Origin of the sequence: Pseudomonas sp. WS 5010 (assembly GCF_012985565.1) — a bacterium.
Lineage (GTDB): Bacteria > Pseudomonadota > Gammaproteobacteria > Pseudomonadales > Pseudomonadaceae > Aquipseudomonas.
In genome coordinates this window covers 114,572-229,914 of sequence record NZ_JAAQWQ010000001.1, presented here as the reverse complement: position 1 = coordinate 229,914, position 115,343 = coordinate 114,572, and the positions used below count along the sequence as shown (strand labels likewise).

Annotated in this window: 92 protein-coding genes, 1 tRNA gene and 1 other RNA gene (1 of these 94 cut by a window edge); 43 read left to right on the top strand and 51 right to left on the bottom strand. The window is 60.2% G+C overall.

Annotated features, from left to right (window positions below; all coding sequences use genetic code 11):
* The first annotated feature begins 3 nt into the window (after nucleotides 1-3).
* The gene (gene hemN, locus HBO11_RS00985) at nucleotides 4-1,386 is read left to right on the top strand and encodes an oxygen-independent coproporphyrinogen III oxidase (protein WP_169954211.1); all 1,383 of its coding nucleotides are present in this window, start codon (nucleotides 4-6) and stop codon (nucleotides 1,384-1,386) included.
* Nucleotides 1,387-1,392: 6 nt separating this feature from the next.
* Here the strand turns inward: hemN and HBO11_RS00980 are convergent, their stop codons facing one another.
* Nucleotides 1,393-1,863, bottom strand: a complete 471-nt coding sequence (locus HBO11_RS00980; RefSeq protein ID WP_057960322.1) for a hypothetical protein — start codon at nucleotides 1,861-1,863, stop codon at nucleotides 1,393-1,395.
* A gap of 154 nt (nucleotides 1,864-2,017) precedes the next feature.
* On the opposite strand from HBO11_RS00980, the gene fnr reads away from it, so the two are divergent.
* Together fnr and HBO11_RS00970 are read left to right on the top strand one after the other, a co-directional pair.
* Entirely contained in the window at nucleotides 2,018-2,752 is a 735-nt protein-coding gene (gene fnr / locus HBO11_RS00975) for a fumarate/nitrate reduction transcriptional regulator Fnr (protein WP_032863348.1), read from the top strand.
* Between the two features lie 90 nt (nucleotides 2,753-2,842).
* Nucleotides 2,843-3,391: an adenine phosphoribosyltransferase gene (locus HBO11_RS00970; RefSeq protein WP_169954212.1), complete on the top strand. Its 549-nt coding sequence runs from the start codon at nucleotides 2,843-2,845 to the stop codon at nucleotides 3,389-3,391.
* A gap of 118 nt (nucleotides 3,392-3,509) precedes the next feature.
* On the opposite strand, the gene HBO11_RS00965 is transcribed toward HBO11_RS00970, so the two are convergent.
* The 5 genes from HBO11_RS00965 to dnaX all read right to left on the bottom strand — a co-directional run bounded on the left by HBO11_RS00965 (nucleotide 3,510) and on the right by dnaX (nucleotide 9,143).
* Nucleotides 3,510-4,658: an acyl-CoA dehydrogenase family protein gene (locus tag HBO11_RS00965; protein ID WP_169954297.1), complete on the bottom strand. Its 1,149-nt coding sequence runs from the start codon at nucleotides 4,656-4,658 to the stop codon at nucleotides 3,510-3,512.
* A 200-nt stretch (nucleotides 4,659-4,858) separates the two neighbouring features.
* Nucleotides 4,859-5,461 (bottom strand): recombination mediator RecR, encoded by a 603-nt coding sequence (gene recR, locus HBO11_RS00960; protein WP_070994718.1) that lies wholly within the window; start codon nucleotides 5,459-5,461, stop codon nucleotides 4,859-4,861.
* 58 nt (nucleotides 5,462-5,519) lie between these two features.
* Nucleotides 5,520-6,545, bottom strand: a complete 1,026-nt coding sequence (locus HBO11_RS00955) for an NADP-dependent oxidoreductase (RefSeq protein WP_169954214.1) — start codon at nucleotides 6,543-6,545, stop codon at nucleotides 5,520-5,522.
* A 141-nt stretch (nucleotides 6,546-6,686) separates the two neighbouring features.
* Nucleotides 6,687-7,025 carry a YbaB/EbfC family nucleoid-associated protein gene (locus HBO11_RS00950; protein ID WP_003193199.1) on the bottom strand — a complete coding sequence of 113 codons (339 nt, stop codon included), beginning with the start codon at nucleotides 7,023-7,025 and terminating at the stop codon, nucleotides 6,687-6,689.
* Nucleotides 7,026-7,091: 66 nt separating this feature from the next.
* On the bottom strand, nucleotides 7,092-9,143 hold the full coding sequence (dnaX, locus tag HBO11_RS00945; RefSeq protein WP_169954298.1) for a DNA polymerase III subunit gamma/tau: 2,052 nt from the start codon (nucleotides 9,141-9,143) through the stop codon (nucleotides 7,092-7,094).
* Nucleotides 9,144-9,277: 134 nt separating this feature from the next.
* Here dnaX and HBO11_RS00940 point away from each other — a divergent pair, with 134 nt between their 5' ends.
* A complete protein-coding gene (locus HBO11_RS00940; RefSeq protein ID WP_169954216.1) occupies nucleotides 9,278-10,045 on the top strand; it encodes a transporter substrate-binding domain-containing protein in 768 nt (255 codons plus the stop codon).
* On the opposite strand, the gene HBO11_RS00935 is transcribed toward HBO11_RS00940, so the two are convergent.
* Nucleotides 10,024-11,715 carry an EAL domain-containing protein gene (locus HBO11_RS00935; RefSeq protein ID WP_170043323.1) on the bottom strand — a complete coding sequence of 564 codons (1,692 nt, stop codon included), beginning with the start codon at nucleotides 11,713-11,715 and terminating at the stop codon, nucleotides 10,024-10,026. The two genes, HBO11_RS00940 and HBO11_RS00935, sit on opposite strands and share 22 nt — an antisense overlap.
* Nucleotides 11,716-11,733: 18 nt before the next feature.
* A complete protein-coding gene (locus HBO11_RS00930; RefSeq protein WP_169954218.1) occupies nucleotides 11,734-13,299 on the bottom strand; it encodes a PAS domain-containing methyl-accepting chemotaxis protein in 1,566 nt (521 codons plus the stop codon).
* Between the two features lie 457 nt (nucleotides 13,300-13,756).
* Here HBO11_RS00930 and HBO11_RS00925 point away from each other — a divergent pair, with 457 nt between their 5' ends.
* Complete coding sequence (locus tag HBO11_RS00925; protein ID WP_170058701.1) at nucleotides 13,757-14,071, top strand: helix-turn-helix transcriptional regulator; 315 nt, start codon at nucleotides 13,757-13,759, stop codon at nucleotides 14,069-14,071.
* Between the two features lie 429 nt (nucleotides 14,072-14,500).
* On the opposite strand, the gene ffs is transcribed toward HBO11_RS00925, so the two are convergent.
* From ffs to HBO11_RS00895, 6 genes are all read right to left on the bottom strand, one after another.
* An RNA gene (ffs, locus tag HBO11_RS00920) (signal recognition particle sRNA small type) lies at nucleotides 14,501-14,597 on the bottom strand.
* 208 nt (nucleotides 14,598-14,805) lie between these two features.
* Nucleotides 14,806-15,972 (bottom strand): putative zinc-binding metallopeptidase, encoded by a 1,167-nt coding sequence (locus tag HBO11_RS00915; protein WP_169954219.1) that lies wholly within the window; start codon nucleotides 15,970-15,972, stop codon nucleotides 14,806-14,808.
* Nucleotides 15,973-16,058: 86 nt separating this feature from the next.
* The gene (gene ligA, locus HBO11_RS00910) at nucleotides 16,059-18,416 is read right to left on the bottom strand and encodes an NAD-dependent DNA ligase LigA (RefSeq protein ID WP_169954220.1); all 2,358 of its coding nucleotides are present in this window, start codon (nucleotides 18,414-18,416) and stop codon (nucleotides 16,059-16,061) included.
* An 88-nt stretch (nucleotides 18,417-18,504) separates the two neighbouring features.
* A complete protein-coding gene (gene zipA / locus HBO11_RS00905; RefSeq protein WP_169954221.1) occupies nucleotides 18,505-19,368 on the bottom strand; it encodes a cell division protein ZipA in 864 nt (287 codons plus the stop codon).
* Nucleotides 19,369-19,621: 253 nt separating this feature from the next.
* Nucleotides 19,622-23,110: a chromosome segregation protein SMC gene (smc, locus tag HBO11_RS00900; protein ID WP_169954222.1), complete on the bottom strand. Its 3,489-nt coding sequence runs from the start codon at nucleotides 23,108-23,110 to the stop codon at nucleotides 19,622-19,624.
* Between the two features lie 2 nt (nucleotides 23,111-23,112).
* A complete protein-coding gene (locus tag HBO11_RS00895; RefSeq protein ID WP_169954223.1) occupies nucleotides 23,113-23,772 on the bottom strand; it encodes a GntR family transcriptional regulator in 660 nt (219 codons plus the stop codon).
* A 267-nt stretch (nucleotides 23,773-24,039) separates the two neighbouring features.
* Between HBO11_RS00895 and xdhA the strand changes: the two genes are divergently transcribed.
* The 4 genes from xdhA to guaD all read left to right on the top strand — a co-directional run bounded on the left by xdhA (nucleotide 24,040) and on the right by guaD (nucleotide 30,150).
* Complete coding sequence (gene xdhA, locus HBO11_RS00890) at nucleotides 24,040-25,488, top strand: xanthine dehydrogenase small subunit (RefSeq protein WP_169954224.1); 1,449 nt, start codon at nucleotides 24,040-24,042, stop codon at nucleotides 25,486-25,488.
* Entirely contained in the window at nucleotides 25,481-27,880 is a 2,400-nt protein-coding gene (gene xdhB / locus HBO11_RS00885; protein WP_169954225.1) for a xanthine dehydrogenase molybdopterin binding subunit, read from the top strand. Before xdhA ends, xdhB begins: the two co-directional genes overlap by 8 nt.
* 115 nt (nucleotides 27,881-27,995) lie before the next feature.
* Nucleotides 27,996-28,838, top strand: a complete 843-nt coding sequence (xdhC, locus tag HBO11_RS00880; protein WP_169954226.1) for a xanthine dehydrogenase accessory protein XdhC — start codon at nucleotides 27,996-27,998, stop codon at nucleotides 28,836-28,838.
* 7 nt (nucleotides 28,839-28,845) lie between these two features.
* On the top strand, nucleotides 28,846-30,150 hold the full coding sequence (gene guaD, locus HBO11_RS00875; protein ID WP_169954227.1) for a guanine deaminase: 1,305 nt from the start codon (nucleotides 28,846-28,848) through the stop codon (nucleotides 30,148-30,150).
* Between the two features lie 122 nt (nucleotides 30,151-30,272).
* Here guaD and HBO11_RS00870 read toward each other — a convergent pair whose 3' ends face one another.
* Nucleotides 30,273-31,037, bottom strand: coding sequence for a GntR family transcriptional regulator (locus HBO11_RS00870; RefSeq protein WP_057439513.1), 765 nt, complete (start codon nucleotides 31,035-31,037; stop codon nucleotides 30,273-30,275).
* A 220-nt stretch (nucleotides 31,038-31,257) separates the two neighbouring features.
* Between HBO11_RS00870 and HBO11_RS00865 the strand changes: the two genes are divergently transcribed.
* Complete coding sequence (locus tag HBO11_RS00865) at nucleotides 31,258-32,448, top strand: benzoate/H(+) symporter BenE family transporter (RefSeq protein WP_169954228.1); 1,191 nt, start codon at nucleotides 31,258-31,260, stop codon at nucleotides 32,446-32,448.
* Nucleotides 32,449-32,501: 53 nt separating this feature from the next.
* Here HBO11_RS00865 and HBO11_RS00860 read toward each other — a convergent pair whose 3' ends face one another.
* Complete coding sequence (locus HBO11_RS00860) at nucleotides 32,502-32,846, bottom strand: YggL family protein (RefSeq protein WP_169954229.1); 345 nt, start codon at nucleotides 32,844-32,846, stop codon at nucleotides 32,502-32,504.
* 237 nt (nucleotides 32,847-33,083) lie between these two features.
* Between HBO11_RS00860 and dacB the strand changes: the two genes are divergently transcribed.
* Complete coding sequence (gene dacB / locus HBO11_RS00855; protein ID WP_029298225.1) at nucleotides 33,084-34,544, top strand: D-alanyl-D-alanine carboxypeptidase/D-alanyl-D-alanine-endopeptidase; 1,461 nt, start codon at nucleotides 33,084-33,086, stop codon at nucleotides 34,542-34,544.
* Between the two features lie 149 nt (nucleotides 34,545-34,693).
* On the opposite strand, the gene HBO11_RS00850 is transcribed toward dacB, so the two are convergent.
* Together HBO11_RS00850 and rlmKL are read right to left on the bottom strand one after the other, a co-directional pair.
* Nucleotides 34,694-37,093: a GGDEF domain-containing protein gene (locus HBO11_RS00850; RefSeq protein ID WP_169954230.1), complete on the bottom strand. Its 2,400-nt coding sequence runs from the start codon at nucleotides 37,091-37,093 to the stop codon at nucleotides 34,694-34,696.
* A gap of 135 nt (nucleotides 37,094-37,228) precedes the next feature.
* A complete protein-coding gene (rlmKL, locus tag HBO11_RS00845) occupies nucleotides 37,229-39,499 on the bottom strand; it encodes a bifunctional 23S rRNA (guanine(2069)-N(7))-methyltransferase RlmK/23S rRNA (guanine(2445)-N(2))-methyltransferase RlmL (RefSeq protein ID WP_057439518.1) in 2,271 nt (756 codons plus the stop codon).
* Nucleotides 39,500-40,032: 533 nt separating this feature from the next.
* On the opposite strand from rlmKL, the gene HBO11_RS00840 reads away from it, so the two are divergent.
* Complete coding sequence (locus HBO11_RS00840; protein ID WP_002553055.1) at nucleotides 40,033-40,248, top strand: ribosome modulation factor; 216 nt, start codon at nucleotides 40,033-40,035, stop codon at nucleotides 40,246-40,248.
* A 133-nt stretch (nucleotides 40,249-40,381) separates the two neighbouring features.
* Here HBO11_RS00840 and HBO11_RS00835 read toward each other — a convergent pair whose 3' ends face one another.
* The 4 genes from HBO11_RS00835 to HBO11_RS28775 all read right to left on the bottom strand — a co-directional run bounded on the left by HBO11_RS00835 (nucleotide 40,382) and on the right by HBO11_RS28775 (nucleotide 43,404).
* Nucleotides 40,382-41,407 carry a quinone-dependent dihydroorotate dehydrogenase gene (locus HBO11_RS00835; RefSeq protein WP_169954231.1) on the bottom strand — a complete coding sequence of 342 codons (1,026 nt, stop codon included), beginning with the start codon at nucleotides 41,405-41,407 and terminating at the stop codon, nucleotides 40,382-40,384.
* Between the two features lie 90 nt (nucleotides 41,408-41,497).
* Entirely contained in the window at nucleotides 41,498-41,962 is a 465-nt protein-coding gene (locus HBO11_RS00830; protein ID WP_169954232.1) for a transglycosylase SLT domain-containing protein, read from the bottom strand.
* Nucleotides 41,959-42,366: a winged helix-turn-helix domain-containing protein gene (locus HBO11_RS00825; RefSeq protein WP_169954233.1), complete on the bottom strand. Its 408-nt coding sequence runs from the start codon at nucleotides 42,364-42,366 to the stop codon at nucleotides 41,959-41,961. Before HBO11_RS00825 ends, HBO11_RS00830 begins: the two co-directional genes overlap by 4 nt.
* A 177-nt stretch (nucleotides 42,367-42,543) precedes the next feature.
* Nucleotides 42,544-43,404 (bottom strand): secretin N-terminal domain-containing protein, encoded by an 861-nt coding sequence (locus HBO11_RS28775; RefSeq protein WP_346266493.1) that lies wholly within the window; start codon nucleotides 43,402-43,404, stop codon nucleotides 42,544-42,546.
* 246 nt (nucleotides 43,405-43,650) lie between these two features.
* Between HBO11_RS28775 and HBO11_RS00815 the strand changes: the two genes are divergently transcribed.
* The 8 genes from HBO11_RS00815 (at nucleotide 43,651) to cobA (ending at nucleotide 55,185) form a co-directional block, all read left to right on the top strand.
* Complete coding sequence (locus HBO11_RS00815) at nucleotides 43,651-44,877, top strand: CmpA/NrtA family ABC transporter substrate-binding protein (RefSeq protein ID WP_169954235.1); 1,227 nt, start codon at nucleotides 43,651-43,653, stop codon at nucleotides 44,875-44,877.
* 13 nt (nucleotides 44,878-44,890) lie between these two features.
* Nucleotides 44,891-45,466 (top strand): ANTAR domain-containing protein, encoded by a 576-nt coding sequence (locus tag HBO11_RS00810; RefSeq protein WP_038442299.1) that lies wholly within the window; start codon nucleotides 44,891-44,893, stop codon nucleotides 45,464-45,466.
* A 247-nt stretch (nucleotides 45,467-45,713) separates the two neighbouring features.
* A complete protein-coding gene (locus tag HBO11_RS00805; protein WP_169954236.1) occupies nucleotides 45,714-46,925 on the top strand; it encodes a nitrate/nitrite transporter in 1,212 nt (403 codons plus the stop codon).
* Nucleotides 46,925-48,592 carry a bifunctional protein-serine/threonine kinase/phosphatase gene (locus HBO11_RS00800; protein ID WP_169954284.1) on the top strand — a complete coding sequence of 556 codons (1,668 nt, stop codon included), beginning with the start codon at nucleotides 46,925-46,927 and terminating at the stop codon, nucleotides 48,590-48,592. Before HBO11_RS00805 ends, HBO11_RS00800 begins: the two co-directional genes overlap by 1 nt.
* A gap of 368 nt (nucleotides 48,593-48,960) precedes the next feature.
* Nucleotides 48,961-51,414 carry a nitrite reductase large subunit NirB gene (gene nirB / locus HBO11_RS00795; RefSeq protein WP_169954237.1) on the top strand — a complete coding sequence of 818 codons (2,454 nt, stop codon included), beginning with the start codon at nucleotides 48,961-48,963 and terminating at the stop codon, nucleotides 51,412-51,414.
* The gene (gene nirD / locus HBO11_RS00790) at nucleotides 51,411-51,728 is read left to right on the top strand and encodes a nitrite reductase small subunit NirD (RefSeq protein WP_169954238.1); all 318 of its coding nucleotides are present in this window, start codon (nucleotides 51,411-51,413) and stop codon (nucleotides 51,726-51,728) included. Before nirB ends, nirD begins: the two co-directional genes overlap by 4 nt.
* On the top strand, nucleotides 51,728-54,436 hold the full coding sequence (locus tag HBO11_RS00785; protein ID WP_169954239.1) for a nitrate reductase: 2,709 nt from the start codon (nucleotides 51,728-51,730) through the stop codon (nucleotides 54,434-54,436). The genes nirD and HBO11_RS00785 overlap by 1 nt, the downstream gene beginning before the upstream one ends.
* 11 nt (nucleotides 54,437-54,447) lie before the next feature.
* Nucleotides 54,448-55,185, top strand: a complete 738-nt coding sequence (gene cobA, locus HBO11_RS00780) for a uroporphyrinogen-III C-methyltransferase (RefSeq protein WP_169954240.1) — start codon at nucleotides 54,448-54,450, stop codon at nucleotides 55,183-55,185.
* A 60-nt stretch (nucleotides 55,186-55,245) separates the two neighbouring features.
* Here cobA and HBO11_RS00775 read toward each other — a convergent pair whose 3' ends face one another.
* From HBO11_RS00775 to ppsA, 8 genes are all read right to left on the bottom strand, one after another.
* A complete protein-coding gene (locus tag HBO11_RS00775) occupies nucleotides 55,246-56,226 on the bottom strand; it encodes an OmpA family protein (RefSeq protein WP_169954241.1) in 981 nt (326 codons plus the stop codon).
* A 107-nt stretch (nucleotides 56,227-56,333) separates the two neighbouring features.
* Entirely contained in the window at nucleotides 56,334-56,924 is a 591-nt protein-coding gene (gene sigX, locus HBO11_RS00770) for an RNA polymerase sigma factor SigX (protein ID WP_038442311.1), read from the bottom strand.
* Nucleotides 56,925-57,011: 87 nt separating this feature from the next.
* Nucleotides 57,012-57,836, bottom strand: a complete 825-nt coding sequence (locus HBO11_RS00765; protein ID WP_169954242.1) for a mechanosensitive ion channel domain-containing protein — start codon at nucleotides 57,834-57,836, stop codon at nucleotides 57,012-57,014.
* A gap of 2 nt (nucleotides 57,837-57,838) precedes the next feature.
* Nucleotides 57,839-58,084, bottom strand: coding sequence for a hypothetical protein (locus HBO11_RS00760; RefSeq protein ID WP_038442312.1), 246 nt, complete (start codon nucleotides 58,082-58,084; stop codon nucleotides 57,839-57,841).
* Between the two features lie 85 nt (nucleotides 58,085-58,169).
* Nucleotides 58,170-59,165, bottom strand: coding sequence for a zinc transporter ZntB (locus HBO11_RS00755; protein WP_169954243.1), 996 nt, complete (start codon nucleotides 59,163-59,165; stop codon nucleotides 58,170-58,172).
* 24 nt (nucleotides 59,166-59,189) lie between these two features.
* The gene (gene rraA, locus HBO11_RS00750) at nucleotides 59,190-59,681 is read right to left on the bottom strand and encodes a ribonuclease E activity regulator RraA (RefSeq protein ID WP_169954244.1); all 492 of its coding nucleotides are present in this window, start codon (nucleotides 59,679-59,681) and stop codon (nucleotides 59,190-59,192) included.
* A gap of 229 nt (nucleotides 59,682-59,910) precedes the next feature.
* Nucleotides 59,911-60,900: an alpha/beta fold hydrolase gene (locus tag HBO11_RS00745; protein WP_169954245.1), complete on the bottom strand. Its 990-nt coding sequence runs from the start codon at nucleotides 60,898-60,900 to the stop codon at nucleotides 59,911-59,913.
* A gap of 99 nt (nucleotides 60,901-60,999) precedes the next feature.
* Entirely contained in the window at nucleotides 61,000-63,375 is a 2,376-nt protein-coding gene (ppsA, locus tag HBO11_RS00740; RefSeq protein ID WP_029298284.1) for a phosphoenolpyruvate synthase, read from the bottom strand.
* Nucleotides 63,376-63,553: 178 nt separating this feature from the next.
* On the opposite strand from ppsA, the gene HBO11_RS00735 reads away from it, so the two are divergent.
* On the top strand, nucleotides 63,554-64,372 hold the full coding sequence (locus HBO11_RS00735) for a pyruvate, water dikinase regulatory protein (RefSeq protein ID WP_076961191.1): 819 nt from the start codon (nucleotides 63,554-63,556) through the stop codon (nucleotides 64,370-64,372).
* A gap of 105 nt (nucleotides 64,373-64,477) precedes the next feature.
* Here HBO11_RS00735 and HBO11_RS00730 read toward each other — a convergent pair whose 3' ends face one another.
* Nucleotides 64,478-65,866 carry a PLP-dependent aminotransferase family protein gene (locus HBO11_RS00730; protein ID WP_275941745.1) on the bottom strand — a complete coding sequence of 463 codons (1,389 nt, stop codon included), beginning with the start codon at nucleotides 65,864-65,866 and terminating at the stop codon, nucleotides 64,478-64,480.
* A gap of 196 nt (nucleotides 65,867-66,062) precedes the next feature.
* On the opposite strand from HBO11_RS00730, the gene HBO11_RS00725 reads away from it, so the two are divergent.
* From HBO11_RS00725 to HBO11_RS00705, 5 genes are read left to right on the top strand one after another with little or no spacing between them, the layout of a single operon-like run.
* The gene (locus tag HBO11_RS00725; protein ID WP_169954285.1) at nucleotides 66,063-66,956 is read left to right on the top strand and encodes an EamA family transporter; all 894 of its coding nucleotides are present in this window, start codon (nucleotides 66,063-66,065) and stop codon (nucleotides 66,954-66,956) included.
* A gap of 26 nt (nucleotides 66,957-66,982) precedes the next feature.
* Nucleotides 66,983-68,845 (top strand): molybdopterin-synthase adenylyltransferase MoeB, encoded by a 1,863-nt coding sequence (gene moeB / locus HBO11_RS00720; RefSeq protein ID WP_169954247.1) that lies wholly within the window; start codon nucleotides 66,983-66,985, stop codon nucleotides 68,843-68,845.
* Nucleotides 68,846-68,870: 25 nt separating this feature from the next.
* Nucleotides 68,871-69,785 (top strand): PLP-dependent cysteine synthase family protein, encoded by a 915-nt coding sequence (locus HBO11_RS00715; protein WP_169954248.1) that lies wholly within the window; start codon nucleotides 68,871-68,873, stop codon nucleotides 69,783-69,785.
* Between the two features lie 23 nt (nucleotides 69,786-69,808).
* Nucleotides 69,809-70,801 carry a serine O-acetyltransferase gene (locus HBO11_RS00710; RefSeq protein WP_169954249.1) on the top strand — a complete coding sequence of 331 codons (993 nt, stop codon included), beginning with the start codon at nucleotides 69,809-69,811 and terminating at the stop codon, nucleotides 70,799-70,801.
* A 2-nt stretch (nucleotides 70,802-70,803) separates the two neighbouring features.
* Nucleotides 70,804-71,532 carry an alanyl-tRNA editing protein gene (locus HBO11_RS00705; protein ID WP_169954250.1) on the top strand — a complete coding sequence of 243 codons (729 nt, stop codon included), beginning with the start codon at nucleotides 70,804-70,806 and terminating at the stop codon, nucleotides 71,530-71,532.
* A gap of 54 nt (nucleotides 71,533-71,586) precedes the next feature.
* Here the strand turns inward: HBO11_RS00705 and HBO11_RS00700 are convergent, their stop codons facing one another.
* The 7 genes from HBO11_RS00700 to HBO11_RS00670 form a co-directional block, all read right to left on the bottom strand.
* Nucleotides 71,587-72,522, bottom strand: coding sequence for a hypothetical protein (locus tag HBO11_RS00700; RefSeq protein ID WP_170058700.1), 936 nt, complete (start codon nucleotides 72,520-72,522; stop codon nucleotides 71,587-71,589).
* A 166-nt stretch (nucleotides 72,523-72,688) separates the two neighbouring features.
* Nucleotides 72,689-74,173 (bottom strand): 2-methylcitrate dehydratase, encoded by a 1,485-nt coding sequence (prpD, locus tag HBO11_RS00695; protein ID WP_169954252.1) that lies wholly within the window; start codon nucleotides 74,171-74,173, stop codon nucleotides 72,689-72,691.
* Between the two features lie 231 nt (nucleotides 74,174-74,404).
* Nucleotides 74,405-75,595 (bottom strand): 2-methylaconitate cis-trans isomerase PrpF, encoded by a 1,191-nt coding sequence (gene prpF, locus HBO11_RS00690; protein WP_169954253.1) that lies wholly within the window; start codon nucleotides 75,593-75,595, stop codon nucleotides 74,405-74,407.
* An 11-nt stretch (nucleotides 75,596-75,606) separates the two neighbouring features.
* Entirely contained in the window at nucleotides 75,607-78,201 is a 2,595-nt protein-coding gene (gene acnD, locus HBO11_RS00685; protein ID WP_169954300.1) for a Fe/S-dependent 2-methylisocitrate dehydratase AcnD, read from the bottom strand.
* A 202-nt stretch (nucleotides 78,202-78,403) separates the two neighbouring features.
* On the bottom strand, nucleotides 78,404-79,531 hold the full coding sequence (gene prpC / locus HBO11_RS00680) for a 2-methylcitrate synthase (RefSeq protein WP_169954255.1): 1,128 nt from the start codon (nucleotides 79,529-79,531) through the stop codon (nucleotides 78,404-78,406).
* A gap of 41 nt (nucleotides 79,532-79,572) precedes the next feature.
* Nucleotides 79,573-80,466 carry a methylisocitrate lyase gene (prpB, locus tag HBO11_RS00675; RefSeq protein WP_169954256.1) on the bottom strand — a complete coding sequence of 298 codons (894 nt, stop codon included), beginning with the start codon at nucleotides 80,464-80,466 and terminating at the stop codon, nucleotides 79,573-79,575.
* Nucleotides 80,463-81,173 (bottom strand): GntR family transcriptional regulator, encoded by a 711-nt coding sequence (locus HBO11_RS00670; protein ID WP_169954257.1) that lies wholly within the window; start codon nucleotides 81,171-81,173, stop codon nucleotides 80,463-80,465. The genes prpB and HBO11_RS00670 overlap by 4 nt, the downstream gene beginning before the upstream one ends.
* Nucleotides 81,174-81,445: 272 nt before the next feature.
* Between HBO11_RS00670 and HBO11_RS00665 the strand changes: the two genes are divergently transcribed.
* The 4 genes from HBO11_RS00665 to pabB all read left to right on the top strand — a co-directional run bounded on the left by HBO11_RS00665 (nucleotide 81,446) and on the right by pabB (nucleotide 85,963).
* Nucleotides 81,446-81,982 carry an ATP-dependent zinc protease gene (locus tag HBO11_RS00665; RefSeq protein WP_038442340.1) on the top strand — a complete coding sequence of 179 codons (537 nt, stop codon included), beginning with the start codon at nucleotides 81,446-81,448 and terminating at the stop codon, nucleotides 81,980-81,982.
* A gap of 5 nt (nucleotides 81,983-81,987) precedes the next feature.
* A complete protein-coding gene (locus HBO11_RS00660; protein ID WP_169954258.1) occupies nucleotides 81,988-83,520 on the top strand; it encodes an inactive transglutaminase family protein in 1,533 nt (510 codons plus the stop codon).
* Nucleotides 83,520-84,506, top strand: coding sequence for an alpha-L-glutamate ligase-like protein (locus tag HBO11_RS00655; RefSeq protein ID WP_169954259.1), 987 nt, complete (start codon nucleotides 83,520-83,522; stop codon nucleotides 84,504-84,506). Before HBO11_RS00660 ends, HBO11_RS00655 begins: the two co-directional genes overlap by 1 nt.
* Nucleotides 84,507-84,619: 113 nt before the next feature.
* Complete coding sequence (gene pabB / locus HBO11_RS00650; protein ID WP_169954260.1) at nucleotides 84,620-85,963, top strand: aminodeoxychorismate synthase component I; 1,344 nt, start codon at nucleotides 84,620-84,622, stop codon at nucleotides 85,961-85,963.
* A gap of 260 nt (nucleotides 85,964-86,223) precedes the next feature.
* On the opposite strand, the gene thrH is transcribed toward pabB, so the two are convergent.
* Complete coding sequence (gene thrH, locus HBO11_RS00645; RefSeq protein WP_029298307.1) at nucleotides 86,224-86,841, bottom strand: bifunctional phosphoserine phosphatase/homoserine phosphotransferase ThrH; 618 nt, start codon at nucleotides 86,839-86,841, stop codon at nucleotides 86,224-86,226.
* Between the two features lie 154 nt (nucleotides 86,842-86,995).
* On the opposite strand from thrH, the gene HBO11_RS00640 reads away from it, so the two are divergent.
* The 3 genes from HBO11_RS00640 to HBO11_RS00630 all read left to right on the top strand — a co-directional run bounded on the left by HBO11_RS00640 (nucleotide 86,996) and on the right by HBO11_RS00630 (nucleotide 90,503).
* Complete coding sequence (locus tag HBO11_RS00640; RefSeq protein ID WP_169954261.1) at nucleotides 86,996-87,730, top strand: phosphoadenylyl-sulfate reductase; 735 nt, start codon at nucleotides 86,996-86,998, stop codon at nucleotides 87,728-87,730.
* Nucleotides 87,731-88,230: 500 nt separating this feature from the next.
* Nucleotides 88,231-89,760 (top strand): NCS1 family nucleobase:cation symporter-1, encoded by a 1,530-nt coding sequence (locus HBO11_RS00635; protein ID WP_169954262.1) that lies wholly within the window; start codon nucleotides 88,231-88,233, stop codon nucleotides 89,758-89,760.
* 14 nt (nucleotides 89,761-89,774) lie between these two features.
* Nucleotides 89,775-90,503, top strand: coding sequence for an aspartate/glutamate racemase family protein (locus tag HBO11_RS00630; RefSeq protein WP_169954263.1), 729 nt, complete (start codon nucleotides 89,775-89,777; stop codon nucleotides 90,501-90,503).
* A 14-nt stretch (nucleotides 90,504-90,517) separates the two neighbouring features.
* Here HBO11_RS00630 and HBO11_RS00625 read toward each other — a convergent pair whose 3' ends face one another.
* On the bottom strand, nucleotides 90,518-90,976 hold the full coding sequence (locus HBO11_RS00625; protein ID WP_169954264.1) for an anti-virulence regulator CigR family protein: 459 nt from the start codon (nucleotides 90,974-90,976) through the stop codon (nucleotides 90,518-90,520).
* A gap of 79 nt (nucleotides 90,977-91,055) precedes the next feature.
* Nucleotides 91,056-91,979, bottom strand: coding sequence for a LysR family transcriptional regulator (locus tag HBO11_RS00620; RefSeq protein ID WP_169954265.1), 924 nt, complete (start codon nucleotides 91,977-91,979; stop codon nucleotides 91,056-91,058).
* Nucleotides 91,980-92,104: 125 nt separating this feature from the next.
* On the opposite strand from HBO11_RS00620, the gene HBO11_RS00615 reads away from it, so the two are divergent.
* A complete protein-coding gene (locus HBO11_RS00615; RefSeq protein WP_169954266.1) occupies nucleotides 92,105-92,851 on the top strand; it encodes a 3-oxoacyl-ACP reductase family protein in 747 nt (248 codons plus the stop codon).
* A 61-nt stretch (nucleotides 92,852-92,912) separates the two neighbouring features.
* Here the strand turns inward: HBO11_RS00615 and HBO11_RS00610 are convergent, their stop codons facing one another.
* Nucleotides 92,913-93,602, bottom strand: coding sequence for an HAD-IA family hydrolase (locus HBO11_RS00610; RefSeq protein WP_169954267.1), 690 nt, complete (start codon nucleotides 93,600-93,602; stop codon nucleotides 92,913-92,915).
* Between the two features lie 115 nt (nucleotides 93,603-93,717).
* On the opposite strand from HBO11_RS00610, the gene HBO11_RS00605 reads away from it, so the two are divergent.
* Nucleotides 93,718-94,074, top strand: coding sequence for a DUF2784 domain-containing protein (locus HBO11_RS00605; RefSeq protein WP_169954268.1), 357 nt, complete (start codon nucleotides 93,718-93,720; stop codon nucleotides 94,072-94,074).
* Nucleotides 94,075-94,169: 95 nt separating this feature from the next.
* Entirely contained in the window at nucleotides 94,170-94,829 is a 660-nt protein-coding gene (locus HBO11_RS00600; protein WP_262380929.1) for an aminopeptidase P family protein, read from the top strand.
* Between the two features lie 5 nt (nucleotides 94,830-94,834).
* On the opposite strand, the gene HBO11_RS00595 is transcribed toward HBO11_RS00600, so the two are convergent.
* From HBO11_RS00595 to HBO11_RS00585, 3 genes are all read right to left on the bottom strand, one after another.
* Nucleotides 94,835-95,845, bottom strand: coding sequence for an alpha/beta fold hydrolase (locus HBO11_RS00595; protein ID WP_169954269.1), 1,011 nt, complete (start codon nucleotides 95,843-95,845; stop codon nucleotides 94,835-94,837).
* A 322-nt stretch (nucleotides 95,846-96,167) separates the two neighbouring features.
* Complete coding sequence (locus HBO11_RS00590; RefSeq protein WP_169954270.1) at nucleotides 96,168-96,593, bottom strand: response regulator; 426 nt, start codon at nucleotides 96,591-96,593, stop codon at nucleotides 96,168-96,170.
* Between the two features lie 80 nt (nucleotides 96,594-96,673).
* Nucleotides 96,674-97,903, bottom strand: coding sequence for an EAL domain-containing response regulator (locus HBO11_RS00585; RefSeq protein ID WP_170057713.1), 1,230 nt, complete (start codon nucleotides 97,901-97,903; stop codon nucleotides 96,674-96,676).
* A gap of 450 nt (nucleotides 97,904-98,353) precedes the next feature.
* Here HBO11_RS00585 and HBO11_RS00580 point away from each other — a divergent pair, with 450 nt between their 5' ends.
* Genes HBO11_RS00580 through HBO11_RS00565 form a run of 4 tightly spaced genes read left to right on the top strand, consistent with a single transcriptional unit; the run spans nucleotide 98,354 to nucleotide 103,269 of the window.
* The gene (locus tag HBO11_RS00580; RefSeq protein WP_169954272.1) at nucleotides 98,354-98,932 is read left to right on the top strand and encodes a fimbrial protein; all 579 of its coding nucleotides are present in this window, start codon (nucleotides 98,354-98,356) and stop codon (nucleotides 98,930-98,932) included.
* 26 nt (nucleotides 98,933-98,958) lie between these two features.
* A complete protein-coding gene (locus HBO11_RS00575) occupies nucleotides 98,959-99,678 on the top strand; it encodes a molecular chaperone (RefSeq protein ID WP_262380928.1) in 720 nt (239 codons plus the stop codon).
* Between the two features lie 14 nt (nucleotides 99,679-99,692).
* A complete protein-coding gene (locus HBO11_RS00570; protein WP_169954273.1) occupies nucleotides 99,693-102,188 on the top strand; it encodes a fimbria/pilus outer membrane usher protein in 2,496 nt (831 codons plus the stop codon).
* Nucleotides 102,189-102,207: 19 nt separating this feature from the next.
* Nucleotides 102,208-103,269, top strand: coding sequence for a fimbrial protein (locus HBO11_RS00565; protein WP_169954274.1), 1,062 nt, complete (start codon nucleotides 102,208-102,210; stop codon nucleotides 103,267-103,269).
* Between the two features lie 127 nt (nucleotides 103,270-103,396).
* Here the strand turns inward: HBO11_RS00565 and HBO11_RS00560 are convergent, their stop codons facing one another.
* From HBO11_RS00560 to HBO11_RS00545, 4 genes are all read right to left on the bottom strand, one after another.
* A complete protein-coding gene (locus HBO11_RS00560; protein ID WP_169954275.1) occupies nucleotides 103,397-107,023 on the bottom strand; it encodes a transporter substrate-binding domain-containing protein in 3,627 nt (1,208 codons plus the stop codon).
* Nucleotides 107,024-107,025: 2 nt separating this feature from the next.
* On the bottom strand, nucleotides 107,026-107,652 hold the full coding sequence (locus HBO11_RS00555) for a response regulator transcription factor (RefSeq protein ID WP_169954276.1): 627 nt from the start codon (nucleotides 107,650-107,652) through the stop codon (nucleotides 107,026-107,028).
* A 112-nt stretch (nucleotides 107,653-107,764) separates the two neighbouring features.
* Nucleotides 107,765-108,997, bottom strand: a complete 1,233-nt coding sequence (locus tag HBO11_RS00550) for an EAL domain-containing response regulator (protein ID WP_169954277.1) — start codon at nucleotides 108,995-108,997, stop codon at nucleotides 107,765-107,767.
* A gap of 313 nt (nucleotides 108,998-109,310) precedes the next feature.
* Nucleotides 109,311-109,400 (bottom strand) — tRNA-Ser (locus HBO11_RS00545).
* Between the two features lie 333 nt (nucleotides 109,401-109,733).
* Here HBO11_RS00545 and HBO11_RS00540 point away from each other — a divergent pair.
* The 3 genes from HBO11_RS00540 (at nucleotide 109,734) to HBO11_RS00530 (ending at nucleotide 112,413) form a co-directional block, all read left to right on the top strand.
* A complete protein-coding gene (locus HBO11_RS00540) occupies nucleotides 109,734-110,423 on the top strand; it encodes a crotonase/enoyl-CoA hydratase family protein (RefSeq protein WP_169956995.1) in 690 nt (229 codons plus the stop codon).
* Nucleotides 110,424-110,639: 216 nt separating this feature from the next.
* Nucleotides 110,640-111,362: a 1-acylglycerol-3-phosphate O-acyltransferase gene (locus tag HBO11_RS00535; RefSeq protein ID WP_169956994.1), complete on the top strand. Its 723-nt coding sequence runs from the start codon at nucleotides 110,640-110,642 to the stop codon at nucleotides 111,360-111,362.
* A 79-nt stretch (nucleotides 111,363-111,441) separates the two neighbouring features.
* The gene (locus HBO11_RS00530) at nucleotides 111,442-112,413 is read left to right on the top strand and encodes a magnesium and cobalt transport protein CorA (protein WP_169956993.1); all 972 of its coding nucleotides are present in this window, start codon (nucleotides 111,442-111,444) and stop codon (nucleotides 112,411-112,413) included.
* Nucleotides 112,414-112,437: 24 nt separating this feature from the next.
* Here the strand turns inward: HBO11_RS00530 and HBO11_RS00525 are convergent, their stop codons facing one another.
* Both HBO11_RS00525 and HBO11_RS00520 read right to left on the bottom strand, forming a co-directional pair.
* Entirely contained in the window at nucleotides 112,438-113,160 is a 723-nt protein-coding gene (locus HBO11_RS00525; protein ID WP_169956992.1) for an amidotransferase, read from the bottom strand.
* A gap of 98 nt (nucleotides 113,161-113,258) precedes the next feature.
* Nucleotides 113,259-115,343 carry the 3' portion of a 3-hydroxyacyl-CoA dehydrogenase NAD-binding domain-containing protein gene (locus HBO11_RS00520; protein WP_169956991.1) on the bottom strand. It continues 60 nt past the right edge of the window, so the window shows 2,085 of its 2,145 coding nt (coding positions 61-2,145); its start codon lies beyond the right edge, outside the window; it ends in the stop codon at nucleotides 113,259-113,261.

Sequence of the window (115,343 nt, the reverse complement as noted above, 5' to 3'; positions counted from 1 at the left end):
CGCATGCTCGACGCCATTCGTTGGGATACTGATCTGATTCATCGCTACGACCTCGCGGGGCCGCGCTACACCTCCTACCCCACCGCCGTACAATTCACCAGCCAGGTTGGCACTTTCGACCTGCTGCACGCCCTGCGCGACAGCCGCAAGGCGGTGCGCCCGCTGTCGCTGTATGTGCACGTGCCGTTCTGCGCGAACATTTGCTACTACTGCGCCTGCAACAAAGTCATCACCAAGGATCGCGGTCGCGCCCAGGCCTACCTGCAACGCCTGGAACAAGAGATTCAACTGGTCGCCTGCCACCTGGACCCCAACCAACGGGTGCAGCAGCTGCATTTTGGCGGCGGCACACCGACCTTTCTCAGCCACGACGAATTACGCCAACTGATGGCGCAACTGCGCCAGCACTTCAACCTGCTGGATGACGACTCCGGCGACTACGGCATCGAGATCGACCCCCGGGAAGCCGACTGGGCCACCATGGGCCTGCTGCGTGAACTGGGCTTCAACCGCGTGAGCATCGGCGTGCAGGACCTGGACCCCGAGGTACAGCGGGCGGTCAATCGCCTGCAAAGCCTGGAAGAAACCCGCGCGGTGATCGACGCGGCGCGCACCCTGCAGTTTCGCTCGATCAATATCGACCTGATCTACGGCCTGCCCAAGCAGACCCCGGAGCATTTCGCCCGCACGGTGGCCGAGGTCATCAGCCTGCAACCCGACCGCCTGTCGGTGTTCAACTATGCCCACCTGCCGGAACGCTTCCTGCCCCAGCGGCGAATCAACGGCGAAGACCTGCCGGCCCCCGCCGTCAAATTGCAGATGCTGCAGGAAACCATCGAACAGTTGACGGCGGCTGGCTACAACTACATCGGCATGGACCACTTCGCCCTGCCCGATGACGAATTGGCCATTGCCCAGGAAGAGTCCACCCTGCAGCGCAACTTCCAGGGCTACACCACCCACGGTCACTGCGATTTGATCGGGCTCGGCGTTTCGGCCATCAGTCAGATTGGTGACCTGTACTGCCAGAACAGCAGCGACCTGAATCACTACCAGAACGCCCTTGCGGGGGCGCAACTGGCCACCAGTCGCGGCCTGCTCTGCACGGCGGACGATCGTTTGCGCCGGGCGGTGATTCAACAGTTGATCTGTCACTTCAGCCTGGACTTCGAAAGCATCGAGCAGGCCTTCACCGTGGATTTTCGCGGCTATTTCGCCGAGCTTTGGCCACAACTCCAAGCCATGGCCAGTGACGGCCTGATCGAACTCGACGCCGAAGGCATTCGGGTACTGCCGGCCGGACGCCTGCTGGTGCGCTCGGTGTGCATGGTGTTCGATGCCTATCTGGAGCAACAGAATAGGCAGCGATTTTCGCGGGTGATCTAAGCCGGGTTACTTGGCCATCAACGAGGCGGCCTTCACCGCGTCTTCGGCGCTCAGGTTCTTCATCGCTTCGCTCAACGACGCATAGGCGCCGGTCAGCGAGGCTTGCAAGCCGCCCAACGCCGATTGCACGCCGCTCAGTTTCGCCAGGACCTGCTCCGGGCTGAGGCGCTTGTCGGACATGATCGCCGACATCTCTGCCATCTTTTCCGCGATCTGCTGCTTCAACTGGCGAATCATTTTCAGCAGTTTCTGCACGTTCTCGTCCAGCCCGCTTTCTTCGATATCGTCGTTGGCGGTCTTCTCGGCGCTGGCAGCCTTCAGCGACGCACCGGAAAAGGTCACACTCACGCCTTCGGCAGGCTGGGTTTCACCCAGCGCCGTTGATTCGGTACCGGCGCCCACGGTGCTGGTTTTTTTCGGTTCAAGCAGCGTCGGCACAGTGGTGCGGGACGGGAGATTGCCGTCGATGGAAAGCATATCGTGAGCCTCCAAGCTCTTGGTCGTTAGCAGTTCATCGGCCGCGGGGTAAAATTCTTTATACCCCTGCCGGTTTTTTGTACAGGCTGGCCTGATAGTCCCTCAGTGCGGTACCCTTACGTCTTATGTGTGTTTTCCCACAAGGATTTAAGAAATGTCCGAGCCAGTTAAACTGCGCGCTCATAGCCAGGCTCACTGCAAGGATTGCAGCCTGGCGCCCCTCTGCTTGCCACTTTCGCTGAATCTGGAAGACATGGATGCGCTGGACGAAATCGTTAAACGTGGTCGCCCCCTGAAGAAAGGCGAGTTTCTGTTTCGCCAGGGTGACAAGTTCGATTCCGTCTATGCAGTACGCTCGGGCGCCTTGAAGACGTTCAGCCTGAGCGACAGCGGCGAAGAACAGATCACCGGCTTCCACCTGCCCAGCGAGCTGGTGGGCCTGTCGGGCATGGACACCGAGATTCACCCAGTGTCGGCCCAGGCCCTGGAAACCACGTCGGTGTGCGAGATCCCGTTCGAACGCCTGGACGAACTGGCCCTGCAATTGCCGCAGTTGCGCCGCCAGTTGATGCGCGTGATGAGCCGGGAAATCCGTGACGACCAGCAAATGATGCTGCTGTTGTCGAAAAAAACCGCCGACGAACGGATTGCCACCTTCCTGGTCAACCTGTCGGCGCGTTTCCGCGCCCGGGGTTTCTCGGCCAATCAGTTCCGCCTGAGCATGTCGCGCAACGAAATCGGCAATTACCTGGGCCTGGCGGTGGAAACCGTATCCCGGGTATTCACGCGCTTCCAGCAGAACGAACTGATTGCCGCCGAGGGCAAGGAAGTACACATCCTCGACCCGATCCAGCTCTGCGCACTGGCCGGCGGCTCCCTCGACGGCTGACCGCCGGACCAGGGGCGCGACACTTGCGGCCAAGCCAACCGGCGAGGCCGCAGGTATACTGCGAAGTCTTTGCGCCCAGGACTCCCGACGATGGCTTTCGACTCCTTCGACATCAAATCCCTGATTCGCCCCGTCATCGACTTCCCCAAGCCTGGGGTGATCTTTCGTGATATCACGCCGCTGTTCCAGTCGCCCAAGGCCATGCGCCTGGTGGCCGACACCTTTATCCATCGCTACGTCGAAGCCGAGTTCAGCCATATCGGCGCGATGGATGCCCGCGGCTTTCTGATCGGATCGGTGATTGCCTATCAACTGAACAAGCCTCTGATCCTGTTCCGCAAACAGGGCAAGCTGCCAGCAGACGTACTGTCCGAGGGCTATCAGACCGAATATGGCGAAGCGTTCCTCGAAGTACACGCCGACAGCCTGTGCGAAGGGGATTCGGTATTGATGTTCGATGACCTGATCGCCACGGGTGGCACCTTGATTGCTGCGGCTAATCTGGCGCGGCGCATGGGAGCACGGATTTTCGAGGCCGCGGCGATTATTGATCTGCCGGAGCTGGGGGGCTCGCAGCGTTTGGAGGATATGGGGATTGCGACCTTCTGTTTGACGCAGTTTGGCTTGACTGAGCGGTAATTTGCGCTGGTCTTGCGGGCCTCATCGCGGGCAAGCCCGCTCCCACTTTTGAATGGGTTCACAAATCAAAATGTAGGAGCGGGCTTGCCCGCGATGAGGCCAGTAATAACACCCTCAATCACAACCCCATCTGCTTACTGATGATTTCATTCATCACCTCCCGCGTCCCGCCACCAATCGACAAAATCCGGTTATCCCGGTACAGCCGCTCCACCAGGCTGCCGCGCATATAACCCAGGCCTCCCAGGATCTGCACCGCGTCATACGTCACCCGGTCGGCGGTGTCGGTGGCCAGGTTCTTGGCCATGGAAATCTCCTTGATCACACTCTTGCCCGCCGCCATCTTCGCGGCCTGGCGGTAGGTGAACTCGCGGGAAACCTCGACCGCCGTGGCCATCTCCGCCAGGCGGTGCTTGAGCACCTGGAACTTGCCAATCGGCTTGCCAAAGGCCTCGCGCTGCGCAGCCCACTTCAGGCTCTCTTCCAGGGCCATCTGCGCCGTCATGTTGGCCATCAATGCCAGGGCCAGGCGTTCGCTCTGGAAATTGCCCATGATGCAGGCAAACCCCATGTTTTCGCTGCCGATCAGGTTGCCTGCGGGCACCTGGCAATTGTCGAAGAACAACTCGGCAGTGTCCGACGCCCACCAGCCCATTTTCTTCAGCGGTTGGCCGACGGTGAAGCCAGGTGTGCCCTTCTCGATCAGCAACAGGCTGATGCCGGCAAAGCCCGGCCCGCCGGTACGTACGGCGACGGTGTAGTAGTCGGCGCGCACGCCACTGGTAATAAAGGTTTTGCTGCCACTGACCCGATAGCAATCGCCATCGCGCACGGCACGGGTTTGCAGGCTGGCCACGTCGGAGCCACCACCGGGCTCGGTGACGGCCAGGGCCATGATCTTCTCGCCAGACAAGACCTGCGGGGCCACGCGCTCGCGGATTTCGGGGCGGGCCCATTTGACGATGGGCGGCAGGCCGATATCCAACGAGCCCAGCCCCGCCACCACGCCGCCGGAGCCACAGCGCATCAGCTCTTCGCTGGCGGCCACCTTGGCGAACAGGTCGCCTTCATGGCTGCCGCCGAGGGCTTCGGGGTAACCGATCCCGAGAATCCCCGCCGCACCGGCCTTGAGGTACAGCTCGCGAGGGAAGTGTTCGGCCTCCTCCCACTGCTCGATGCCCGGCACAATCTCGCGCTCGACAAAACGGCGCACGCTGTCGCGGACCAATTGGTGACTGGGGTCGAAATATTCCTGGTAGGCAGACATCGGCAAGCTCCATGCAGAGATGGAGCGAACTTACCAAGCGCTTGCTTGGTTATCAAGCCGAACGCAAATGCAATGTGCATGCTTGTGCAGGAACTGGCTTGCCTGCGATGGTATCGCCTCGGTCCCCCTGATACACCGCAGTGCCTGCATCGCAGGCAAGCCAGCTCCTACACAAGCCAGCGTGCCCCAGGGAGTTTGGCTTACAGCGCGATAGGTTTACGCCCGGCAAACGAGTGCGCCAGGGTGCCGCCGTCCACCAACTCCAGCTCACCACCCAACGGCACGCCGTGGGCGATGCGCGAGGTGATCAGGCCTTTGTTGGTCAGCAGTTGCGCGATGTAATGCGCCGTGGCTTCCCCTTCCACCGTAGGGTTGGTGGCCAGGATCACTTCGGTAAAGGTGCCCTGCTCTTCGATGCGCGCCACCAATTGCGGGATACCAATGGCTTCAGGCCCCAGGCCGTCAAGGGGCGACAGGTGGCCCTTGAGCACGAAGTAGCGCCCGCGGTAGCCGGTCTGCTCCACCGCATACACGTCCATCGGCCCTTCGACCACGCACAGCAGGGTGTCGTCGCGACGGGGGTCGGCGCATTGCGGGCACAGTTCTTCTTCGGTAAGGGTGCGGCACTGACGGCAATGGCCCACACCTTCCATGGCCTGGCTCAAGGCCTGGGCCAGCCGCGAGCCACCGCTGCGGTCACGCTCCAGCAGTTGCAGCGCCATACGCTGGGCGGTTTTCTGGCCCACGCCCGGCAAGGTGCGCAGGGCGTCGATCAGTTGACGAATCAGAGGGCTGAAGCTCATGGGGCAAAGGTCCGACAAAACAACGAGACGCGGTTTATACCCGCGCCTCGGATAAGCGTCAAATACGCACGACCAACTTGCCGAAATTGCGCCCTTCCAACAGGCCGATAAAAGCTTCGGGCGCCTGCTCAAGGCCCTCGACCACGTCTTCGCGAAACTTGACCTTGCCGTCCCGCACCCACGGCGCCATGGCGCTGATGAATTCCGGGTGGCGGTCGCCATAGTCGTCGAACACGATAAAGCCCTGGATGCGCACGCGTTTGGTCAACAGGGTGCGTTGCAGCGCCGGCAGCCGATCGGGACCGGTGGGCGCTTCATGGGCGTTGTAGCCGGCAATCAGGCCACACAGGGGGATCCGCGCCTTGGGATTGAGCAGGGGCAGTACGGCGTCGAAAACCTTGCCGCCGACGTTCTCGTAATAAATGTCCACCCCTTTGAAACAGGCCTGGGCCAGTTCATCGGCAAAATCTGCGCCTTTGTGATCGATGCAGGCGTCAAAACCCAACTCTTCCACCACATAGCGGCATTTGTCTGCGCCGCCCGCGATGCCAACCACCCGCAGGCCCTTGAGCTTGGCCACCTGGCCAACCACCGAGCCCACTGCACCGGAGGCCGCCGCCACCACCAGGGTTTCCCCGGCCTGGGGTTGGCCGATATCCATCAGGCCCATGTAGGCCGTCATGCCGGGCATGCCCAGCACACCCAGGGCCATGGATGGGCTTGGCAAGCCGTTGGGCACCGGTATCAAATTGCGGCCGTCACTGATGCTATGGCTTTGCCAGCCGGTGGTGCCGACCACCAGGTCACCCACCTCGAACTTGGGGTTGCGCGACTGTTCGATGCGGCTGACAGCGCCGCCAGTCATCACCTCGCCGATTTCTACCGGGGCTGCGTAGGACGGCGCGTCACTCATACGTCCACGCATGTAGGGGTCCAGGGACAGGAACAGGGTCTTGAGCAGGACCTGGCCGTCTGCCAGGTCGGGCAGCGTCACGCGCTCCAGGCGGAAGTTTTCCGGCACGGGCGCACCCTGCGGGCGTGATACCAGGACGATGCGCTGGTTGAGGGTCATGGCTTGGGTCATCAGCGAGGCTCCTTTATATCGGTGATTGAATTCAGCGGTATAGGGTGCAGACAGCTGTTGCAGGGCTGACGTTCGATTGTGCCCGACACAAACAAAAATGCCAGGCGCGATGCCTGGCATTTTCAGTCTTGCGCTGGCCGGTCAGAACGGCAGCTTCATGCCCGGCGGCAGTTGCATGCCCGCGGTCACGCCGGACATTTTGTCCTGGCTGTTGGCTTCGATCTTGCGCACGGCGTCGTTGACGGCCGCGGCGAACAGGGCTTCGAGCATTTCCAGGTCGTCTTCGCCAACGCCCGGCAATACGCTTGGGTCAATGCTCACGCGCTTGATGTCGTGACGACCGGTCATCACCACGCTGACCATATCGCCACCGGCTTTACCGGTGACTTCGGCGTTGGCCAGTTCTTCCTGCATCTTGGCCATCTTTTCCTGCATCTGCTGCGCCTGCTTCATCAGGCCGGCCATGCCACCTTTCATCATGGGAATCACCTCAAAAGTACGTGGATCAATACGGCGCCGAGCCTCGGGGCACGGCGCCTGCAATTATCAGCCCGCTGCAGCCTGGGCTTCGACAGGTTCAATAGTATCGTGTCGCACCACTGCGCCAAACTGCTCCATCATCTGCTGGATCAGCGGGTCGGCCTGGATCGACTCCTCGGCCTCGCGCTGGCGGTTGAGCCGGCGACGGGTGGCGGCCTGGGCCGGAGTTTCCTGCTCGGGCTTGATCAGCTCGATGGTCACCGTCAGGGTGCGTTCGTGGAACTGGTTCAGGGCATCGTTGAGCCGGCGCTGCTGGGTCGCGTTGAACAGGGCGCTGTGGGCCGGGTCCAGGTGCAACAGCCAGTGATCGCCATCGACAGCGATCAGCGTGCAGTTGGCGGCGATGCTGCCGGTCATGCCGGAAATCGGCAATTTCGGGAACAGCTCCAGCCATTGCAGGGCCAGGCCAGTGGCCGGCATGGCGGCAGGCTCCGCCTCGGGCTCGGGCGCAGGCTCGGCGGTGTGCTCGCTGGCCAGGTCGTCCAGGTAGCTGTAGGCCGAATCCATGTCCGGCTCGATGTAATCTTCGTCCAGCGGCGGTTCGTCATCCAGGTCGATGCCTGGGGTAGCGGCGTCCACTTCGGCAATAGTCGGCTCGGGCACGGGTGCCGAGACCCATTCCGGCGCGTCGGGTACCACGCTGTCGGGGGTTGGCGTCGGCATCGGCGTCAGTTCAGGCTGCTCGCCGGTGGTTTCGAGGACAGGCTCGACGGCAGGAGCCAGCTCGACCACGGCCTCTGCCGGCTCATTCCAGGGCAGATCGACTACCGGCGCGGGCTCGGGCTCGACCATCGGCTGCGGCGCCACTACAGGCGCCACAGGCTCCACCGCGACCATGGCTGGAGCAGCGGCCACAGGTTGCGGCGCGCTTACTGGCGCAACGACCGCCGCGCCAGCCACTGGTTTGGCGGAATCAACTGTGGCCTGGCTGATCCCCACTGGCTTTAGTGGCTGTCTCGGCGCGTCGGCGGTATCCGCGGGGCGAAACGCCAGCATGCGCAGCATGACCATTTCGAAACCGCCGCGCGGGTCTGGTGCCAACGGCAGGTCGCGGCGCCCGATCAGGCCCATCTGGTAGTAGAACTGCACATCTTCGGCCGGCAGCGCCTGGGCCAGTGCCAATACGCGGTCGCGGTCGCCGTGGCCGTTGTCGACCCCCTCAGGCAGGGCCTGGGCGATAGCGACGCGGTGCAGCACATTGAGAATTTCCGAGAGCACGCCATTCCAGTCCGGCCCCTGCTCCGACAGATGGCGCACGGCTTCGAGCAACGCCTTGGCGTCGCCTTCGATCAGCGCATGCAGCACGTCGAACACTTGGCCGTGATCGAGGGTGCCGAGCATGGCGCGCACGTCGGCGGCCATTACCTTGCCTTCACCGAAGGCAATCGCCTGGTCGGTCAGGCTCATGGCATCGCGCATCGAGCCATCGGCGGCGCGGCCCAGCAGCCACAGCGCATCGTCTTCGAACGGCACGTTCTCCACACCCAATACGTGGGTCAAATGCTCGACCACCCGCTCAGGGGTCATGTTCTTCAGGGAGAACTGCAGGCACCGCGACAAAATCGTTGCAGGAAGTTTCTGCGGATCGGTGGTGGCCAGGATGAACTTAACGTAGGGCGGCGGCTCCTCCAGGGTCTTCAACAGGGCGTTGAAGGAGTGGCTGGAGAGCATGTGCACTTCGTCGATCAGGTAGACCTTGAAGCGCCCGCGGCTGGGGGCGTACTGCACGTTGTCCAGCAGTTCGCGGGTGTCCTCGACCTTGGTGCGGCTCGCGGCGTCGATTTCGATCAGGTCGACAAAGCGCCCTTCGTCGATCTCCCGGCACACCGAGCAGGTGCCGCAGGGCGTCGAGGTGATGCCGGTCTCACAGTTCAGGCACTTGGCAATGATCCGCGCAATGGTGGTCTTGCCCACCCCGCGCGTGCCGGTGAACAGGTAGGCGTGGTGCAGCCGTTGGCTGTCCAAGGCATTGATCAGAGCCTTGAGCACATGGGTCTGGCCGACCATTTCGCGGAACGAGCGCGGACGCCATTTACGTGCAAGAACCTGATAACTCATCGAAAACCGTCGCAACTGGGAAGCGGAAGCCGGTAATGCTAGCGGAGCAGGGGGGAAATTGCATCCGGCACGCTCGCCTAATCTGACTAAGCTGGTAGTGGCACGCCCTGCAAAGGGCTGATCCCGGAGAGTTTATGCGCGTAGTCCTGGGCGCTTTATGGATGATCACCACACTGAGCCTGGCGGCGCCCGCCCCGTTGCGCTTCGCCATTTCCGACAGCTGGGCCATGCCCATGGTGCAGATCGAGGGGGCCCAGCCGACCCAGGGCATTTTGTATGACTTGATGCTCAGCCTGGCAACCCAGGTCGGCCACCCGGCGCAGTTCCAGGTACTGGCCCGGGCCCGTATTGCTCCAGCCATGGAGCACGGCGAGATTGATGTGCGCTGCTACGTCGCACAAGCGTGGCTGAATAATCTGTCCGGGGACTACGTATGGAGCATTCCGTTATGGGTGCAGCGCAATGTCCTGGCCAGCGCCCATGTGCCGCCGCTGTCGGTGAATGTGGCGCAGCTGGCGGCACAGAATATCGGCACGGTGCTCAACTACAGCTACCCGACCCTCGAACCGCTGTTTGCCAAGGGCCAGCTCAAGCGCGACGACGCCCGCAGCGAAGAGCAAGTGCTGCAAAAGCTGGTGGCGGGACGCTTCAAGTACGCGGTCACCAACGAATGGACCCTGGAACGCTTCAATCAGCAGTTACCGGCAGGTCGCAAGCTGCACGTGGTGGCCGTGATTGAAGAGCAGAGCCTGGGCTGCTACGTGCGCAACGACCCAGCCCTACCCGTGCAGCGGATTTTGCGCACACTGCTGCGTATGAAAATGTCCGGGGAGATAGACGCAATCATCCTGCTCTATACCGGCGACGCTGGGCGCCTGCCTCAATCCCCGCCAGCGCCATAGTTGAGCAGATCAAACCCCGCCGCCCAGGCCGGCACCTCGGCTGCCGGCATCGGTTGGGCGAAGTAATAGCCCTGGGCCACTTCACAGCCCATGCGCAGCAGCAACTGGCCATGCTCGAGGGTTTCCAGGCCCTCGGCGATCACTTCGCGACCAAATGCCCGGGCCAGGCCGATCACCGCCTGGGTCAGCGCGAGGTCATCCTTGTCGTGCAGGATGTCGCGCACAAACGACTTGTCGATCTTGATGGTCTGGGTGGGCAGGCGCTTGAGGTAGCTGAGGGACGAATAGCCCGTGCCGAAATCGTCCAGGGAAAACCGCACTCCCAGCGCCTGGCATGCCGCCAGGTGCTCGGTGACGCGCTGGATATGATCGATGGCTACCGATTCGGCGATCTCCAGGTCGAGCATGTGCGGCGCAACGTCAGGATGCTGGGCCAGCAGCTGTTGCAAGCGCTCGACAAAATCCGCGCGCTGGAAGTGTCGCGCCGCGATATTCACGCTAACCGGCCAACAATGCCCGGCGTCTTGCCACTGGCGTATCTGCGCCAGCACCTGGTCCATCACCCACTCGCCGACATCGACGATCAGGTCGGTCTGCTCGATCAACGACAGGAAATCCTTGGGCGACACCAGCCCGCGAATCGGGTGCTGCCAGCGCAGCAATGCCTCAAAACCCACGACCTGGCCGTGGCGCAGGTTGATCTTGGGATGGAAGTGCAGGCACAACTCCCCCGCTGCCAGGGCCTGGCGAATCTGCTGCACGGTCTGGTGGGTGGCCTTGACCTCCTGCTCCAGGGACACATCAAACAGCTGGTAGCGGTTACGGCCACTTTGCTTGGCCACGTACATCGCCTGGTCGGCATGGCGCAGCAGGGTGTCGGCATCCTCGTCATCCAACGGGAACAGCGTGACGCCAATGCTGGCAAACACGTTGATCTGCGCGCCGAGGATCGAGTACGGCTCGGAAATGGCCGTGAGGATGCGCCGCAAAGCGCGGTTCAACTCCTCGGCATCGCGCACGTAGCGCAGGATCAGCACAAACTCGTCACCGGCAAGCCTTGCGACCACGTCTTCGCCACGGATGATGTCGCGCAGGCGGCTGGCGACCTCCACCAGCAACAGGTCGCCAGAGGCATGGCCGTAGCCGTCGTTGACCGCCTTGAAGCCGTCCAGGTCGAGCATGCACACCGCCAGGGGGATGTGCTCGCTGCGGGAAAACTCCAAGGATTGCACGAGCAGTTCAGACAGATAGGCACGGTTGGGCAGCCCGGTCAGCACATCATGGCCGACCCGCCATTGCAGGGTCTGCAACAACTGGCGCTTTTCGCTGACATCAAAACGAATCGACACGTACTTCTGCACCTTGCCGGTCCGCTCATCGACCAGCGGCACCATGGTGCTGTCGACCCAGTACAGCGAGCCGTCCTTGGCGCGGTTACAGATTTCCCCGCGCCAGACCTTACCCTCGGTGATGGTGCGCCACATCCCCTGGAAAAACCCGGCAGGATGCAACCCGGAACTGAGGATCCGGTGGTTGCGCCCCAGCAACTCGTCGCGGCTGTAGCCGGACATGCCGCAGAATTGGTCGTTTACATAGGTGATGCGGCCGGTGAGGTCTGTCTCGGAGAAAATGGCGGCGGCATCCACGGCCCTGCGGTATTTCTCATCCATGAATGAGGCTCTAGGTGGCTAGCGGTTGAACCGCTCGACCAGGGCACGCAACCCGGAAGAGATGCTTTCAAGTTCCCGGCCCCGGGTGACTGCAGCGTTGGCATTGCCCGCTGTCTTTTGTACCGTGGCCGCGACGTTATTGATCTGTTGTGAAACATCCTCTGCGACGTGGGATTGTTCCTGCGAGGCAGCAGCCATTTGCTGACTCATGCCGGTAATGCGCTCTACTGCCTGGCGAATGCCCAGCAGTGCCTGTTGCGCCTGCAATACCTGCTGCACGCCCTGCTCGGCCTCATGAATACCGGTGCTGGCAATTTCCACTGCTTCATCGGCGCCCGCGCGTAGATTCTGGATGATGCCCTGGATCTGCTCGGTCGACTCCCGGGTCTTGCCCGCCAGCGCCCGCACTTCATCGGCCACCACCGCAAAACCACGGCCCTGTTCACCAGCCCGCGCCGCCTCGATGGCAGCATTCAGGGCCAGCAGGTTGGTCTGGTCGGCAATCGCCTGGATCATGCTCGCCGCCACGCGGATTTCCTGGGTCTGGCCGGCCAGGTGGCCCACCGCCTGGTTGATCTGGGTAACGGTGGCCGCCAGCAGTTGGATCGCGTCGCGTGTGGTTCCGACCACCTGGCTGCCATGCCCGGCCAGGTCGTTGGCGGTACGGGCTTCGCTGGCGGTCTGCTGTACATGTGTCGCCACTTCGGCGATGGAGGCGGCCATTTCGGTCATGGCCGCGGCGGTCATATCGGTTTCGGCGCGCTGTTCCAGCAGCGCCGACTCGGTATTGCCCGACAACACGCTGGAATCGGTAGCCGCCTCGGCCATCTGTGTGGCCAGGTCGCTGAGCCGCGTGAGGGCGGTTTTCAAGCGCGCCTCTTCGCTGATCAGGATCATCTCCAATTGCGCGGCCGGACCTAGCGCATCGCTGTAGGTCATGGCGCTGATCGGGTCGGAAAAGGTGTTGGGAGTGTGCTCGACAATCTGCTTGAGCTGCTGCCCCAGACGCAGGTGCGCCCAGGCGCCCAGACCGAGAAACAGCAGCGCAGTCGTTGCCTGCGCCCAGCCGCTGGGCAGCCATTGCACCGCGCCGCCAGCCGCCACCGCCGCCAGGGCGGGCACGGCCAGGGCATTGCCGACCTGGCCCAGGCGTTGCAGCGGCGAAACCGCCGAACGCCCGGCACGCAAGCGCGCGTAGAGCGCTTCGGCACGCCGCACCTGTTCGCGCGTCGGCTTGACCCGCACCGACTCATAGCCCACCAACCGGCCGTCTTCGAGGATGGGGGTCACATAGGCGCTGACCCAATAAAAGTTGCCATTTTTGCAGCGATTCTTGACCACGCCCATCCAGCTCTGGCCGGCCTTGAGGTAGCGCCACATCAGTTCGAAGACCGCCGGCGGCATATCCGGGTGGCGTACCAGGTTGTGGGTACTGCCGATCAGCTCGGCTTGGGTGAAGCCGCTCATGGCAGCAAACTCGGCGTTGCAGTAGGTAATGTGGCTATTGATGTCCGTCGCGGAAATGAGCCGTTGCTGCTCCCCGAAAGTCTGTTCAACTGTGGTGACCGGCAAATTGACGCGCACTTTAAAGCTCCATGGACAGCATTCGATCTACCGGCCCGGGATCGGGTAGATCCGGCAGGTAGAGGGGTATTTCCAGACGGGTAAACCGTCAATCGGCTGGCTGGCGCCATTGGGCGGCCAAACCAGGTTTTGCCCAGCACCTGAGCTTCGGTTTGACGAAGATCAACTAGGCTTTAATTCGAGCGTCTGGTGTGAAAGGCGGGGCTGCATGGGCACGTGAGAGCGAGCCTGGCGCTACGGCCGAGCAACTGTTTTGCAGCCACCTTTATGAAAGTGAGGAGAAAGCAATGATTTCCTGTTTCATAAAGGTGCCCTGTGAAACGACACCGCCAAATACTTGTCCTAAACGCCGATTCTACGAATTACATCACATTTTGCAAGAAAAGGTGATGGTGCGTGCCGTTGTCTAATGCCAATATTTATCGTTAAGTTCTTGATTCTAAATGGGAATTGAGCGATGCAAATTTCAAGTTTGGGTCCAGCCATCAGACGTTATCGAAAGGTAGCGGGGCTTACTCAGGCTGAACTAGGTGAGAAAACCGGTTTTGACCCTAAAACCATCAGCCGCTTCGAAACCGGCACCTATACACCCAGCGTTGACGCTCTCTTCTTGTTTGCAGAGGCTCTGGGAGTGAAGCTGAAAGTCTTTTTTGCCGATCTGGGCGATGAGGACGAACAGCGCGCTTATCTGTTCGGTGTCATTCATAAAGCCACCCCGAAGGATCCGGGAAAGCTGATAGCGGCGGTAGACCAGGCCTTGTCCAAGCCTTAGAGCTCGTACGACATAAAAAAGAGCAGGTCGCTGATGCTGCCTGCTCTTTGCTCTTTGCCTACTGACATGATCCGACCGGACAGCGCCTCTCCTGGCAGGCGCTGGGCCACGCCTTTTGCCAATATGCTCGCGCAGCCCAAGCGGACTCGGCATCCTTTCGCGCAATTACTTCAAAATGCAAGGGACTACCATGAGCTACCTCCGCCTGCTGGCGGTGGCTGGCACCTAGAACCTGCCTGCACGATCGGCATCTTCCTGCTGGCGGCGAAGAAGCTTCTTCAACCGCAATAAAGGCTGATAGCCAGACACGAAAACGCCGCGAAAAAACGCGGTGTACAGACGGCTTCGACCGCTGCGCAATAACGCACGGCAAAGTGATAATTTTTGATCAGAGGGAGAGTTGTTACGAAGGGAGCGTTATGGAGGCAACCCCACCAGCCACACCCCGGCACACAATGTTCCCGCTGTGGCTGCTGCCTTCCGGCTCTGACCAGGTTCACGGGTAATCGTTGCGGGGGGACCGATGGGGTCACCATAACGACGCTGGCCTCTCGGCAAGCCGCGCCATTGTACCGATCTCATCGGAAGTTACAACCGTTGGTGCCGGATTAAAAAGCCAAGGGGCTCAAGTACTTGCCATAGCCCTGAAGAACACCCTCTATGTGGTGTGGGAGCGGGCTTGCCCGCGATGGCGGTGGTCACGTCATCGCGGGCAAGCCCGCTTCCACATTGGATCATTGGGCTTTCAACACCTCATCCGCCCGGCCGCCCTCCTCCTGGATCACCAGGTGGATGAAATGCAGCTTGGCAATCACCGCCGGTGGCAGCACGAAGGGATAGAAATCCGGTTGCCCCATGCTGCGGGACAGTTCGTTGAGCATGCCGGCCAGTTCGATCCAGGCGTTGACGAACGACAGGAACGCCGCCCCGCCAGGGTGTTGCGGATCGTAGAGCGTGGCGAGGGGAAACGACTGGTAGTCCAGGTCCATCTCCCGCGCGCTCATGCCAAAGCCCAGGGCGGTATCGACCGCGTCCATCATGTGCAGGTAGTGGGCCCAGGTTTCCGCCCAGTCTTCCCAAGGGTGCATGGTGGCGTAGGCGCTGACGCAGGTTTGCTGCCAGCCCGGGCGCGGGCCGTTCTGGTAGTGCTGCTCGAGAGCATCGGCATAGCTGGCACGCTCATCACCAAACACCTGGCGGAACGGCTCCAGCCAGTGGCTGCCGGCGACCAGGCGATCCCAGTAATAGTGACCGACTTCATGCCGGAAATGACCGAGCAAGGTGCGGTACGGTTCACGCATCTGCACGCGAATTTTCTCACGGTGTTCGTCGTCGGCTTCCTTGATATCCAAGGTGATCAAGCCGTTGGCATGCCCGGTAGTGGGGGCCTTGCCTTGCAGGTCGATACCGACGAAGTCAAAGGCCAGGCCATTGGCTTCATCGACGGACTTGGGGACCACCTGCAACCCCAGGCTGATCAGTTGCGCCACCAGCCGGCGCTTGGCGGTTTCGACTTTGCGCCAGCGCTCGGGGTTTTCTGCAATCGACAGGTCGGGGATGGTGCGATTAAGGCTACACGCCACGCACAGCGGTGCGGTGCTGTAGGCCGGGATCAGCCAGTTGCAGGCAGCAGGCGTGTCGAGGTTGGCGCAGCGGCGCCAGGCGCCCGCGTCAAGATTATCGTCCTGCAGCCAGGTATTGACGACCGGCCCAGGTTGCAGGGACGACAGCCGGCTTTGCTCGGGCAGATAGCCCAGCAGCGCCGAACAGGACAGGCATTGGCTGTTGCGAAAGAACAGGGATTGCCCGCAACGGCACTGCCACACCTTGCTATTGCGCGAAGTCCCGGCCATGAACGGTGCGGCGATGCGCGAACTGAGCTGTTCGAAGAAGCGGTACATGGCGATCTCTCCAGGGGCGTGCCCAAGACTAGATCATTTACCACGCAAGATCGTTCCCACACTCTGCGTGGGAACGATCGTCATCATCAGATGGAGATGTTGTGGCGGGTCAGAAAGGCAACAAAAGCCTCTTCATCCATGACTTTCAACCCCAGCTCACTGGCCTTGGCCAACTTCGACCCGGCGCCTGGCCCCGCGACCACGCAATAGGTTTTCGCCGACACCGAACCGGCGACCTTGGCGCCCAGGCTTTCGAGTTTTTCCTTGGCCACGTCGCGGCTCATCAACTCCAGCGAGCCGGTCAGCACCCAGGTATGGCCCGCTTCGGGCAAGCCCTCGAGGACTTTCTTCTCGCTCTGCCAGTGCATGCCAAAGTCCTTGAGCTGCTGCTCGATGGCTTGCGCACGCCGGGCATTGTCCGGATTATCAAAAAACTCGCGCACGGCCTTGGCCTGTTTCTCTGGGAGTGCCTGGCGCATATCCAGCCAATCGGCCTGGATAACGCCCTCCAGGGAGCCGAACTTGTCCGCCAGCTTCTGCGCAGCCCCCGGCCCCACGGAAGGCACGTGCAGCTTGTCGAGAAAGCCGCCCAGGGTGGTGCTGGCCGCGAACTCGGCGCTCAGTTCGCCCTGGTCCTGCAATTGCAGGCCGCACTCATCCGGCGACAGTAACGCGCCAATCACCTGCTGGTTATGGCTGTCTTCAAAGAAGCTGTGGATCTCGTGCGCCACCTCCAGGCCAACATCCGGCAAGTACGTCAACACTTCCGGCAAGGCTTGCTGCACGCGCTCCAGGGACGCCAGGGAGCGCGCCAGCACCTTGGCGGTTTCCTCGCCGACATCGGGAATGCCCAGGGCGTAGATAAACCGTGCCAGGGTTGGGGTCTTGCTGTTTTCGATGGCAGCGATCAGTTTCTTGCTGGAAACATCAGCGAAGCCTTCCAGGTCGATGATCTGTTCGTACTTGAGCTTGTACAGGTCAGCCGGCGAACCGATGAGCTTTTCATCGACCAGTTGCTCGATGGTCTTGTCGCCCAGGCCGTCGATATCCATGGCCCGTCGCGAGACAAAATGGATAATCGCCTGCTTGAGCTGCGCACCACAGGCCAGCCGCCCGACACAGCGATACACCGCGCCTTCGCTGACGGTTTCCTTGCCCTTGCTGCGCTTGACCAACTGCGTGCGTTCCACATGGGAGCCACACACCGGGCAGGTTTGCGGGATCTGTACGGCGCGGGCATTTTCCGGGCGGCGCTCGGCAACCACCGACACGACCTGTGGGATTACGTCACCGGCACGGCGGATAATCACGGTGTCACCGATCATCAAGCCCAGGCGCGCCACTTCGTCCATATTGTGCAACGTCGCATTGGACACAGTGACGCCCGCCACCTTGACTGGCTTCAAGCGTGCTACCGGGGTCACGGCGCCGGTGCGGCCGACCTGGAACTCAACGTCCAGCAGCTCGGTGAGTTCTTCCAGCGCCGGAAACTTATGAGCGATGGCCCAGCGCGGCTCGCGGGCGCGAAAGCCCAGTTCACGCTGGTAGGCAATGCTGTTGACCTTGAACACCACCCCGTCGATTTCATAGGGCAGGCTGCTACGCCGCTCACCGATGTCGCGGTAGTACGCCAGGCAATCCTCAATACCCTTGGCCAGCTTCAACTCATGGCTGATGGGCATGCCCCATTTCTGCAACTGCTGCAGGTTGCCGATATGAGTGTCGCTGATATCCGTGGTCACGCCGTAGCAGCAAAACTCCAGGGGGCGACTGGCTGTGATCTTCGAATCGAGTTGGCGCAGGCTGCCGGCGGCGGCGTTGCGCGGGTTGGCGAAGGTCTTGCCGCCGACTTCCAGTTGCGAGGCATTCAAACGCTCGAAACCGGCCTTGGACATGAACACTTCACCACGCACTTCCAGGGTCGCCGGCCAGCCTGTGCCGTGCAGTTTCAACGGGATATTGCGCACGGTGCGCACATTGACGCTGATGTCTTCGCCCGTGGTGCCGTCGCCACGTGTCGCGCCGCGTACCAACTCGCCATCCTGGTACAGCAGGCTGACCGCCAGGCCATCGAGCTTGGGTTCGCAGCTGTATTCCACCGCCGCACCACTGCCAAACAGATCGCCCACCGGCAGGTCGAGGCCCTCGGTGACCCGACGATCAAATTCCAGCATGGTGGTTTCATCAAACGCGTTGCCCAGGCTGAGCATGGGGATCTCATGGCGCACCTGGGTAAACGCCGACAACGCCGCACTACCCACCCGTTGCGTTGGTGAATCACGGGTCACCAGGTCGGGGTGCTCGGACTCCAGGGCCTTGAGCTCATGGAACAACCGGTCGTACTCGGCGTCCGGGATGCTCGGCTCGTCGAGTACGTGATAACGGTAGTTGTGCTGATCCAGTTCAGCGCGCAGTTCGAGGATGCGGGTGTGGGCGGCGGTCATGGGTGTTCTCTCATAAAGCAAAAGAGCAGCCGAAGCTGCTCAATATGTTAGTGCGCTTAATTCTACTGACAACGCTGAAGACCAATCCTCAGCGTTTCTGTGTCAGGGCGCGACGCTCGAACTCGACGATGCGCTGACGGTAGTGTTCGATGGTCTGGGCGGTCAGTACGCTGCGCTGGTCGTCCTTGAGCTCACCGTTAAGTTCCTGGGACAGCTTGCGGGCGGCGGCCACCATGACGTCGAACGCCTGTTTCGGGTGGCGCGGGCCTGGCAGGCCGAGGAAGAAGCTCACCGCCGGGGTGCTGAACAGGTCGATATCGTCCAAATCGAAGGTGCCCGGCTTGACCGCGTTGGCCATGGAGAACAGCACTTCACCGTTGCCCGCCATGCTTTCGTGACGGTGGAAAATATCCATCTCGCCAAAACGCAGGCCGCTTTCCAGGATGTTCTGCAACAGCGCCGGGCCCTTGAAGCCGGCCGCGTCGCGGCAGATCACGCTGATCACCAGCACTTCTTCAGCCGCCGGCTGATCCTTGGAGGACTCACGCGGTGCGCTCTTGGCCGGGGTTTCATCCGGAAAATCACCGTCACGGCTACTGAAGCTCGGGCCTTCGTCGACGTCGAGGTTCAGGTCGCCCTGATGCGGCTCGGCCACGACAGCACTGCCACGCTTGCCGCGCTTGGACGACGGCTCGCGGGGCTCGCGCACCGGCGCGCTCATCGACGGCAGGTCGTGTTCGTCCAGTTGCGGTTCTTTATGGGTATCCAGGACACGGGGAGGCCCCAGCAGCTCGGCGGCGCCATCGTCGTCGGGCAGATTGGACAGGTTTCGGTCCAGGCGGAATTTCAGCTTGCCCTTGCCGCCGCGCATACGGCGCCAGCCATCAAAAAGAATACCGGCTATTACAATAATGCCGATGACGATCAGCCACTCGCGCAGACCGATTTCCATGTAATCCCTTGCCTCTATAAAAAATGCTGAAAAATAAGGGGTTTAGCACCGTGCAAACCGCTTTAAAACGTGGCGCCAACTCTATGTTCTGACTGACGTTTTGCCCACGCATACGAAAAATTGACATTAAACTAGCACGACCAAAGATAACTTTACACAGTTGGCGCAAAATGTGTCGGCTAACGCAGGAATCAGGCTACAAATCATAAGCTTCAAGCCGACACTCTTGCCCCTTGAAGCTAGCAACTTGCCGCTAACTTTCCACCATCGCCATCGCCTCTTCCACATCCACCGCCACCAGTCGCGAACAGCCCGGTTCATGCATGGTCACCCCCATCAATTGATCAGCCATTTCCATGGCGATCTTGTTGTGGGTGATATAGATGAACTGCACCGTCTGGGACATCTCTTTAACCAGGCGGGCATACCGTCCAACGTTAGCGTCATCCAGCGGCGCGTCAACTTCGTCGAGCATGCAGAACGGCGCCGGGTTCAACTTGAAGATGGCAAACACCAGGGCCAATGCGGTCAGGGCCTTCTCGCCGCCGGACAACAAATGGATGGTGCTGTTCTTCTTGCCCGGAGGCCGCGCCATGATCGTTACCCCTGTATCGAGTAGATCTTCGCCCGTCAGTTCCAAGTAAGCGCTGCCACCACCGAAAACTTTTGGGAATAAGGCCTGTAAACCGCTATTAATCTGATCAAAGGTATCTTTGAAGCGGTTTCGGGTCTCTTTGTCGATCTTGCGAATGACGTTTTCCAAAGTGTCGAGGGCTTCCACCAGATCGGCGTCCTGGGCATCCAGATAACGTTTGCGTTCGGACTGCTGCTGGTATTCGTCGATGGCCGCGAGGTTGATCGCCCCGAGTCGTTGAATACGTGCGCCAATGCGCTCAAGTTCTTCCTCGGCGTCCTTCTCGTTGGCCTGGGCGGTCAGGGTATTGAGTACGCCGTGCAGGTCGTAGCCATCTTCCAGCAACTGGTCTTGCAGAGTCTTGCGGCGCACCGTGAGGGCTTGCCACTCCATGCGCTGCTGTTCGAGCTGGCCGCGGATCAATTGCGATTGCTGCTCGGCCTGGGTCCGGCGCTTTTCTGCGTCGCGCAGTTCGCGGTCGGCGTCTTCCAGGGCGATTTGTGCGGTCTTGAGTTCTTCGTCGACGCTCATGCGTTTATCGAGCAACTCTTCGAGCTTCAAGCGCAGCTCTTCCAGCGGCGCCTCGCCCTCCTCCAGGTTGAGGCTCAGTTGCTCGCGCTTTTCCGTCAGGCGTTCGGACTGCATCTCCAGGCGCTCCAGGGCCTGGCGCGTGGAATCGTGCTGGGCGCGCAAGGAGCCCAGGCGCACGGCCAACTGGTGGGCGTGATCCTTGTGCTGGCGCGCTTCCTGGCGTACCCGGTCGAGGCGCTCGCGCAGGCTGTCACGCTGGGCCAGCAACAGTTCGCGCTGCTCGGTATCGAGGGCCATGCTGTCGAGGGCCTCCTGCAATTGCAGGCGTGCCTCACCGACTTGTTCGTGTTCGAGGGCGCGCTGTTCGCCCATTTCGGCCACTTCTTCGTCGAGCCGGGTGCGGCGCAGGGTCAGCTGTTCGGCCTTGGCCTTGCTGGCCGAGAGTTGGGCTTTCAATTCGCCCTGCTGGCGCGCTTCGTCCTGCAACAGGCGGCGCAAGTGTTCGCGGCCGGTCTCTTGCTGGCGCTGAGTGGCGCGCAGGGTTTGCAGTTGGGTTTCCAGGGACTCAAGGGTGGCTTCGCGCTCTTCACGCTCGGCACTCAGGTTGACGATTTCCTGGCCACGGGCCAATACGCCACTTTCGGCTTCACTGGCGCGGCGCACCCGCAAAAAGTGCCGGCCTACCCAGTAGCCGTCGCGGCTGATCAGGCTTTCGCCAGAGATCAATTGGCCACGCAGCGCCAGGGCCTGTTCCAGCGAGTCCACCGGTTTGACCTGGCCCAGCCACGGCGCCAGATCAATCTGCGCCTCGACTTTATCCAACAGGCTGCCGGGCACGCGGGTGCCATCGGCTGCCGGGCTGAGCAGGCGCAAGTCACCTTGTGTGAAGCCCGCCAGGTCAAAGCCGCCAAAATCGTCCACCAGCACCGCTTGCAGGTCCGCACCGAGCACGGTTTCCACAGCCAATTCCCAACCAGCTTCAACCTTCAAGCCTTCGGCCAGGCGCGGGCGCTCGGCCAGGTGCTGGTCGCGCAGCCATTCGGCGGTGCCGGTGCCTGGGTCCAATGCGGCCTGCTGCAAGGCTTCAAGGGAGGCCAGGCGCCCGTTAAGGCGCTGTAAATCGCCCTGGGCCTGCTGTTGCGCCTGGGTCGCCTGCTGCAGCTCCTGACGCAATTGCTCCAGGCGTTCCACTTGTTGTTCTTCGCTGGCCTCCAGCTCTTCCAGGGTCATTTCGCTTTCGGCCAACTGCTCGCTCAGCGCCATGATCGCCGCGTCTTCCGGAGCGGAGGCGAGCAACGCGCGCTCCTCCAGGGCCCGGCGCTGACGCTCGGCCAGGCGTTCCATACTGGTTTCCAGTTGCTGGATGCGCGACTGCTGCACCTCAGCCTGGCGCCGTGGCTCGGCGGAGCGCAGGTTGAACGCGTCCCACTGCTCCTGCCAGCCGTGCATGGTGGTTTCCGACTCTTCCAGGGCGGCGGCGGCTTCTTCGGCGGCGGCGCTGGTGATTTCCTGCTCGGGGGTGAGCATGTCCAGCTCTTCGCCGAGGGTCAGCAGCAAGGTGCGGTCGTGGCCCAGGTGGGATTCGGTTTCCAGCCGCGCCCGCTCCGCTTCCTTGAGGTCATCCTGCAACTGGCGCAGGCGCTGCTGGCCGTGCTGGATGCTCTGCTCGACCCGCGCAATATCGCCGCCCACCGAATAGAAACGGCCCTGCACCAGATTGAAGCGCTCGGACAGATCATGGTGACCGTCACGCAGGCGCTCGATGCTGGCGTCGGCATTGCGCTGCTCGGCCACCAGGGCTTCGAAGCTGATTTCCTGGGTGCCGATGATCGCTTCGCGCTGGCCCACCTGGTCATTCAAGGCCTGCCAGCGCAGGGCCGAGAGTTGTGCCTTGAGCTGGCGCTCTTCGCCTTTGTATTCCTGGTATTTCTCGGCGGCCTGGGCCTGGCGGTGCAGGCGCTCCAACTGGCGCTCCAGCTCTTCACGCAGGTCGGTCAGGCGCGCCAGGTTTTCGTGGGTGCGGCGGATGCGGTTCTCGGTCTCGCGCCGGCGCTCCTTGTACTTGGAGATGCCGGCCGCTTCCTCGATAAAGTTGCGCAAGTCCTCGGGCTTGGCTTCGATCAGCTTGGAGATCATGCCCTGCTCGATGATCGAGTAGCTGCGCGGGCCCAGGCCGGTGCCGAGGAAGATGTCGGTGATGTCGCGGCGCCGGCACTTGGTGCCATTGAGGAAGTAACTGTTCTGGCTGTCGCGCGTCACTTTGCGGCGGATGGAAATTTCTGCGTAGGCCGCGTATTCGCCCACCAGGGTGCCGTCGGAGTTGTCGAACACCAGTTCGATGCTGGCCTGGCTCACCGGCTTGCGGCTGGTGGAGCCATTGAAGATGACGTCGGTCATCGACTCGCCACGCAGGTTTTTTGCCGAGCTCTCGCCCATCACCCAGCGCACGGCGTCGATAATGTTCGACTTGCCGCAACCATTGGGCCCGACCACTGCCGCCATGTTACTGGGGAAGTTCACCGTAGTCGGGTCGACGAAGGATTTGAACCCCGCCAGTTTGATGCACTTGAGCCGCACGCTTAGGCGTCCGCCAGGGCTGCGATAACCAGGGTGCAACTGCGCTGGCCATAGGCCGACAACACTTGGCGAATCTGCGGCAAGTCACGGGCCAGTACGGCAGCGAGCAGTTGCTCGAACAGCACCAGGTACTCGCTCATGGACGCCTTGCGTTGATCCAGGGCCAGGTAATAGGCGCGATTCATCGCCGGCTGCAGGTTCTCGACGGTTTCCTGCAGGTAAGGATTGTTGGCAAAGGGGTATGCGGCGCGCATGACATTGAAGCATTCCTCGACAAAGGCGCGGATGTCCTGGCGTTCGAAATTGCTCACCAGTCGTTGCTGGATCTGCACGAACGGCGCCATGTCGACCTGGGTCTGCCAGCCTTCGGCAACCGCGTTGCCCAGCAGGATGTACAGCTCGCTCATCAGCGTGCACAGGCTCTGCACCTTGTGTGCGGTGAGCTCGGTGACGTGGGCGCCACGGCGCGGCAGGATGGCGATCAGGTGCCGCCGCTCGAGGATCAGCAAGGCTTCGCGCACGGAGCCACGGCTGACATTGAGTGCCAGCGTGACTTTCTGTTCCTGGATCCGCTCCCCAGGCTTGAGATCGCCGCGAATGATGCGTTCGGCGAGGTGGTGAGCGATTTGCTCGGCGAGACTATCCGGCGCCTTGAACGTCATGTTTTCCCTTCAAAATCGTCTATCGGTACAAGGGCGGCAGTGTAGCGCAATCACTGGGCCAGCAACGCCGAATTTGGCATGAAATAAGCAGACGATAAAGCCCAGGCGCCCCTGAAAACGGCGGTTACAGGGATCTGAACCATAATCAAAGGTGTTGCAATCGCATTTTCTTGACCTTCTGGTCAGAAAATCGTTGACCGAAAAGTCAGACATGACTAGATTCGGCGCAAAGCGGTTAACAACAATAATGAGTCTGCGAGGCCTTCCGTGATCCAGTTTTTACTAAACCAGGAGCTCCGTAGCGAGCACGCCCTGGACCCGAACCTGACTGTGCTCAACTACCTGCGTGAGCACCTGGGCAAATCCGGAACCAAGGAAGGCTGCGCCAGCGGCGACTGTGGTGCCTGCACCGTGGTAGTCGGCGAGCTGCATACCGATGAGCAAGGTGCCGAGCAAATTCGCTATCGCAGCCTCAATTCGTGCCTGACGTTTGTCTCGTCCCTGCACGGCAAGCAACTGATCAGCGTCGAAGACCTCAAGCACCAGGGCCAGCTGCACAGCGTGCAACAGGCGATGGTCGAGTGCCATGGCTCGCAGTGCGGTTTCTGCACGCCGGGCTTTGTGATGTCACTGTTCGCCCTGCAAAAAAACAGCGACGCCCCGGACAGCGCCAAGGCCCATGAAGCCCTGGCCGGCAACCTGTGCCGCTGCACCGGCTACCGGCCGATCCTGGCCGCCGCCGAACAGGCCTGCTGCAACAAGCCCCAGGACCAGTTCGACAGCCGCCAGGCGCAGACCATCGCCCGCCTCAAGGCCATCGCCCCGACGCAAACCGGTGAACTGAACAGCGGCGACAAACGCTGCCTGGTGCCCCTGACCGTCGCCGACCTGGCCGACCTCTACGACGCCTACCCACAGGCCCGGCTGCTGGCCGGCGGCACCGACCTGGCGCTGGAAGTGACCCAGTTCCACCGCACGCTGCCAGTGATGATCTATGTGGGCAACATCGAGTCCATGAAGCGCATCGAGACCTTTGACGACCGCCTGGAAATCGGCGCCGCCACCGCCCTCTCCGACTGCTACAGCGCGCTGCACCATGAATACCCGGACTTCGGCGACCTGCTGCACCGCTTCGCCTCCCTGCAAATCCGCAACCAGGGCACCCTCGGCGGCAATATCGGCAACGCCTCGCCCATCGGTGATTCGCCGCCGCTGCTGATCGCCCTCGGCGCGCAGATCGTGCTGTGCAAGGGCAGCGTGCGCCGCACCCTGGCCCTGGAAGACTACTTTATCGACTACCGCGTCACTGCCCGCCAGGACAGCGAGTTCATCGAAAAAATCATCGTACCCAAGGGCCACGCGCTGTTTCGTGCCTACAAGGTTTCCAAGCGCCTGGACGATGACATCTCGGCGGTGTGCGCGGCGTTCAACCTGAAAATCGACAACGGGGTGATCAGCGATGCCCGCGTGGCCTTCGGCGGCATGGCCGCCACGCCCAAACGCGCGCAACACTGCGAGACGGTGCTGATCGGCGCCACCTGGAACAGTGCCACCGTGGAGAAAGCCTGCGCGGCCCTGGCCGAGGATTTCACCCCGCTGTCGGACTTTCGCGCGAGCAAGGAATACCGCCTGCTCAGCGCACAGAACCTGCTGCGCAAATACTTCATCGAACTGCAAACGCCGCACATCGAGACTCGGGTGACCGCTTATGTCTAACCATCACGCCGTGGTAAAAACCCAAGCCGAAATGGCCGCGCTGTTTGCCCAGGACCTGACGTCCGGGGTCGGGCGCAGCGTCAAGCATGACAGCGCCGCCAAGCACGTGTCGGGCGAAGCGCAGTACATCGATGACCGCCTGGAATTCCCCAACCAGTTGCACCTGTATGCGCGCATGTCCGACCGCGCCCATGCCCGGATCCTCAGCATCGACACCGCACCTTGCTACGCCTTCGAGGGGGTGCGCATCGTCATCACCCACGAAGACGTACCGGGCCTCAAAGACATCGGCCCGCTGATGCCCGGCGACCCGTTGCTGGCCATCGACACCGTGCAGTTCGTCGGCCAGGTGGTGCTGGCCGTCGCCGCCCGCGACCTGGAGACCGCACGCAAGGCCGCCATGGCGGCGGTGATCGAATACGAAGACCTGGAGCCGGTGCTGGATGTGGTCGAGGCCTTTCGCAACAAACATTTCGTGCTGGACAGCCACACCCACCAGCGCGGGGATTCGGCGGGCGCCCTGGCGAGCGCGAAACACCGTATCCAGGGGACCCTGCATATCGGCGGCCAGGAACACTTCTATCTGGAGACCCAGATTTCCTCGGTGATGCCCACCGAAGACGGCGGCATGATCGTCTACTGCTCCACCCAGAACCCCACCGAAGTGCAGAAACTGGTGGCCGAAGTGCTGGACGTGTCGATGAACAAAATCGTCGTGGATATGCGCCGCATGGGCGGTGGTTTTGGTGGCAAGGAAACCCAGGCGGCCAGCCCGGCATGCCTGTGTGCAGTGGTCGCGCGCCTGACCGGCCAGCCGACCAAAATGCGCCTGCCACGGGTCGAAGACATGCTGATGACCGGCAAGCGCCACCCGTTCTATATCGAATACGACGTGGGCTTTGACGACAACGGCCGCCTGCACGGGATCAATCTGGACCTGGCGGGTAACTGCGGCTGCTCGCCAGACCTGTCTAACTCGATTGTCGACCGCGCGATGTTCCACTCCGACAACTCCTATTACCTGGGCGACGCCACCGTCAACGGCCATCGCTGCAAGACCAACACCGCCTCCAACACCGCCTACCGTGGCTTCGGCGGCCCGCAAGGCATGGTCGCCATCGAGGAAGTGATGGACGCCATCGCCCGCCACCTGGCGCTGGACCCGCTGGCGGTGCGCAAGGCCAATTACTATGGCAAGACCGAGCGCAACGTCACCCACTACTACCAGACTGTCGAGCACAACATGCTCGAAGAGATGACCGCCGAGCTTGAGGCCAGCAGCCAATACGCCGAGCGCCGCGAAGCGATCCGCCTGTACAACGCCCACAGCCCGATCCTGAAAAAAGGCCTGGCGCTGACCCCGGTCAAGTTCGGTATTTCGTTTACCGCCAGCTTCCTCAACCAGGCCGGCGCCTTGATCCATATCTACACCGACGGCAGCATCCACCTGAACCACGGCGGCACCGAGATGGGCCAGGGCCTGAACATCAAAGTCGCGCAAGTGGTGGCCGAGATTTTCCAGGTGGAAATCGACCGGGTGCAGATCACCGCGACCAACACCGACAAAGTGCCCAACACCTCGCCGACCGCCGCCTCCAGCGGTGCCGACCTCAACGGCAAGGCCGCGCAGAATGCCGCCGAGACCATCAAGCAGCGCCTGGTGGAATTTGCCGCGCGCAAATACGACGTCAGCGAGGCCGATGTTGAGTTCCACAACGGCCATGTGCGGGTGCGTGAGCTGATCCTGACGTTCGAGGAGCTGATCCAGCAGGCGTATTTCGCCCAGGTGTCGCTGTCCAGTACCGGGTTCTACAAGACCCCGAAAATCTTCTACGACCGCAGCCAGGCGCGGGGTCGGCCGTTCTACTACTTCGCCTTCGGTGCGGCCTGCTGCGAAGTGATCGTCGACACCCTGACCGGCGAGTACAAAATGCTGCGCACCGACATCCTCCACGATGTGGGCGCCTCGCTGAACCCGGCCATCGATATCGGCCAGGTGGAAGGCGGCTTTATCCAGGGCATGGGCTGGCTGACCATGGAAGAGCTGGTGTGGAACAACAAGGGCAAATTGATGACCAATGGCCCGGCCAGCTACAAGATCCCGGCGGTAGCGGACATGCCCCTGGATTTGCGGGTCAAGCTGGTAGAAAACCGCAAGAACCCGGAAGACACGGTGTTCCACTCCAAGGCCGTGGGTGAGCCGCCATTCATGCTCGGGATTGCCTCGTGGTGCGCGATCAAGGATGCGGTGGCGAGCCTGGGTGACTATCGCCATCAACCCAAGATCGATGCACCGGCGACCCCGGAGCGGGTGTTGTGGGGGTGTGAGCAGATGCGCCAGTTGCAGGTGGCGACGGTGGGTGAGGCAGAGACCGAGATGGCTTCGCTCTAGACCCAGGTGCTGCCATCGCGGGCGAGCCCGCTCCCACATCTGGATTGCATTCCCCTGTGGGAGTGGGCTTGCCCGCGAAGACGGCCGAACTGACAACAGAAATGTTGAGGTAGACATGAACAACTGGATCAGCGCCCTCGCCGACCTGCAACACCAGGGTGAACCCTGCGTGCTGGTGACCATCATCGAAGAACTCGGCTCCACGCCGCGCAACGCCGGTTCCAAGATGGTGATCAGTGCCGCCCGGACCTTCGACACCATCGGCGGCGGCCACCTGGAATACAAAGCGATGCAGATCGCCCGCGAGATGCTCGCCAGCGGTCAGCACAACACCCATCTGGAGCGCTTCAGCCTGGGGGCCAGCCTCGGCCAGTGCTGCGGCGGCGTGACTGTGCTGCTGTTTGAGCCCATGGGCCAGGTGCAGGCGCAGATTGCCGTATTCGGCGCCGGCCATGTCGGCCGCGCGCTGGTGCCACTGCTGGCCAGCCTGCCATGCCGGGTGCGCTGGATCGACTCGCGGGAACAGGAATTCCCGGAGCACATCCCCCAGGGCGTGCGTAAAATCGTCAGCGAAGAGCCGGTCGATGAAATTGCCGACCTGCCGGCGGGCAGTTACTGCATCGTCATGACCCACAATCACGCGCTGGACCTGGAACTCACCGCCGCCCTGCTCAAGCGCAATGATTTTGCCTACTTTGGCCTGATCGGCTCGCAGACCAAACGCGTCAAGTTTGAACACCGCCTGCGTGAGCGCGGCTTCGAGGCCGCGCAGTTACAACGCATGCGCTGCCCCATGGGCCTCACCGAGGTGAAGGGCAAATTGCCGGTGGAAATCGCCATTTCCATCGCCGGCGAGATCATCGCCACCTATAACGCCAATTTCGGCCAGCACACCGCGAGTGCCGAACCCATTGCCAAACTGCTGCCGGCCTCGCGCCGCAGCCAAGCTATCAATTGAGACGACCATGCCTTTGACTCGCAAAGCCTACCGCGCCGCCATCCTGCACAGCCTCGCCGACCCTGCCGTGGTTGGGATCGACGCCTCCTACGAGTATTTCGAAGACGGCCTGCTGGTGATCGACAACGGCCAGATCAGCGCCCTGGGGCATGCCAGCGACTTGCTGCCGACGCTGGCGGCCGATATCGAAATCACCCATTACCAGGACGCGCTGATCACCCCCGGCCTGATCGACACCCATATCCACCTGCCGCAAACCGGCATGGTCGGGGCCTACGGCGAACAACTGCTGGATTGGCTCAACACCTATACCTTCCCTTGCGAAAGCCAGTTCGCCGACAAGGCCCACGCCGAAGAAGTGGCGGATATCTTTATCAAGGAACTGCTGCGCAACGGCACCACCACCGCCCTGGTGTTCGGCAGCGTGCACCCGCAATCGGTCAACTCATTCTTTGAAGCCGCCGAGAAACTCGACCTGCGCATGATCGCCGGCAAGGTGATGATGGACCGCAATGCGCCGGACTACCTGACCGACACCGCCGAGTCCGGCTACCAGGAGAGCAAGGCGCTGATCGAGCGCTGGCACGGCAAGGGCCGTTTGCACTACGCCGTGACCCCGCGCTTCGCGCCTACCAGCACACCGGAACAGTTGACCCTCGCCGGGCAATTGCTGGGGGAATACCCGGACCTGTACATGCAGACGCACATCAGTGAAAACCTGCAGGAAGTGCAATGGGTCAAGGAGCTGTTCCCGGAGCGCAGCGGCTACCTGGACGTGTACGACCACTACAAGCTGCTGGGGGAACGTTCGGTATTCGCCCATGGCGTGCACCTGTGCGACGACGAATGCGCGCGACTGGCGCAAGCGGGTTCAGCAGTGGCGTTCTGCCCGACGTCGAACTTCTTCCTCGGCAGCGGCCTGTTCAACCTGCCGATGGCCGAGAAGCACCAACTCAATGTGGGCCTGGGCACGGACGTGGGGGGTGGCACCAGTTTCTCGCTGCTGCAGACCCTGAACGAGGCCTACAAGGTCATGCAATTGCAGGGCGCGCGGTTGAGCCCGTTCAAATCGTTGTACCTGGCGACCCTGGGCGGTGCCAAAGCGCTGCGCCTGGAAGACAAGATCGGCACGTTGCAGCCGGGCACCGATGCCGACTTCCTGGTCCTGGACTACAACGCCACGCCACTGCTCAGCTATCGCCTGAAGCAGGCCAAGAACATTGCCGAGACGTTGTTTGTATTGATGACACTGGGGGATGATCGGGCGGTGATGCAGACGTATGCGGCGGGCAATCTGGTACACCAACGCTGACCCAAAGAACACCACAAAACCCTGTAGGAGCTGGCTTGCCAGCGATAGCATCACCGCGGTGAACAGATACACCGCGGTGCCTGCATCGCTGGCAAGCCAGCGCCTACACAGTTTGATCGGGTTTACAGCTTGATCGAGGAGCGGCCCGGCTTCTTGGTCTGCAGCAAATGCGAGAACACCGCATGCAAATCATCCGACGCGCTTTCCTCATCGAGGTTGAGCTTGCTGTCGATATGATCCATGTGATGCATCATCAGGTTCACCGCCAGCCCCACGTCCCGGGCTTCGATGGCATCGATCAACTGGGTGTGCTCGTCGTAGGAACAGTGTGAGCGGTTGCCGCTTTCATACTGGGCGATGATCAGCGAAGTCTGGGACACCAGGCTGCGTTGGAAGCTGATCAGCGGGGCATTCTTCGCCGCCTCGGCCAGTTTGAGGTGGAACTCGCCAGAGAGCCGGATACCCGCGCCACGATCGCCACGGGAGAAGCTGTCGCGCTCGTCATTGACCATCTGCCGCAACTCGGCCAACTCTTCGGTGGAGGCATGCTGCACCGCCAGTTCGGTGATAGCCCGCTCGACCAGGCGCCGGGCGAGGAATACCTGGCGGGCTTCCTCGACACTTGGGCTGGCCACGACCGCACCCCGATTGGGGCGCAACAACACCACGCCTTCATGGGCCAGGCGCGACAAGGCGCGGCGGATGATGGTGCGGCTGACGCCAAAGATCTCGCCCAGTGCTTCTTCACTCAATTTGGTACCGGGCGCCAGGCGTTGTTCGAGGATGGCCTCGAAGATATGCGCGTAGACGATATCGTCCTGGGTTCCACTGCGACCGGCCTTACCGGCTCGCGGCTGTTTCTTGAGGGGCTGCAACTGTTCGTTCATGGGCACTCGGGTCGGGAGAACGGCGGCGAATTGACGTTGACTGTAATAAGGGTATAGCGGGTCGCTGGCAAGTATCGCGTAAAAACAGCGCACATTGTACACAACCCGTTGCGCCAACACACTGTACGGCTGTTTGCGCGGCCGGCTGTATTGCAACAGTCAGTTACGTTTGAGTTTAGGCTTGATTCCACGATTTCCCAGGTACAAGGAACACCGCCCCATGACCGACGCGACCCAGGCGCCCCTGCGCCCACTGGCCGACACTTCGCCCTCGGCCATTGTCGCCGGCTTCATCGCCATGATGACCGGCTACACCAGTTCGCTGGTGCTGATGTTCCAGGCCGGCCAGGCTGCCGGCCTGACCACCGGGCAAATCTCCTCGTGGATCTGGGCGATCTCCATCGGCATGGCGGTGTGCAGCATCGGCCTGTCCCTGCGCTACCGCACGCCCATCACCATTGCCTGGTCGACTCCCGGTGCGGCGCTGCTGATTACCAGCCTGGGCGGGGTCAGCTATGGCGAGGCCATTGGCGCCTACATCACCTGCGCGGTGCTGGTGACGATCTGCGGCCTCACCGGCAGCTTTGAGAAACTGGTGAGGAAGATCCCCGCCTCGCTGGCCGCCGCGCTGCTGGCCGGGATTCTGTTCAAGATCGGCAGCGAGATTTTCGTCGCCGCGCAGCACCGCACCGCCCTGGTACTGGGCATGTTCTTTACCTACCTGATCATCAAGCGCCTGTCGCCCCGGTATGCGGTGCTGGCGGCGCTGCTGATCGGCACCGCCTTGTCCGGGCTGATGGGGCTCCTGGATTTCAGCGGGTTCAGCCTGGAAGTGGCGACGCCGGTGTGGACCACGCCGCACTTCTCCCTGGCGGCGACCATCAGCATCGGTATTCCGCTGTTCGTGGTGGCGATGACTTCGCAGAACATGCCGGGGGTCGCGGTGTTGCGCGCCGATGGCTACGATGTACCGGCCTCGCCACTGATCACCGCCACCGGCCTGGCCTCGCTGGTGCTGGCACCGTTCGGCTCCCACGGCATCAACCTGGCAGCCATCAGTGCGGCCATCTGCACCGGGCCTCACGCCCATGAGGATCGCAACAAGCGCTACACCGCCGCGGTGTGGTGCGGGATTTTCTACGGTATCGCCGGGGTATTTGGCGCAACCTTGGCGGCATTGTTCGCCGCATTGCCCAAGGAGCTGGTGCTGTCGATCGCGGCATTGGCGTTGTTTGGCTCGATCATCAATGGCCTGAGCATCGCCATGAATGAGCCCAAGGAGCGGGAAGCCGCGCTGATTACCTTTATGGTCACGGCGTCGGGGCTGACGCTGTTTTCCATCGGTTCGGCATTCTGGGGGATTGTGGCGGGGGTGTTGACGCTGGTGATTCTGAACTGGCGCAAAGCCTGACTTTAATACCCTGAAACGAAAAAGCGACCCGGGAGGGTCGCTTTTTCATGACATCAGACAGCCGGGTTGATCGGCTTTTCTGGGTGCCAGGCGTCCAGCAGTTCGCTGACTTCAACGCGGGTCAGCTCTGGGCGAGCCTTGAGCCACGCTTCGACAACTGCACGCTGCTCAGGGGTAACCGAACCACGGGTGGCTTTGCAGACCAGACCGAAGTCGTCGCCGCCCACGTAGTCCAGGCCATTGCCATCCATCGCTTCGGTCAGGAAGGCGTCGATGAAAGCGTCAACCGCTTTGTCGTCCAAACCTTCTTTGAAATCCAGGTTCAGTTCGAAACCCAGCTCTTGAAATTCATCAACGCACAGTTTTTTGCGCAGACGCCGGGAACGGTTAGTCGCCATTGGAACAATCCTCTTAAGTATTAACGGCCGGCACTCTACCAGTTTAAGGCGCTGATTGCCCGGCAATCCAAGACGGGTGGCACGATAGCGCGAAAAAAAACCGTGATTTGCAGCTATCGTTGAGGCACAAGTAGCTCCACCTTGGGGCATAATGCCGACACTTTCATGACCACTGGGGGATTTTCTTACATAGCCCCCGCTATATTCACCCTCCTATGCAGTAGGGTCTTACTTCTTATGATCAAATCCTTGCGTCCATTGTTACTCGCCAGTTTCCTTTTGCCCCTGGCCCTCTCTGTCACCGCCGCCCCGATCAATACCACCTTGCCACCTAAAGTCCAGGAAGCCCTGCAGAAAGCCAAGCTGCAGAACAATGCACTGTCCCTGGTGATGATTCCGCTCAATGGCCCCGGCACTGCCACGGTGTTCAACGCTGACGTCTCGGTCAACCCGGCGTCGACCATGAAGCTGGTCACCACCTACGCTGCCCTGGAAATGCTCGGCCCCAATCATCAATGGAAAACCGAGTTCTACACCGACGGCACCCTCAGTGGCGGCGTCCTGCGGGGCAACCTGTACCTCAAGGGCGGCGGCGACCCCAAGCTGAACATGGAAAAACTCTGGCTGCTGATGCGCGACCTGCGTGCCAATGGCGTACAGCAAGTCACCGGTGACCTGGTGCTGGACCGTGGCTTCTTTATCCAGCCGCAATTGCCGGAATTCAACGACGACGGCAACGACGCCAACAAACCGTTCCTGGTCAAGCCGGACGCCCTGCTGGTCAACCTCAAGGCCCTGCGTTTCGTGACCCGCAACGATTCAGGACGGGTGTTGGTGTCGGTGGAACCGCCGATTGCCAGCATCCAGATCGACAATCAGGTCAAGGCCACCAACGCCAAGCAGTGCACCGGTGACGTGCGCTACAACCCGGTCACCGCCGCCGATGGCAGTGTCACCGTGACCGTCAGCGGCCAGTTGGGCGATGGCTGCAGCTCGCAGACATATCTGTCGCTGCTCGACCATGCCACCTACACCGCTGGTGCCGTGCGCGCGATCTGGAAAGAACTCGGCGGCACGATCCAGGGCCGCGACGTGCTGGCCCCAGTGCCGAAAACCGCCAAGGTCCTGGCCCGGGCGTTCTCCCCGGACCTGGCCGAGATCATCCGCGACATCAATAAATACAGTAACAACACCATGGCCCAGCAACTGTTCCTCAGCCTCGGCGCGCAATACCGCAACGATGCCGATGGCGACGATGCCAAGGCTGCGCAGCGTGTGGTGCGCCAGTGGCTGGCGAAAAAAGGCATCACCGCGCCGCACCTGGTGATGGAAAACGGCTCCGGCCTGTCCCGTGCCGAACGGGTCAGTGCCCGGGAAATGGCGACCATGTTGCAGGCTGCCTGGAGAAGCCCGTACGCGGCAGAGTTCATCAGCTCGATGCCGATTGCCGGCAGTGACGGCACCATGCGCAAGCGCCTGAAGACCACGGCCCTGCGTGGCGAAGCCCACGTCAAGACCGGCACCCTGAACACCGTGCGCGCCATTGCCGGCTTCAGCCGTGATAACAATGGCAATACTTGGGCGGTGGTGGCGATTCTCAACGATCCGAAGCCTTGGGGTGCTTCATCGGTGCTCGACCAAGTGCTGCTGGACCTGTATCGCCAGCCGAAGCTGGCAGCAGCGGCACCAGGTCTATAGATGGGGACTCAATGTGGGAGCGGGCTTGTGTGGGAGCGGGCTTGCCCGCGATAGCTGTGGGTCAGTCAGCACATTTGGCACCTGATACACCGCCATCGCGGGCAAGCCCGCTCCCACACAAGCCTGCTCCCACATTCGGCATACGGTACTCAGGCAGGCAAGCGCTGCGCCTCGACCCGATCCCGGCCCGCCTGCTTGGCCGCATACACCGCCGAATCCGCACGCAGCAACAAGCTATCCACCCCCTCATCGACCCGCCAACTGGCCACGCCGAAACTGGCCGTTACCGTGCCGACGCCGTCCATTGGTGTACTGCGCAGCACTTCCCACAACTCAACGGCCAGGCTGTAGGCCTGAACGCCATCGGTGTTCGGACACAACACCATGAACTCCTCACCGCCCAGGCGACAGAACACATCGCTGCGGCGCACACGCAGGCGGATACGCCGGCACAGCTCCTGCAGCACGCCATCTCCCGCCGCGTGCCCATGCTGGTCATTGATACGTTTGAAGTGATCGATATCCAGCATGATCACTGCCAGTGCTCCCGACGTGCGCCGCACCCGGCTCATCTCGGCCTTCAGCCGGTCCTGGAAATAGCGACGATTATGGATACCCGTCAACGAGTCGGTGATGGACAACGCCCGCAACTCTTCCTCTACCCGCTTGAGATCGGAGATATCCGACACATAGCCATGCCATAGCGTACCGCCGCCAGGTAACTCTTCCGGCGTCGCCTCGCCGCGAATCCAACGCAGGCCCCGACCTGGCAGTTGCACCCGGTACTCTTCACGCCAGTGGCTCAATTGCAGCGCTGACAGGCGGATGGAGGCGCGGATGCGCTCGGCGTCCTGGGGATGAATTCGCTCGAAGACTTGCTTGGCATCTTGTTGCAGCAACCCCGGATCGATTTCGTAGATATCGCGGATACCGTCGCTGGCGTAGATAAACCGCCAATTGTCGTTGGGCTCCAGGGTGAACTGGAAGATCCCGCCCGGCACATGGGCGCTGAGTTTTTTCAGCAACCGATCCCTCGCCGCCAGGGCCTCATAGGCGCGTTTCTGTTCGGTGACATCCAGGCAGATCGCCAGGTGCCCGACCCACAAACCATGCTCATCAAGCAAGGCTGTGGCCAGCATATTCACGGTCAACTGGCTGCCGTCCTGGCGCACCAGCGTCCACTCCCTGGCCTCATGCAGGCTGTCGGCGCCCTCCACCAGCATCGCCTGGCCGGGCATGATCCGCTTGCCTAGGGCATGGCTCAGTTGCATGGCACGGGTTTCCAGCTCCACCGCCAGGTGCAGGCTTTCGAGGGTCATGTGGCCCAGCACCTGGTCAGCCGGATAACCCAGCATTTGCTCGGCGCCGGCATTGAAGGTGCTGATCACGCCCCGCAAATCGGTGGCAATGATCGCCACCTGGGTCGCGGCGTTGAGCACACTGCGCAACTGGCCGTGGGCACCGCGCAACTCGTACTCGCGCTGGTGCAATTGCCCGGTGCGTTGCTGCACCAGCCGCACCGCCCGTTGACGCTGGCTGACCAGCACATAGAGCAAGGCACTGAGTAACAGGCTGAGCAAACAGCCCATGGTCAGGATACTGGCGACGGAGGAATGATTGGCCTGGGCGAATACCTGGCTGGGGCGCAGGCTCAGGGCGTAGACATGATCCCCAAGGGTCAGCCGGCGGATCGCTTCCAGGCCACTATCGCCCAGGGCATTGTCCGACGCATACAACACCCGCTGCTGGGTATCGGAAGTATCCACAATCTGCATCACCAGGTTGTCCCGCGCAGGTTTAGGCAGACCGTCGGCGACCAATTGGCGCATGCTGATCACCGCCATGACGAAACCGTAGGGTTCGTTGTAGGGCATTTGCGCGGTGGGCGCTCGAGTGACGGGCGCCACCAGCAACACCCCCATGGCATACGCCGGCTCGACACCCACCAGCGACATCGGTTGGGACACGGCGATGGTGCCGGAACGGTACGCCCGCTCGACCGTCGAGCGGCGCAGTGGCTGCGCCAGCAAGTCAAACCCCAGGGGTGAGCCGAGCAGGCTTTGGGTCTGGCTGTACAACACCGGCACATATTCGTCGCGCTCGCCCGCCGTCACCAAAGTCCCGGCTTCGTTCAGCTCGCGAATGGAGAACGACATGCCACGCTGGAGTGACACTTGCTGTTCAAAAGCCTGGCGCTGATCGCGAAATATCCGTGGCGCCCAGGCGTAGGCACGCGCGCGCAACAGTAGCGGCTGGGCGAACCCATCGAACTCTTCGCGGGAAACATCATGGGAGTTGACGAAAAAACGCCGCAGGCTGCCCAGGCGCTGTTCCTGGTCTTCAAAACGCTCTTCCAGGCGGCTATAGCGTTCGTTGACCAACAACTGAAAACGCTGGCGGACCTCCTGGTGATGCAGGTCGGCCGTGGCCAGCGCCAGTACGCCGGTAAGCGCCACACCCACCAGCAAGACCACCAAAGCCACCAGCCAAGCCGACGCCTGTTCGCTGATAAATCCCAGTATTTTCGGGCGGACGGCTTGCAACGGCATAGGCAAAACTCGCAACACCAGCGTGCAGGGGCGCCACTTTGGCTAAGAGAATAGTTATAGCCATCGAGCCCACTTTTGACCAGCGCAAAAAAGCCGCGAGCCCGGAAAAATCCAGGCTCGCGGCTTCAAGGTCGATCAGCGTGCGGTGATTTTCCAGGCGCGGTGGATTTTCGGGTTACGGGCGAAATCCGGATCGATGGTTTTGTCGCTGATTTCCTCGACGGCATAGCGCTCGCCCAGGTTGTCTTCCAACTGGAACTTGCGGAAGTTGTTGGAGAAATACAGCACCCCGCCCGGCGCCAGGCGAGCCATGGCCAGGTCCAGCAACTGCACGTGGTCACGCTGGACGTCAAACACGCCTTCCATGCGCTTGGAGTTGGAGAAGGTTGGCGGATCGATGAAGATCAGGTCGAACTCATCACGACTGGCTTCCAGCCACGCCATCACATCACCCTGCTCCAGGCGGTTCTTGTCGGAGAAGCCATTGAGGGACAGGTTGCGACGTGCCCAGTCCAGGTAGGTTTTCGACAAATCGACGCTGGTGGTGCTGCGCGCACCGCCTTTGGCCGCGTGCACACTGGCAGTGGCGGTGTAGCAATACAGATTGAGGAAGCGCTTGCCGGCGGCTTCTTTCTGGATGCGCATGCGCATCGGGCGGTGGTCGAGGAACAGACCGGTGTCCAGGTAGTCGGTCAGGTTGACCAGCAACTTTACCCCGCCTTCGCTGACTTCCGTGAACTTGCCCTGGGCACTCTGGCGCTCGTACTGCTTGGTGCCGCTCTGGCGCTCGCGGCGCTTGACCACCACACGGCTCTTGTCGATGTTCAGCGCCTGGGGAATTGCGGCCAGGGCATCGAACATGCGCGCCGAGGCTTTTTCCGGGTCGATGGATTTGGGTGCCACGTATTCCTGGACGTGCACCCAGTCGTGGTACAGATCGATAGCCATGGAGTATTCGGGCATATCGGCGTCGTACACACGGTAGCAATCCACACCCTCGCGCTTGGCCCACTTGCCTAGCAACTTGAGGTTCTTTTGCAGGCGGTTGGCAAACATCTGCCCGCCTTCGCTCAAGCGCGCCTGCTCGACCACCGGAGCCGGTGCCGGCGCGGGTTTGATCGGGTTACCGTTCTTATTGTACTGGCGCTCTTGCGGCTCGGTCGGGGCCTGGTCGTAAGCGGCTTGCTCACGTTCGGCCTGGCGCTGTTCCGGGGTGCGGCGCTCGCCGGTGACGAACTGGTCCGGGTTGACCTTGATCAGCAGCAGCTTGCACGGCAAGGCGCCGTTCCAGAACGAGTACTGCTTGTGGCTGCGGATACCCATACGCTTGCCCAGGTCTGGCGCGCCGGTGAACACCGCCGCTTCCCAGCCCATGCACGCCTGGCGCAGACGCTCGCCAAGGTTCTGGTAGAGGTACAACAGGCTGGCTTCATCACCCAGGCGCTCGCCGTACGGCGGGTTGCAGATGACCAGGCCTTTCTGGTTCTGGTCCGGGCGCGGTTCGAAGGTGCCGACTTCACCCTGGTAGATCTTGATCCAGTGGCTCAGGCCGGCGCGCTCGATGTTGTTGCGCGCGGGCTGGATCAGACGCGGATCGGCTTCGTAGCCACGGATCCACAGTGGTGGCTTGTTCATGCCGATAGCCGCACGCTCGCTGGCCTCGGTGTGCAGTTTTTTCCACAAGGCCGGCACGTGGCCGAGCCAGGCGGTGAAGCCCCACTGCTCGCGATTGAGGTTGGGGGCCATGTCGGCGGCGATCATCGCGCCTTCGACCAGGAAAGTGCCGACGCCGCACATCGGGTCAGTCAACGCGCCGTTTTCAGCGGCAATGCGCGGCCAGCCGGCACGAATCAGAATTGCCGCCGCGAGGTTTTCCTTCAACGGTGCCGCACCCTGCTGCAAGCGGTAACCGCGCTGGTGCAGGCTATGGCCGGACAGGTCAAGGGAGAGGATCGCTTCGCCACGGTCCAGGCGCAGGTGAATGCGCAGGTCGGGGTTGATCTTGTCGATGGACGGACGTTCGCCGGTCGGGGTACGCAGCTTGTCGACAATCGCATCCTTGACCTTCAGCGCGCCGAAGTGAGTGTTGTCGATACCCGAGCCATGGCCGCTGAATTCCACCGCGAGGGTGCCATCAGGGACCATATGGTCTTGCCATTCGATATCCAGCACGCCGTGGTACAGGTCTTCGGCATCCTTCATCGGGAAGCGCTTGAGTACCAGCAACACGCGGTTGGCCAGGCGCGACCAGAGGCACAGGCGGTAGGCGGTTTCCATGTCGGCCATGCCGCGCACGGCCGAGGTGTGCTCGCGCGCATCTTCAAGGCCAAGCCCGACGGCTTCCTCGATCAGCAGGCCTTCGAGGCCCTTGGGGCAAGTGAGGAAGAGTTCGTAACGGTCCGACATGGGCATTCCAGGCTTTTCAGCAATAAGTGAACGGGCGACGCATCGCGCGTTCGGTTTTCAATCAAGCGCTTTTCTTGAAGAGCGCTCGCGTGGCACGAATGTGTGCCGTTCCACCCCGGTCTCCTGGCCTATTGGCCTTGATTGCCGGGGCAGAGAGATAATTTGTGCAACAAAAGGAAATATTCTGACCCTTCGTCGAATAATAACCGACTGCAAGCGGCGGGTATTCTCACTAAAGGATTAAACCCATCCTCTATACAGGGCACATCATAGCTGGCTTTGCCCTGTAAATGGGGCGAAAAGCCATCCCAGCTTATGGCTATAGCATCGTTATCGTTACGTGCTTATGACAAAACGATCATTGAATCCATGTGACCTATTGGTTAGAACTCAACACAGGTTAGCGCCGCAACGACGCTGACACAGAGGCTCGCCACGCCGGCAGCGAGCCACACCAACGGCAGAAAAACTCTGCCCGGCCTCGGATGAGGTCGAAGGATATCAAGACAGTCAACAAGTGAGGGAAACACCCTATGAGAAGACTTAAGCGTGATCCGTTGGAAAGAGCATTTTTACGCGGATATCAGTATGGCGTTCATGGCAAATCCCGTGAGCTTTGCCCCTTTACTCTACCGTCGGTACGCCAAGCCTGGATTAACGGCTGGCGCGAAGGACGCGGCGACAATTGGGACGGTATGACCGGCACTGCGGGGATCCACAGACTCAACGAACTTCACGCCGTCGGCTAATCAGGGCACTTAATTCCGACAACCACCTTGAAGAATGTAACGACTTAACCACGCACGCCCCATCCGGGCGGCGGGCTTCGGCCCAGGGGCTCCTTCGAGGAGCCCTTTTTTATGGGCCGGCTCCTACAGGGGCTCAGGATTTGGGGAGCGCCGCGATAGCGTCGACCGATTGGCGAATCAGCGCTGGCCCCTTGTAGATAAACCCGGAATACAACTGCACCAGGCTGGCCCCTGCGGCGATTTTCTCGGCAGCGTGCTTGCCTTCGGTGATCCCGCCCACGGCGATGATCGGCAAACGACCGGCCAGTTCGGCCGCCAGCACCTTGACGATATGGGTGCTCTGGTCACGCACTGGCGCACCGGAAAGGCCACCGGCTTCGTCACCGTAGGCCAGACCTTCAACGCCGACACGGCTGAGGGTGGTGTTGGTCGCAATCACCGCGTCCATCCCCGAATCCACCAGAGCCTGGGCCACCAGCACGGTTTCTTCGTCGCTCATGTCCGGGGCGATCTTGATTGCTAACGGCACGCGCTTGCCGTGGCGTACCGCCAGGTCTTCCTGGCGCTGGCGCAGGGCTTCGAGCAGTTGCTTGAGGGAATCGCCAAATTGCAGGCTGCGCAGGCCCGGGGTGTTGGGCGAACTGACGTTGACTGTCACATAGCTGGCGTGGGCGTAGACCTTGTCCAGGCAAGTCAGGTAGTCATCCACCGCACGCTCCACCGGGGTATCGAAGTTCTTGCCGATATTGATCCCGAGGATGCCCTTGTACTTGGCGGCCTGTACCCGGGACAACAGGTGGTCAACCCCCAGGTTGTTGAAGCCCATGCGGTTGATGATCGCCTCGGCTTCCGGCAGGCGGAAAATGCGCGGCTTGGGATTGCCCGGCTGCGGGCGCGGCGTGACGGTGCCGATCTCGACAAAACCGAACCCCAACTGCGCGAAGCCATCGATGGCCGCGCCATTCTTGTCCAGGCCAGCCGCCAGGCCCACCGGGTTGGGAAAATCGAGCCCCATCACCGACACCGGCATCTTCGCCGGCGCCTTGCACACCAGGCCATTGAGCCCCAGGCGGCCACCCGCGCCGATCAGGTCCAGGGACAGATCGTGGGAAGTTTCCGGGGAGAGTTTGAACAACAGCTGGCGGGCCAGGGTATACATGGGCGGGCTTGACTCGGATGGCGGCAAAAGGTGGCGGCGATTATAGCCGGGGTGGCGGGTCCGTGCGAGGCATGGCACACCGCCGGTCGATCATCCATTGCGATGGGCCATCAACTCTTCATAGCGGCTCCAGATCTTCTGCGCGTAGCGCAAGCGCAACGCGTCACGCTCGGCCCCCGCCCCAGGCCCGACGTTATAGGCGCCCACGGCAGTCCAGTTGTAGCCAAACTGCTTGATGAAGCCGGCCAGGATCGAGGCCCCCACCTCGACCGACAGACAGGGCTCATCCAACAGGCGCTGCTCGGTAATGCCCTGCTTGAGCAGGCGAGGCAGATGAATACTGTTGATTTGCATCAGGCCAATATCATAGGTGCCGTTGTTATTGCTGTAGTTCATGGCCTCGGCGCGGTAGCCGGACTCCACAGCGGCAATCGCCTGCAACAGTTCCGGCTCGATATCGTATTGACGAGCGGCCTCGGCCCAGCAGTAAGCCCGGGCTTCGCCTGCCCCGCCCAGGCAAAGCAACAACAGTCCCAGCCGGCAGGCGCGTTTCATGCCCGCTCGCCATACCATCCACAGGCAGGGCACGCACGGGGCGCTTTGCCCGCCGCCTGCGCCGGGCCAGGTGGCTCGATCACCCGCACCCGGCCATTGAAGCGATAACCGCGGCCATACACGGTCGCGATCAACGCCCGATCGCCCTCCAACTGCTTGCGCAGCGCGTAGATGCACCGGGTCAGGGATTCTTCGGCGATATCGGTATGGGGCCAGACCTGCTCCAGCAGGTGGTCCTTGCTGACCAGCACGCCGGGCGTGGCCAGCAACAGGCGCAACACGTGACATTCCTTGGGTGGTAACTGAATGTCGCGACCTTCAGTGGTCAACCTGCCATCCGCCTGCAACCTCCAATGACCAAAGGCGAGGGACGCCGCCATCAAGCCCTCAACTGCAACAACCATTCAAACCTCTGTACCTGTCTGCGGACATTCACGGCGCCCTGATTTTCCATAGCGCACCGTCTGGGAGATAGGGCGACTATAGAAACCCGCAGCCAGTTTCACGTTAGGAAAAAGCCCGCTGCTTCGAAGTTTTCCGGGAGTGTTGCGTAGGAACTTTCGAAGTCTGTACAAACCCCGCTACGGCTCAGCGATCCGCGCAAATGCACGCCGCACACGCTCGTATTGCTCGGCACTCAAGGGCGTCGAAGTGACGGAATGCGCGGGTGTGTCCAGCTCAGCCACCAGTTTTTTGATCAGCCTCAACTGCTGCTCACTGCCTTTGACCAGCAGGCTGTTGGTCTCTGGGTAGGCGATTACCACCGCGCCGGTGCCGGCCTTGCGCCCCAGCGTGGCGAGCTGTTTCTCGAGCAGCGTGGCGACACCCGGCACGGTGATGGTCTGCGAGCCCATGTCATACCGACGGTCCGAGACGTCGGCATTCTGCACCTGGACTACGCCCACTTCAGGCGGGGCCTCGCGTCGCGCCGGGCGCGGGCGATCCATCAACTGGGCCAGGCGCAGGACGTGGTCGACGTAATTGGCGGGCCCCGACACATAAAACAATCGGGCGCCGGCCTTGCGCAGGGGGTAACGCGCCTCTTCGAGCCCCGCGCGGCGCATGACCTGGCGCAATCGGTCGACGGTCATGTAGCGCAGGGTCACCCCGGAACTCTTGGCCTCGCTGGCGTCGTAGAGATGCAGCACCTGGCCGTCGCTGTACCAGATCAGATCGTGCTGCAACGCCACGCTCTCCAGGACCGCTTGTGCATGGGCAAAATCAAAATGCCCGGTAATGCGCTTGCCCGCCGCCAGTTTGCTGACCACGATGGGCTGGCCCAGGGGCACCGCAAGCCGTCTGAAGAAGCCTTGTAGGCTTTCGTCCCACATCAGATAGGACTCGCCCATGGCCGGCAAGGCATTGAGCATCAACAGCCCGCCCAGCAGCCAGCGCCGTAAAAAGCCACGACAGGTCGTTGCAGTAGATCGATCAAGGAGCACGCCGGGTTTCCTGGACGGTGTTGCGTGAAAGAGCGCCATAGTGAAAGCCCACCCGGGTGCAATCTTGATGAAAACCTGATCAACCACCACTCGCCCGGGCGCCGTGGCATGTGCCTTGCTTTGCCCTACCCAGCGCAGCCCGCGCCAACGCCGGAACGGGCTCACAGACAAAGGCGTCGTTACCTGCCGCGGCTTGCATGCCGCCTGGCATGACGACGCCTTTTTTCATACAGAAGGTAGGTGTAGATGAGTGATCAGCTCGGCAACAGCCAGGCCAACAACCCTCTGGCCTGGGTCAACGGCAGCGATGCCCCGGAAAAGAGCAGCCTCGACCTGGGCTTCATGGCCTTGAGCGATTGTGCCTCGCTGGTGGTCGCGGCGACCCAGGGGTTTGCCCAGCCCTACGGCCTGACGCTAAACCTCAGGCGCCAGTCATCCTGGGCCGGCCTGCGGGACAAGCTGGTCAGCGGCGAACTCGACGCCGCCCACAGCCTGTACGGCCTGATCTATGCGGTGCACCTGGGCATCGGCGGCGTTGCGCCGACCGACATGGCGGTGCTGATGGGCCTGAACCAGAACGGCCAGGGCATCAACCTGTCCCAGGGCCTGCAGCACCAGGGCGTGACCAGTCCTGAGGCACTGGCGCGCAAGGTGCACCAAAGCCGGACAAAACTGACCTTCGCCCAGACGTTTCCTACCGGCACCCACGCCATGTGGTTGTATTACTGGCTGGCTAGCCAGGGCATTCATCCATTGCGGGATGTGGACAGTGTGGTGGTGCCGCCGCCGCAGATGGTCGCGCACCTGCAAGCCGGGCGGATCGACGGCCTGTGTGTCGGCGAACCCTGGTGCGCCAGCGCGGCGCAACAGCACCAGGGTTTTACCCTCGCCACCAGCCAGGCGATCTGGCCGGACCACCCGGAGAAAGTCCTGGGCTGCACCCAGGCGTTTGTCGAGCAGTACCCCAACACCGCTCGGGTGCTGGTGATGGCGGTCCTGGAAGCCAGCCGCTTTATCGACGACAGCATCGAAAACCGACGTTCCACCGCGCAACTGCTGAGCGCCCGGGAATACCTGGACGCCCCGCTCGACTGCATCGAGCCACGGCTGCTGGGCGCCTATGCCGACGGCCTGGGCAACCACTGGCAGGACGCGCACGCGCTGCGCTTCCATGGCGAGGGCGAGGTCAACCTGCCGTACCTGTCCGATGGCATGTGGTTCATGACCCAGTTCCGCCGCTGGGGCCTTTTGCGGGAAGACCCCGATTACCTCGCCGTGGCCCGCCAGGTGCAACAACTGGATCTCTATCGCCAGGCCGCAAGCGCCGTGGGCGTGGCGGCCATGGACACGCAGATGCGCAGCAGCCAATTGATCGACGGCAAGGTCTGGGACGGCTCGGACCCGGCCGGTTATGCCCGCAGTTTCCGCCTGCATGCCCTGGCCGACGATGTCGTCCGCCAGGCATTGCGCTGATGGGAGGCCACCCATGTTGCGAATCCTGCTGATCAATGACACCCCACGCAAAGTCGGGCGCCTCAAGAGCGCGCTGACCGAAGCCGGTTTTGAGGTAATCGACGAGTCCGGCCTGACCATCGACCTGCCGGCGCGCGTCGAAACGGTGCGCCCGGACGTGATTCTGATCGATACCGAATCACCCGGGCGCGATGTGATGGAGCAAGTGGTGCTGGTCAGCCGCGACCAGCCGCGGCCCATCGTGATGTTTACCGACGAACATGATCCCGGGGTAATGCGCCAGGCGATCAAGTCCGGGGTCAGCGCCTACATCGTCGAAGGCATCCAGGCCCAGCGCCTGCAACCGATCCTTGATGTCGCCATGGCGCGCTTCGAGAGCGACCAGGCCTTGCGCGCACAACTACTGGCCCGCGACCAGCAACTGGCGGAACGCAAGCGCATCGAACTGGCCAAGGGCTTGCTGATGAAAATGAAGGACTGCAATGAGGAACAGGCCTACACCCTGATGCGCCGCCAGGCCATGAGCCGCCAGCAGAAGTTGATCCAGGTGGCGGAGCAGATTATTGCCATGAGTGAATTGCTAGGCTGAGCCACACAACCGCAATCGCCCAAGGTGGGAACGGGCCTGCCCGCGAGGGCAATGTCACGGTTGGCGCAAGACTTGCTAACTAAACACCACAGGTAGCCAACGGCGGTTGCCCCTCCACGACAAAGACGTCGCACATCCGGTTTGCCCAGGCGAACCCGGTGGCGGCGTTTTTTCGTTTGGATGGGGCGGCCTTCGCTGGCCGCTCCATCACCAGGCCTTCTACAAGATCCCCAATCTGAGGTGCGTGATGAAATCAAGCTTCTGGAAATCCGGGCACACCCCGACCTTGTTTGCCGCGTTCCTGTATTTCGACCTGAGTTTCATGGTCTGGTACCTATTGGGCCCGCTGGCGGTGCAGATCGCCGCCGACCTGCAACTGACCACCCAGCAACGCGGGCTGATGGTCGCCACGCCGATCCTGGCAGGGGCGATCCTGCGCTTCCTGATGGGCATGCTCGCGGACAAGCTGTCGCCCAAGACTGCCGGCCTGATCGGCCAGGTGATCGTGATTGTGGCGCTGTTCTGTGCCTGGAAACTGGGGATCCACAGTTATGAACAGGCGTTGCTGCTAGGACTGTTCCTCGGCATGGCCGGGGCCTCGTTTGCCGTCGCCCTGCCGCTGGCCTCCCAGTGGTACCCCGCCGAACACCAGGGCAAGGCCATGGGCATCGCCGGGGCCGGCAACTCCGGCACGGTGTTCGCCGCGCTACTGGCACCGCTGATCGCCGCCGCATTTGGCTGGACCAACGTGTTCGGCTTTGCCCTGATCCCGCTGATCCTGACTTTGATCGTGTTCGCCTGGCTGGCGCGCAATGCGCCTGAGCGACCCAAAGCCAAATCCATGGCCGACTATTTCAAGGCCCTGGGCGACCGCGACAGTTGGTGGTTCATGTTCTTCTACAGCGTGACCTTCGGTGGTTTCATCGGCCTGGCCAGCGCCCTGCCCGGCTACTTCAACGACCAATACGGCCTGAGCCCGGTCACCGCCGGTTACTACACCGCCGCCTGCGTGTTCGGCGGCAGCCTGATGCGGCCCCTGGGCGGCGCCCTGGCTGACCGTTTCGGCGGGATCCGCACCCTGCTGGGCATGTACGGCGTGGCGGCCGTGTGCATCGCCGCAGTGGGCTTCAACCTACCGAGTTCCTACGCGGCACTGGCACTTTTCGTGTGCACCATGCTCGGCCTGGGTGCGGGTAACGGTGCGGTATTCCAACTGGTGCCCCAGCGCTTTCGCCGCGAGATTGGCGTGATGACCGGGCTGATCGGCATGGCCGGCGGTATCGGCGGTTTCGCCCTGGCAGCGGGCATGGGCGCGATCAAGCAAAGCACCGGCAGCTACCAGTTGGCACTGTGGCTATTCGCCAGCCTGGGCGTGCTGGCGTGGTTCGGCCTGTATGGCGTGAAGCGCCGCTGGAGGACCACCTGGGGTTCGGCGGCCGTCACCGCCGCGCGGGTCTGATGAGCCTGCAATTGAGCGTGGCCCAGGCCAGCGCCATCGGGCCACGCGCGGAAAACCAGGACGCCCTGCGCCTGGTCACGCCGGCTCCGGAACTGGCCGCCAGCAAAGGCTATCTGTGTGCTATCGCCGATGGCGTCAGCCAATGCGCCGACGGCGGCCTGGCCGCGCGCTCGACCTTGCAGGCCCTGGCCCTGGATTACTACGCCACGCCACAGACCTGGGGCGTGGCCCAGGCCCTGGAGCGGCTGTTGCTGGCACAGAATCGCTGGCTGCAGGCCAATGGCGGCGGCCAACCGTTACTGACCACCCTCAGCGCCCTGGTGTTTCGCGGCCAGCGCTTTACCCTGGCCCATGTTGGTGATTGCCGGGTGTATCGCTGGTTTGACGGTGAGTTGCAGCGCATCACTCAAGAGCATGTCTGGGAGCAGCCCGGCATGCAGCATGTGCTCAAGCGCGCCCTGGGCCTGGACCAGCATCTGGTGGTGGATTTTCTCGACGGTGAACTGCGCCAGGGCGAATGTTTCCTGCTGCTCAGCGATGGTGTGTGGGCGACCCTCGCCGACCACAGCATCCGCGCGATCCTGCGCGAACAGGCCGACCTGGACGTGGCGGTCAATACGCTGGTCAACGCCGCGCACCTGGCAGGTAGCCAGGACAACGCCAGTGCCCTGCTGGTGCGCATCGACCGGCTCGGCGCCGCGACCCTGGGTGATGCGCTGGTGCAGTTGCAACAGTGGCCATTGCCGCCACTGTTGAAGGCCGGGCAATCCTTCGAAGGCTGGCAGGTGGAATGCCTGCGGGCACACAGTCGCCAGTCGTTGCTGTACCGGGTCCGGGATGCCCAGCAGCAACCCTGGCTGCTCAAGACCCTGCCCCCTGACCACGATGATGATCACGATGCCGCCCAGGCCCTGCTCGCGGAGGAATGGTTTCTGCGCAGGGTGGCCGGACGGGCATTTCCTGAAGTCCATCCGGGCGGCGGGCGTCAGCATTTGTACTACGTGATGCGTGAATACAGCGGGCAAACCCTGGCGCAGCTGTTCCAGCGGCAAGGCCCGTTGCCACTGGCGCAGTGGCAATCCATTGCCGAACGCTTGCTGCGGGCAGTCGGCATGCTGCATCGCCGGCAAATCCTGCACCGCGACATCAAGCCGGAAAACCTGCTGCTGGGCGACGACGGCGAACTGCGGGTGCTGGATTTTGGCCTGGCCTATTGCCCTGGGTTGTCCGAAGACCGCGCTCACCTGTTGCCGGGCACGCCCAGCTTTATCGCGCCCGAAGCCTTCAGCGGCGAACGTCCGACCCCGCAGCAGGATTTGTACAGCGCCGGTGTGAGCCTGTATTACCTGCTCACCGGGCATTATCCCTACGGTGAGATCGAAGCTTTCCAGCGGCCCCGGTTCAACACGCCGGTCAACGCCAGCCGCTACCGGCCGGACCTGCCCGATTGGTTGCAGCAAAGCCTGGAACGCTCGGTTGCCGCGCAAGCAGATCAGCGTTACGAAACCGCCGAGCAATGGCTGCTGGTACTGGAACAGGCCGACCGCCGCGAACTGAGCCTGCGCCCGCGGCCGCTGCTGGAACGCGAACCGCTGAAGGTCTGGCAAACCCTGGCGTTGGTGTCGCTGCTGATCAATCTGCTGTTGCTGTATCTGTTATCCCTGTAGGAGCCAGCTTGCCGGCGCAAAACCCACAATCACCGTATTCATCCAGGTACCTCGCGTTATCGTTAACGTCCTTCGCCGGCAAGCCGGCTCCTACAGGAGGTCGACGCGCCAGTTGTGGGCATCGCGCCTTTAAATGGTGCGAAACAGCCTTGTGGCAACCGCCAGAACCTCAGTAAATCCGGCTTTTCACGACTTGGCACAACCGCTGCATTAGCTCCTGCAACACCCCCACATACAGCCCACCCTTCAACGACGAAGGTGGGGCTCTCCCGAGAGAACGGGACCAGGACAAAGGCGTCCTCGCTAGGCAACTAGCGGGACGCCTTTTTTGTTTGCGCGTGATTTGTCGAGCCACTGCGGAGAACGACATGAAGAAACTCAAACTGGTGATGATCGGCAACGGCATGGCCGGGGTTCGCACCCTTGAAGAACTGCTGAAACTGAGCACCGAGCTGTACGACATCACGGTGTTTGGTGCCGAGCCCCACACCAACTACAACCGCATCCTGCTCTCGCCGGTGCTGGCCGGCGAGCAGACGTTCGAAGAGATCGTGCTCAACGACCTGGACTGGTACCTGCAAAACAACATCAAGCTGCTGCTCAACCGCAAGGTGGTGCAGATCGACCGGGTCAAGCGCAAAGTCATCGCCGAAGACGGCACCGAGGCCGAGTACGATCGCCTGCTGATCGCCACCGGTTCGACCCCGTTTATCCTGCCGATCCCCGGCAACACCTTGCAGGGCGTGATTGGCTACCGCGACATCGCCGATACCCAGGCCATGATCGACACCGCCAAAACCCACAAGCACGCAGTGGTCATCGGCGGCGGCCTGCTGGGCCTGGAAGCCGCCAATGGCCTGATGCTGCGCGGCATGCACGTGACCGTGGTGCATATCGGCGAATGGCTGCTGGAGCGCCAGCTGGACAAGACCAGCGGCCAGTTGCTGCAAACCGAACTGGAAAGCCGGGGCCTGGTGTTTCGCCTGTGCGAACAGACCCAGGCCCTGCATGACGCCGGCAATGGCCGCGTGGGCTCGGTGCAGTTCAAAAATGGCGAAGTGATTCCGGCCGACCTGGTGGTGATGGCCGCCGGTATCCGCCCCAACACCGAACTGGCGGAACGGTCCGGCATCCCGTGCAACCGTGGGATCCTGGTCAACGACACGCTGCAAACCTACGACCCGCGCATCTATGCCATCGGCGAGTGCGCCAGCCATCGTGGGATTGCCTACGGCCTGGTGGCACCGCTGTTCGAACAGGCCAAGGTGTGTGCCAACCATCTGGCGCAGTTGGGCTTCGCCACCTACAAAGGCTCGGTGACCTCGACCAAGCTCAAAGTCACCGGCATCGACCTGTTTTCTGCTGGCGACTTCATGGGCGGCGAAGGCACCGAGACCATCACCCTTTCCGACCCCATTGGCGGCGTCTATAAGAAGCTGGTGATCAAGGACGACATACTGGTCGGCGCCTGCCTGTACGGCGATACCGCCGACGGCGGTTGGTATTTCCGGCAGATCCGTGAGAACCATGGCATTGGCGAGATCCGCGATCACCTGATGTTCGGCGAAAACGCCTTGGGCGACGTAGGCCACCAAGGCCAGGACAAAGCCATGAGCATGGCCGACAGCGCCGAAGTCTGCGGCTGTAACGGGGTGTGCAAGGGCACCATCGTCAAGGCGATCCAGGAACAGGGCCTGTTCAGCGTCGATGAGGTAAAAAAACACACCAAGGCCGCCAGCTCCTGCGGCTCCTGCGCCGGGCTGGTGGAGCAGATCCTGATCAATACCGTGGGCGGCGCCGCCGACGTCAAGCCCAAAAGCGAAAAAGCCATCTGCGGTTGCAGCGACCTCAACCACGGGCAAATCCGCCAGGCCATCCGCGACCAGCATCTGCTGACCATCGCCGACACCATGGGCTACCTCAACTGGCGCACGCCCAACGGTTGCGCCACCTGCCGCCCAGCCTTGAACTACTACCTGATCTCCACCTGGCCAGGCGAAGCCAGGGACGACCCGCAATCGCGCCTGATCAACGAACGGGCCCACGCCAATATTCAGAAAGACGGCACCTACTCGGTAGTCCCACGGATGTGGGGCGGTGTGACCAATCCTTCCGAGCTGCGGCGGATTGCCGATGTGGCCGACAAGTACAACGTGCCAATGGTCAAGGTCACTGGCGGCCAGCGCATCGACTTGCTGGGCATCAAGAAACAGGACCTGCCCGGGGTCTGGAAAGACCTCGATATGCCGTCCGGGCATGCCTACGGCAAATCCATCCGCACCGTGAAGACCTGTGTCGGCAGCGAGTTCTGCCGTTTCGGCACGCAGAACTCCACGCAACTGGGCATTGAGCTTGAGCATGACCTGTTCAATATGTGGTCGCCCCACAAGGTCAAGCTGGCGGTCTCCGGGTGCCCGCGCAACTGCTCGGAAGCCGGGATCAAGGACGTGGGAATAATCGGCGTCGACTCGGGGTGGGAGATGTATATCGGTGGCAATGGCGGGATCAAGACCGAGGTCGCGGAATTTTTCGTCAAGCTCAAGACCGCCGAGGAAGTGCGTGAGTACAACGGCGCTTTCCTACAGCTGTACCGCGAAGAAGCCTTCTACCTGGAGCGCACCGTGCATTACCTGCAACGGGTCGGCATGGACCACATCAGGAAGGCCGTGCTGGAAGACCCGGCGCGGCGCCAGGCCCTCAATGAGCGCCTGCAATTTTCCCTGTCGTTTGAACAGGACCCGTGGAAAGAGCGCCTGGAGCAGCCATTGCTGAAAAAGGAATTCGACACCATCGCCGTCAAACAGCTGGAGGTAGTGCTATGAACTGGCTGGATATCTGCGCCCTCGAAGAAATCAACGCCCTGGGCTCGCGCATCATCAGCGGCCCGAAAGGGGAAATCGCGATTTTTCGTACCAGTGACGATGAAGTGTTCGCCCTCGACGACCGCTGCCCGCACAAGGGCGGCCCACTGTCCCAGGGGCTGATCTATGGCAAACGCGTGGCCTGCCCGCTGCACAACTGGCAGATCGACCTGGCATCCGGCGAAGCCCAGGCCCCGGATATCGGCTGCGCCCACCATCACCACGCCCGGGTGGAAAACGGCCGGGTGATGCTGGCCCTGCGGGACGCCGGTTGATGAACCGCCAGGTCACCGCATCGACCTGCTGCTACTGCGGGGTCGGCTGCGGCGTGCTGATCGAACATGATGGCACGCAGATCCTCGGGGTCAGCGGCGATCCGGCGCACCCGGCCAACTTCGGCAAACTGTGCAGCAAGGGCTCCACCCTGCACCTGACCGGCGACCGGTCGGCGCGGGCGTTGTACCCGGAACTGCGCCTGGGCAAAGGCCTGGCCCGTAGCCGCACCGACTGGGACACGGCCCTGGAACACGCGGCCAATGTGTTCGCCGATACCATCACCGAGCATGGCCCCGACAGCGTGGCGTTCTATATCTCCGGGCAACTGTTGACCGAGGACTACTACAGTTTCAACAAACTCGCACGGGCCCTGGTGGGCACCAACAATATCGACAGCAATTCCAGGCTGTGCATGTCCTCGGCGGTGGTCGGCTACAAGCGCAGCCTGGGTGCCGATGCGCCACCGTGCAGCTATGAGGATCTGGAGGCCAGCGATTGCGTGATGATCGTCGGCAGTAACATGGCCTACGCCCACCCGGTACTGTTTCGCCGGCTGGAAGAAGCCAAGGCGCGCCGACCGGACATGAAGGTGCTGGTCATCGATCCCCGACGCACCGACACCTGCGACCTGGCGGATATTCACTTGGCGATCCTGCCGGGGACTGATGTAGCGTTGTTCCATGGGATTTTGCATCTGTTGCTGTGGGAAGAATGGATCGACCGCGACTTTATCCAGGCCCATACCGAGGGTTTGGTCGAGCTGAAACGGCTGGTGCATGACTACACGCCGCAGATGGTCACGCAATTGTGCGGGATCAGCGTCGAACAACTGCGCCAGTGTGCAGAGTGGGTCGGCACCTCGCCGAGTTTCCTGTCTTTGTGGTGCATGGGGTTGAACCAGTCCACTGCCGGCAGCGCGAAAAACAGTGCATTGATCAACCTGCACCTGGCCACCGGCACCCTTGGGCGCCCAGGTTGCGGGCCCTTTTCCCTGACCGGCCAACCGAATGCCATGGGCGGCCGGGAAACCGGCAGCCTGTCGAACCTGCTACCGGGCCATCGCGACGCCGGCAACGCCGAGCACCGCGCCCAAGTCGCCGCTTATTGGGGGGTTGAGCAACTGCCATCCAGCACCGGCTTGACCGCCATCGAACTGTTCGAGCAGGTGCAGGCCGGCAAGATCAAGGCATTGTGGATCGCCTGTACCAACCCGGCGCAATCAATGCCGGACCAGAACAGCGTGCGCCTGGCCTTGGCCGCGTGCCCGTTCGTGGTATTGCAAGAGGCCTTTCGCACTACCGAAACCGCGACCTTTGCCGACCTGTTGCTGCCGGCTGCCAGTTGGGGCGAGAAGGACGGCACGGTTACCAATTCCGAGCGGCGCATTTCCCACGTCCGCCAGGCCATCACCCCACCGGGCGAAGCGCGACCGGACTGGGCAATCACCGTGGATTTCGCCCAGCGCCTGGAACGCCGCTTGCGCCCGCAGAAAACCGGCCTGTTCACCTTCGAAAACCCGGCGCAGGTGTTTGATGAATACAAACAGCTGACTCGTGGCCAAGACCTGGACCTGTCAGGCCTCAGCCACGCGCTGCTCGACCGGATCGGCCCGCAGCAATGGCCGTTTCCCGCAGAGGCCCAGGCCGGCACGGCACGCTTGTACACCGACGGTATCTTCCCAACCGCCAATGGGCGGGCGCGGTTTGTCGCCGACCCTTATCGCGCCGCCAAGGAGCAGCGTGATGCGCGCTTTCCCCTGACCCTGGTCACCGGCCGCCTGCGTGACCAATGGCACGGCATGAGCCGTACCGGCACGGCGGCGCAGCTCTTCGGGCACGTCAGCGAAGCGTTGCTCAGCCTGCATCCGGACGAATTGCGTCGGCATCGTTTCAAGGACGGCGACCTGGTCAACCTCAAGAGCCGTCGTGGCAATGTGATCGTGGCGGTGAGCAGTGATGACAGCGTGCGCCCCGGCCAGGCGTTCCTGCCGATGCATTGGGGCGATCGCTTCCTCAAGGGCGGCGTCAACACCCTGACCCAGCCGGCGTTCGATCCACTGTCGAAACAACCGGAACTCAAGCACAGCGGCGTGCGCCTGGAAGCCGTGCAATTGCCCTGGCACTTGTTCGCGCTGATCGAGGGCGATGTGCAGCAACACTTCGAAGCCTTGCGCCCCCTGTGCGAGGGTTTTGCCTATGTCAGCCTGAGCCTGGCCGGGCGCGAACGGCCTGCCCTGCTGGTACGCGCGGCACATAGCGAGGCGCCGGACCTGCAACTGCTCAAGGCCATCGACCAACTGCTGGGCCTTAATGACGGCCCGGTCATGGCCTATGACGACCCGCGGCGCTCCATCGGCAAACGGGTAAAAATCGAGAAAGGCCGGATTACCGCGATCCGCCTGGCCGGCGAAACCCTAGCCCGCCACTGGCTGCAAAGCCTGTGGCTGGAAGGCCGGGCCGACGAGCAATTGCGCCGTTGGCTGCTAGCACCGCTGAGTGCGCCACCTGGTGGTGAAATGACCAGCAACAGAACCCTCTGCAACTGCAAGAACGTCAGTGAAAGCGCGATATGCGCCGGCATCGGCCGTGGTTTGGATCTGGATGGGCTGAAACAAGCGTTGGGCTGCGGCACGCAATGTGGCTCCTGCGTGCCCGAAATCAAACGGCTATTGGCGAGCACCTCGCAGCCAATCGCTATCAGTGTGTGAGGACAATACCTATGAACGCAAAAGTCTGGCTGGTGGGCGCAGGCCCAGGTGATCCGGAGTTGTTGACCCTCAAGGCGGTACGGGCCCTGCACGAGGCCGATGTGGTACTGATTGATGACTTGGTCAACCCTGCGGTACTTGAGCATTGCCCCGGTACGCGGGTGATAACCGTCGGCAAGCGCGGGGGATGTCGTTCTACGCCCCAGGACTTCATTCACCGCTTGATGCTGCGTTATGCACGCCAGGGCAAATGTGTGGTGCGCCTGAAAGGCGGCGATCCGTGCATTTTTGGGCGCGGCGGCGAAGAGGCGAGTTGGCTGAGGGATCGAGGGGTGAGCGTGGAGTTGGTCAATGGCATCACGGCGGGGCTGGCGGGTGCCACAAACTGCGATATACCGCTGACGTTGCGGGGAATCAGTCGCGGCGTAACGCTTGTCACCGCCCATACCCAGGACGACAGCCGCCTCAATTGGCGGGCATTGGCCGAGGGTGGCACGACACTGGTGGTGTACATGGGTGTGGCGAAGCTTTCAGAGATTGCCCGGCAATTGCTCGAAGGGGGCATGGCCCCTGATATGCCGGTGGCGATGATCGAGAACGCCTCGCTGCCCCAGCAGCGTGAGTGCCGCAGCTTCCTGGCGCACATGCAGGAGGATGCCAAGGCGTTTGCCTTGAAGAGCCCGGCGATCCTGGTGATCGGAGCTGTGGCGGGCAACGTGGTAGAGGCCGCCTTGCAGGCCAGCGCCTGAGGCAAATGGCAGGCGAAAAAAAGCCCGGCCTAAGCCGGGCTTTTTTCTACCACTCAGTAATTACTGAGCTTGAGCTTCAACCGACGCTTCTACACGACGGTTAACAGCACGACCAGCTTCAGTTGCGTTGTCAGCAACTGGGCGGGATTCGCCGTAACCTACCGCGGTGATGCGGTTGGCTTCAACGCCATCATTGGCCAGGACTTTCTTAACAGCGTCAGCACGACGCTGGGACAGCTTCTGGTTGTAGGCGTCTGGACCGACGGAGTCAGTGTGACCAGCAACTTCTACGTTGGTAGCTGGGTACTGCTTCATGAAGTCGGCCAGGTTTTTCACGTCGCCGTAGCTGTTAGGCTTAACAACGGCCTTGTCGAAGTCGAACTTCACGTCCAGCTCAACACGAACAACCTGAGCAACCGGAGCTTCTGGCTCTGGAACTGGCTCTGGAGCTGGTGCTGGGGTAGGAGCTGGAGCAACTGCGCCAGCGTTACCGCCGAAGTTTACGCCCAGGCCGACCAGTGCGGAGTAGTCCCACTTGCCGTTGTCCAGACCGTAGTCAGCTTCAACACCGGCACGAGCGTACAGGTTGTTGGTGAAGTAGTACTTAACACCAGTACCAACGGTAGCGAAAGTAGTCTGATCACGACCAGTGTGGCCATCAGCACGTACGTTGCCACGGCTCTGGTGACCGAAACCGCCTTCTACGTATGGACGCAGGGAGTCGACGCCAGCTTGACCGAAGTGGTACTGAGCAACGAGGCTGCCGGTATCACCTTTGATCTTCTGGTTGCCAGTACCGTCAGTCGAACGGGTGTGGTTGGTCTTGTCGTAGGACAGGTTCAAGGACAGGTCGTCGGTCAGGAAGTAACCGATGCGAGCGCCAGGATTGAAGCCGTCTTCGATGTGCTTGACGCTATCGTTGTACTGCTTCTTGTAGAACAGCTCGCCTTCAACTGCGCCTTGGCCTTGTGCCAGAACGCCGAAAGAAGTAGCGGCAATAAGAGAACCAATGGCCAAGCCCAAGGTGTTTTTCAGTTTCATCCGTTAAATCCCCATCTGGTGATTGTAAAGCAGTCCCACATACCGGGGGACAACTCGGCGACAAGTCTAACAGAACTTGCCTACACGTAAGAGATATTTGCACCGAACTAAGTTTCAGTACTGTCCGCAAATTTCTCACGCAATTTATCAAGAGCACGTTTGTAACGCATTTTTGTAGCACTCAAACCCATATGCATAATGTCAGCAATTTCCTGAAATTCCAGTTCTGCGACAAATCGTAGCACCAGAATTTCCCGGTCAATTGGATTCACATGCACCAACCAGCGATCAAGCCCGCCCTTCTCCTCGGGTGCCGGCGTCTTTTCTTCAGACGCCTCCTCAAGGGGGTCCAGGCTCAACGCGTCCATCAAGCGACGCTTTCGCCGTTCCTTACGATACTGCGTGATGCACTCGTTGTACGTGATGCTGTAGAGCCAGGTTTTGAACTTCGATTTACCCTCGAAGTTCTTCAGGCCATACAACACCTTGAGCATCACTTCCTGACAGACATCATCCGCATCACGATCGTTCCCTAAATATCTTGAACAAACGTTGAACAGAGTGCGTTGATACCTGCGCATCAATTCTTCGTACGCGCGTGTTACGTGAAACAGCTCCGTGTGCGAGCGCGCGACCAACTCCTCATCAGAGAGCTCACGGGGGTCATAGCGCGTGGACAGCGTTTGGGCTTTATTCAAAACAAGTCGTGCCGACAGTCAGGTCAATGTCCGCCACAGCCTGGATACCCAGGTTTGCGGCGGCGTACATTAGCAGGGTTTACCGGGTTAGCGGCTATTGACCTGCTGTTCCAGCAGAACCCGATTGGACAGCGACACTAGTTCGCCATCATCGGTCAGCACCGTGGTTTTCACCGTACCGATCTCTTCAATCTGCCCTTCGACCTCGCCAACACGCACGTGTTGCCCAACCTGATACAACTCACGCACATAGATTCCCGCAAGAATCTGACCGGCAATTCCCCGGCTTCCCAACCCCATGGCCAGTGCAACGGCCAGACCAACGGTAATCAAAACGATCACAATCACATGGTTGAGCAGGTCAGTCTTGACCTCCAACTGGCTGATCGCCACCGAAATACTGATGATGATTACCAGCCCCTGGGCGATTCGCCCCAGGCCGCTGGCATAGTCCAGGCCCACTCCTTCGGCAGCGCCGCGTACCAGCCCATTGGCCAGTTGCGCCAGCAAAACCCCCACCAGCAACACCAGCGCGCCGCCGAATACCTTCGGCAAATACAGCGCCAGCATGTCGAGCGTAGCTGAAACTCGCTCAAGTCCAAGTGATTGCGCCGCAGAAACCAGAAAAATCAGCAAAACAAACCAATAGACGATCTTGCCGATCAGTGTCGAGATCGGCACTTGCAGCCCGGCACGCCCCAGCAGCTTGGTCAATCCGGTGCCGGCCATCAGGCGATCGAGGCCCAGCTTGGCGAGCAATTTTGAGAGCAGGGTGTCGAGCAACTTGGCCACGACAAAACCCAGCAGCACCAACACCAGCGCACCAAACAGGTTGGGAATGAAATTCGCCACCTTGGTCCACAACGCAGTCATTGCAGTGACCAGACTCTGCGTCCAGAGATCAAGTTCCATATTCAATCAGCCTTATCAGCAGTGCGAGCAATAGGTTTACGACGAGAAACAGGTGATACGTGGGCCGAACCATTGTTCAGGGCCATCATCAATGCCGGCACCCAGCGGCCGAGCAGACCAAACAGATCGCCCGCACCTACCTGGCGGTTGGCAGTTTTCAGTACGCGGCCCAGGCAAGCGTCGTCGTCACGGTTGGACGGCGAAGCATTAAGCATGTCACGCAGAGACTGTTCAAACGGATCGTGCATAGGGACCTCTCGCAAGTGAGTTAAAAGACGAGGGCAAAATTCGTCGGGTCACATGACCTCTCCCGCCGTTCAGGTCACGTTCAGGTCAAACCCAGCGTAAACGTCGAAACAACCACCACTGCCCAAGGGCCACCGAGACCATCAACAGGCACGCTAGCGCGAAACCATATGGGCTCTCGGAGAATGGAATTCCGCCCACGTTGATCCCCAGCAACCCTGTCAGAAAACTCATCGGCAAAAAGATCCCGGTGATGATCCCGAAGCGGTACATGGTGCGGTTCATGCGCACGCTCAAACGCCGATCCTCGGCCTCCAGCACCAGCCCCACGCGCTCCCGGCTCAGTTCCAGCTCTTCCAGGTAACGGGTCAGGCTGTTATTCAATTCATTCCAATAGTCAGCATCGTCATCGGCAAACCATGGCAGTTTTATGCGTGTCAGTTGCGCGAAAATATCGCGCTGCGGCGCCAAAAAACGCTTGAGCGCGGCGGCACGCCGACGGATCTGCAGGACACTGCCATGCTCCGGGGTATACCGTTCGTCGGTATCGAGTTTTTCTTCTTCGATATCGACGATTTCAGACAGGTCACTGACCAGATCCTGCACTTTATGGGTCAGGTACTGCGCCATGTACAGGATCAGCTCGGAAGCAGTCCTGGGGCCTTTACCATCCGCCAACTGCACCAGCAACTCGTCGGTGGCGCGCAATGGCCGCAGACGCAGGGAGATGACCCGGTCAGCCGAAGCAAAGATACGCACCGACACCATGTCTTCCGGCTCGGCTCCTGGGTTGAGGTTGATCCCGCGCAGAAACAGCAGCAATTCGTCGTCCGGCAACGGCAGCAGACGCGGGCGGGTGTTCTCCTCCAGCAGCAGGTCACAGGCAAACTCGCTCAGGCCACTGGATTTGCGCAACCAGGTCTGGGTCTGGGGATGACTGCGATCCCAATGCAGCCACAGGCTTTCCTGAGGCTGCAGTTGCAGCTCGTCAAGCTCAGTCCGGGCAATTGAACGCGCACCGCCTTTACCGTCCAGCACCAGGGCATGCACCAGCCCCCACTGCGCGTTTTCTTCCTCGAACATCCTCACCCCTGTCGGCTGCTGCAGTTATTCAGGCATTTTCAAAGGGCTTGGCGAAACAATCACGCCATTATTATCGGCATAGACATATTCGCCTGGACGCAATGTCACGCCGGCAAAGATCACGGCCCCGCCCACGTCACCCACACCCTGGCGATGACTCTTTTTAGGGTGGCTGGCCAGGGCCTGCACACCCAGGTCGGTCTGCGCCAGTACGTCAACGTCACGCACACAACCGTAGATCACCAAGCCTTCCCAACCATTCTTTGCGGCTCGATCAGCGATCATGTCGCCCAGCAAGGCGCAACGCAGCGAACCACCACCGTCGACCACCAGCACTTTGCCAGTGCCGTCCAGCTCGGCCTGTTCCTTGACCCGGGAGTTGTCCTCAAAACACTTGACGGTCACGATCTGCCCACCGAAGGAGTCCCGGCCCCCAAAGTTGGCGAACATCGGCTCCAGCACCTGCACCAGGTCCGGGTAGGCGTCACACAGGTCGGGGGTAACGTAATGGTTCATCGAGAAACTCCTGTCGGTGAAAGAAGATGTCGAACATCCACAGCCACATCAAGAAAACGCATCGCAACGGGCATTCTTTAAGACCTGCCGCTGCAAGGGCGACAATGATCAGACCCACCAGACTGTAACGCAATAGCCACTGCGCGACTGAATATGACCAAAATAGCTCGGTGCGTCATATCTTAGCCGTAAGCCACTTCAAGCGAAACGCCCTCTTTAGAGCCTTTTCTCAGACAGTCGCAGGCACCGGCGCCTGTGCATCCACCGGAGGTGTCAGGGGATCTTTCAGCCAGCGCTGCACCAGTGGCCATACTTCGGCCTGCGCCGCTTTGCTGACCAGCATCTCGACATGCCCGAAATCACCGCTGAACCCATGCTTGCGCCCCAGGCACAGATAGTGGCGATGCTCGCTGCCCACCTGCTCAAACAGCTTGCGGCAGGCCCAGTCCGGGTCCTGATGATCGCCAGCGGCACTCACGGCCAGTAGCGGCACATCGACCTCGGCCAGGCCTTTCCACCAGTCGCGCTCGGCATCGCCGAAACGCCCGAACAAGCCATGCCAGCGCATGCTTTCCAGGGCCAGGCCGATAGGCTCGTCTTCCGGACCACGCTTGAGGCGCGAGCCGGAGAGCTGGGCAAAGCGCTTGAGGATCAAGCGTCCACCCCACTCCACCGGCGGAATCTTCAACGGCCAGTAAGTGCGGCTGACCTGGCAGCCAAACAACGCCACCGACGCCACCGCCGGCGCGCCCAGATAGTGGCCGCCCAAGGCTGCCGCCAGAGTCGTGCCACCCAATGAATGGCCGATCCAGTGCGGGATCTGCGCACTTTGCTCACGCACAAAGGCGGCAATGGCTGGCAAATCGTAACGAGCATAGTCGGCGACACGATTCTTGGCGTAGTCCTGGTTGCGCCGGGAAAGCCCGTGGCCGCGCATTTCCGGGATCCATACATCAAAGCCCTGGCGCGCCAGGTACGCCCCCAGGCCGATACCTTTGGGCGAATACCAGAAGCGCCGGTTGGAAAAGCTGCCATGCACCAGCACCACCGGTATGCCACGGCTTTGCGCGACATCGGCCAGGCCCAGGCGTGTCACCGCCAGCTCTACGGTGCTGTCGGGGCTGTTGCCAGGCTTGAGGCGATAGACATCTTCACTCAGGTCGCCACGACGCTCAGCGCTGATCAAGGCGACGGGAAACAGGTTGCTGCTGCTTTGCATAATGTTCTTGCACAAAAAAGGGCGGCGTCCGGTAGGAGTTCCGCCCTGTACAGAATGAGAAATGCCGGCCAGCCGCACTGGCTGGCCGGCAAATGGCAATTACGCCGAGGCTTGACCTTCAGCCAGGAAGAACCAGGTTTCCAGCACGGAATCGGGGTTCAGCGAGACGCTTTCGATGCCCTGTTCCATCAGCCATTTGGCCAGGTCCGGGTGATCGGAAGGGCCTTGGCCGCAGATGCCGATGTACTTGCCGGCCTTGTTACAGGCCTGGATGGCGTTGGCCAGCAGCTTCTTGACCGCAGGGTTACGCTCGTCAAACAGGTGCGCGATGATCCCGGAGTCACGGTCCAGGCCCAGGGTCAACTGGGTCAGGTCGTTGGAACCGATGGAGAATCCATCGAAGAACTCCAGGAACTCTTCGGCGAGGATGGCGTTGGACGGCAGCTCGCACATCATGATCACGCGCAGGCCGTTTTCGCCGCGGGTCAGACCGTTCTCGGCCAGCAGGTCAACGACTTGGCTCGCTTCGCCCAGGGTACGCACGAAGGGCACCATGATCTCGACGTTGGTCAGGCCCATCTCGTTGCGCACACGCTTGAGAGCGCGGCACTCAAGCTCAAAGCAGTCACGGAATGCTTCGCTGATGTAACGCGAGGCGCCACGGAAGCCCAGCATCGGGTTTTCTTCTTCCGGCTCGTAGAGCTTGCCGCCGATCAGGTTCGCGTATTCGTTGGACTTGAAGTCGGACAGGCGCACGATGACTTTCTTCGGCCAGAAGGCCGCCGCCAGGGTGCTGATGCCTTCCACCAACTTCTCGACGTAGAAGCCCACCGGGTCGTTGTAGCCGGCGATGCGCTTGTCGACGCTGTCCTTGATTTCCACCGGCAGGCCGTCGTAGTTCAACAGGGCCTTGGGGTGCACGCCGATCATGCGGTTGATGATGAACTCCAGGCGGGCCAGGCCCACACCGGCGTTCGGCAACTGCGCAAAGTCGAAGGCGCGGTCGGGGTTGCCGACGTTCATCATGATCTTGAACGGCAGGTCCGGCATGGCGTCGATGGAGTTTTGCTTGATATCGAAGCCCAGCTCACCTTCAAAGATGAAGCCGGTATCGCCTTCGGCGCAGGACACGGTGACGCCCTGGCCATCCTTGAGCAGTTGGGTGGCGTTGCCACAACCCACCACTGCCGGGATCCCCAGCTCACGGGCGATGATCGCCGCGTGGCAGGTACGCCCGCCACGGTTGGTGACGATGGCGCTCGCGCGCTTCATCACGGGTTCCCAGTCCGGGTCGGTCATGTCGGAGACCAGCACGTCGCCTGGCTGGACCTTGTCCATCTCGGACACGTCCTTGATGATCCGCACCTTGCCCGCGCCGATGCGCTGGCCGATGGCACGGCCCTCTACCAGCACGGTGCCGGTTTCTTTCAATAGGTAGCGTTCCATGACATTGGCCGAGGTGCGGCTCTTCACGGTTTCCGGACGGGCCTGGACGATGTACAGCTTGCCGTCGTCGCCGTCCTTGGCCCATTCGATGTCCATCGGGCACTTGTAGTGCTTCTCGATGATCATCGCCTGCTTGGCCAATTCGCTGACTTCGGCATCGCTGAGGCAAAAGCGCGCACGCTCAGCCTTGTCGACATCAACGGTTTTCACCGAGCGACCGGCCTTGGCCTCGTCGCCGTAGATCATCTTGATGGCCTTGCTGCCCAGGTTGCGGCGCAGGATCGCCGGGCGACCGGCCTCAAGGGTGTGCTTGTGCACGTAGAACTCGTCCGGGTTGACCGCGCCTTGTACGACGGTTTCGCCCAGGCCGTAGGCGCCGGTGATGAACACCACGTCACGGAAGCCCGATTCGGTATCCAGGGTGAACATCACGCCGGCAGTACCGGTTTCCGAACGCACCATGCGCTGTACGCCGGCAGACAACGCTACCAACTTGTGGTCGAAACCCTGGTGTACACGGTAGGAAATGGCGCGGTCGTTAAACAGCGAGGCAAATACTTCCTTGGCTGCACGGATAACGTTTTCCACGCCACGGATATTCAGGAAGGTTTCCTGTTGGCCGGCGAACGAGGCGTCCGGCAAGTCTTCGGCGGTGGCCGAGGAACGCACGGCGACGGCCATGTCCGGGTTGCCGGCCGACAAGGTGGCGAAGGCTGTGCGGATTTCGGCGTTGAGCTTCTCGGGGAACTCGGCTTCCATGATCCACTGGCGGATCTGTGCGCCGGTCTTGGCCAGGGCATTGACGTCATCGACGTCCAGCGCGTCCAGGGCAGCGTGGATCTGGTCGTTGAGGCCGCTCAGTTCGAGGAAATCGCGGTATGCCTGGGCCGTGGTGGCGAAACCACCGGGCACCGAGACACCAGCGCCCGCAAGATTACTGATCATCTCGCCGAGGGATGCGTTCTTGCCCCCCACATGCTCTACATCATGGACGCCGAGCTTATCGAGGGAAACTACGTACTCTACCAAGGTGATCTCTCCACTAACTGTGTTGGAAAAGCTCAGGGCGCCGGCGGCTCAGTAGGAGCATTTACCGGCGTTTGTGGCCTGGACCTGGAAAATAAGTGAGAATGCGGCCCACTGTGGGACGGCAAAATCGCGCCTATCATATCCAAGATTCGTCATCAGCTTAAGGCCCAAGGCTCAAATGAAACGATCTGCTTTCTTTATCTCCGATGGCACCGGCATTACCGCCGAAACCCTGGGTCAGAGCCTGCTGGCGCAGTTCGAAAGCATTACCTTTGCCAAATTTACCCGGCCTTATATCGATAACGTGGATAAAGCGCGGGCCATGGTACAACAAATCAATCTGGCCGCCGAAAAAGACGGTGTGCGCCCGATCATTTTCGACACCATCGTCAATCAGGACATCCGTGAGATCCTCGCGACCTCCAATGGTTTCATGATCGACATCTTCTCGACCTTCCTAGCGCCCCTGGAACAGGAGTTGAGCGAACACTCCTCGTACTCCGTGGGTAAGTCCCATTCCATTGGCCATAACTCCAACTACATGGAGCGGATCGAGGCGGTCAACTTCGCCCTGGACAACGACGACGGCGCCCGCACCCATTACTACGACAAGGCCGACCTGATCCTGGTCGGCGTGTCGCGCTGCGGCAAGACCCCGACCTGCCTGTATATGGCCATGCAATTCGGCATCCGCGCGGCCAACTACCCGCTGACCGAGGACGACATGGAGCGCCTGCAACTGCCGGCGGTGCTGCGCACCCATCAGCACAAGCTGTTCGGCCTGACCATCGACCCGGACCGCCTGACAGCGATCCGTAATGAACGCAAGCCCAACAGCCGCTATTCGAGCTATGCCCAGTGCGAGTTCGAGGTGCGGGAAGTGGAAAATCTATTCCGTCGGGAGAACATTGCGCACATCAATTCCACGCATTTTTCGGTGGAAGAGATTTCGGCGAAGATCCTTGTGGAAAAGGGCGTCGAGCGGCGCTTCAAGTAATTTGCATTGCTTGAGCCAGCTCCCACATTTGATAGGGTTCACACGTCAAATGCGGGAGCTGCGGTGGGACAATTCGACTTGCCTGCGATCAACGATAACCCAGCCTCACAGATGAAACCGGTCCCCACCCTGCCCCAGCGCCGTGGCCAGCGCATCAAACCCTGCCCTTAGCAACTGATCATCCCCAGACGTATTGCAGATACTCGCCCGAATAAACTGCGGCACGGCCGTCTGCCCCACGGCGAAGGCCTCGGCCGTCGCGATCAGGTAATTGTTCTGCTTGAGCTCAGCCTCGATTTCCGACGCACGCCATGGCTCCGGGACTTCAATCCAGAAGTGCGGGCTATTGGGGTGCGTCCGGTATTCCAGGCCGCTCAGCAGGTCCTCGACCAACGCCTTGCGCCGGCTGATTTCGTGGATCTGCTGACGCAACAGATGCGCTGCCGTGCCGTTTTCAATCCACTGCGTGGCCAGTTCCAGGGTCACAGGGGTGGCCATCCAACAGGTTGAGCGCAGCGCTGCGGAAATACGGCTGACCAACGCCGGCGGCGCATGCACATACCCCACGCGCAAGCCCGCCGACACCGCCTTGCTCAGACTGCTGATCAGAATCGTGCGCTCCGGGGCAAAATGACTCAGGGGCGGCGGGCGATCCTCCACCAACACACCATGGGCCTCGTCCTCCAGGATCAGCAGGTTGTGCTCACGGCAGACCCTGACCAGCGCCTCGCGACGGGCAACCGACAAGACCGCCGTCGTCGGATTCTGGATAGTCGGCGTGCAGTACAGGGCAGAAACCCGGTGATTACGACACACCTCCTCCAGGGCCGTCGGCAGCACACCCTCCTCGTCCATTTCCAGGCCGATCAGGCGGATGCCAAGCATCCGTGCGGCAGTGATCAGACCGGGATAGGTCAACTGCTCGGTGACGACCGTATCGCCCGCGCGCACCAACGCCATCAACGCGCACAACAAACCATGCTGGCCGCCGTTGACACAGATGACCTGCTCGGGAATCGGATGAAAATCACGCTGCACCAACCATTGCGCACCCGCCGCGCGGTAGCGGGGCAAGCCAGCGTCTGGGGTGTAGGCACTGATGTCCTGCAGGAACTTGGCATTGGTGGCCAGGGTTTCAAAGCTCTGGGCCAGGAACGTGGTCTCCTGCCCCGGGATGTGCATATTGCGGCTCATATCGAAGTACTGGCGCGGTTCCTCGCTGACGTTGCGAAAGCCTTCGTCGCGCTGGCGCTCCATCCCACGCTTGCGCACGAATGTGCCGTCGCCCACCCGCGCCACCACCAGGCCCAGGCGTTCCAGTTCGCCGTAGGCGCGGCTGATCGTGCCGATGGTCACCCCCAGGTTGTCGGAAAGCACCCGATGAGGCGGCAGTTTGCGCCCTGGTTCGATCAAGCCCTCGAGGATGCCCCGCTCCATCACATCAGACAGGCGTTTGTACTTCACGCCCTGCCCACTGGACAGTCCCTCTCGCATAATTGACACCATGTCAATATTTGTTTTGACAGCCATCATTCGCCCTAATAGTGTGCTTTTACGGGTTCAATCACCGGGTGAAACCTCTAATTACAAGTCCAATATAGAGTTCAATTCCGGCTCAGGGAAGCAATAAACGATGCCAATGTCCGCCGTTCTCGAAAATTCCGAAAAAACCAAATCCCCCAAACAATGGCTGGCTGGCCTGATCACCAGTGTGATGTTCCTGATTGTCTGCCTGAGCTGGGGCACCACCTGGCTGGGGATCAAGATCGCCGTGGAAAGCGTGCCGCCCCTGACGTCGGCGGGCCTGCGCTTTTTGATCGCCTTCCCGCTGTTCCTGTGTTTTGCCTTCCTGCGTCGCGAGCCGATCCTGTTTCCACGGGAAAGCCGTTGGTTCTTTGTGTTCGTGACCCTTTGCTATTTCAGCGTGCCCTACTACCTGCTCAACTATGGCGAGATGCACGTCTCGTCCGGCCTCACCGCCCTGCTGTTCAGTTGCATGCCGGTGTTCATCCTGATCTTCTCCGCGCTGTTCCTGCGCGAGCGCATCTACTTTTCCCAGGTCGTGGGGATCGGCATCGGTTTCGCCAGCCTGTACATGATCATCAAGAGCCAGGGACTGCACCTTGACCATGCCGAGTTCTTCGGCGTCCTGGCCATTCTGAGCGCCGCGATCATGCATGCCTTGTGCTATGTCATTACCAAGCAAAAAGGCAGCGCCATCAGCGTGATCACCTACAACACCCTGCCCATCGGGATTGCCGGGCTGATGCTGTTCGTCGCCGGGCTGTGGTTTGAATCACCGACCTTCGAGGCCATTACCCTGCGTTCCTGGAGCGCCCTGTTCTACCTGGGCCTGGTGGCCTCAGTCGGTGGGTTTATCGTGTACTTCATGCTGCTCAAGCGCCTGAGCCCGATCATCCTGTCGTTCGTCTTCATTATTTTCCCGGTGTTCGCCGTGATCATCGGCGCCTGGTACGAAGGCCTGGAACTGTCCCGGGACCTGATGCTGTATTCGGCGATCCTGCTGGTCGGCTTTGCCATCACCAAGTTGCCGATCGAAAAGCTGCTGGCAAAACCCAATTGACCCTTTCCCCACCACGCGAGAGAAACATGGACGTCCTCCGCCAAACCGCCCTGGCACAGATCTACGCCCACGCCAGCAGCACCTACCCCGAAGAGTGCTGCGGCTTTGTCTTCGCCGACGGCAGTGTGTACCTGGGCAGCAATATCCAGAACGAGTTACACCGCAAGAACCCCGAGGCCTACCCCCGCAGCGCGGCCAACGGCTACACCTTCTCGGTGACCGACACGCTGCTGATGAACAAGGCCTTTCGCACGGATAACCCGGTGGTGGTGATCTACCACTCCCACCCGGATGTCGGTGCCTATTTCAGCGACGAGGATCAGGACAAGGCCCTCTACATGGGGGAACCGATCTACCCCGTCAGCTACCTGGTGGTGGATGTTCGCCAGGGCAAGGCCCTTGGGTCGAAGCTGTTTGCCTGGGATGGCACGCACTTCGCCCTCAACCCCTTCAACGACCTGCAAACGGAGTTGTACATGAACGCTGTCTCTTTCCCCGACATCCTGGCCCGTGTGGCCAAGTTGCCAGAATCGACCCTCGAGGGTGCCGGATCGACATTGCGCGAAGTCATTGAAGGCCTCTGTGCCCGCTACCCGCAGCTACGGGCACACCTGTTCCACGAGAACAACGGCCGGCTAAAGGAACACTTCCTGTTCACGACCGGGGAAGAACTGATCGATCCCGACGAGCCGCTGCCCGAAAAAGCAAAAATCGAAGTGCTGCTCGCCACCTCCGGCGGCATCGACATCGAGTCCCTGAGCAACGAGGAAGTGCAGCGCTATGTGCGCCATATCACCCTGCCCGGCGTCGGCCGCGAAGGGCAACTGAACCTGAAGAAAGCCAAGGTGCTGATCATCGGTACCGGTGGCCTGGGCTCGCCCATCAGCCTGTACCTGGCCGCAGCCGGCATCGGCACCCTGGGGCTGGTGGACTTCGATGTGGTGGAAAGCAGCAACCTGCAACGCCAGGTCGTGCACGGCAACAGCACCCTGGGCCTGCCCAAGGTCGAATCCGCCAAGCGCCGGCTGCAGGACCTCAACGCCCATATCCGGATCAACACCTACGACACCGCGCTGAATGCCGACAACGCCCTGGAACTGGTCGGCGCCTACGACCTGGTGATCGATGGTACTGACAACTTCGAGACCCGCTACCAGGTCAATGATGCCTGCGTACAGTTGGGCAAGCCGTTGGTGTACGGCGCGATCTACCGCTTTGACGGCCAGATCAGCGTGTTCAACTATCAAGGCGGGCCCTGCTACCGCTGCCTGTACCCCCACGCGCCACCCGCGGAACTGGCGCCCAATTGCAGCGCCGGTGGGGTGATCGGTGTATTGCCCGGTGTGGTCGGGATGATCCAGGCCACCGAGGCGATCAAGCTGTTGATCGGCCTCGGCGAGTCCTTGTCCGGCCGGTTGATGCGCTTTGATGCCCTGGCCATGAAATTCAGTGAACTGCGTTTCAAGCGCCGCGCCGACTGCCCGTGCTGTTCCGACTTGCGTGAAGAACACCAACCCGCCGCCGCCGTGTGTGCCGATACCCTCCGCAGCACCCAGGGCCTGGCAGAAGAGCACTACATCAAGCCCCAGGTGCTCAAGCAACTGCTGGAGCAGCGCCGCAGCGCCGATATCCTGCTGGATGTACGCGACGCCAGCGAGCTGGAGGTCTGCCAACTGCCCGGCGTGGTGCACATCCCCCTGGCCCAGCTCGACGAGCAACTCGATACCCTCAGCCGTGACAACACCCATTACCTGATCTGCTATGCCGGCAGCCGCGCCGAGCAAGCCGCCAGTACGTTGCTGGCCGCAGGCTTTGCCAACACCCGGGTGCTGCAAGGCGGCATGAAACACTGGGTACGCGACGTCGAACCCGACATGCCGTTGTACTGACCACAGGCCTTGGGGTACTTATCCGATGCTGCATAACTCCATACTCGACGCCATTGGCCAAACGCCTATCGTGCGCCTGGAACAATTCTCCGAAGACCTCGGCATCGAGGTCTTCGCCAAGCTTGAATCCCTGAACCCGGGCGGTAGCCACAAGGCACGGATTGCCCTGGGAATGATCCTCGACGCCGAGCGCCGGGGCATCCTGATTCGCGATTCGGGGCAAACCATCATCGAACCCAGCGGCGGCAACACGGGCATCGGCCTGGTGATGGCCGGCAACGTGCTGGGCTACAAAGTGGTGCTGGTGATTCCCGACAACTACAGCCCCGAAAAGCAAAAGCTGCTGCGCCTGTATGGCGCCAAGGTGGTGCTGTCCGATAGCCGCCTGGGCAATAACTCCCATGGCGAAAAGTGCATGGAGTTGCAGCTGGAAAACCCCAGCTTCGTCATGCTCAACCAACAGCGCAACGGCGCCAACCCCCAGACCCACCGCGACACCACCGCCCCGGAAATCATCCGTGCCTTTGGCGAGCGCCAGGTCGACTATTTCGTCAGCGGGATAGGCACCGGGGGCCACATCACCGGGATCGGTGAAATCCTCAAGGCCACCTGGCCGCAGATCCGCGTGATGGGCGTGGAGCCCGAGGAGTGCGACCTGCTAAGTGATAGCCATGCGCCGCATCATATCCAGGGCCTGTCCATCGGCCTGATCCCGAGCATTCTCAACCTGAACGTGCTGGACGGCATGCTCAAGGTCTCGCGCCTCGATTGCCTGGAAATGATGAAACGCATCATGCGTACCGATGCCATCAGCCTGGGGCTGTCGTCGGCCGCCAATATGGTGGCCATCGCCAAGCTCGCACCGGAACTGCCCACCGACACCGTCGTCCTGACCATGGTGTACGACAGCGCCGACAGTTATCTGCCCTGCTTCGAATAACGACAATTACGGGGGTGCCTTCCATGGGAGGCTTTATCGACATGCAACAGCTGCACGATGAGCTGCTGACCCACCTCATCAAGACCCTGTCGCCGGCGCAGATGGCACAGTTGCAGCCACACCTGGCGGCGTTGATCCAGCCCGCCGCGCAGGAGGTGGCCGAGGACTTGATCGCCTATGCCTGGCGCGATCCGGCGTCCAGGGGCCGCGGCGAACTGATCCTGGAGTCCTACGCCTCATTCAAGGCCGTGCTGTATTACCGGCTGGCGCATCGGGTATGGAATCTACCCGACCAGGCCCACGGCCAGTTCTGTGCGATCGCGCTGACGTTGAGCAACCAGGGCAAGATCCTGTCCGGCGCCGAAATCCACCCCGCCGCCCGCATTGGCCGGCGCTTCGTTCTGGATCATGGCTTTGGCACGGTGGTCGGCGAGACCTGCGAGATCGGCAATGACTGCTACATCCTGTGTGGCGTGACCCTGGGCGCCCGGGGCATCGCCAACAACCCCGACGGCAAGCGTCACCCACGCCTGGGCAACAACGTGGAAGTCGGCGCGGGCGCGAGGGTGCTCGGGTATGTGCTGATTGGCGACAACGTGTTTATCAGCCCCTCCTGTGTCATCACCCAGGACGTGCCCGCGGGCACCAAGGTCAAGGTGGTCAACCAGATCCAGTTGCAGAAAAACGACGAAGCTGACGCCAGCAATTACCTCGGGGCATTTGCCCTCGACGAGCGCCTGCACGTGGTCGGCGAAGTCAACATCAGCCACCGGGTCACTGTGCTGGATGCCGACTTCCACCCACTGTCAGGCCTGGTGCTGGAACCCACGGTCAAGGAGCGTCATCACCTGCAGTTTCGCCTGCGCACGCTGCAGGCCCCCACCTACCCCCCGCGCCTGCCGCTGAACCTGAAGGTGTGCGGACCGAGGTTCGAGGTCACCCTGCTCTCCCCACCCGGGCTGAGCGCAATGGTGCGGCGCCTGCTGCAAACCAGCCCACTGATCGTTGGAGGATGAACATGTCCGTACACACCATGGAAACCTTGGCGCTGTTCGACAGCGCGCCTTACCAGAACGCCTTCAGCGCCCGGGTAATCGCCGTCAGCGAACAGGGCGTGGCCCTCGAACACACGCTGTTCTACCCCACCGGCGGTGGGCAACCCGGCGATACCGGTTACTTCACCCTGCCGGACGGCAGCCGGGTCAATGTGACCGGCACCGTACGCGACCCGGTCCTGCGCTCGATCATCTGGCACCAAGTGGAACACTGCCCCGAGTCATTGCGTGCGGGGGTACAGGTAGATGCCGGCCTGAACTGGGAGCGTCGCTACCAACACATGAAAATGCACACCTGCCTGCATCTGTTGTGCTCGATCATCGACGCACCGGTAACCGGTTGCAGCATCAGCGCCGACAAGGGCCGCCTGGACTTCGACCTGCCGGAAATGACCCTCGACAAGGAAAGCATCACCCGCGACCTCAATGCCTTGATCGAGCAGGCCCATGGGGTCAAGTCGCTGTCGATGCCGGCCTCCGAATATTCCACCCTGCTGCAAATCACCCGCACCCAGGCCGTCGCGCCTCCGGTGATCCAGGGCGCGGTACGGGTGATAGAAATTGCCGACATCGATATCCAGCCGTGTGGCGGCACCCATGTGGTCAACACCGAGGAAATCGGTCGGGTGTTCTGCGAAAAAATCGAGAAGAAGAGCAAGCACAACCGACGGGTGATCCTGCGGTTCGAGTGAATCGGCAAGCAGCCAACAGGGAGGCCCAGCCTCCCCTTATCGACGCGTTTGCCCTTACTTCGACTGGGCTTTGACCTGGGCACTCAATTGCGCTATTTGCTGTTGCAGTTGCGAAATCACCTGGGTGAACTCAGTCATCATTTGATCGATGCGAGCGCGCAATTGCTCGTTCTCACGCATAAGATCATCAACACTGCGGGCCGACGGCGCCGTGGCTTCATCGGCCTGGGCCGATGGGGTGGCGCCCTTGGCACGGGGCGCTTGCTCAGCCGGCGCAGAGTCCGACGCGGTATTGCTGTCAGCCTTCGGGCCTGCGCTAGGAGCCTGGTTTGCGGAAGTACCGGCCCCCGTTATTTTCTGGCTCAACGCCTGGATCTGCTCTTGCAGCCTGGTAACCACCGTCGTGAACTGGGTTTGCAACCGCTCGACCGTTTCACGCAGTTGGTCGTTTTCAGCAGTCAACTGCTCAAGATTACCCGGCGCTTCGGGGCCTGAAGCCGGCGTACTTTCTGCGCGGGCCGATGCTGCAGGCGCTGTTCCGTCCTGCTGCACCGCTGTGCTGTCCTGCCGAGCCGCTGGTTTTTCACCCGCGCCCTGATTGGATGGAGCGTCCTCTTTCTGCGGTTTTTGCATCGTGTTGACTTGCTGAGCCAGCTCAGCCACTTGCTGCTGCAGCGCGGTGATTATCGGCGAGAACTTGGCCACCAACTGGTTAAGCTGGTCGCGCAGCTGATTGTTTTGCTGGGAAAGCTGAGCGAGCTGGGCCGGGGCGGTATTGGTCGCAGATGACGGTGAGTTGACCAAGCCCTTGTGGGCCGCAAACTGCCCGCGCTGCTGTGCAGTCATAGGCTTTCGAGGGGATGCTGAATCTGCTGGAGTCTGGCCGGGAGTCTGGGTTTTGGCGCTGTTTTCGGACTGCGCGGATGCAGGCTTGGAGGGCATTTCATAGCCGTGGTAGGGCGCGTACTGCTGCTGGTTTACGCTAGTCATGGCGAACCTCTCATTTAATTCACAGGTATTGCTTGCCAGACGACCCGGTACAAAAGGTCATCTGGCTACCTGATTGGCAATTATCTGAAGACGGTTCCGAAGATGTAGGACATACGATTGGCAAAGTGTGTCGACTGCAAATCCTGCCACCTTGCAGCGGCTTTTATTACATCACCCACAGATCCACAAACCGATTCACCGGCGTCCCTTCCAGCCGTGCCTGGTCCTTGCACAGTGCAAAAATCTCAGCGCTGCGCTGCGCGGTGAAGCGTGTCGCCAGGTTGGCCTTGAACTTGTCTTCCAGCAACGGAATGCCATCCGCCCGGCGCCGACGATGGCCAATCGGGTATTCCACCGCGACCTGTTCGGTGCTCGAACCATCGGTGAAAAACACCTGCACGGCGTTGGCAATGGAACGCTTGTCAGCTTCCAGGTATTCGCGGCTGTAACGCGGGTCTTCGACGATGACCATTTTTTTGCGTAACTCATCGATGATCGGGTGCGCGGCATGGAATTCATCTTCGTACTGCTCGGCCACCAGGTTGCCAAACGCCAGGGGCACGGCGGTCATGTATTGCAGGCAGTGGTCGCGGTCGGCCGCATTAGCCAGTTGGCCGACCTTGGAAATGATGCGAATGGCCGACTCGTGGGTGGTGATCACGATGCGCTCGATTTCATGCAAGCGCTGCTTGACCTGCGGGTGCAAGGTGACGGCGGCTTCACAGGCGGTCTGGGCGTGGAATTCGGCGGGAAAGCTGATCTTGAACAGCACGTTTTCCATCACATAAGTGCCATAGGGCTGGGGCAGGCTGAACGCGCGCTTGTCCTCAGGCTTGAGGGCCAGGTCCTTGTTGGTGTGGCTGAACAGCACGTCATAAAAACCCCATTGCGGCGCGCTCAACACACCCGGGATGCCCATTTCGCCGCGCAGGGCGATATCCGCCAGGCGCACGCCACGGCTCGACGCATCCCCCGCCGCCCACGACTTGCGCGACCCGGCATTCGGCGCGTGACGGTAAGTGCGCAGCGCCTGCCCATCGACAAACGCCTGGGACAACGCCGCCAGCAGTTGCTCACGATTGGCACCCATCAACTTGGCGCAGACCGCCGTAGAGGCGACTTTGACCAGCAGCACATGGTCGAGGCCGACGCGGTTGAAGGAGTTTTCCAGGGCAATCACGCCCTGGATTTCGTGGGCCATGATCATCGCTTCCAGCACCGCGCGCACGGTCAGCGGCGCCTCGCCATGGGCCACGCGTTTTTGTGACAGGTGATCGGCAACGGCCAGGATGCCGCCGAGGTTATCCGAAGGATGGCCCCATTCGGCAGCGAGCCAGGTGTCGTTGTAATCGAGCCAACGCACGATGCAGCCGATGTCCCACGCGGCCTTGACCGGGTCCAGGCGATAGGACGTACCCGGCACCCGGGCACCGAACGGCACCACTGTGCCTTCGACAATCGGTCCCAAATGCTTGGTGCACTCAGGAAAGCGCAGGGCCAGCAGGCCGCAGCCGAGGGTGTCCATCAGGCAGTTGCGGGCGGTGTCCAGGGCGTCCCGGGAGTCGACGCGGTAGTTGAGGACGTAATCGGCGATGTCCTGCAAAACCTGGTCATAGTCGGGGCGGTTGTTCTGGTCGACGTTGGCGCTCATGGCAGTACTCCAAAATAGGTGGGTGTGTTCCTTCCTCAGGCTCAGGGTTGGTCGTTTGTGGCAGGTCTGAATGCCTGCTCTCGTACATAAATCCAGAGGCCGCTGACGCTCCCTTGTGGGAGCGGGCTTGCCCGCGATAGCGCTGGATCAGTTGGTATCTGCGTGACTGACACGCCGCAATCGCGGGCAAGCCCGCTCCCACACAAGCCCGCTCCCACATTGGGGCCGGCTTTAGAATGCGTCGCCGGGCACGCGCACGTAGCCTTCCATCAAGACCCGCGCACTACGGCTCATGATGGCCTTCTTCACCACCCATTCGCCGTTGACCTGGCTGGCCTCTGCGCCCACGCGCAAGGTGCCGGACGGATGCCCGAAGCGCACGGCATTGCGTTCCACACCGCCCGCTGCGAGGTTGACCAGGGTCCCGGAAATCGCCGCCGCCGTGCCAATCGCCACCGCGGCCGTGCCCATCATCGCGTGGTGCAGCTTGCCCATGGACAGCGCCCGCACCAGCAGGTCCACATCGCCGGCCTTGATCGCCTTGCCACTGGAGGCCAGGTAATCCGCAGGCTTGGCCACGAACGCCAGCTTCGGTGTGTGCTGGCGCTGGGCCGCTTCGTCCAGGTGCTTGATCAGGCCCATGCGCAACGCCCCATGGGCCCGCACTGTCTCGAACATGGCCAGGGCTTTCGGATCGCTATTGATCGCGCCTTGCAGCTCGGTGCCGGTGTAGCCGAGGTCTTGCGCGTTGATAAAAATCGTCGGGATCCCCGCGTTGATCAGCGTCGCCTTGAAGGTGCCGACACCCGGCACTTGCAGGTCGTCGATCAGGTTGCCGGTGGGGAACATCGAACCGCCGCCGCCCTCTTCTTCGGCTGCCGGGTCGAGGAATTCCAGTTGCACTTCGGCCGCCGGGAAGGTCACGCCATCCAGCTCGAAGTCGCCGGTTTCCTGCACCGCGCCGTCGGTGATCGGCACATGGGCGATGATGGTCTTGCCGATATTCGCCTGCCAAACCCGCACCACGGCCACGCCGTTAGAGGGGATACGCGCAGCGTCCACCAGGCCAGCACTGATGGCGAATGCACCCACCGCTGCCGACAGGTTGCCGCAGTTGCCGCTCCAGTCGACAAAAGGCTTGTCGATGGACACCTGGCCAAACAGGTAGTCCACGTCATGCTCGGCGCGGGTGCTCTTGGCGAGGATCACGGTTTTGCTGGTGCTCGACGTGGCACCGCCCATGCCGTCGATCTGCTTGTCATAGGGGTCGGGGCTGCCGATCACCCGCAGCAGCAGGGCATCGCGCGCCGCCCCCGGGACCTGGGCCGATTCGGGCAAGTCCTTGAGGTTGAAAAACACGCCCTTGCTGGTGCCGCCACGCATGTAGGTGGCGGCGATCTTGATTTGCGCTACGTGTGTCATGGTTATCCTCTTCAGGCGGTCGCCGCCGATTCCAGGAAGTCCTGGGCAAAACGCTGCAACACGCCGCCCGCCTCGTAGATCGACACTTCTTCAGCGGTGTCCAGGCGGCAGGTCACCGGCACTTCGACACGCTCGCCATTCTTGCGGTTGATCACCAGGGTCAACTGCGCACGCGGGGTGCGCTCGCCGATTACGTCATAGGTTTCGCTGCCATCGATCTGCAGAGTCTTGCGGTCGGTGCCCGGCAAAAATTCCAGGGGCAGCACGCCCATGCCCACCAGGTTGGTGCGGTGGATGCGTTCGAAGCCTTCGGCGGCAATCGCTTCCACACCCGCCAGGCGCACGCCCTTGGCCGCCCAGTCGCGGGACGAACCCTGGCCGTAGTCGGCGCCGGCAATGATGATCAGCGGCTGCTTGCGCTCCATGTAGGTTTCGATGGCTTCCCACATCCGCGTGACCCGGCCTTCCGGTTCGATGCGCGCCAGGGAACCCTGCTTGACCTTGCCGTTTTCCTGGACCATTTCATTGAACAGCTTGGGGTTGGCAAAGGTCGCGCGCTGGGCGGTCAGGTGGTCGCCACGGTGCGTTGCATAGGAGTTGAAGTCGACTTCCGGCAAGCCCATTTTCGCCAGGTATTCGCCGGCGGCGCTGTCGAGCATGATCGCGTTGGACGGCGACAAGTGGTCAGTGGTGATGTTGTCCGGCAGCACCGCCAGCGGGCGCATGCCCTTGAGCGGACGCGCACCGGCCAGGGCGCCCTCCCAGTACGGCGGGCGACGGATGTAGGTGCTTTGCGGGCGCCAGTCGTACAGCGGGGTGACTTTCGGGCCGGTGTCTTCATGGATCGCGAACATCGGGATGTAGACCTGGCGGAACTGCTCAGGCTTGACCGATGCCTTGACCACCGCGTCGATTTCTTCGTCGCTCGGCCAGATGTCCTGCAGGCGGATTTCCTTGCCGCTCGCGTCCAGGCCCAGTACGTCTTTTTCGATATCGAAACGGATGGTGCCGGCAATCGCGTAGGCCACCACCAGCGGTGGCGACGCCAGGAACGCTTGCTTGGCGTACGGGTGGATGCGCCCGTCGAAGTTGCGGTTACCCGAGAGCACGGCGGTGGCGTACAGGTCGCGGTCGATGATTTCTTGCTGGATCACCGGGTCGAGTGCACCGGACATGCCGTTGCAGGTGGTGCAGGCGAAGGCAACGACACCAAAACCCAACTGCTCCAACTCGCTGGTCAGCCCGGCTTCGTCGAGGTACATGGCCACGGTTTTCGAACCCGGGGCCAGGGATGACTTGACCCACGGCTTGCGGGCCAGCCCCAGCTTGTTGGCATTGCGCGCCAGCAGGCCGGCGGCGATCACGTTGCGCGGGTTGCTGGTGTTGGTGCAACTGGTGATGGCAGCGATGATCACCGCGCCGTCGGGCATTTGCCCCGGCACGTCATCCCATTGCCCGGAAATGCCCTTGGCCGCCAGGTCGCTGGTAGCCACACGTGCATGCGGGTTGCTCGGGCCGGCCATATTGCGCACGACGCTGGACAGGTCGAAGCTCAGGCCACGCTCGTATTGCGCACCCTTGAGGTCATCGGCCCACAGCCCGGTGTGCCGTGCGTACTGCTCGACCAGGGCGACTTGTTCGTCTTCGCGACCGGTGAGCTTGAGGTAGGCGATGGTCTGCGCGTCGATGTAGAACATCGCCGCCGTGGCGCCGTATTCCGGGGCCATGTTGGAGATGGTGGCGCGGTCGCCCAGGGTCAGGGCCGAAGCGCCTTCACCGAAGAACTCCAGCCAGGCACCGACGACTTTCTGCTGGCGCAGGAACTCGGTCAGCGCCAGCACCATGTCGGTGGCAGTGATGCCCGGTTGCAGCTTGCCTGTCAGTTCGACGCCAACGCTTTCCGGCAGGCGCATCCACGACGCGCGGCCAAGCATCACACTCTCGGCTTCCAGGCCGCCGACGCCAATGGCGATCACGCCCAGGGCGTCGACGTGGGGGGTGTGGCTGTCGGTGCCGACGCAAGTATCCGGGAAGGCCACGCCGTCACGCACCTGGATCACCGGGGACATTTTCTCCAGGTTGATCTGGTGCATGATGCCGTTGCCCGGCGGGATCACATCGACGTTCTTGAAGGCCTTTTTGGTCCACTCGATAAAGTGGAAACGGTCTTCGTTGCGGCGGTCTTCGATGGCGCGATTTTTCTCGAAGGCCTGTGGGTCAGAACCACCGGCCTCGACCGCCAGGGAGTGGTCGACGATCAGTTGGGTCGGCACCACCGGGTTGACCTGGGCCGGGTCCCCCCCTTGCAGGGCGATGGCATCACGCAGGCCGGCGAGGTCCACCAGGGCGGTCTGGCCGAGGATGTCATGGCATACCACACGGGCCGGGAACCAGGGAAAGTCGAGGTCGCGCTTGCGTTCGATCAACTGGCTCAGGGACGCGTTGAGCGTCGCCGGGTCGCAGCGGCGCACCAGGTTTTCGGCGAGCACGCGGGAGGTGTAGGGCAGCGTGGCGTAGGCACCGGGGGTGATGGCCTCGACAGCCGCACGGGCGTCGAAGTAATCCAGGCGGCTGCCGGGGAGCGGTTTGCGAAATTCAGTGTTCATCGTCAGGACTCGGTCACGGTAGTTACAGAAGGAAGACCTGTACCGACCCAGAATTGGAATGAGGTCAAAATGTGGGAGCGGGCTTGCTCGCGAATGTGGTGTGTCATTCAACACATTCAGTGACTGTTACCCCGCATTCGCGAGCAAGCCCGCTCCCACACTTCTGATTCGGTTACCAATTCGGGATTGTCGGTCTCCTCATTCAGCGACGTTCGATTGGCACGAACTTGCGCTGCTCGACGCCGATGTACTCGGCGCTTGGACGGATGATGCGGTTGTTGGCACGCTGCTCGAACACATGCGCCGCCCAGCCGGTGAGGCGCGAGCAGACGAAGATAGGCGTGAACAGCTTGGTCGGGATGCCCATGAAGTGGTACGCCGAGGCATGGTAGAAGTCGGCGTTGGGGAACAGTTTTTTCTGTTCCCACATGGTTTTGTCGATGGCTTCGGAGACCGGGAACAGCACCTTGTCGCCCACTTCATCGGCGAGTTTTTTCGACCAGCCCTTGATCACTTCATTACGCGGGTCGTTGTCTTTATAGATCGCGTGGCCAAAGCCCATGATCTTGTCCTTGCGCTCCAACATGCCAAGGGTGCCTTTCACGGCGTCTTCGGCCGAGGAGAAACGCTCGATCATTTCCATCGCCGCTTCGTTGGCGCCGCCATGCAGCGGGCCGCGCAGCGAGCCGATGGCGGCGGTGACGCAGGAATACAAGTCGGACAGGGTCGAGGCACACACACGAGCGGTGAAAGTCGAGGCGTTGAACTCGTGCTCGGCGTACAGGATCAGCGACACGTTCATGACTTTTTCGTGCAGCGGGCTCGGCTTCTCGCCGTGCAGCAGGTGCAGGAAATGCCCACCGATGCTCGGCTCGTCGGTCACGCAGTCGATGCGCTTGCCGTCATGGCTGAAGCGGTACCAGTAGCACATGATCGCCGGGAACGCGGCCAGCAGGCGGTCGGTGACATCGCGCTGCACGCTGAAGTCTTGTTCCGGCTCGATGTTGCCGAGGAACGAGCAACCGGTGCGCATCACGTCCATCGGGTGGGCGTCGGCGGGGATGCGTTCCAGCACTTCCTTGAGCGCCTGGGGCAGGTCACGCAGCTTGCTCAGCTTGGCGCTGTAGGCCGCCAGCTCGGCCTTGCTCGGCAATTCGCCGTACAACAGCAGGTAGGCGACTTCTTCAAACTGTGCGTCGGCGGCCAGTTCACGCACGTCGTAGCCGCGATAGGTCAGGCCGGCACCGGCCTGGCCCACGGTGGACAGTGCCGTCTGCCCGGCCACCTGGCCACGCAGGCCGGCGCCACTGAGTACTTTTGCTTCAGCCATGGTTCTTCTCCAATTTTGTAGTTATCTGGGAGGCGCTGCGCTTATTTCTTGGCGGCGAACAGCGCGTCGAGCTTCTGCTCGAAGGTGTGGTAGTCAATGCGATCGTAAAGCTCCATGCGGGTTTGCATGGTGTCGATCACGTTCTGTTGGGTGCCGTCGCGACGGATCGCGGTGTAGACGTTCTCGGCGGCCTTGTTCATGGCGCGGAATGCCGACAACGGGTACAGCACGATGGAAACATCGGCAGATTTCAACTGTTCGGTGGTGTACAGCGGCGTCGCGCCGAATTCCGTGATGTTGGCCAGGATCGGCGCCTTCACACGGGAGGCGAACAGCTTGTACATCTCCAGCTCGGTGATGGCCTCGGGGAAGACCATGTCGGCGCCGGCCTCGATGCACGCGGCAGCGCGTTCCAGGGCAGACTCCAGGCCTTCCACGGCCAGGGCGTCGGTGCGCGCCATGATCACGAAGCTGTCATCGGTGCGGGCATCCACGGCAGCCTTGATGCGGTCGACCATTTCCTGCTGCGAGACGATTTCCTTATTCGGGCGATGGCCGCAGCGCTTGGCGCCCACCTGGTCTTCGATATGGATCGCGGCGGCGCCGAACTTGATCATCGACTTGACGGTACGCGCCACGTTGAACGCCGAGGAACCGAAACCGGTGTCCACGTCCACCAGCAGCGGCAGGTCACATACGTCGGTGATCCGGCGCACGTCGGTCAGCACGTCATCCAGGCCGGTGATGCCCAGGTCCGGCACACCCAGGGAGCCCGCGGCGACACCGCCACCAGACAGGTAAATGGCCTTGAAACCGGCGCGCTTGGCCAGCAAGGCATGGTTGGCGTTGATCGCGCCAACCACTTGCAGCGGGTGTTCGCTGGCTACCGCATCACGGAATCGCTGGCCTGGGGTGCTGTTTTTATCGGAACTCATGACTCACCTCTCGAGGGGGCGCCGTCGGGGAAGTGACGGGCGATATTGCGTTTGGAAGCGCCGATATGACGGCGCATCAACAACTCGGCCAGTTCACCGTCGCGATCGGCAATCGCGTCAAGAATGCGGTGATGCTCGGCAAATGCCTGGCGTGGACGATTGGGGGTGGCGGAGAACTGGATGCGGTACATGCGCACCAGTTGATACAGCTCGCCGCACAGCATCTGGGTCAAGGTGCGGTTACGCGCGCCCTGGATGATCCGGTAGTGAAAGTCGAAGTCGCCTTCCTGCTGGTAATAGCCAACACCGGCCTGGAACGCAGCATCGCGCTCGTGGGTGTGCAGGACCTGGCGCAGCTCCTCGATTTCTGCGTCGGTCATGCGCTCGGCGGCCAGGCGGCAGGCCATGCCTTCGAGGGATTCGCGGATTTCGTAGAGTTCCACCAATTCCGCCTGGCTCAGGGACACCACCCGCGCGCCGACATGGGGCACGCGCACCAGCAGGCGCTGGCCTTCCAGGCGGTGGATCGCCTCGCGCAACGGGCCACGGCTGATGCCGTAGGTGCGCGCCAGCTCAGGTTCAGAGATCTTGCTGCCGGGGGCTATCTCGCCCTTGACGATGGCGGCCTGGATACGACGGAAGACGTTCTCGGACATCGTCTGGGAATCGTCCTGCCCTGCCACCGGAATTTCCAGCTGATCCAGCATGATTGTCGACACCTTTAAAAGCAATGCCGCAAAAACTAGCCAATCAGCCCCTGATAGTCAAAGAATAAATGCACATTGTCGACAATCGTCTAATAACCCGCCCTGCACGCGACAAGGCATGGCCGGCTGCCAGCGCTGGCGCCAGAAAACCTTCATGTTAGAATGCCCGCCGCATTTGCCTGACATCTCCGGATGAAAAGGCGCACGAGGGAGCTTGCGCAGCAATGCCAGTCGCCTTGAATCAAACATCGCACTGCACCGCCTCAGGATCTATGAGACTCAAGCCCTTCCCCCTATTGTTCTGCCTACTGATGTTTCCGGGCCTTGGCATCGCTGCCGAGAAGACGGTTTACGGCCTCAATGAATACGCCAAGCTGGCGGGCATTGACCTGGAAGTCGCCGCCAAGCTCGACACCGGCGCCAAGACTGCGTCCTTGAGTGCCCGGGATATCAAGCGCTTCAAGCGCAATGGTGAGTCCTGGGTCCGCTTCTACTTGGCCATCGACACCGCCCATTCGCACCCCATCGAGCGCCCCCTGGCCCGCGTCAGCAAGATCAAGCGCCGCGCCGGCGACTACGACCCCGATGAGGACAAGAACTACACCGCCCGTCCGGTGATTGCCCTGGACATCTGCATGGGCACCGCTTTACGCAGCATCGAAGTGAACTTGACTGACCGCAGCGCCTTCCAATATCCGCTGCTGATCGGCTCCGAAGCCTTGAAACGCTTTGATGCGCTGGTCGACCCCAGTCTTAAATACGCAGCGGGCAAACCTGCCTGCGCCACCGACGCTCATACCGCCGAGTAATTCCAATGCGCTCTCTTACTATGCACCTGAAGATTCTGATCGCCGTCCTGGTGGTACTGGGCATTTCGGTCACGGCCTATCAGATCTTCGTCCTCGGCATCCCGGTGACCGAAGACGCCACTGACGACCTGTGGAACATCGACGCCAAGGTCGAGTTCGTCGCCAATGCCAAGGACCCGGTCAAGGTCCAGATGTTCGTGCCGCCCCTGAGCCGCGACTTCGTCAGCCTCAATGAGAGCTTCATCTCCAATAACTATGGGGTGAGCGTCAACCGCATCGACGGCAACCGCAAGGTCACCTGGTCGGCCCGGCGCGCCAAGGGCAACCAGACCCTCTACTACCGCCTGGTGCTGACCAAGCGCTACAGCGGCGAGAAGGTCAAGGTCAAGGGCCCGACCTTCCGCGACAGCATTGCCGTGGAAGGCCCGGAAAAAATCGCCGCCGAGGCCCTGCTGGCACCGATCCGCCAGCACTCGGCCGATGTCGAGACGTTTATCAGCGAAGCCATCAAGCGCACCAACAACCTTAACGACGATAACGTCAAGCTGCTGCTGGCGGGCGATCCGTCGACGCCCCACAAGGCCAAGATCGTCGAGTTACTGCTGTCCATCGCCCACGTGCCGGTAGAAAAAGTCCACACCATCCGCCTGGTGGCCGACCAACCGCAAACCCCGGAGCTGTGGCTGCGCAGCTTCAATGGCAACGACTGGCTGTACTTCAACCCGGAAACCGGCGAACAGGGCCTGCCCTCGGACCGCCTGCTGTGGTGGACCGGCGATGAAAACCTGATCACCGTCGATGGCGGCAAGAAAGCCGCCGTGACCTTCAGCCTGAACAACAGCGAGATGAACGCGATCCGCCTGGCCAAGCTGACGGACGAGAACACCGACGCCAACTTCCTCGAATACTCGCTCTACGGCCTGCCGCTGCAAACCCAGCAGACCTTCATGATCATGGTGATGATCCCCATTGGCGTGCTGGTGATCCTGATCCTGCGCAACCTGATCGGCCTGCAAACCCTGGGTACATTCACCCCGGTACTGATCGCCCTGGCATTTCGCGAGACGCAGCTGGGCTTTGGCATCGTGCTGTTTACCGTGATTACGGCGCTCGGGCTGTCGCTGCGCTCGTACCTGGAGCACTTGAAGTTGCAGATGCTGCCGAGGCTGTCGGTGGTGCTGACCTTCGTCGTGGTGCTGATTGCGGCCATCAGCCTGTTCAGCCACAAGCTGGGCCTGGAACGCGGCCTGTCGGTGGCGCTGTTCCCGATGGTGATCCTGACCATGACCATCGAACGCCTGTCCATCACCTGGGAAGAGCGCGGTGGCGGCCATGCGATGAAAGTCGCGATTGGCACCCTGTTCGCCGCGTCCCTGGCCCACATCATCATGAGCGTGCCGGAGCTGATCTACTTCGTGTTCACCTTCCCGGCGATCCTGTTGATCCTGGTGGGCTTCATGCTTGCCATGGGTCGCTACCGTGGCTACCGCCTGACCGAGCTGGTGCGTTTCAAGGCCTTCCTCAAGGCTGATTCGTAATGTTCGGGTTCTGGAAGACCTGGAAGGCCCTGGAGGCGCGGGGCATCATGGGCATCAACCGGCGTAATGCCGACTACGTGCTCAAGTACAACAAGCGCAGCCTGTATCCGATTGTCGATGACAAGATCATCACCAAGGAGCGGGCGATTGCGGCCGGGATCCATGTGCCAGAGATGTACGGGATCATTTCCACCGAAAAAGAAATCGACAAGCTCGACGAAATCATTGGTGGTCGCAGCGATTTCGTGATCAAGCCGGCCCAGGGCGCCGGCGGCGACGGTATCCTGGTGATCGCCGACCGCTTTGAAGGGCGCTATCGCACTGTGTCCGGCAAGATCATCAGCCATGAGGAAATCGAGCACCAGATCTCCAGCATCCTCACCGGACTGTATTCCCTGGGCGGCCACCGTGACCGCGCACTCATCGAGTACCGCGTGGTGCCCGACCAGATCTTCAAGAGCATCAGCTACGAAGGCGTGCCGGATATCCGCATCATCGTGTTGATGGGCTACCCGGTGATGGCCATGCTGCGCTTGCCGACCCGCCAGTCCGGCGGCAAGGCCAACCTGCACCAGGGCGCGATTGGTGTCGGTGTGGACCTGGCCACCGGCCTGACCCTGCGCGGCACCTGGCTGAACAACATCATCACCAAGCACCCCGACACCACCAACGCGGTGGACGGTGTGCAACTGCCCAACTGGGACGGTTTCATGAAACTCGCCGCCGGCTGCTACGAGTTGTGCGGGCTGGGTTACATCGGCGTGGACATGGTGCTGGACCAGGAAAAAGGCCCGCTGATCCTGGAACTCAATGCCCGGCCCGGGCTGAATATCCAGATCGCCAACGATTGCGGCCTGACCTTGCGTACCCATGCGGTAGAAGCTCGCCTTGAAGAGCTGAAGGCGGCGGGCGTGACGGAAACGGCTGAAGAACGCGTGAGGTTTGCCCAGGAAATGTTTGGGCATATTCCACCGGTACAAGGCTGAATAACCCACCCGGCCGCGCCCCTCAACCAACAATCCCCGACATCCCCTCTAGGAGCAAATCCTACAGGGGACTACAATCCCCTCCCCCGCGCCCATGGCTGATACACCCCCGCATGTCGACCTGCTCCGTACACCCGCTGCCCTACCACGCCAACCCCGCCGAGTATTTTGCGGCGATCCGCCATGCGCCTGGCGCCGTGCTGCTGGACAGTGGCCGGCCGGCAGCCGAGCGTGGTCGTTATGACCTGCTCAGCGCCTGGCCGGAAGCAACGTTGGCGGTGTGGCCGGATGAAAGCGGTAGCGATTTCCTGGAGCGTCTGAGGGAAAACCTGACGCTGCTGGGTGACGCCAGCCTGCCCGCGCCTTATGAACTACCGTTTGCCGGCGGCTTGATCGGCTACCTGAGCTACGACTTTGGCCGCCACCTGGAACAACTCCCGCAGCAGGCAATCGATGACATCGGCCTGCCCGACGCACGTTTTGGCCTCTACTCCTGGGCGTTGATCAGCGACCACCAGGCACGCACCAGCCAATTGGTGTTCCACCCGAAACTGCCGCAAAGCGAACGGCAAAGGCTGCTGGACCTGTTCCGCCACCCTGCCGCCCACACCCCGGCCAGCTTCAAGCTGCACAGCCGAATGACCCCAGACCTGAGCGCCGCCGCCTATGAACAGGCCCTGGCGCGGATCCAGGACTATATCCAGGCGGGTGACTGTTACCAGGTCAACTTTGCCCAACGCTTTCGCGCGGCGTGCAACGGCGATCCCTGGGTCGCCTATTGCGCCTTGCGGGCCGCCTGCCCGACGCCGTTCTCGGGCTTCCAGAGCCTGCCGGATGACGGCGCGGTCGTAAGCCTGTCACCGGAACGCTTCGTGCGGATCAGCCAGCGCCAGGTGGAAACCCGCCCGATCAAGGGCACCCGCCCCCGAGGGCGAACACCCAACGAGGATGCAGCCAACGCCGCCGAACTCCTGGCCAGCCCCAAGGATCGGGCAGAGAACCTGATGATCGTCGATCTGTTGCGCAATGACCTGGGGCGCACCTGCCGCACCGGCTCGGTCAAGGTGCCGGAGCTGTTCAGCCTGGAAAGCTACCCGAATGTGCATCACCTGGTAAGCAGCGTCACGGGCGAGTTGGCTGACGACAAAGACGCCCTGGACCTGATCGCCGGCAGCTTCCCCGGCGGCTCGATTACCGGCGCACCGAAGATCCGTGCAATGCAGATCATCGACGAACTGGAACCGACCCGGCGCGGGCTGTACTGCGGCTCGCTGCTATACCTTGACGTACGCGGCGAGATGGACAGTTCCATCGCCATCCGCAGCCTGCTGGTCAAGGACGGCCAGGTCTGTTGCTGGGGTGGCGGCGGGATCGTCGCCGATTCCCAGTGGCAAGAGGAGTATCAGGAATCGATGACCAAGGTGCGGGTGTTGCTGGAGACGCTGGAAGGGCTGTAAGCGCCTATCCCAAGGAAAGAACCTGAATCAGAACCGCCGTGGACCGTACTGCAGCGCAACAATAGCGTCTGCCGTCCGTGAGGGATCACATGGCGCAACTGCTTGTTGCCCTGATCGTTTTTGTCGCTTGCGCCGTTGAAGCACAGCCCTTTTTCGAGGGCCTCATCGTGAGCAAGCCCACCTTCGACTGCGTTCCCAAAGGATAAACACGGTCGAAGGTGGGCTTGCTGGCGATGAGGCATCCAGCCCCGCTAAATCACTTACAGGCTCAACGAACGATTCGAAGCCTTGATGAACTCCCGCTTCAAGTCCTCAAAGGTATGCACCGCCGGAAATTGCGGGAACTCGCGGATCACGTTTTCCGGTGCATGGAACAGAATTCCACGGTCCGCCTCACCGAGCATGGTGGTGTCGTTGTAGGAATCGCCCGCAGCGATGACCCGGTAGTACAGGGTCTTGAAGGCCAGCACCGACTGGCGCTTGGGGTCTTTCTGGCGCAGTTGATAGCTCACCACCCGGTCATTTTCATCGGTAATCAGGCGGTGGCAAAGCAGGGTCGGAAAGCCCAGTTGACGCATCAACGGCTGGGAAAACTCATAGAAGGTGTCCGACAGGATCACCACCTGGAAGCGCTCGCGCAGCCAATCGACGAACTCGATCGCACCTTCCAGCGGCTTGAGCGTGGCAATCACTTCCTGGATATCCGACAGCTTCAAGCCGTGCTCGTCGAGAATCCGCAGGCGCTGCTTCATCAGCACGTCGTAGTCGGGAATGTCCCGGGTGGTGGCCCGCAAGGATTCAATACCGGTTTTTTCAGCGAAGGCGATCCAGATTTCCGGAACCAGCACCCCTTCCAGGTCGAGACAGGCAATTTCCACAAGACACTCCCATTTGGATTTTTTTTCAGTTGAGCGAGCAAAAGGACTGCCGAACTCTAGCGATTCGCGCTGGCCGCCGCAACGCAGAGCGGATTTTGTTAACATCCCACTCCTATAGAGCGCTCAGCGCCACTGACCTGTAGGAACCGTCCTGATGAACCAAGCCTTCGACGTCGCTGAACTCGCCGCGACCTATGCCAACAAGTCCGCCCAGGACATCCTCAAGCTGGCGTTCAGCCAGTTCGGCGATGAGCTGTGGATTTCCTTCAGCGGTGCCGAGGACGTGGTGCTGGTGGATATGGCCTGGAAACTCAACAAGAACGTCAAGGTCTTCAGCCTCGACACCGGCCGCCTGCACCCGGAGACCTACCGGTTTATCGAGCAGGTGCGGGACTTCTACAAGATCGATATCGAATTGATCTCGCCAGACCAGAGCAAGCTGGAACCCTTCGTCAAAGAAAAGGGCCTGTTCAGCTTCTACAAAGACGGCCATGGCGAATGCTGCGGCGTACGCAAGATCGAACCCCTGCGCCGCAAGCTCAGCGGCGTACGCGCCTGGGCCACCGGCCAGCGCCGCGACCAGAGCCCCGGCACTCGCAGCCAGGTGGCGGCCCTGGAAGTCGATAGCGCGTTCTCCACGCCCGAGCGCACCCTCTACAAGTTCAACCCCCTGGCACAAATGACCAGCGAAGAAATCTGGGGTTATATCCGCATGCTCGAACTGCCGTACAACAGCCTGCACGAACGCGGTTTCATCAGCATCGGCTGCGAGCCCTGCACCCGCCCGGTGCTACCGAACCAGCACGAGCGCGAAGGCCGCTGGTGGTGGGAAGAGGCAACCCAGAAGGAATGTGGGCTGCACGCGGGAAATATCATCAGCAAGGCCTGAAGCCTGGCCTGCCAAGAATGTCGCAACAAGCTCGTGTGGGAGCTGGCTTGCCCGTGATCGCATCACCTCGGTGTAATTGAATACCGGGATGATGCGATCGCAGGCAAGCCAGCTCCCACATTTGTTTCCATCGACCATGAAACCTGTACACACAAACGTTACAACCAGTGCCATTTTTGTGTGCACTTTAATGATTACGCACCGAAAAGTTACACCCTGTTTTTGCCTACTTCCTACATATTCCATTCCCACAATCTTGCAAAAAAATAAATACCTGTTCAAACGGTCAATTTATAATTGTTAAAATTCAGCTAATTATTAATAACCACTGCAAAAACGAAATTAGCCTAACTTTTTATAGATGAAAACCTGGCACACAAGTGGCTAAGGGAGTTGAAGTCTTTGTATACAACTTCAACAACAACCTTCATACACTTTGTGTCCGCACGCTAGCCGCGCCTTACCCACGCGCTCGCTGCAGATGCCAGGAGCCTGCCGGAATGCGTACAACTCTGCCCAACACTCTCGCACTGGATCTGCCCTCCTCCACAGCAATACCCACGGCCCCCAACCTCGGGCCACTGGTACTCAGCCCGCGCCTGCACAACAAGGACCTGGCACCCACCAAGGCCGAAGGCCGGCGCTGGGGTGGCTATAGCATTTTTGCCCTGTGGACCAACGATGTGCACAACATCGCCAACTATTCATTCGCCATTGGCTTGTACGCTCTGGGCCTGGGTGGCTGGCAGATTCTGCTGTCCCTGGGGATCGGCGCGGCGCTGGTGTATTTCTTTATGAACTTGTCGGGTTACATGGGCCAGAAAACCGGCGTGCCATTCCCGGTGATCAGCCGGATCAGTTTTGGCATCTATGGCGCGCAAATACCTGCGCTGATCCGGGCCGTGATCGCGATCGCCTGGTTCGGGATTCAAACCTACCTCGCATCAGTGGTGTTCCGCGTGCTGTTGGTGGCGATTCATCCAGGGTTCGCCGACTACGACCACAACTCGATACTCGGCCTCTCAACCCTGGGCTGGGCCTGTTTTGTGATGATCTGGTTCGTGCAACTGGTGATCCTGGCCTACGGCATGGAAATGGTCCGGCGCTACGAGGGCTTTGCCGGCCCGGTGATCCTGCTGACCGTTGCGGCACTGGCCGGCTGGATGTATTTCCAGGCAAGCGGCACTATCGCCTGGTCAATCCGCGAGCCCCTGAGCGGTGGCGAGATGTGGCGCAATATCTTCGCCGGCGGCGCCTTGTGGCTGGCGATCTACGGCACCCTGATCCTCAACTTCTGCGACTTCGCCCGCTCATCGCCCTGCCGCAAGACCATCAAGGTCGGCAACTTCTGGGGCCTGCCGGTGAACATCCTGGTGTTCGCGATCATCACCATCCTGTTGTGCGGCGGGCAGTTCCAACTCAATGGCCAGGTGATCGAAAGCCCCACCCAGATCATCGCGGCCATTCCCAACACCTTCTTCCTGGTGCTGGGCTGCCTGGCATTCCTGATCGTTACCGTGGCGGTAAACATCATGGCCAACTTCGTTGCCCCAGCCTTTGTGTTGAGCAACCTGGCGCCCAAGTATCTGAATTTCCGGCGTGCGGGGCTGATCAGCGCGTTCCTCGCGGTGCTGATCCTGCCGTGGAATCTCTACAACAGCCCGCTGGTGATTGTGTACTTCCTCTCCGGCCTGGGTGCGCTGCTGGGCCCGCTGTATGGCGTGATCATGGTGGATTACTGGCTGATCCGTAAGGGCCGGATCGACGTGCCGCAGCTGTACAGCGAGGACCCCAACGGGACGTATTACTACAGCCGCGGGGTGAACATGCGGGCGGTCGCCGCGTTTGTCCCGGCTGCGGTGATTGCCATTGTGCTGGCGCTGTTGCCGGGTTTTGCCAGTGTCTCGCCGTTCTCCTGGCTGTTTGGCGCGGGGATTGCCGGGGTGCTGTATCGCCTGATCGCCAAGCGCCAGCCGTTCTATGCCGATATCAGCGGCGAGAGCATCGCTGTCGACAACGTCAGTCATTGATCAGGGAGCATTCCATGCGCATTCTCGTCGTCAACGTCAACACCACCGAATCCATCACCCAAGCCATCGCCCAGCAGGCGCGCAGCGTTGCGGCAGCGGGCACCGAAATTGTCGGCCTGACCCCGTTTTTCGGCGCCGAGTCGGTGGAAGGCAATTTTGAAAGCTACCTGGCAGCCATCGCGGTGATGGACCGGGTGATAGCCTACGACCAGCCATTCGATGCGGTCATCCAGGCCGGCTACGGCGAACATGGCCGCGAAGGCCTGCAGGAACTGTTGAACGTGCCGGTGGTGGATATCACCGATGCCGCCGCCAGCACCGCGATGTTCCTTGGCCATGCTTACTCGGTGGTCACCACGCTGGACCGCACAGTGCCGCTGATCGAAGACCGGCTCAAGCTTTCCGGACTGTTTGAGCGCTGTGCCTCGGTGCGCGCCAGCGGTATGGCGGTGCTGGAACTGGAGGAACACCCGCTGCGGGCCATGGAGGCCATCGTGCGCCAGGCCGAGCTGGCCATCAGCGAAGACAAGGCCGAGGTGATCTGCCTGGGTTGCGGCGGCATGGCCGGGCTCGATGAGCAGATCCGCCAGCGCACCGGCGTGCCGGTGGTCGATGGCGTGACTGCAGCGGTAACCCTGGCCGAATCCTTGGTGAGGCTGGGGTTGTCGACGTCGAAGGTGCGCACCTATGGAACACCCCGGCCAAAGACCATCATCGGCTGGCCTGGCAGGTTCGCACGCTGAATCGCCGATCTCGATCAGTTCAAGACGTCATTGAGCACTTCATAAATGATCCCGGTGGCAATCGTCACCAGGATCAGGTCGGTGCCAGCCTGTTGCCATTCGTAGCCGTCGTAATGGGGCAGACGCCCCAACAGGCGTCCATCGAGTTTCTTGGCGATTCCCGGTGGCAGGGGTTTGCCACGGGCCAGGTTTTTCTGGATGCCTGGCGGCAGGGACGAACCACCGCGCCAGTAGTCGCGGCTGTCACCAAGGATTACCCGCACACCCCCGATATCAATTTGCGGGCCGCTGTAATGGGCGCCTGCACCCTTCTTGCCACCACCCTGGACCTGATTACCCTGGCCGCCACCCTTATTGCCATGGGCACTGCCTTTGTCCTTGCCGTTGCCATTGCCGGGATCGGCCAGCAGCGCCGGGGAGCCTGCAATCAACGCCAGGCTGGTAAATACGAGTAAAGCGCGTGATATGGACATGATCGGTCTCGACAGTCGCAAGCCCCATTGGCCCGTATCAGCTTAGAACACTAGCGGGCAGCGAGTTCAGCAGTGAGTGCTATACCGCGCTGAACCGCTGCGCCAACTGCTGCTGGGCAAACTGCTCGAGGATGAAGTCGACGAACACTCGGGTCTTGCCCGGCAGCAGTTTGTGCTCGGCGTAGTACAGGGAGATGTTGCCGTCATCGACGTACCAGTCGGGCAGCACCCGCACCACGGCGCCACTGTCGAGGAACGGCACAGCCATCGGCATGCTGACCAGGGCAATCCCCAGGCCTTGGGTGCAGGCGCAGCACGCGGCTTCGGAGTCGCCCATGGTCATGCGTGGCTTGAGCATCAGGGGCCGCTGTTCGCGGGCGCGGTTGGTCAGTTGCCAAGTGCGCACGCGGCCGGTTTGCGGCGAGCGAATCAGGATGCCATTGCACAAGCCCAGGTCTTCGGGAACACGCACGGGCAGGCGCTTGGCCAGGTAATCGGGCGAGGCCACCAGAATCCGGTGGGCCGGGGTCAACTTGCGTGCGACCACGCCCTGGGGTAGCTCGAACCCGCCGCCGATGGCGGCGTCGAAGCCCTGGCCGATCAGGTCGACCTGGCGATTATCAAAATGCCAATCAGGGCTGATATCGGGAAAGCGCCGCAAAAACTCCGCCAGCAACGGCACCACATAACGGTTGCCAAATACCGTGCCCATACTCACCTTGAGCGTACCCACCGGTCGGCCTTCGGCGCTGGCCAGGTTGGCCACCGCATTCTGGATGGTGGTGAGGCTGGCGCTGACCTCTTGCAGGAACAACTTGCCGGCTTCGGTCAATGTAAGCCGCCGGGTGCTGCGCTGGAACAGCCGCACCCCCAGGCGCGCTTCAAGCTTAGCCACGCTTTTGCCGACGGCCGCCGGCGTCAGGCTCAGGTGCCGCGCCGCTTCGGCAAAGCTGCCGCCTTCGGCGCTGCGCACGAAGCATTCGATACTGCCGAAGCTCTCCATACCACCTCACTCTAAACTTTTGGTTTACACAGACTATAGCAATCACGGTCTACCGAGGGATGCCCGCGAGGTCGATACTCGGCAACAACACAAGGCATTCGCGCCTTGCCTAATTGGAGATCGACATGACCACGCAAAACCTCAGCGGCAAAGTTGCCTTGATCCAGGGCGGTTCCCGCGGTATCGGCGCCGCCATCGTCAAGCGCCTGGCCGCGCAAGGTGCAGCCGTTGCCTTTACTTACGTCAGCTCTGCCGCCAAGGCCCAGGCCCTGCAGGACAGTGTGATCAACGATGGCGGCAAGGCCCTGGCGATTCACGCCGACAGCGCCGATGCCGTGGCCATTCGCAATGCGGTCAACGCCACGGTCGAAGCGTTCGGGCGCCTGGACATCCTGGTGAACAACGCCGGGGTGCTGGCGGTCGGCCCGCTGGAAGAGTTCAAACTGGAAGACTTTGACCAGACCCTGGCCATCAACGTGCGCAGCGTGTTTATCGCCACCCAGGAAGCGGCGCGGCACATGGGCGAAGGGGGTCGCATCATTAATATCGGCAGCACCAACGCCGAGCGCATGCCCTTTGCCGGCGGCGGCCCGTATGCCATGAGCAAGGCCGCGCTGGTGGGCTTGACCAAAGGCCTGGCGCGCGACCTGGGGCCACGGGGAATTACCATCAACAACGTGCAGCCGGGCCCGGTGGACACCGATATGAACCCGGCCAACAGTGAGTTTGCCGAGAGCCTGATTGGCTTTATGGCGGTGGGCCGTTATGGGCAGGTGGCAGAGATCGCCAGCTTTGTTGCCTACCTGGCAGGGCCGGAGGCGGGCTATATCACCGGGGCCAGCTTGACTATTGATGGTGGCTTTAGCGCCTGATTGCAGTGTGCTATCGGGCGCCATCGCCGGCCGCCGGCGCCTACGCAGGCGCCGATAGCTTTCAGCGCATCGGTGGCAGGCCGTAGGCCGCCAGGTCGAAGTCCGCGAGTTTGCGGATGATCTGGTCGGCATGAGCGTACTTGCTGTCGGCCATGGCCTCATCAGGCACGGCGATGGCCGTCATGTTCGCAGCCTTGGCTGCGGTCACGCCAAACGGTGAGTCTTCAAACACCAGGCAATCCTCGGGCGCAACGCCCAGGTGGCGGGCAGCGGTGAGGAAGATGTCTGGCGCAGGCTTGGCTGCGCCGACTTCCGGGTCGTCGGCGGTGACGATGGTGCCGAACAGGCCAAACCACTCCCGGTGCAGCGTGGTCTTGTGGCCAAACGAATTGCGCGACGAACTGGTGCCCACGGCTATGGGGATATTGTGCGCACTTAAATGCCGCACCAACGCCTCGGCGCCCGGCATGCCCAGCGCCTTGGGAAAACGCTCGCTCATCAACGGCTCACGGATGCGCAGGAACTCCTCGGGAGTGATCGGCAAGTCCAGCGCCTTGACCACATACTCGGCCAGGTCCTGGGCGCCACGGCCGATGATGTGCTGCTTGATGCCCCAGTCGTAGGTACGGCCATAGCGTTCGGCAATAATCTGCGTGACTTGGGTATAGATGCCTTCAGTGTCCAGCAACAACCCGTCCATATCGAAAATCACGGCCTTGATCGGGCCGACAGCAGTACGCGATGCGCTCATCACAAAAGATCCGTGGCAAAGGACTAAAAGGATTCAGCACAATAACGGCCCTGCCAGCCTGCAAGCAACCCATTATCCCTTAGACTGGCGCCCTAACCGTTCAAGCGAACCCGATATGCTTTTGCGCATTGCCGCCGACAGCCTGGTGCTGTTTCACCTGTGTTTTATCCTGTTTGTGCTGTTCGGTGGCCTGCTCGCCCTGCGCTGGCGCCGAGTCATCTGGCTGCACCTGCCCGCCGCCGCCTGGGGCATGGCCGTCGAGTTCTTCCACCTGCCCTGCCCCCTGACCCGCTGGGAAAACCTGTTGCGCCACCTCGCCGGGCAAGAAGGTTATGGCGCGGGTTTTATCGAGCACTACATCATTGCCCTGATCTATCCGGCGGGCCTGACACCCCAGATCCAACTGGGCCTGGGCGCCCTGGTCCTGCTGATCAATATTGCGGTGTATACGCGCCTGGCCAGGCGCTCGTAGCCTGGCTTCGTTGCATGCATGGGTATCCCGATCACTACCGCTCGCTATATAGTAAAAGATATAGCGATTAGCCAATAAAAATCGAGGATACCCCGTTGAACGCACCTTCGAAGGAAGCCGTGGGCGCCGCCTACAGCATCGACTCCATGCGCCACGCCCAAGCCATGACCTGGCGCGCCATCGAGCAATTGTCCCAGCAGATCCGCCCCGGCATACTCGAATCCCAAGCCCGGGAACTGGGCAAGCAGGTGCTTGCCGATCTGGACATGCAACGCATCTGGCACCCGCTGCTGGTGCGATTTGGCGCCAACACCCTCAAGACCTTCAAGCAACGCTCCGACGGCGACCCGGCACTAGCCGAGAACGACATCTTCTTTATCGACATGGGCGCAGTGTGGCAGGGCCATGAAGGCGACGCCGGCGCCACCTTCACCACCGGCAGCGACCCACAAATGGCCGCCTGTGCCAGCGCAGCCAAAGCGCTGTTCGAGCGGGTGCAGTTGCGCTGGAAAACCGAAAAAGTCGTCGGCCTTGAGCTCTATCGCTATGCCCAAGAACAGGCCCGGGACATGGGCTGGGAACTGAACCTAAGCATCAAGGGGCACCGCGTCAGCGACTTCCCCCATGCCATCCACCGTGGCGGCGACCTGGGGGATTTCGAACATTACCCCAATGAAGGGCTGTGGATCCTGGAGATTCAGATTGCCCACCCGAGCAAGGCTTATGGGGCGTTTTATGAGGATTTGCTGGCCTAGCCTGTTTAACGAGCCAGAAATTCAACAATCAGGGAAGTGACCTGCTGCTGGATCACCTCACGCGGGCGGGCACCTTCGCCATCGCGGCAGATCATGCCGTCGCCTGGCGAGCTTTTTTCAATCAGCGCCTCCCCGCCCGGCTTGCACACGGCCATAAAACTGAAGTGAGTGGCGTCGCTGATTTCGACATAGCGCGTCGATGCCGGGGGCAGGCGCTTGGCCAAGTCAGCAGACTCCAACTCAGCGGGAAGCTCTGTTGAGGGCACGCCCGCAGCAATCACCAACGTCGGCACCGGCAACGCCGCCAGGCTTTGATCGGTAAACCCACGCGACAGGCCCAGGTCCAGCGAAACAATGGCAGTGACCCGCTTGTCACTCAAATCCTCTGCCAACGGCGCCTGCGCGGGGTTCAACTGCTGGTAGACCGCGCAAGGGGCCAACTGCCGGTGAACCTTGCAGTCCTGGGCAAAACGCTCAGGGTCGAAACGGGCACCGGCGACTTCCAGCGCCGTCCAACCGCCCAGCGAATGACCCACCACTGCAATTCGACCGGGCAACACCTCGCCAAACTGGTTTGGCTGCGCCAGCACCGCGTCGATAGCGCGGCGAATATCCACCGGCCGCTGCCATAACTGCGCGGCGGCACGAGCGCTGCGGTCCTTACTGGTAGTGCCAGGATGATTGACCGCCGCCACGATAAAACCCCGCTGGGCCAACGCACTGGCCAACCACTCCTGATTGCCCCAACTGCCGCCGAAACCGTGGGAAAGCACCACCAACGGATGCTCACCCACCGCCGCAGGCGCATCACGCACGGCCAGGGCACTGAAAAACACCGGGTTGTCGTCGATCACCTTTGGCGTGGCGGTAGTGGAGCTGGGATACCAGACCACCATCTCCAGCGGGCGCTCGTTGTTGGGGTCTGGCAAGGTCGAGGCTTGGAAGCCGACAGGGTTACTGGCAAAAACGGTGGAAGTAACGCAGGTAAGGAGCAGAGCGATTAGGGCTGCTTTCAATGGGAATCTTCCTTGATGGGATGCAATGCACGGCAGACACTGCGCGTGTGGCCACATTATTCCCATATCGCTGGTTTTCATGCAGCAAAAACCACAAACCCCCGGCTTTCTCTAGGAAAACCGGGGCGATTCAAACGGCTTCGTCCGTACATTCACAGCATTCGCGGGCGATGGCGAGAGCAAAGTGCAACAGTCAATAGTTCCCTTAAAACTGGAAATCGACTGCGAGTCTGATGTTTTGTCCAGCGATGCATGGACGGCTTGATGCCGGAAATGGAAATGTCTACGAGCCCTGTTCGGTAATCGCTATAACGGTCTGAGTTCAAAGCACCCTGCGCAAACGAATACTACGTGTGGGTTGAACTTTTGGTGGGTCGATCGTGCGCATAAGGCTTCTTATCGCCCGCTCATCAGGTGTTCGCGTGAGTTTACTAATTACTTTTGATCCCGGCGCCGGGACTGTCACCAGGTTGTCAACTGGGAGGCCGTCATAAACTAACGTATGACGAACAGCCGGACAGTTCATAAAAAAATCATCCAGGCTAAATGTTACATCTACTCCCAAAGCACTGTTTATCACCAAAAGGTCAAAGGGCTCGACGGCGTTTTCAACCATTGCCAACAATTCCGCAAATGTTTCCACGGGTGCGATTCGGTGATACCCCTGCTGATTCAGCATTTTCTCAATACTCAACCGTTGTGCAGGTTGATCGTCAACAACCAAAATTCGTAAATAGGGGGTCGGCATTCTTGATCCTTGTAAATTGCGAAAGCACGCAGTAACTGCATGCAGACAGCGATGCAGGCCTACAACCTGATGCCAACGTGTTATCGGGGTGTGAGCGAGCGCAACCTTCGCTCCTCGGGATTTGGATAACGCGATTGAAGCCAACTTTCCAGGCCGTGCTTCGTCATCGGTTTGGCAAAAAAGTAGCCCTGACCATGCACGCAGCCAAGATCCACTAATTGGTGGTGTTGTTCCTGGGTTTCGATACCCTCAGCCACCACCGTCATACCTAAGGACTCTCCTAACGCGATGGTGCTGCTGATGACAGCCCGGGAACGAGGCCCATCACCCAGTGACTGAACAAACTCACCGTCCAGCTTGATCTCGTTGAAAGGCCACTGACACAAACGTTGCAATGACGAAAAACCACTGCCGAAATCATCAATGGATAGCCGGCATCCCATCATGCGCAGCCGAACGAGATTTTCCATGCAGGTAGCTGAAGCTTCCACAAGGCCTGTTTCGGTCAGTTCGAAAGTGACGCCGGCTCCAGGCAACCTGAAACTCGCCAGGGTTGCTTTAATCCTTGTGACCAAAGCCGCATTGGAAAGCTGTGAAGGTTGCAGATTGAATGCAATGTTCAAAGGGGTTCCGTGCATCAAAAAATGCCGCTGCAACTGCAACCCTTGATCAAACTGGGCGAAAAACAACTCATCCATCAAGTTGCAACGCTCAAGAGTCGGCATAAAAACGACCGGTGAAACAACGCCACCGGTTGGGTGGTTCCAGCGCGTCAGAGCCTCGACACCTGATACCTCACTGCTCAACAGATTGATTTTGGGCTGAAAGTAAGTCTCCATCTGCGCGCATTCCATTGCACGGCGGACCTGCGCTTCATCAGCTACCAAATCGATGTTAGGGGAATCCGATGGGGTAGCCGGCTGATTCAAGTAGTTTTTCAGCAACCTGCTCAACGTATCAAACTGCAGAGGCTGCCCCAGCTCCCCCAACATTCTCAATCCTAATAAAGGGATCAGTTTTGTGGCGGCTCTGCGCACGTCCTCCGCAAGCGAACTGTTGACAATGACCGACTTGACTAATCCGTTTTGTGCCGAGCACCGTAAAAAATCGAGGCTATCGAGGCCGTGCATACGTAGATCGCATAACACAACATCTACGGGCCCGACGCTTTGCAGGGTGTGTAGCGCATCCAGCGCCGAGAGAGCACTGAACACCGACTCACAGCCCAATTGCCGCAACATATTGACGGAGATTGCTCGTTGAAAAAAATTGTCGTTCAAGACCAGAACACGTAATGGTAGTACTTGCATGAATAGCTCTCCGGAATACGGTAAAACTTTAATTTTCTATACTCCTTAACTTTCGAGTGCTTTTCCCTTCCTCTAAACATGACGTACTACACGCGGGTCAAACACGTATCTTGGTGCTTTAGTACGATCTAGTTGGATTCCTTATTATCGCTATCCTTCACCGTGCAAACGCCTAGAAATCTCCCGCCACAACGTAGGAAATTTCTCACAGAAAGAAATACGGAATGACCGCTCGCGCCCGAACGTCACGAGGAAATTTCCTACAATTCAGAAGGAACGAGACTACACACACCTTCATTCCCCCCAGACAAACTATTGCCAATTCGATCTGCACCATACAACCACTACGCAACGTTAGTGCTCGTCGAAGTTGGTTTCTACTCTGCAGAGATTCACTGGTCTTGCAAGGTAAAAACCTAATACGTACCTTAACCAAGCAATGGAATTTTTATGATCAAGCACGCTTTCTCCCTGGTAGCACTGACCGCCGCACTGACCTCTGCAAATGTAATGGCTGCCGACAACGCCGCCGGTGGTGTTATTTCCTTCAGTGGCGCAATTACCGACACTACTTGCACTATTAACGGCGGTAAAAGTGCAGACTTCACCGTTGCCCTGTCGCCTATCTCTGTTAACGACGCCGGCACCACTGTTGGCCCGCTGACCAAAAACAAAAAATCGTTCTCGCTGACCTTCTCGGGTTGCACCCCAGCAGCAGGAACTGCTGGCACTCCATTGAAAATGTATTTCTCGTCCGCAGATAACATTTCCACAGACGGTAAGTTCTTGCTGAACAACACAGTCAACGAAAGTGATGCTGCTGTTGCCAAAAACGTCGGCTTCTCGTTGGCGAAACCAGGTTCCACCACACCGATCCAATTGAACGTGCCGTTCAACACGCTCATCAGCGGAGCCGGTACAACACCTGAAACACTAGTACTTGATGCGTACTACTACAAAACCAACACCGCCGCCGCCAAAGTTGGTGCCCTTAGCTCCAACCTGACCTACACCATTTCCTACTTGTAATACAACCCGTGTGCCAGGCCCATCCCATGGGCCTGGTTCAGGAAAACATCATGATAAAGCAACTAGTTTTAGCAGGGTTACTACTTGGCTCGGTGTCTGCGCAGGCCAACATTATCATCAATGGCACTCGGGTGGTTTATCCAGAAGCAAACAAAGATGTGATAGTTCAACTCATCAATAATGGGAGTGACTCATCCTTGGTACAAGCCTGGATAGATGATGGCGACATCAACTCCACGCCGGAAACAGCGAATGTTCCGTTTCTGCTATCTCCGCCGGTTGTCAAAGTATCCGGCGATAGCGGTCAACAGCTCCGAATTACAAAAATCGGCGCCCCACTGGTTGCGGATCGGGAGTCTGTTTTCTTTTTAAACGTGCTGGACATCCCGCCAACTCCAGAAAATTTGCAGGGTGCAAACACACTGCAACTGGCGATCAAGTCTCGCATAAAAATGTTCTATCGCCCGAGCGGACTAAAAGAGAAAGCCAGCAGCAGCGTCGAAAAAATCGAACTGCAAGCGGTCGCGAAAGGTTTTAACGTGATCAATAAAAGCGCGTACTTTTTCACACTCGCCAACATTGACCAGCACGATAAAAAACACCTGCTCGTTGACTCAGTCATGGTCGCTCCTTTTTCCTCCGCATTCGTCGAGAGCAAAGAGTCCGTCAGTAAAAATACACCCTACACCATGATGTATATTGATGATTTGGGTGCCTACAAAACTAAAGCTGTAGTATCGCACTAAGGTGAAGCCCCAGAATGAAACAGCATAAACCCCTTATTAAAGCTCTCACGATGTCCTCGCTGTTTCTACTGGACAAAGCCTATGCAGAAACCTTTGATACTTCGCTTATGGCCGGTAAATCTCGCGAATCCGATCTTTCACGCTTCTATGCAAATTCCGAGATACCTGCGGGCAAACAAGATGTTGATATTTATGTCAATAACACTTGGAAAGGTCGCTATTCATTAGTGTTTGGCGGCGTAAAAGACGACATCAAGATCAGCTACGAAGATAGCGCACTTCTTGGGATCAACATGGGTGGCTTGCCCGCTGCGCAGCCAGGCGCGGACAGTCTACAAGTCAGCCAATTGGTTCAAGGCGGTTCTTTTATTTTAGATATTAGCACCCTGAGCCTGAAGCTGACTGTGCCCCAGTCTTATGTGAATCGTTCGGAAGCTGGTTATGTCGACCCGAAATTCTGGGATCATGGCGTGCCTGCATTTTTATTTGGCTACAATGCAATGCATTACAGCATACAATCGAAAAAAGGCGGCTCATCCAGCGACGAACTGTACTCTGGTCTGGATTTCGGTATCAACTTTGCTGGTTGGCAGTTCCGGGAAAATAGCTCGTTAAGAAAAAGCTCCTCGGAAAATTTAAAGTACCAAAAAAATACACGCTATCTTCAGAAGAACATTGCCTCCATCACCTCCAACTTCAAGCTCGGTGATTTTTACTCGGAAGGTGATCTCTTTGACTCGATTAGAGTTCGAGGTGTGGCGTTGACGTCCGACATCAATATGCTGCCTAACTCCAAACAGGGTTTTTCACCCATTGTGCGTGGCGTCGCACAAACCAATGCCCTGGTAAAAGTCATCCAGAACGGCAGCGTGGTTTATCAGGAGAGCGTACCGCCAGGCGCCTTTACCTTCGACAATATCCAGCCCACCGGCTCTGCTGGCGACCTGACGGTGGTGGTCCACGAGGCCGACGGTCGCGAGCAGTCGTTCAGCGTACCGTTTTCCGCCGTGCCTAATATGCTCAAGGAAGGGATCAGTAAGTACAGCCTGGTGGCCGGTAACGTAAACCAGACCAATACCGACTATAACCCTGGTTTTGTGCAGGGTACGTTCCAGTATGGGCTTAACAATCTGTTAACCGGATATACCGGCACAACCCTCAGCAATGATTACCGCGCCTACCTTGTCGGCAGCGGCTTGAACCTGCCGATCGGTGCAGTCTCTGTTGACGTGACCCAATCCAATACTCAGTTAAAAAACCAAAGCAAAAGCGGGCAAAGTGTACGGGTGTCCTACAGTAAGTTCCTGGATGTAACGGATACCAACTTTACCCTGGCGGCGTATCGATATTCTACCGAAGGCTACTACAGCTTCAGCGATGCCATTTATTCCCAAGAGGGATACCGTGAACTCGAAAGACAAATCAACGACTATCGAAACAGACTTGACGAAGATGATGCTCCGATCCTCGACTTGAATACTTGGGATGCTCTGCGAAGCGCACGCCCACGCAACACCTTCAATTTAAGTCTGAACCAGCGTTTGAAAGATAACTGGGGCACCGTGTTTTTTTCCGGAACACAACGCGACTACTGGACAAACAACACTAAAAGCCGTGAGTACCAATTTGGCTACACAAACGCTGTGGGGCAGGTTAATTACAGTATCTCTGCCAACCGCGTCAGAAACTCCAACCGTGACGAAGAGACGCGATTCTATCTCTCAGTGACCATGCCCTTTGATATCGCCGGCAACAGGGTGTATCTCAACAGTGGTGCATCACTGGTGGACTCGCGCTACCAGCAAAGTAACGTTAGCGTGAGTGGCAATGCACTGGAATCAAACCGCCTGAGTTACACCGTAGCTGCCAGCAATCAAAACGGAGGGGATAACACCGCCAGCGTCAATACCTCCTACCGTAGCAATGTCACAACAGTAGGTGCCTCTTACGGTGAGTCGTCCGATTATCGGCAAACCGGCCTAGGTGCGCGAGGCAGTGTCGTGATGATTCCTGGGCATATATTGGCCTCCAATGAAATCGGCAGCACCATGATGGTAGTCGAGGCCCCCAAGGCCGAGGGCCTGATCGTCAATGGAGACCAAAGTATTGTGACCAATAAAGATGGCTTGGCGCTGATTCCGTACGCAACACCTTATCGGTTGAACTCAGTTACGTTGTCCGACAGCGGTAACAGTTCCGGCGCAGAGATCGTCGGAAACATTGCCAATGCAGTGCCCTTCGCCGGCACAGTCAACCATGTAAAATTTGAGACTGACCAACGCCAGTCTTACATCGTGCAGGCACGCAAGGCAGATGGTGGCCCTCTACCGTTTGGCGCGGAGGTATTAGATAAATCAGGCGAGTCTATCGGTTTCATCGGCCAGGCCAGCGTTCTGTATGTAAAGTCCAATGAAAAGCCAGAGTACCTTGAGGTTCGACTTAACAACGGCAGTTGCATTATTCACCGGCCTGACTTGGCCGAAACCACATCAAAAAATATCTGCCATTAATTCGAGACAATAAATTATCATGAACAGATTTTTTCTTATTTTTTTAGTAGCTGGACTATTCAGTAGCAATGGCTATGCACGTTGCTACGGTGAAACACCCACCCAATACGGAAACCCAATACTGATCGACATTTCAAATGAGTTGAGCGCAAAAAACCCTGTATTTGAGAAGACGTTTTATACCCAGTTTCCGGCAGCGTCTGTCAATTGCAATGGAAACTCAAAAATCGAAGCTTATTCCCCAATTGGCAATAAAAAATTACGCTTGGGATTTGATAAAGGGGCACGCTGGGTAGAAATGAGCATCGTTGGATCGTTCCCAGAGCAATCCATTCCGGCAGGTACTCACTCATCTGGAGAATTTAACACGCCTGTGACTCTGCGTTTTACTTTGGTGCCCCGGGGTGGTGGCGATCAGGTTGTAGCCGAAGAAGGCCAAGATACATTAAATATTAATGACGTAGCTATTGCGAGAGATACAACTAGCGGCGGTATGGGGTTTTTTGAATGGCTCGGGAAATTCCTCCGTTATGTAGGGAGTTTTTTCACCTATTGGCCAAAAGACTTCCAGGATATGTTTGCCCAGAACATAATAGTAAAATACACCCCAAGGATGACAACTTGCACCTTCAACAATGCAGGATTGATGGTAAATCTTCCTAAAATAGGCGTTGCGCAGCTGACAAAAATCCCTCAACCGGGTTATACGCCATTTACATTGAATTTCAGCTGTAACAACCTGCTGGCTAACGGCAGCACCGACCGCGCAATCGACATGTTTTTATCCAGCAATAACCTGCTTCCATCCGACAATAGCGTATTGATGGACAGCACGCCTGGCTCGGCGAAAGGCGTCGGTATAAAGGTAGCCAAACGCGACACTCCCAACGCACCGGTTGTCTTTTCCACCTCCACCTTAAACCGGGGAAGTGCCACCTCCATTTTCAGTGCCGCAGCAGGTGCTGTGGTTAATAGCAATTTCTCGGTTGGCATGGGCGCCTACTACTTCCCTTACAACCCCGCTCAACTTACCAGCGGTGAAGTCAGGGCAACTGCTACGCTGAACATCGTTTATCAGTGATCATCACCCCAGATCGATAAACGATTGACGATCAACAATGCCAACGACCCATTGATACAGCGGGGTCGTTGGCCATTCCCCAAGCTTCCGCTCCTGCGTAAACGCATCTGGTTCCCCTGACGCCTGGCTAGCCAGTACACTCCTCCAGACGCTGCGCCAATGCCTCCATTGCCTCGTGCAGAGCATCCACCGATTGGGTCAAACGCACGGCATCATGCCCGTTGCAGTCAGCTTGCAGTTGCTCGCAGCACTGGATCAGTCGATGCGCCTTGATGATACGTGCTCCCCCCTTGACTCGATGGCTCAGGTCAGACAGCCCGGTCAAGTCGTGATCACTGTAGAGCTTGAGCAGCCGTAACAAATCCTCTTCATTGCTACTGGCCAGATCCTTCAACAAGCTGTTAACCAGCGTGCGGTCACCATGAGCCAGTTGTTCGAGGCTGCTGAGGTCAATGTCGTCGGAGAGTGGTACTGACGCATCAGTGTCCCCTGCTTCCTCGAACACCGACTCCACGCCGGACAAGCGCGCAGTCAGGTCCTTCATACTGATGGGTTTGAATAGACAATCATCCATGCCCGCCTCCAGGCAACGATCCTTTTCCTCCGGTTGCGCGTTGGCGGTGAAACCCAGGATCAAGCAAGGCGCCGCGCCCGAATCAGCCTCCTCGGCGCGGATCGCCCTGGCCAGTTCGTAGCCTGTCATCACCGGCATGTTGCAGTCGGTAATCACCACATCGAAATGACCATTGCGCCAGGCACGCAAGCCGTGGGCTCCGTCGGATTCATCGGCAACCGTATGCCCCAGGTAACTCAACTGCTGCGACAACAGCAGGCGGTTGGCCGGATAATCATCAACCACCAGCACTTTTAACGGCTGGCTGAATTCGGGTAATACGGGTTCCGGCCGGATGAGCGGCAATGGCGCAAGAACCGCCAGCTCCAGTAACACCTCGGCCTCCGTGCCTTGCCCCATCACGCTACTCAAGTTCAACTCACCCTGCATCATCGAACACAGTTTACGGCTGATCGCCAGCCCCAAGCCTGAGCCTCCAGCCCCCGCATGACTGGCCTGGCTGAACGGTACAAACAGCCGCTGCTGATCGTCCTGGGAAATCCCAATGCCGGTATCGCGCACCAGCACACGAACACCCATGCTTTCGTCTGCGGCCGCACGCGTGACCTCTACACAGACCTGCACTTGCCCGACGTCCGTGAACTTGATGGCGTTACCCAGCAGGTTGGAAAGCACCTGTTTGAACCGTAGCGGGTCGATCAAGACCTCCTGGTTGGCGTCTTCATCGAATGACAGCGCAAGATTCAGTTGCTTCTGCCGGGCCAATCCCTCGAACATCCGTACCACCGACACCACCAGGTCTTTGAGTGCCGCCCGTTGCGGTGACAGCGTCAAGCGCTCGGACTCGATGCGCACCACGTCCAGAATGTCGCCGATCAGTTCCAAAAGCCCACGCGCGGCGCCCGACGCCACTTCGATGGCAAAACGGTCAAGAATGCCTTGGTCTGCCTTTTTCATGGCCAACTCCAGCATCCCCACCACTGCGTTCATCGGTGTGCGGATCTCATGACTCATGGTGGCCAGAAAGGTGGTTTTCGCCCGATTGGCCTTCTCAGCATCCTGCTTAGCGTCTTTGAGCTCCACCAGCAAACGCTCACGCTCACTGATATCGATCCAACCCGCAATGATGCCTTTGACCTCACCCGCGTTATTGCGAAACGGGAGAATCCAGTGATAAGCGGTAATCGTCTGCCCATTAAAAAACACAATCTCACGGTCGGTCAGCAGCTCCTGGCCGCCGTCCATCACCTCCAGATAGAGCTGCTCATAGGCCGCAACCTGGGCAGAATCGTCGTCCAGCGTTTGCGTTTCAGATAGGCGTTTACCAATAACTGTTTCAAGGGTGCTGCCAATCTCCTCCAGATAACGGCGATTGCACAATAACAAGCGTGTCTGGCGATCGCGTACGTAGATGGGATGAGGTAACCCATCAATAAGTACGCGCATGAACTCCATTTGTTCTTTCAATGCCTGTTCGGCCACGTCGCGCTTCTGGATCAGGCGTCGCAAATAGAGAATCCAGGCGAATGCCACCAGCAACAAGATCACAGCAATAGCAGAACCGCGGATGATTTCCGATTGATTGGCGTGCGTGCGCTTGTTATCCACCGCCACTTCACCGCGCCAGCGATTGGTCAGTTCGTCCAACTCCTTCGGGGAGATGCTGAGCATCACCTTGTCCAGGACCGAGTACAGTTCTAGCGATCCTCGATCGGTGGCAAGTGCCATCTGCGCGGGTGGAGCCCCCACGGCACCACTTACACGCAAACTGGATGGATACTGGGTAGCAATCAGATAGCGGGCATTGACCAGGGTCGTGACAGCGCCATCTGCTTTACCCTGTGCGACCATCGACAACGCTTCACCCGCCTCTCGCGCTTCAACCAAAACAATGCCCGGGTACTGCAGTTCAATGTAATTCCGGACGCCGCTGTCGTGCCTGATTGCCAAGCGTTTACCGGCCAGATCTTCCAAACGGCCAAATGCCCCATCGCCCTTACGAATACTCAATACATAAGGGTTGGTCAAATAGGACCGGGTAAAACGCAGGTCGCTGTTATCCGTATTCTGGTGAAACGCGGCAGTGAAATCCACTTTGCCCTTCTTGACCAACGCCACCAGGCCATCCATCGAATCTGCACGTACCACCTCGAAGGTAAGGCCGGTACGCCGGCGAATCATCGCCAGCAAATCAGCGCTGATACCGCGAAAACTCCCCTGCTGATCGAAAAATGCCAGTGGAGGACTGCTCTCCAATACCCCTACCCTCAACTGCGGATGGTCTGCGAGCCAGCGCCTCTCCTTGGCGCTCAGGTCAACCTGGCCTTGGTCGCGTACGGTGATCGTATCTGCCCCCCAGCGTCGCAAGATGGTCATGCTTTCTTCGGCAGGAATCGCCGCCAACGCCCGATTGATGATTTCAAGAAGCTGACGGTCTTCAACCCGTAATGCAAAACCAATGCTGCTCACCTCCAGGCTCGCGAAGTCTGACAGGTGAACGTCGTGCAGGAAATTTCGGTTGATCAGATAATTGGAAGTAACCGCCCCTCCCAAGTACACATCAGCCTGGTCGAAAACCACAGCACTGATGGCGTCCAGATCGGTCGGGTAGATCTGCAGTTTAGCCAACGGGTAGTACGCCATGACCTCGGAAGGGGGTAGGCCATTCGCAGACATAGCCAAACGCTGCCCGCCAAGATCCTTAGGCAACTCCACGCAGGCATCACGCCGGCTAACCAACACCGGCTGATCATCGAAGTAAGACCTCGAAACTACAAGTTCGGGATCGGCCTCGTCGACATGCGTGGCGATCCCGAGCAGGTCAAACTCACCTCTTTTAAGTGCCTCTATCGCGTGTGCACGGTCGGGATAGCGTTGAACCTGGATGTCGATGTTCAACAGGTCCGAAATCAGCTCCACGTAGTCGGCCGTCACCCCTTCGTAATCGTAGGTACTTGCACTCAAGCCCAAAGGCGCCGAGTCGGTGATGGCAACCCCGACTCGCACGTTTTTTTTATCGCGCAACAAACGGTTGTCGGCGTCCGACAACTTCAGGTTCAACCCGGTGAGATGGGAGCGTCCCAATAACCTCAAAGGCTCGATATCGTCGTGAAAATGCGCCGCCTGAGCAAGAGGGCTGATACAGAGTAAAAAAATCAGAAACCCGATTGGCCGCTTCATGCTTAAAGAAGGTTGTTGCGTTTGGCAAATTCGGCAAGATAGACCACTGACTTGACGTTGAGCTTTTCAATCAGTCGGGTTTTATAGGTGCTGATGGTTTTGTTACTCAGAAGCATGGAGTCGCCAATTTCCTTGTTGCTAAAACCCCGAGCCAGTTGCTGCAAAATGGTCAGTTCACGGTCGGACAGTTGACCAATCAAGTCAGACTCACTGACCTGATTGTCACCAGCGCGCACCGAGCTGTTGGAGAGCAATGGAAAATAGCTGTAACCATCCTTTATCGCCTTGATCGCGCGAGTCAACTCCTCAAGGCTCCCCGTCTTGGAAACATAGCCCGAGGCTCCGGCTTTCATGCAGCGCATGGCATAAAAAGAAGCCTCCATGGATGTCAGCACCAGAATTTTACAGGGCAATCCAAGCGCCGAGATGCGACCGATCACCTCCAGACCATCAAGTAATGGCATGGCGATATCGAGCAGGATCAGATCGGGGACATGCTCTCGCGCTAGGCGTACAGCCTCCACACCGTTAGCCGCCTCCGCCACAATTTCAAACTGTTCGGCACCAACCAGTAACTTTACAGAGGCACGAACAAACGAATGATCATCAACGACTAACGCTTTTAACATATGAACCTCTTCGGGAGACAACAACACACCATCACCAGAACAAGACATCCCGACCTTAAGCTCTATACAAAGTAGCTTAAAACGCGCCTGGCAAAATTATGGCATCTATTTTTTATACAACCGAGGCGCGGCATTGCAACCACACTGCAAAGTCGTCAGCACTCATGGGGACCGCCAGATGAAAACCCTGGCCAAATGAACAGCCCAGATCGACGAGGGCGTTGAGCGTATAGGCATTTTCAATGTTCTCGACAACCAGATCCATCTTCAGCGCCCTGGCCAGCGCCACGCTACTTGAAATGACCGCCCTGTTCCCCAAATCGTCAACATCCCGGACAAAGACACCGTCTAGCTTGAGTTGGTTGAAGGGCAAATGCGCCAGTTGCGTCAAAGAGGAAAAGCCAATGCCGAAGTCATCGACCGACAAACCACAGCCGGCTTGATGCAGATGCAACAAATTTTCCACAGCAGAGGCTGGCAAATCCAGCAGACCGTTTTCGGTGATCTCGAACATCAGTGCAGCACCCGGCAATTCATATTGATGCAAGCGCTGGATAACGTGTTCGACCAGGTCGCTGCTCACCAATTGAGAGGCTGTCAGGTTGAACGCTAGCCCCGTATCAAACCCTTGCTCGCGTAGCCGGCTCATGAGTTCGAGCCCTTGGTCTAGAAGCCGCTTGAACATCTCATCGAGCAGGTCATAAGCCACCACTGCCGCCAACAGATCCCGAGGCAGTAAAAGCCCGCGCTGGGGGTGATTCCAGCGCACTAGAACCTCGGCACCAAACAATCGGCCATCGTGCAGGTTGAACTTGGGTTGGTACCAGGCCTGAAACTCTCCAGCCATCAAACCCAGCAGAACCTGCTGGCGAGGGATCAACTCAATCGCTGTCAGAGTCCCCCTCAGTGCAGAGCAGTACAACGGGGTGAAATCAGACAGGATCTTTTGCAAAGCCCGCAGTTGCAGGGGCTTTTCCAACACACCGAGTAAACGGATAGAAGATAAAGTGGTCAACTTCTCGACCGAACGCCGCAATGCCAGCGGCAACTCTCCATGTATAACCAGCGCACGTACGTTACCCAGTTCGCTGGCCACGCGCAGAAACTCAAGGTTGTTAATCGAACCGTCAGCCAGGTCAAAAAAAATGATGTCGATCACTGCTTGACTGCGAATGTGATCCACTGCTTGCATTGCATTTCCGGCCGACACAACGCTCGCCACCTGCAGATTCAGCAACCCGTTGACCAACACACTGCGTTGCAACGCATGGCTTTCTATGACGAGAACACACCCCTCAACCATCTGTTTCAACCTACCCATTATTAATGGGTAGGACTTTGCCAACTAACTATCCTGCGCCCTTAGAGAAACATCCTCCCGACATGTAGGAAATTTCCCAGGGATAGCCTTAATTACCGTGCCAGAAATTAAATAATCCGTAAGGCGACCTGCGGTTGGATCACCTCACTCGCACGAGCGCCATCGACATGTCCAGTAGAACTCACGCAAGGCCTCAGGAGGCCAGCCAGCAAATGACCAAGCGACATTCATTGCCAGCTTAACCGACACGCAAAAAAACGTAGGGGGGGGCGGATGGGGGAACAAAAAACATCAGACATGAAAAAGCCCCGTAAAACGGGGCTTTTTCATAACAATATGGCGGTGAAGGAGAGATTCGAACTCTCGATACAGTTTCCTGTATACACACTTTCCAGGCGTGCTCCTTAAGCCACTCGGACACTTCACCGTATCTCGTCAAACTGATTCAGTCTGTCGAGGCGCGCTAATGTAGTCGAAAGCTTTTCCGATGGCAAAGGTTTTTTTCAGAATTTTCATGCGCTTAGACGGTTATCCCATGCCGCCTCCCTCTGGCACGGCGTGGAGGGCGGCGATTGTGCCATTCTCAAGGCGTGTCGGTATGGGGCCAAGGTGGCTGGCGAGCCCTGACGTAGCCTACTCTGGGCCGGGAGGTTGGGAAAAGTCTGACTGGCCAGTCAGTCATGGCGCTTTACCGGGGCGGCCATGCTGGGTAACGTCTGCGGCCTGCCCTTCTATTAAACGTATTACAAGGAATCGCGTCATGAGTGAGTTGATTGCCTACCACCTCGAAGACGGTATCGCGACCCTGACCTTGAGCAACGGTAAGGTCAATGCCATTTCCCCTGCCGTGGTCAGTGCGTTTAATGAAGCGCTGGACCAGGCCGAGAAGGATCGCGCGGTGGTGATTATCACCGGTACGCCGGGGATTCTGTCGGGTGGTTATGATTTGAAGGTGATGACGGCCGGCCCTAAAGAGGCGGTCAGCCTGGTGACGTCGGGCTCGACCCTGGCGCGTCGCCTGTTGTCGCACCCGTTTCCGGTGATTGTCGCGTGCCCTGGGCATGCGGTGGCAAAGGGGGCGTTCCTGTTGCTGTCGGTCGATTACCGGATTGGTGTCGAGGGGCCTTTTAGCATTGGCCTGAATGAAGTGATGATCGGCATGACCATGCACCATGCCGGGATTGAACTGGCCCGCGATCGCCTGCGTAAGTCGGCGTTTCATCGTTCGGTGATCAATGCCGAGATGTTCACCCCGCAGGACGCCTTGAGCGCCGGTTTCCTCGATAAGGTGGTGGCACCCGAAGAGCTGCAAGCCGCGGCCCTGGAAGCGGCGCGGCAGTTGAAGAAGATCAATATGAACGCCCACAAGCAAACCAAGCTGAAGGTGCGTAAAGCCCTGCTGGATCTGCTGGATAACGCGATCATTCAGGACCAGGAACATCTGGGCTGAGTCTCCCGAGACCGCATCAAACAAAGCCCGACCCTGCGTCGGGCTTTTTCTTACAGCCCGTTCTGAATCACCTTGCAACCGCTCTAGATGGCATCTGTCTCCATCTGCTGAAACATGTACTTAAACATCGCCCATCTCCTACCTCTACAGGGGTAATTGCCGAATACAGTGCACGTCCGTACACTGCGCCACCTTTTGTCCCGATGGTCCGTGTCGATGCTCTATTGTTTACGCATGTTATTGATGGGCCTGCATTTTCTGATTGCCGGTGTGCTGGGCGTGCTGCTGGGGATCTGCCGGCCGTTCAATCCGGATAACAGCCGCCTGTGCGCACGCCTGTATGCTCTGCCGGCCATGTGGATCCTGCGGCTGCGGGTCAAGCCGCAAGTGGACTCGCTGCGCAACAAGCCGAGCAGTTGCGTGATTATTGCCAACCACCAGTCCAACTATGATTTGTTCGTGTTCGGCAATGTGGTGCCCTATCGCACCGTGTGCATCGGCAAAAAAAGCCTGAAGTGGGTGCCACTGTTCGGGCAACTGTTCTGGCTGGCGGGCAATGTGTTGATTGACCGGGGCAATGCGCAGAAGGCACGGCGGTCGATGTTGACCACCACCCATACCCTGCAACACGAAGAAACCTCGATCTGGGTGTTTCCGGAAGGCACACGCAACCTGGGTGAATCGTTGCTGCCGTTCAAGAAGGGCGCGTTCCAAATGGCGATTGCCGCCGGAGTGCCGATTGTGCCGGTGTGCGTCAGTACCTATGTGACGCAGATGAAGCTCAATCGCTGGAACAGCGGCGATATCTTGATCCGGTCATTGGCGCCGATTCCTACAGCAGGATTGACGATGGATGACATGCCCGGGCTGATGGAGAAGTGCCGGACGCAAATGGTCGAGTGCATTGAAGCCATGGATCAAGCACTGCAAAAAACCTGACGGCAAGCCGGCTCCTACAATGTGGCGTTTCAGGCTAAGCTGGCCGGTTACTGCCACTTGTGAAGAAGCGATCAGCATTATGGGTAGAGTTGTTGCGGCGGCCGTCTATAGCGCCGGTAAAAAAGTCCGGGATATCACCCTCGATGAAGGCGCCGCCTGGGCGGCCAAGCCTGATCACTTTGTATGGATCGGCCTGGAAGAGCCCGACGCCCAGGAACTGGCCAACCTGCAACGCCAGTTCAACCTGCATGAACTGGCCATCGAAGACGCCCTCGAAAAACACAGCCGGCCGAAGCTGGAAACCTTTGGCGACGCACTGTTTATCGTGACTTATTCGCCGGTGCGCCATGAAGGCAAGCTGGAGTTTATCGAGACCCATATTTTTGCCGGCAACGGCTATATCATCACCGCGCGCAACGGCCACTCGGCGTCCTACGGCTATGTACGCCAGCGCTGTGAGGCGCGGCCGCTACTGCTGGAGCACGGGGAAGATTTCGTACTCTATGCCCTGCTGGATTTTGTCACCGAAAACTACCAGCCCGTGAGTGAGGCGATTCATGCCGAGATCGATGCGCTGGAGCACAACGTGTTGTGCAACTCCCTGAACGAGCGCGATATCCAGAACCTGCACGGCCTGCGCCGCGACGTACTGCGGCTGCGCCGGCATGTGGCGCCAATGGTGGAAATCAGCGAGGAATTGCAAAAGCTGAGCTTCCCGTTTATCGACAAGAACATGCGCCCATACTTTCGCGATGTAGAGATCCACGTCACGCGGCAGATGGAAGACCTTTCGACCCTGCGCGACATCGCCAGCCAGACCATCGAGATCGGCGTGCTGCTCGAAGCCTCGCGCCAGAGCGTGGTGCAGCGCAAGTTTGCAGCCTGGGCGGCGATCCTCGCCTTCCCCACGGCGGTGGCCGGGATCTATGGGATGAACTTCCAGAACATGCCGGAACTGCAATGGCACTACGGCTATTTTGCGGTGCTGGGATTTATCGCGGTGGGGTGTACGGGCCTGTGGGCCAGCTTCAAGCGCTCGGGGTGGCTGTAACCTGCCCACCCCGGCCGGCCGGGGTCAGGCGACCTGCGGCTTGTGGGCTACAAAACGCATCATCCATTCCGCCACGGTTACCCCGTGGTGGTCATGAGCAAGGCTGGCGACGCCCTGCTGGTAGATCTGTTCGCCAAGGTTGAGCTGGCGAATGTCGAGCAAGGCCCGGGAGTAATCGTGGATAAACTCCGGATGCCCCTGGAAGCACAGCACCTGATCATTGATGTGATAAGCGGCAAACGGGCAGAAATCGCTGGAGGCGATCACCGTGGCGTTTTCCGGCAAGGCGGTGACCTGGTCCTGATGGCTGATCAATAGGGTCAGTTCTTCTACCACCGGGCTCATCCACGGCGCCTTGGCGGCCAATTGATAGTTGTGCGTGCCCACGCCCCAGCCCTGGCTCGCCCGCTCGCTCTTGCCGCCCAGCAACAGCGCCAGCAGTTGATGGCCGAAACAGATGCCGAGCAGCTTGTCGCCCCGCTCGTAACGGTTCAGCAGGTAGGCCTTGAGGGTTTCGATCCACGGGTCGGTAGCGAAGGAATCCGCCTTGCTGCCCGTGACCAGGTACGCGTCGAACACTTCGCTGTCCGCCGGGTAGTGGCCTTGCATCACGTTGTAGACGACGAATTCGGCGGCAATCGGCTGCTGCGAAAACAGGCGCTGGAACATCTGCCCGTAACCTTGATATTGATCGACCAGTTCCGGACGCAGGATATCGGTTTCCAGAATGCAGACGCGTAGCGACATAAAAAATACCTGACACGGTGATGGGAATAACGCACACCCGCCAGCCTGCCCTGAAATACCCTTTCAAGGCAAGCCCCCACCCATGACCTGTCAGGAGGTTAGAACGTTGTGCCCTGGGCGGCCTTTTCCAGCAACAAGGCTGGCGGGGTGAACCGTTCGCCGTATTGCTCGGCCAGGTAACGCGCCCGCGCCACGAAGTCGTTCAAACCGTACTGGTTGATAAACTGCAGCGCCCCGCCGGTCCACGCCGCAAAGCCGATGCCGAAGATCGAACCGATATTGGCATCGGCGGTGGACATCAACACGCCCTCCTCCACACACCGCACCGTTTCGATGGCCTGGATAAACAGCAGGCGGTCGCGCACATCCTGTGCCGAAATCTGCTGGCCGGGCTTCTCGAAGCGCACCTTGAGTTCTGGCCACAGGTATTTCTGGCCACCGCTGGGGTATTCGTAGAAACCACCGCCCGCCGCCTTGCCCGGGCGCTTGTACTCATTGAGCAACAGGTCGATCACCGCAAACGCCGGATGCTCGGGCAGCGTCTTGCCTTCGGCGTGCAGATCCTTGGCTGTCTGCTGACGGATATGGCTCATCAGGCTGAGGGAAACTTCGTCAGAAATCGCCAGCGGACCAATCGGCATCCCGGCCTTGCGCGCTTCGGTCTCGATCATCGGCGCAGCCACGCCTTCGCCGAGCAGGGTGATGCCTTCGTTGGTGAAGGTGCCAAATACCCGCGAGGTGAAAAAGCCGCGACTGTCGTTCACCACAATCGGGGTTTTCTTGATTTGCAGTACGAAATCAAAACCACGAGCCAGGGTTTCGTCGCTGGTATTGGCACCTTTGATGATTTCCACCAGTGGCATTTTTTCCACCGGGCTGAAGAAGTGCAGGCCGATAAACTTGCCTTGGTCCGGCACCGCATTCGCCAGGCCGCTGATGGGCAAGGTGGACGTATTGGAAGCAATCACCGCGTCAGCGCCTACCACGCGCTGGGCCGCCGCCGAGACCTTGGCCTTGAGGTCACGGTCTTCGAATACGGCTTCGATGATCAGGTCGCAACCGGCCAGGTCGGCATCGCTGTCTGTAGGATGGATCCGCGCCAGGGTGCTTTCCCGCTGCTCAGGCGTCAGTTGCCCACGGCTGACTTTCTTGTCCAGCAGCGCCGCCGAGTGGGCCTTGCCCTTCTCTGCCGCCGCCAGCGTCACGTCCTTGAGCACCACTTCCACTCCCGCCGATGCACTGGTGTAGGCAATCCCCGCGCCCATCATGCCGGCGCCGAGGATGCCGACCTTGCGCGTGACATACGGCGCAAACCCCGCAGGCCGTGAGCCACCAGCGTTGATTTCGTTGAGCTGGAACCAGAAGGTGCCGATCATATTCTTCGCCACCTGGCCGGTGGTGAGCTCGGTGAAGTAGCGGGTCTCGATCAGGTGCGCGGTGTCGAAGTCCACCTGGGCGCCCTCCACGGCCGCACAGAGGATTTTCTCCGGCGCCGGGAAGCAGCCATTGGTTTTGCTGCGCAGGATCGACGGCGCAATGGCGAGCATTTGCGCGACTTTTGGATTGGACGGTGTGCCACCTGGAATCTGGTGACCCTTGATATCCCAAGGCTGTTTGGCCGTCGGGTTGGCCAGGATCCAGGCCCGGGATTTGGCCAGCAGTTCATCGTGATCCGCCGCCAACTCGTCGATCAAACCGGCTTGCAGGGCCTTCTGCGCACTGATCTTCTTGCCTTCCAGCAGGTACGGCAAGGCCTTCTCCAGGCCCAGCATGCGCACCATGCGCACCACCCCGCCGCCGCCCGGCAACAGGCCGAGGGTGACTTCCGGCAAGCCGACCTGCACGGCTGGATGATCCAGCGCCACGCGGTGCTGGCACGCCAGGCACAGTTCCCAGCCACCGCCGAGGGCGGCGCCGTTGATCGCGGCCACCACCGGCTTGCCGAGGGTTTCCAGGCTGCGCAGTTGCGCCTTCAGGCCCAGGACCATGTCGTAGAACGCCTTGGCGTGGGGCTTGTCGATTTTGATCAGTTCATTGAGGTCGCCGCCTGCAAAGAAGGTTTTTTTCGCCGAGGTGATAATGACCCCGGCAATCGCCTCCTTGTCCGCATCCAGGCGCGCGACGGTGGCGGCCATGGCCTCGCGGTAGGCCGCGTTCATGGTGTTGGCACTCTGGCCGGGCAT

Coding starts and splice junctions, on each gene's coding strand:
- HBO11_RS00555 (WP_169954276.1), bottom strand. CDS start 107,652: ATGTTAAAAGCGTTAGTCGTTGATGATCATTCGTTTGTTCGTGCCTCT.
- prpF (WP_169954253.1), bottom strand. CDS start 75,595: ATGACACACGTAGCGCAAATCAAGATCGCCGCCACCTACATGCGTGGC.
- zipA (WP_169954221.1), bottom strand. CDS start 19,368: ATGGAAATCGGTCTGCGCGAGTGGCTGATCGTCATCGGCATTATTGTA.
- HBO11_RS00560 (WP_169954275.1), bottom strand. CDS start 107,023: ATGAAGCGGCCAATCGGGTTTCTGATTTTTTTACTCTGTATCAGCCCT.
- acnD (WP_169954300.1), bottom strand. CDS start 78,201: ATGAACACTGAATTTCGCAAACCGCTCCCCGGCAGCCGCCTGGATTAC.
- HBO11_RS00710 (WP_169954249.1), top strand. CDS start 69,809: ATGGGAGGCTTTATCGACATGCAACAGCTGCACGATGAGCTGCTGACC.
- HBO11_RS00785 (WP_169954239.1), top strand. CDS start 51,728: ATGAACCGCCAGGTCACCGCATCGACCTGCTGCTACTGCGGGGTCGGC.
- xdhB (WP_169954225.1), top strand. CDS start 25,481: ATGTCTAACCATCACGCCGTGGTAAAAACCCAAGCCGAAATGGCCGCG.
- HBO11_RS00715 (WP_169954248.1), top strand. CDS start 68,871: ATGCTGCATAACTCCATACTCGACGCCATTGGCCAAACGCCTATCGTG.
- HBO11_RS00660 (WP_169954258.1), top strand. CDS start 81,988: ATGCGCTCTCTTACTATGCACCTGAAGATTCTGATCGCCGTCCTGGTG.
- cobA (WP_169954240.1), top strand. CDS start 54,448: ATGAACGCAAAAGTCTGGCTGGTGGGCGCAGGCCCAGGTGATCCGGAG.
- HBO11_RS00640 (WP_169954261.1), top strand. CDS start 86,996: ATGAACCAAGCCTTCGACGTCGCTGAACTCGCCGCGACCTATGCCAAC.
- pabB (WP_169954260.1), top strand. CDS start 84,620: ATGTCGACCTGCTCCGTACACCCGCTGCCCTACCACGCCAACCCCGCC.
- HBO11_RS00525 (WP_169956992.1), bottom strand. CDS start 113,160: ATGTCGCTACGCGTCTGCATTCTGGAAACCGATATCCTGCGTCCGGAA.
- HBO11_RS00965 (WP_169954297.1), bottom strand. CDS start 4,658: ATGTCTGCCTACCAGGAATATTTCGACCCCAGTCACCAATTGGTCCGC.
- HBO11_RS00835 (WP_169954231.1), bottom strand. CDS start 41,407: ATGTATACCCTGGCCCGCCAGCTGTTGTTCAAACTCTCCCCGGAAACT.
- HBO11_RS00830 (WP_169954232.1), bottom strand. CDS start 41,962: ATGAAACGCGCCTGCCGGCTGGGACTGTTGTTGCTTTGCCTGGGCGGG.
- HBO11_RS00775 (WP_169954241.1), bottom strand. CDS start 56,226: ATGAAACTGAAAAACACCTTGGGCTTGGCCATTGGTTCTCTTATTGCC.
- HBO11_RS00805 (WP_169954236.1), top strand. CDS start 45,714: ATGAAATCAAGCTTCTGGAAATCCGGGCACACCCCGACCTTGTTTGCC.
- HBO11_RS00755 (WP_169954243.1), bottom strand. CDS start 59,165: ATGTTCGAGGAAGAAAACGCGCAGTGGGGGCTGGTGCATGCCCTGGTG.
- HBO11_RS00810 (WP_038442299.1), top strand. CDS start 44,891: ATGTTGCGAATCCTGCTGATCAATGACACCCCACGCAAAGTCGGGCGC.
- HBO11_RS00565 (WP_169954274.1), top strand. CDS start 102,208: ATGAACAGATTTTTTCTTATTTTTTTAGTAGCTGGACTATTCAGTAGC.
- rlmKL (WP_057439518.1), bottom strand. CDS start 39,499: ATGTCGGACCGTTACGAACTCTTCCTCACTTGCCCCAAGGGCCTCGAA.
- HBO11_RS00970 (WP_169954212.1), top strand. CDS start 2,843: ATGGCTTTCGACTCCTTCGACATCAAATCCCTGATTCGCCCCGTCATC.
- HBO11_RS00730 (WP_275941745.1), bottom strand. CDS start 65,866: ATGCGAGAGGGACTGTCCAGTGGGCAGGGCGTGAAGTACAAACGCCTG.
- rraA (WP_169954244.1), bottom strand. CDS start 59,681: ATGAACCATTACGTTACCCCCGACCTGTGTGACGCCTACCCGGACCTG.
- HBO11_RS00705 (WP_169954250.1), top strand. CDS start 70,804: ATGTCCGTACACACCATGGAAACCTTGGCGCTGTTCGACAGCGCGCCT.
- HBO11_RS00950 (WP_003193199.1), bottom strand. CDS start 7,025: ATGATGAAAGGTGGCATGGCCGGCCTGATGAAGCAGGCGCAGCAGATG.
- guaD (WP_169954227.1), top strand. CDS start 28,846: ATGCCTTTGACTCGCAAAGCCTACCGCGCCGCCATCCTGCACAGCCTC.
- HBO11_RS00655 (WP_169954259.1), top strand. CDS start 83,520: ATGTTCGGGTTCTGGAAGACCTGGAAGGCCCTGGAGGCGCGGGGCATC.
- xdhC (WP_169954226.1), top strand. CDS start 27,996: ATGAACAACTGGATCAGCGCCCTCGCCGACCTGCAACACCAGGGTGAA.
- nirB (WP_169954237.1), top strand. CDS start 48,961: ATGAAGAAACTCAAACTGGTGATGATCGGCAACGGCATGGCCGGGGTT.
- HBO11_RS00590 (WP_169954270.1), bottom strand. CDS start 96,593: ATGCCGACCCCCTATTTACGAATTTTGGTTGTTGACGATCAACCTGCA.
- HBO11_RS00535 (WP_169956994.1), top strand. CDS start 110,640: ATGCTCTATTGTTTACGCATGTTATTGATGGGCCTGCATTTTCTGATT.
- HBO11_RS00570 (WP_169954273.1), top strand. CDS start 99,693: ATGAAACAGCATAAACCCCTTATTAAAGCTCTCACGATGTCCTCGCTG.
- HBO11_RS00760 (WP_038442312.1), bottom strand. CDS start 58,084: ATGCACGATCCGTTTGAACAGTCTCTGCGTGACATGCTTAATGCTTCG.
- HBO11_RS00665 (WP_038442340.1), top strand. CDS start 81,446: ATGAGACTCAAGCCCTTCCCCCTATTGTTCTGCCTACTGATGTTTCCG.
- dacB (WP_029298225.1), top strand. CDS start 33,084: ATGATCAAATCCTTGCGTCCATTGTTACTCGCCAGTTTCCTTTTGCCC.
- HBO11_RS00670 (WP_169954257.1), bottom strand. CDS start 81,173: ATGCTGGATCAGCTGGAAATTCCGGTGGCAGGGCAGGACGATTCCCAG.
- HBO11_RS00870 (WP_057439513.1), bottom strand. CDS start 31,037: ATGAACGAACAGTTGCAGCCCCTCAAGAAACAGCCGCGAGCCGGTAAG.
- ligA (WP_169954220.1), bottom strand. CDS start 18,416: ATGACCGCCGCCCACACCCGCATCCTCGAACTGCGCGCTGAACTGGAT.
- HBO11_RS00745 (WP_169954245.1), bottom strand. CDS start 60,900: ATGCAAAGCAGCAGCAACCTGTTTCCCGTCGCCTTGATCAGCGCTGAG.
- HBO11_RS00615 (WP_169954266.1), top strand. CDS start 92,105: ATGACCACGCAAAACCTCAGCGGCAAAGTTGCCTTGATCCAGGGCGGT.
- HBO11_RS00530 (WP_169956993.1), top strand. CDS start 111,442: ATGGGTAGAGTTGTTGCGGCGGCCGTCTATAGCGCCGGTAAAAAAGTC.
- HBO11_RS00840 (WP_002553055.1), top strand. CDS start 40,033: ATGAGAAGACTTAAGCGTGATCCGTTGGAAAGAGCATTTTTACGCGGA.
- hemN (WP_169954211.1), top strand. CDS start 4: ATGCTCGACGCCATTCGTTGGGATACTGATCTGATTCATCGCTACGAC.
- HBO11_RS00630 (WP_169954263.1), top strand. CDS start 89,775: ATGCGCATTCTCGTCGTCAACGTCAACACCACCGAATCCATCACCCAA.
- HBO11_RS00955 (WP_169954214.1), bottom strand. CDS start 6,545: ATGACCCAAGCCATGACCCTCAACCAGCGCATCGTCCTGGTATCACGC.
- HBO11_RS00540 (WP_169956995.1), top strand. CDS start 109,734: ATGAGTGAGTTGATTGCCTACCACCTCGAAGACGGTATCGCGACCCTG.
- recR (WP_070994718.1), bottom strand. CDS start 5,461: ATGAGCTTCAGCCCTCTGATTCGTCAACTGATCGACGCCCTGCGCACC.
- HBO11_RS00925 (WP_170058701.1), top strand. CDS start 13,757: ATGCAAATTTCAAGTTTGGGTCCAGCCATCAGACGTTATCGAAAGGTA.
- HBO11_RS00940 (WP_169954216.1), top strand. CDS start 9,278: ATGCGCGTAGTCCTGGGCGCTTTATGGATGATCACCACACTGAGCCTG.
- fnr (WP_032863348.1), top strand. CDS start 2,018: ATGTCCGAGCCAGTTAAACTGCGCGCTCATAGCCAGGCTCACTGCAAG.
- HBO11_RS00865 (WP_169954228.1), top strand. CDS start 31,258: ATGACCGACGCGACCCAGGCGCCCCTGCGCCCACTGGCCGACACTTCG.
- HBO11_RS00980 (WP_057960322.1), bottom strand. CDS start 1,863: ATGCTTTCCATCGACGGCAATCTCCCGTCCCGCACCACTGTGCCGACG.
- HBO11_RS00610 (WP_169954267.1), bottom strand. CDS start 93,602: ATGAGCGCATCGCGTACTGCTGTCGGCCCGATCAAGGCCGTGATTTTC.
- HBO11_RS00815 (WP_169954235.1), top strand. CDS start 43,651: ATGAGTGATCAGCTCGGCAACAGCCAGGCCAACAACCCTCTGGCCTGG.
- HBO11_RS00580 (WP_169954272.1), top strand. CDS start 98,354: ATGATCAAGCACGCTTTCTCCCTGGTAGCACTGACCGCCGCACTGACC.
- HBO11_RS00935 (WP_170043323.1), bottom strand. CDS start 11,715: ATGGATGAGAAATACCGCAGGGCCGTGGATGCCGCCGCCATTTTCTCC.
- HBO11_RS00735 (WP_076961191.1), top strand. CDS start 63,554: ATGAAACGATCTGCTTTCTTTATCTCCGATGGCACCGGCATTACCGCC.
- nirD (WP_169954238.1), top strand. CDS start 51,411: ATGAACTGGCTGGATATCTGCGCCCTCGAAGAAATCAACGCCCTGGGC.
- HBO11_RS00915 (WP_169954219.1), bottom strand. CDS start 15,972: ATGTACCGCTTCTTCGAACAGCTCAGTTCGCGCATCGCCGCACCGTTC.
- HBO11_RS00860 (WP_169954229.1), bottom strand. CDS start 32,846: ATGGCGACTAACCGTTCCCGGCGTCTGCGCAAAAAACTGTGCGTTGAT.
- prpD (WP_169954252.1), bottom strand. CDS start 74,173: ATGAGCGCCAACGTCGACCAGAACAACCGCCCCGACTATGACCAGGTT.
- prpB (WP_169954256.1), bottom strand. CDS start 80,466: ATGAGTTCCGATAAAAACAGCACCCCAGGCCAGCGATTCCGTGATGCG.
- HBO11_RS00850 (WP_169954230.1), bottom strand. CDS start 37,093: ATGCCGTTGCAAGCCGTCCGCCCGAAAATACTGGGATTTATCAGCGAA.
- HBO11_RS00635 (WP_169954262.1), top strand. CDS start 88,231: ATGCGTACAACTCTGCCCAACACTCTCGCACTGGATCTGCCCTCCTCC.
- HBO11_RS00605 (WP_169954268.1), top strand. CDS start 93,718: ATGCTTTTGCGCATTGCCGCCGACAGCCTGGTGCTGTTTCACCTGTGT.
- HBO11_RS00895 (WP_169954223.1), bottom strand. CDS start 23,772: ATGACGTTCAAGGCGCCGGATAGTCTCGCCGAGCAAATCGCTCACCAC.
- HBO11_RS00620 (WP_169954265.1), bottom strand. CDS start 91,979: ATGGAGAGCTTCGGCAGTATCGAATGCTTCGTGCGCAGCGCCGAAGGC.
- HBO11_RS00700 (WP_170058700.1), bottom strand. CDS start 72,522: ATGACTAGCGTAAACCAGCAGCAGTACGCGCCCTACCACGGCTATGAA.
- prpC (WP_169954255.1), bottom strand. CDS start 79,531: ATGGCTGAAGCAAAAGTACTCAGTGGCGCCGGCCTGCGTGGCCAGGTG.
- HBO11_RS00765 (WP_169954242.1), bottom strand. CDS start 57,836: ATGGAACTTGATCTCTGGACGCAGAGTCTGGTCACTGCAATGACTGCG.
- HBO11_RS00800 (WP_169954284.1), top strand. CDS start 46,925: ATGAGCCTGCAATTGAGCGTGGCCCAGGCCAGCGCCATCGGGCCACGC.
- moeB (WP_169954247.1), top strand. CDS start 66,983: ATGGACGTCCTCCGCCAAACCGCCCTGGCACAGATCTACGCCCACGCC.
- HBO11_RS00825 (WP_169954233.1), bottom strand. CDS start 42,366: ATGGTTGTTGCAGTTGAGGGCTTGATGGCGGCGTCCCTCGCCTTTGGT.
- HBO11_RS00585 (WP_170057713.1), bottom strand. CDS start 97,903: ATGCAAGTACTACCATTACGTGTTCTGGTCTTGAACGACAATTTTTTT.
- dnaX (WP_169954298.1), bottom strand. CDS start 9,143: ATGAGTTATCAGGTTCTTGCACGTAAATGGCGTCCGCGCTCGTTCCGC.
- HBO11_RS00575 (WP_262380928.1), top strand. CDS start 98,959: ATGGGCCTGGTTCAGGAAAACATCATGATAAAGCAACTAGTTTTAGCA.
- HBO11_RS00625 (WP_169954264.1), bottom strand. CDS start 90,976: ATGTCCATATCACGCGCTTTACTCGTATTTACCAGCCTGGCGTTGATT.